This window comes from Ensifer adhaerens (assembly GCF_002940685.1).
Taxonomy (GTDB): Bacteria; Pseudomonadota; Alphaproteobacteria; order Rhizobiales; family Rhizobiaceae; genus Ensifer; species Ensifer adhaerens_E.
Map to the genome: position 1 here is coordinate 1 of NZ_PNFP01000015.1, position 106,986 is coordinate 106,986.

The 106,986-nt window shown below is 62.4% G+C and carries 124 protein-coding genes, 2 tRNA genes and 2 pseudogenes (1 of these 128 only partly in view); 85 read left to right on the forward strand and 43 right to left on the reverse strand.

Going from position 1 to position 106,986, the window contains the following annotated elements:
- The 28 genes and pseudogenes from C1A35_RS36075 to rplQ all read left to right on the forward strand — a co-directional run.
- A pseudogene (locus C1A35_RS36075) lies at positions 1-75 on the forward strand (elongation factor Tu); the annotation flags it as partial.
- Positions 76-395: 320 nt separating this feature from the next.
- Positions 396-704: a 30S ribosomal protein S10 gene (gene rpsJ, locus C1A35_RS25795; protein WP_003507767.1), complete on the forward strand. Its 309-nt coding sequence runs from the start codon at positions 396-398 to the stop codon at positions 702-704.
- 139 nt (positions 705-843) lie between these two features.
- Entirely contained in the window at positions 844-1,530 is a 687-nt protein-coding gene (rplC, locus tag C1A35_RS25800) for a 50S ribosomal protein L3 (RefSeq protein ID WP_065776811.1), read from the forward strand.
- Positions 1,531-1,542: 12 nt separating this feature from the next.
- Positions 1,543-2,163 (forward strand): 50S ribosomal protein L4, encoded by a 621-nt coding sequence (rplD, locus tag C1A35_RS25805; RefSeq protein WP_034795521.1) that lies wholly within the window; start codon positions 1,543-1,545, stop codon positions 2,161-2,163.
- The gene (locus tag C1A35_RS25810; protein WP_034795524.1) at positions 2,160-2,453 is read left to right on the forward strand and encodes a 50S ribosomal protein L23; all 294 of its coding nucleotides are present in this window, start codon (positions 2,160-2,162) and stop codon (positions 2,451-2,453) included. The genes rplD and C1A35_RS25810 overlap by 4 nt, the downstream gene beginning before the upstream one ends.
- A 43-nt stretch (positions 2,454-2,496) precedes the next feature.
- Positions 2,497-3,333, forward strand: coding sequence for a 50S ribosomal protein L2 (rplB, locus tag C1A35_RS25815; protein ID WP_043623402.1), 837 nt, complete (start codon positions 2,497-2,499; stop codon positions 3,331-3,333).
- 15 nt (positions 3,334-3,348) lie between these two features.
- On the forward strand, positions 3,349-3,627 hold the full coding sequence (gene rpsS, locus C1A35_RS25820; RefSeq protein WP_018239488.1) for a 30S ribosomal protein S19: 279 nt from the start codon (positions 3,349-3,351) through the stop codon (positions 3,625-3,627).
- Between the two features lie 2 nt (positions 3,628-3,629).
- Positions 3,630-4,019, forward strand: a complete 390-nt coding sequence (gene rplV, locus C1A35_RS25825; RefSeq protein ID WP_077961504.1) for a 50S ribosomal protein L22 — start codon at positions 3,630-3,632, stop codon at positions 4,017-4,019.
- Complete coding sequence (gene rpsC, locus C1A35_RS25830; RefSeq protein ID WP_034795537.1) at positions 4,019-4,753, forward strand: 30S ribosomal protein S3; 735 nt, start codon at positions 4,019-4,021, stop codon at positions 4,751-4,753. The genes rplV and rpsC overlap by 1 nt, the downstream gene beginning before the upstream one ends.
- Before the next feature lie 38 nt (positions 4,754-4,791).
- Positions 4,792-5,205 carry a 50S ribosomal protein L16 gene (rplP, locus tag C1A35_RS25835; protein ID WP_011975175.1) on the forward strand — a complete coding sequence of 138 codons (414 nt, stop codon included), beginning with the start codon at positions 4,792-4,794 and terminating at the stop codon, positions 5,203-5,205.
- An 11-nt stretch (positions 5,206-5,216) separates the two neighbouring features.
- Positions 5,217-5,417 (forward strand): 50S ribosomal protein L29, encoded by a 201-nt coding sequence (gene rpmC, locus C1A35_RS25840; protein ID WP_034795543.1) that lies wholly within the window; start codon positions 5,217-5,219, stop codon positions 5,415-5,417.
- A gap of 12 nt (positions 5,418-5,429) precedes the next feature.
- Complete coding sequence (rpsQ, locus tag C1A35_RS25845) at positions 5,430-5,666, forward strand: 30S ribosomal protein S17 (protein WP_034795546.1); 237 nt, start codon at positions 5,430-5,432, stop codon at positions 5,664-5,666.
- Positions 5,667-5,844: 178 nt separating this feature from the next.
- Entirely contained in the window at positions 5,845-6,213 is a 369-nt protein-coding gene (gene rplN, locus C1A35_RS25850) for a 50S ribosomal protein L14 (RefSeq protein WP_034795548.1), read from the forward strand.
- Positions 6,214-6,227: 14 nt separating this feature from the next.
- Positions 6,228-6,539 carry a 50S ribosomal protein L24 gene (gene rplX / locus C1A35_RS25855; RefSeq protein WP_025426674.1) on the forward strand — a complete coding sequence of 104 codons (312 nt, stop codon included), beginning with the start codon at positions 6,228-6,230 and terminating at the stop codon, positions 6,537-6,539.
- Complete coding sequence (gene rplE, locus C1A35_RS25860; protein WP_104667130.1) at positions 6,532-7,089, forward strand: 50S ribosomal protein L5; 558 nt, start codon at positions 6,532-6,534, stop codon at positions 7,087-7,089. The genes rplX and rplE overlap by 8 nt, the downstream gene beginning before the upstream one ends.
- 34 nt (positions 7,090-7,123) lie before the next feature.
- Complete coding sequence (gene rpsN / locus C1A35_RS25865; protein WP_104667131.1) at positions 7,124-7,429, forward strand: 30S ribosomal protein S14; 306 nt, start codon at positions 7,124-7,126, stop codon at positions 7,427-7,429.
- A gap of 12 nt (positions 7,430-7,441) precedes the next feature.
- Complete coding sequence (rpsH, locus tag C1A35_RS25870; RefSeq protein ID WP_104667132.1) at positions 7,442-7,840, forward strand: 30S ribosomal protein S8; 399 nt, start codon at positions 7,442-7,444, stop codon at positions 7,838-7,840.
- A gap of 46 nt (positions 7,841-7,886) precedes the next feature.
- A complete protein-coding gene (gene rplF / locus C1A35_RS25875; RefSeq protein WP_104667133.1) occupies positions 7,887-8,420 on the forward strand; it encodes a 50S ribosomal protein L6 in 534 nt (177 codons plus the stop codon).
- 12 nt (positions 8,421-8,432) lie between these two features.
- Positions 8,433-8,795: a 50S ribosomal protein L18 gene (rplR, locus tag C1A35_RS25880; protein WP_034795567.1), complete on the forward strand. Its 363-nt coding sequence runs from the start codon at positions 8,433-8,435 to the stop codon at positions 8,793-8,795.
- Positions 8,796-8,923: 128 nt separating this feature from the next.
- Complete coding sequence (gene rpsE / locus C1A35_RS25885; RefSeq protein WP_043623386.1) at positions 8,924-9,493, forward strand: 30S ribosomal protein S5; 570 nt, start codon at positions 8,924-8,926, stop codon at positions 9,491-9,493.
- 12 nt (positions 9,494-9,505) lie between these two features.
- The gene (gene rpmD, locus C1A35_RS25890; protein ID WP_077961502.1) at positions 9,506-9,709 is read left to right on the forward strand and encodes a 50S ribosomal protein L30; all 204 of its coding nucleotides are present in this window, start codon (positions 9,506-9,508) and stop codon (positions 9,707-9,709) included.
- A gap of 13 nt (positions 9,710-9,722) precedes the next feature.
- Complete coding sequence (gene rplO / locus C1A35_RS25895; RefSeq protein WP_104667134.1) at positions 9,723-10,193, forward strand: 50S ribosomal protein L15; 471 nt, start codon at positions 9,723-9,725, stop codon at positions 10,191-10,193.
- A 233-nt stretch (positions 10,194-10,426) separates the two neighbouring features.
- Positions 10,427-11,767, forward strand: a complete 1,341-nt coding sequence (gene secY / locus C1A35_RS25900; protein WP_104667135.1) for a preprotein translocase subunit SecY — start codon at positions 10,427-10,429, stop codon at positions 11,765-11,767.
- The gene (locus C1A35_RS25905; RefSeq protein WP_104667136.1) at positions 11,764-12,342 is read left to right on the forward strand and encodes an adenylate kinase; all 579 of its coding nucleotides are present in this window, start codon (positions 11,764-11,766) and stop codon (positions 12,340-12,342) included. Before secY ends, C1A35_RS25905 begins: the two co-directional genes overlap by 4 nt.
- Positions 12,343-12,574: 232 nt before the next feature.
- Positions 12,575-12,943, forward strand: a complete 369-nt coding sequence (rpsM, locus tag C1A35_RS25910; RefSeq protein WP_034795586.1) for a 30S ribosomal protein S13 — start codon at positions 12,575-12,577, stop codon at positions 12,941-12,943.
- A 224-nt stretch (positions 12,944-13,167) separates the two neighbouring features.
- Positions 13,168-13,557, forward strand: coding sequence for a 30S ribosomal protein S11 (rpsK, locus tag C1A35_RS25915; RefSeq protein WP_003536496.1), 390 nt, complete (start codon positions 13,168-13,170; stop codon positions 13,555-13,557).
- A gap of 103 nt (positions 13,558-13,660) precedes the next feature.
- Positions 13,661-14,671 carry a DNA-directed RNA polymerase subunit alpha gene (locus tag C1A35_RS25920; RefSeq protein WP_034795592.1) on the forward strand — a complete coding sequence of 337 codons (1,011 nt, stop codon included), beginning with the start codon at positions 13,661-13,663 and terminating at the stop codon, positions 14,669-14,671.
- Positions 14,672-14,715: 44 nt separating this feature from the next.
- Positions 14,716-15,141 carry a 50S ribosomal protein L17 gene (rplQ, locus tag C1A35_RS25925; RefSeq protein WP_077961498.1) on the forward strand — a complete coding sequence of 142 codons (426 nt, stop codon included), beginning with the start codon at positions 14,716-14,718 and terminating at the stop codon, positions 15,139-15,141.
- Positions 15,142-15,693: 552 nt separating this feature from the next.
- On the opposite strand, the gene msrQ is transcribed toward rplQ, so the two are convergent.
- Together msrQ and msrP are read right to left on the reverse strand one after the other, a co-directional pair.
- Complete coding sequence (gene msrQ, locus C1A35_RS25930) at positions 15,694-16,347, reverse strand: protein-methionine-sulfoxide reductase heme-binding subunit MsrQ (protein ID WP_104667137.1); 654 nt, start codon at positions 16,345-16,347, stop codon at positions 15,694-15,696.
- 2 nt (positions 16,348-16,349) lie between these two features.
- Complete coding sequence (msrP, locus tag C1A35_RS25935; protein WP_104667138.1) at positions 16,350-17,291, reverse strand: protein-methionine-sulfoxide reductase catalytic subunit MsrP; 942 nt, start codon at positions 17,289-17,291, stop codon at positions 16,350-16,352.
- A 198-nt stretch (positions 17,292-17,489) separates the two neighbouring features.
- Between msrP and C1A35_RS25940 the strand changes: the two genes are divergently transcribed.
- From C1A35_RS25940 to sugE, 3 genes are all read left to right on the forward strand, one after another.
- On the forward strand, positions 17,490-18,887 hold the full coding sequence (locus C1A35_RS25940) for a DegQ family serine endoprotease (RefSeq protein ID WP_104667139.1): 1,398 nt from the start codon (positions 17,490-17,492) through the stop codon (positions 18,885-18,887).
- Positions 18,884-20,197, forward strand: coding sequence for a replication-associated recombination protein A (locus tag C1A35_RS25945; RefSeq protein ID WP_104667140.1), 1,314 nt, complete (start codon positions 18,884-18,886; stop codon positions 20,195-20,197). Before C1A35_RS25940 ends, C1A35_RS25945 begins: the two co-directional genes overlap by 4 nt.
- Before the next feature lie 254 nt (positions 20,198-20,451).
- Complete coding sequence (sugE, locus tag C1A35_RS25950) at positions 20,452-20,766, forward strand: quaternary ammonium compound efflux SMR transporter SugE (RefSeq protein ID WP_077961493.1); 315 nt, start codon at positions 20,452-20,454, stop codon at positions 20,764-20,766.
- A gap of 133 nt (positions 20,767-20,899) precedes the next feature.
- Here the strand turns inward: sugE and C1A35_RS25955 are convergent, their stop codons facing one another.
- The 9 genes from C1A35_RS25955 to C1A35_RS25995 form a co-directional block, all read right to left on the reverse strand.
- Positions 20,900-21,685 carry an ATP12 family chaperone protein gene (locus C1A35_RS25955; protein WP_104667141.1) on the reverse strand — a complete coding sequence of 262 codons (786 nt, stop codon included), beginning with the start codon at positions 21,683-21,685 and terminating at the stop codon, positions 20,900-20,902.
- Positions 21,678-22,343: an HAD-IA family hydrolase gene (locus C1A35_RS25960; RefSeq protein WP_104667142.1), complete on the reverse strand. Its 666-nt coding sequence runs from the start codon at positions 22,341-22,343 to the stop codon at positions 21,678-21,680. Before C1A35_RS25960 ends, C1A35_RS25955 begins: the two co-directional genes overlap by 8 nt.
- Positions 22,343-23,335: an RluA family pseudouridine synthase gene (locus tag C1A35_RS25965; RefSeq protein ID WP_104667143.1), complete on the reverse strand. Its 993-nt coding sequence runs from the start codon at positions 23,333-23,335 to the stop codon at positions 22,343-22,345. Before C1A35_RS25965 ends, C1A35_RS25960 begins: the two co-directional genes overlap by 1 nt.
- A 214-nt stretch (positions 23,336-23,549) precedes the next feature.
- Complete coding sequence (gene crcB / locus C1A35_RS25970; protein ID WP_104667144.1) at positions 23,550-23,927, reverse strand: fluoride efflux transporter CrcB; 378 nt, start codon at positions 23,925-23,927, stop codon at positions 23,550-23,552.
- Between the two features lie 74 nt (positions 23,928-24,001).
- On the reverse strand, positions 24,002-24,835 hold the full coding sequence (gene fghA / locus C1A35_RS25975; protein ID WP_104667145.1) for an S-formylglutathione hydrolase: 834 nt from the start codon (positions 24,833-24,835) through the stop codon (positions 24,002-24,004).
- Between the two features lie 23 nt (positions 24,836-24,858).
- Complete coding sequence (locus tag C1A35_RS25980) at positions 24,859-25,506, reverse strand: DUF1345 domain-containing protein (protein ID WP_104667146.1); 648 nt, start codon at positions 25,504-25,506, stop codon at positions 24,859-24,861.
- Positions 25,507-25,554: 48 nt separating this feature from the next.
- Positions 25,555-25,995, reverse strand: coding sequence for a YaiI/YqxD family protein (locus C1A35_RS25985; protein WP_104667147.1), 441 nt, complete (start codon positions 25,993-25,995; stop codon positions 25,555-25,557).
- An 80-nt stretch (positions 25,996-26,075) separates the two neighbouring features.
- A complete protein-coding gene (locus C1A35_RS25990) occupies positions 26,076-27,203 on the reverse strand; it encodes an S-(hydroxymethyl)glutathione dehydrogenase/class III alcohol dehydrogenase (RefSeq protein WP_077967684.1) in 1,128 nt (375 codons plus the stop codon).
- Positions 27,204-27,270: 67 nt separating this feature from the next.
- A complete protein-coding gene (locus tag C1A35_RS25995) occupies positions 27,271-27,666 on the reverse strand; it encodes a helix-turn-helix domain-containing protein (protein WP_104667148.1) in 396 nt (131 codons plus the stop codon).
- A gap of 245 nt (positions 27,667-27,911) precedes the next feature.
- On the opposite strand from C1A35_RS25995, the gene C1A35_RS26000 reads away from it, so the two are divergent.
- Positions 27,912-28,850 carry a DMT family transporter gene (locus tag C1A35_RS26000; RefSeq protein WP_234823022.1) on the forward strand — a complete coding sequence of 313 codons (939 nt, stop codon included), beginning with the start codon at positions 27,912-27,914 and terminating at the stop codon, positions 28,848-28,850.
- 5 nt (positions 28,851-28,855) lie between these two features.
- On the opposite strand, the gene lipB is transcribed toward C1A35_RS26000, so the two are convergent.
- Positions 28,856-29,575 carry a lipoyl(octanoyl) transferase LipB gene (lipB, locus tag C1A35_RS26005; RefSeq protein ID WP_104667149.1) on the reverse strand — a complete coding sequence of 240 codons (720 nt, stop codon included), beginning with the start codon at positions 29,573-29,575 and terminating at the stop codon, positions 28,856-28,858.
- A gap of 193 nt (positions 29,576-29,768) precedes the next feature.
- Between lipB and C1A35_RS26010 the strand changes: the two genes are divergently transcribed.
- From C1A35_RS26010 to C1A35_RS26020, 3 genes and pseudogenes are all read left to right on the forward strand, one after another.
- Positions 29,769-29,853: transfer RNA gene (locus C1A35_RS26010), tRNA-Leu, on the forward strand.
- Between the two features lie 384 nt (positions 29,854-30,237).
- Positions 30,238-30,322: transfer RNA gene (locus tag C1A35_RS26015), tRNA-Leu, on the forward strand.
- Between the two features lie 299 nt (positions 30,323-30,621).
- Positions 30,622-31,823: pseudogene (locus tag C1A35_RS26020) on the forward strand (serine hydrolase domain-containing protein).
- Positions 31,824-31,874: 51 nt separating this feature from the next.
- Here the strand turns inward: C1A35_RS26020 and C1A35_RS26025 are convergent.
- Together C1A35_RS26025 and C1A35_RS26030 are read right to left on the reverse strand one after the other, a co-directional pair.
- Positions 31,875-32,144, reverse strand: a complete 270-nt coding sequence (locus tag C1A35_RS26025; protein WP_104667150.1) for a hypothetical protein — start codon at positions 32,142-32,144, stop codon at positions 31,875-31,877.
- A 52-nt stretch (positions 32,145-32,196) separates the two neighbouring features.
- Entirely contained in the window at positions 32,197-32,706 is a 510-nt protein-coding gene (locus C1A35_RS26030) for a peptide deformylase (RefSeq protein WP_104667151.1), read from the reverse strand.
- A gap of 318 nt (positions 32,707-33,024) precedes the next feature.
- Here C1A35_RS26030 and mgtE point away from each other — a divergent pair, with 318 nt between their 5' ends.
- Both mgtE and C1A35_RS26040 read left to right on the forward strand, forming a co-directional pair.
- Positions 33,025-34,446, forward strand: a complete 1,422-nt coding sequence (mgtE, locus tag C1A35_RS26035) for a magnesium transporter (protein ID WP_104667152.1) — start codon at positions 33,025-33,027, stop codon at positions 34,444-34,446.
- A 71-nt stretch (positions 34,447-34,517) separates the two neighbouring features.
- Complete coding sequence (locus C1A35_RS26040) at positions 34,518-34,904, forward strand: MerR family transcriptional regulator (RefSeq protein WP_104667153.1); 387 nt, start codon at positions 34,518-34,520, stop codon at positions 34,902-34,904.
- Between the two features lie 80 nt (positions 34,905-34,984).
- Here C1A35_RS26040 and C1A35_RS26045 read toward each other — a convergent pair whose 3' ends face one another.
- From C1A35_RS26045 to C1A35_RS26055, 3 genes are all read right to left on the reverse strand, one after another.
- The gene (locus tag C1A35_RS26045) at positions 34,985-35,458 is read right to left on the reverse strand and encodes a methyltransferase family protein (protein WP_104667154.1); all 474 of its coding nucleotides are present in this window, start codon (positions 35,456-35,458) and stop codon (positions 34,985-34,987) included.
- A gap of 3 nt (positions 35,459-35,461) precedes the next feature.
- On the reverse strand, positions 35,462-36,475 hold the full coding sequence (locus tag C1A35_RS26050) for a DUF1624 domain-containing protein (protein WP_104667155.1): 1,014 nt from the start codon (positions 36,473-36,475) through the stop codon (positions 35,462-35,464).
- Positions 36,476-36,598: 123 nt separating this feature from the next.
- Positions 36,599-37,291 (reverse strand): DUF599 domain-containing protein, encoded by a 693-nt coding sequence (locus C1A35_RS26055; RefSeq protein ID WP_104667156.1) that lies wholly within the window; start codon positions 37,289-37,291, stop codon positions 36,599-36,601.
- Between the two features lie 733 nt (positions 37,292-38,024).
- Between C1A35_RS26055 and C1A35_RS26060 the strand changes: the two genes are divergently transcribed.
- Together C1A35_RS26060 and C1A35_RS26065 are read left to right on the forward strand one after the other, a co-directional pair.
- Positions 38,025-39,425 (forward strand): L-serine ammonia-lyase, encoded by a 1,401-nt coding sequence (locus C1A35_RS26060; RefSeq protein WP_104667157.1) that lies wholly within the window; start codon positions 38,025-38,027, stop codon positions 39,423-39,425.
- Between the two features lie 126 nt (positions 39,426-39,551).
- Positions 39,552-39,989: a DUF1489 family protein gene (locus C1A35_RS26065; RefSeq protein ID WP_104667305.1), complete on the forward strand. Its 438-nt coding sequence runs from the start codon at positions 39,552-39,554 to the stop codon at positions 39,987-39,989.
- Positions 39,990-40,170: 181 nt separating this feature from the next.
- Here C1A35_RS26065 and C1A35_RS26070 read toward each other — a convergent pair whose 3' ends face one another.
- From C1A35_RS26070 to C1A35_RS26085, 4 genes are all read right to left on the reverse strand, one after another.
- Positions 40,171-40,440, reverse strand: coding sequence for a hypothetical protein (locus tag C1A35_RS26070; protein ID WP_104667158.1), 270 nt, complete (start codon positions 40,438-40,440; stop codon positions 40,171-40,173).
- A 76-nt stretch (positions 40,441-40,516) separates the two neighbouring features.
- Positions 40,517-42,064 (reverse strand): SPOR domain-containing protein, encoded by a 1,548-nt coding sequence (locus tag C1A35_RS26075; RefSeq protein ID WP_104667159.1) that lies wholly within the window; start codon positions 42,062-42,064, stop codon positions 40,517-40,519.
- A 181-nt stretch (positions 42,065-42,245) separates the two neighbouring features.
- Entirely contained in the window at positions 42,246-42,983 is a 738-nt protein-coding gene (locus C1A35_RS26080; protein ID WP_234823023.1) for a hypothetical protein, read from the reverse strand.
- 287 nt (positions 42,984-43,270) lie between these two features.
- Complete coding sequence (locus C1A35_RS26085) at positions 43,271-43,879, reverse strand: transglutaminase-like cysteine peptidase (RefSeq protein WP_104667160.1); 609 nt, start codon at positions 43,877-43,879, stop codon at positions 43,271-43,273.
- Positions 43,880-44,074: 195 nt separating this feature from the next.
- Between C1A35_RS26085 and C1A35_RS36080 the strand changes: the two genes are divergently transcribed.
- Complete coding sequence (locus C1A35_RS36080) at positions 44,075-44,296, forward strand: hypothetical protein (protein ID WP_158665170.1); 222 nt, start codon at positions 44,075-44,077, stop codon at positions 44,294-44,296.
- 287 nt (positions 44,297-44,583) lie between these two features.
- Here C1A35_RS36080 and C1A35_RS26090 read toward each other — a convergent pair whose 3' ends face one another.
- Entirely contained in the window at positions 44,584-45,192 is a 609-nt protein-coding gene (locus C1A35_RS26090) for a PilZ domain-containing protein (protein WP_104667161.1), read from the reverse strand.
- 108 nt (positions 45,193-45,300) lie between these two features.
- Complete coding sequence (locus tag C1A35_RS26095) at positions 45,301-45,942, reverse strand: PAS domain-containing protein (RefSeq protein WP_104667162.1); 642 nt, start codon at positions 45,940-45,942, stop codon at positions 45,301-45,303.
- Between the two features lie 352 nt (positions 45,943-46,294).
- Here C1A35_RS26095 and C1A35_RS26100 point away from each other — a divergent pair, with 352 nt between their 5' ends.
- Positions 46,295-47,026: a rhomboid family intramembrane serine protease gene (locus tag C1A35_RS26100; RefSeq protein WP_104667163.1), complete on the forward strand. Its 732-nt coding sequence runs from the start codon at positions 46,295-46,297 to the stop codon at positions 47,024-47,026.
- Positions 47,027-47,286: 260 nt separating this feature from the next.
- Entirely contained in the window at positions 47,287-47,715 is a 429-nt protein-coding gene (locus C1A35_RS26105; RefSeq protein WP_104667164.1) for a CBS domain-containing protein, read from the forward strand.
- A 187-nt stretch (positions 47,716-47,902) separates the two neighbouring features.
- Here C1A35_RS26105 and C1A35_RS26110 read toward each other — a convergent pair whose 3' ends face one another.
- The 3 genes from C1A35_RS26110 to folE all read right to left on the reverse strand — a co-directional run bounded on the left by C1A35_RS26110 (position 47,903) and on the right by folE (position 50,359).
- Complete coding sequence (locus C1A35_RS26110) at positions 47,903-48,862, reverse strand: patatin-like phospholipase family protein (protein ID WP_104667165.1); 960 nt, start codon at positions 48,860-48,862, stop codon at positions 47,903-47,905.
- Positions 48,863-49,264: 402 nt separating this feature from the next.
- Entirely contained in the window at positions 49,265-49,717 is a 453-nt protein-coding gene (gene hisI / locus C1A35_RS26115) for a phosphoribosyl-AMP cyclohydrolase (RefSeq protein WP_104667166.1), read from the reverse strand.
- Between the two features lie 24 nt (positions 49,718-49,741).
- Positions 49,742-50,359 carry a GTP cyclohydrolase I FolE gene (gene folE / locus C1A35_RS26120; RefSeq protein ID WP_104667167.1) on the reverse strand — a complete coding sequence of 206 codons (618 nt, stop codon included), beginning with the start codon at positions 50,357-50,359 and terminating at the stop codon, positions 49,742-49,744.
- 340 nt (positions 50,360-50,699) lie between these two features.
- On the opposite strand from folE, the gene C1A35_RS26125 reads away from it, so the two are divergent.
- The 6 genes from C1A35_RS26125 (at position 50,700) to C1A35_RS26150 (ending at position 55,618) form a co-directional block, all read left to right on the forward strand.
- On the forward strand, positions 50,700-51,146 hold the full coding sequence (locus tag C1A35_RS26125) for an iron-sulfur cluster assembly scaffold protein (protein ID WP_104667168.1): 447 nt from the start codon (positions 50,700-50,702) through the stop codon (positions 51,144-51,146).
- A 1-nt stretch (position 51,147) separates the two neighbouring features.
- Positions 51,148-51,522 (forward strand): membrane protein insertion efficiency factor YidD, encoded by a 375-nt coding sequence (gene yidD, locus C1A35_RS26130; RefSeq protein WP_104667169.1) that lies wholly within the window; start codon positions 51,148-51,150, stop codon positions 51,520-51,522.
- A complete protein-coding gene (locus C1A35_RS26135) occupies positions 51,519-51,947 on the forward strand; it encodes a DUF2267 domain-containing protein (RefSeq protein ID WP_104667170.1) in 429 nt (142 codons plus the stop codon). The genes yidD and C1A35_RS26135 overlap by 4 nt, the downstream gene beginning before the upstream one ends.
- Positions 51,948-51,957: 10 nt before the next feature.
- The gene (locus C1A35_RS26140) at positions 51,958-52,497 is read left to right on the forward strand and encodes a DUF1697 domain-containing protein (protein ID WP_104667171.1); all 540 of its coding nucleotides are present in this window, start codon (positions 51,958-51,960) and stop codon (positions 52,495-52,497) included.
- Positions 52,498-52,716: 219 nt separating this feature from the next.
- On the forward strand, positions 52,717-54,699 hold the full coding sequence (thrS, locus tag C1A35_RS26145) for a threonine--tRNA ligase (RefSeq protein WP_104667172.1): 1,983 nt from the start codon (positions 52,717-52,719) through the stop codon (positions 54,697-54,699).
- A 79-nt stretch (positions 54,700-54,778) separates the two neighbouring features.
- A complete protein-coding gene (locus C1A35_RS26150) occupies positions 54,779-55,618 on the forward strand; it encodes a lysophospholipid acyltransferase family protein (protein ID WP_104667173.1) in 840 nt (279 codons plus the stop codon).
- Positions 55,619-55,650: 32 nt separating this feature from the next.
- Here C1A35_RS26150 and C1A35_RS26155 read toward each other — a convergent pair whose 3' ends face one another.
- The gene (locus tag C1A35_RS26155) at positions 55,651-56,664 is read right to left on the reverse strand and encodes a hypothetical protein (RefSeq protein WP_104667174.1); all 1,014 of its coding nucleotides are present in this window, start codon (positions 56,662-56,664) and stop codon (positions 55,651-55,653) included.
- Between the two features lie 100 nt (positions 56,665-56,764).
- Here C1A35_RS26155 and C1A35_RS26160 point away from each other — a divergent pair, with 100 nt between their 5' ends.
- Together C1A35_RS26160 and C1A35_RS26165 are read left to right on the forward strand one after the other, a co-directional pair.
- Positions 56,765-57,349 carry a nitroreductase family protein gene (locus tag C1A35_RS26160; protein ID WP_104667175.1) on the forward strand — a complete coding sequence of 195 codons (585 nt, stop codon included), beginning with the start codon at positions 56,765-56,767 and terminating at the stop codon, positions 57,347-57,349.
- Complete coding sequence (locus tag C1A35_RS26165) at positions 57,349-57,951, forward strand: flavin reductase family protein (RefSeq protein WP_104667176.1); 603 nt, start codon at positions 57,349-57,351, stop codon at positions 57,949-57,951. Before C1A35_RS26160 ends, C1A35_RS26165 begins: the two co-directional genes overlap by 1 nt.
- Positions 57,952-57,972: 21 nt before the next feature.
- Here the strand turns inward: C1A35_RS26165 and C1A35_RS26170 are convergent, their stop codons facing one another.
- Positions 57,973-58,671, reverse strand: a complete 699-nt coding sequence (locus C1A35_RS26170) for an aldolase (protein WP_158665171.1) — start codon at positions 58,669-58,671, stop codon at positions 57,973-57,975.
- 74 nt (positions 58,672-58,745) lie between these two features.
- On the opposite strand from C1A35_RS26170, the gene C1A35_RS26175 reads away from it, so the two are divergent.
- A complete protein-coding gene (locus C1A35_RS26175; RefSeq protein ID WP_104667178.1) occupies positions 58,746-59,882 on the forward strand; it encodes a DUF2336 domain-containing protein in 1,137 nt (378 codons plus the stop codon).
- Between the two features lie 204 nt (positions 59,883-60,086).
- On the opposite strand, the gene C1A35_RS26180 is transcribed toward C1A35_RS26175, so the two are convergent.
- Positions 60,087-60,500, reverse strand: coding sequence for a hypothetical protein (locus C1A35_RS26180; protein WP_104667179.1), 414 nt, complete (start codon positions 60,498-60,500; stop codon positions 60,087-60,089).
- A 221-nt stretch (positions 60,501-60,721) separates the two neighbouring features.
- Between C1A35_RS26180 and C1A35_RS26185 the strand changes: the two genes are divergently transcribed.
- Complete coding sequence (locus tag C1A35_RS26185) at positions 60,722-61,192, forward strand: GNAT family N-acetyltransferase (RefSeq protein WP_104667180.1); 471 nt, start codon at positions 60,722-60,724, stop codon at positions 61,190-61,192.
- 116 nt (positions 61,193-61,308) lie between these two features.
- Here C1A35_RS26185 and parE read toward each other — a convergent pair whose 3' ends face one another.
- On the reverse strand, positions 61,309-63,369 hold the full coding sequence (parE, locus tag C1A35_RS26190; protein ID WP_104667181.1) for a DNA topoisomerase IV subunit B: 2,061 nt from the start codon (positions 63,367-63,369) through the stop codon (positions 61,309-61,311).
- Between the two features lie 249 nt (positions 63,370-63,618).
- On the opposite strand from parE, the gene C1A35_RS26195 reads away from it, so the two are divergent.
- From C1A35_RS26195 to C1A35_RS26220, 6 genes are all read left to right on the forward strand, one after another.
- Complete coding sequence (locus C1A35_RS26195; protein WP_104667182.1) at positions 63,619-64,503, forward strand: alpha/beta hydrolase; 885 nt, start codon at positions 63,619-63,621, stop codon at positions 64,501-64,503.
- Between the two features lie 127 nt (positions 64,504-64,630).
- Positions 64,631-66,073: a UbiA family prenyltransferase gene (locus C1A35_RS26200; protein WP_104667307.1), complete on the forward strand. Its 1,443-nt coding sequence runs from the start codon at positions 64,631-64,633 to the stop codon at positions 66,071-66,073.
- Positions 66,070-67,392 carry an FAD-binding oxidoreductase gene (locus tag C1A35_RS26205; protein WP_104667183.1) on the forward strand — a complete coding sequence of 441 codons (1,323 nt, stop codon included), beginning with the start codon at positions 66,070-66,072 and terminating at the stop codon, positions 67,390-67,392. The genes C1A35_RS26200 and C1A35_RS26205 overlap by 4 nt, the downstream gene beginning before the upstream one ends.
- Positions 67,393-67,485: 93 nt before the next feature.
- Positions 67,486-67,926, forward strand: coding sequence for an EamA family transporter (locus tag C1A35_RS26210; protein WP_104667184.1), 441 nt, complete (start codon positions 67,486-67,488; stop codon positions 67,924-67,926).
- A complete protein-coding gene (locus C1A35_RS26215; RefSeq protein ID WP_104667185.1) occupies positions 67,923-68,933 on the forward strand; it encodes an NAD-dependent epimerase/dehydratase family protein in 1,011 nt (336 codons plus the stop codon). The genes C1A35_RS26210 and C1A35_RS26215 overlap by 4 nt, the downstream gene beginning before the upstream one ends.
- A gap of 11 nt (positions 68,934-68,944) precedes the next feature.
- Positions 68,945-70,396 carry an aspartate aminotransferase family protein gene (locus C1A35_RS26220; protein ID WP_199773029.1) on the forward strand — a complete coding sequence of 484 codons (1,452 nt, stop codon included), beginning with the start codon at positions 68,945-68,947 and terminating at the stop codon, positions 70,394-70,396.
- 37 nt (positions 70,397-70,433) lie between these two features.
- Here the strand turns inward: C1A35_RS26220 and C1A35_RS26225 are convergent, their stop codons facing one another.
- Positions 70,434-71,033: a YceI family protein gene (locus C1A35_RS26225; protein WP_104667187.1), complete on the reverse strand. Its 600-nt coding sequence runs from the start codon at positions 71,031-71,033 to the stop codon at positions 70,434-70,436.
- Positions 71,030-71,650: a cytochrome b gene (locus tag C1A35_RS26230; protein WP_104667308.1), complete on the reverse strand. Its 621-nt coding sequence runs from the start codon at positions 71,648-71,650 to the stop codon at positions 71,030-71,032. The genes C1A35_RS26225 and C1A35_RS26230 overlap by 4 nt, the downstream gene beginning before the upstream one ends.
- 193 nt (positions 71,651-71,843) lie before the next feature.
- On the opposite strand from C1A35_RS26230, the gene C1A35_RS26235 reads away from it, so the two are divergent.
- The 6 genes from C1A35_RS26235 (at position 71,844) to C1A35_RS26260 (ending at position 77,232) form a co-directional block, all read left to right on the forward strand.
- Entirely contained in the window at positions 71,844-72,323 is a 480-nt protein-coding gene (locus C1A35_RS26235) for a hypothetical protein (protein WP_158665172.1), read from the forward strand.
- A 183-nt stretch (positions 72,324-72,506) separates the two neighbouring features.
- Entirely contained in the window at positions 72,507-72,992 is a 486-nt protein-coding gene (locus C1A35_RS26240; protein ID WP_199773030.1) for a GNAT family N-acetyltransferase, read from the forward strand.
- 60 nt (positions 72,993-73,052) lie between these two features.
- Entirely contained in the window at positions 73,053-73,904 is an 852-nt protein-coding gene (locus tag C1A35_RS26245; RefSeq protein WP_104667189.1) for a class I SAM-dependent methyltransferase, read from the forward strand.
- 176 nt (positions 73,905-74,080) lie between these two features.
- Positions 74,081-74,851 (forward strand): triose-phosphate isomerase, encoded by a 771-nt coding sequence (gene tpiA / locus C1A35_RS26250; protein WP_104667190.1) that lies wholly within the window; start codon positions 74,081-74,083, stop codon positions 74,849-74,851.
- Between the two features lie 131 nt (positions 74,852-74,982).
- Complete coding sequence (secG, locus tag C1A35_RS26255; protein ID WP_104667191.1) at positions 74,983-75,456, forward strand: preprotein translocase subunit SecG; 474 nt, start codon at positions 74,983-74,985, stop codon at positions 75,454-75,456.
- A 138-nt stretch (positions 75,457-75,594) separates the two neighbouring features.
- The gene (locus tag C1A35_RS26260; RefSeq protein WP_272939273.1) at positions 75,595-77,232 is read left to right on the forward strand and encodes a CTP synthase; all 1,638 of its coding nucleotides are present in this window, start codon (positions 75,595-75,597) and stop codon (positions 77,230-77,232) included.
- Between the two features lie 74 nt (positions 77,233-77,306).
- Here the strand turns inward: C1A35_RS26260 and C1A35_RS26265 are convergent, their stop codons facing one another.
- Complete coding sequence (locus tag C1A35_RS26265) at positions 77,307-78,068, reverse strand: DJ-1/PfpI family protein (protein ID WP_104667193.1); 762 nt, start codon at positions 78,066-78,068, stop codon at positions 77,307-77,309.
- A gap of 80 nt (positions 78,069-78,148) precedes the next feature.
- Positions 78,149-79,114 (reverse strand): GlxA family transcriptional regulator, encoded by a 966-nt coding sequence (locus C1A35_RS26270; RefSeq protein WP_104667194.1) that lies wholly within the window; start codon positions 79,112-79,114, stop codon positions 78,149-78,151.
- A 135-nt stretch (positions 79,115-79,249) separates the two neighbouring features.
- On the opposite strand from C1A35_RS26270, the gene C1A35_RS26275 reads away from it, so the two are divergent.
- Complete coding sequence (locus C1A35_RS26275; RefSeq protein ID WP_234823024.1) at positions 79,250-80,044, forward strand: alpha/beta fold hydrolase; 795 nt, start codon at positions 79,250-79,252, stop codon at positions 80,042-80,044.
- Positions 80,045-80,065: 21 nt separating this feature from the next.
- Here the strand turns inward: C1A35_RS26275 and C1A35_RS26280 are convergent, their stop codons facing one another.
- From C1A35_RS26280 to C1A35_RS26310, 7 genes are all read right to left on the reverse strand, one after another.
- The gene (locus C1A35_RS26280) at positions 80,066-80,728 is read right to left on the reverse strand and encodes an SdpI family protein (RefSeq protein ID WP_104667195.1); all 663 of its coding nucleotides are present in this window, start codon (positions 80,726-80,728) and stop codon (positions 80,066-80,068) included.
- On the reverse strand, positions 80,725-80,994 hold the full coding sequence (locus C1A35_RS26285) for an autorepressor SdpR family transcription factor (protein ID WP_199773031.1): 270 nt from the start codon (positions 80,992-80,994) through the stop codon (positions 80,725-80,727). Before C1A35_RS26285 ends, C1A35_RS26280 begins: the two co-directional genes overlap by 4 nt.
- 143 nt (positions 80,995-81,137) lie before the next feature.
- Positions 81,138-82,325: a DUF418 domain-containing protein gene (locus tag C1A35_RS26290; RefSeq protein WP_104667196.1), complete on the reverse strand. Its 1,188-nt coding sequence runs from the start codon at positions 82,323-82,325 to the stop codon at positions 81,138-81,140.
- A 252-nt stretch (positions 82,326-82,577) separates the two neighbouring features.
- Entirely contained in the window at positions 82,578-83,234 is a 657-nt protein-coding gene (locus tag C1A35_RS26295) for a CDP-alcohol phosphatidyltransferase family protein (RefSeq protein WP_104667197.1), read from the reverse strand.
- On the reverse strand, positions 83,218-83,616 hold the full coding sequence (locus C1A35_RS26300) for a hypothetical protein (protein WP_104667198.1): 399 nt from the start codon (positions 83,614-83,616) through the stop codon (positions 83,218-83,220). The genes C1A35_RS26295 and C1A35_RS26300 overlap by 17 nt, the downstream gene beginning before the upstream one ends.
- On the reverse strand, positions 83,613-84,563 hold the full coding sequence (locus tag C1A35_RS26305) for a phosphatidate cytidylyltransferase (RefSeq protein WP_104667199.1): 951 nt from the start codon (positions 84,561-84,563) through the stop codon (positions 83,613-83,615). Before C1A35_RS26305 ends, C1A35_RS26300 begins: the two co-directional genes overlap by 4 nt.
- The gene (locus tag C1A35_RS26310; protein WP_440271565.1) at positions 84,560-85,207 is read right to left on the reverse strand and encodes a lysophospholipid acyltransferase family protein; all 648 of its coding nucleotides are present in this window, start codon (positions 85,205-85,207) and stop codon (positions 84,560-84,562) included. The genes C1A35_RS26305 and C1A35_RS26310 overlap by 4 nt, the downstream gene beginning before the upstream one ends.
- Positions 85,208-85,735: 528 nt before the next feature.
- On the opposite strand from C1A35_RS26310, the gene C1A35_RS26315 reads away from it, so the two are divergent.
- The 16 genes from C1A35_RS26315 (at position 85,736) to C1A35_RS26385 (ending at position 99,969) form a co-directional block, all read left to right on the forward strand.
- Complete coding sequence (locus C1A35_RS26315) at positions 85,736-86,545, forward strand: class I SAM-dependent methyltransferase (RefSeq protein ID WP_104667200.1); 810 nt, start codon at positions 85,736-85,738, stop codon at positions 86,543-86,545.
- Between the two features lie 209 nt (positions 86,546-86,754).
- On the forward strand, positions 86,755-86,925 hold the full coding sequence (locus C1A35_RS36085; RefSeq protein ID WP_156134117.1) for a hypothetical protein: 171 nt from the start codon (positions 86,755-86,757) through the stop codon (positions 86,923-86,925).
- 181 nt (positions 86,926-87,106) lie between these two features.
- Positions 87,107-87,997, forward strand: coding sequence for a VOC family protein (locus C1A35_RS26320; protein ID WP_104667201.1), 891 nt, complete (start codon positions 87,107-87,109; stop codon positions 87,995-87,997).
- Entirely contained in the window at positions 87,997-88,839 is an 843-nt protein-coding gene (gene kdsA / locus C1A35_RS26325) for a 3-deoxy-8-phosphooctulonate synthase (RefSeq protein ID WP_199773032.1), read from the forward strand. Before C1A35_RS26320 ends, kdsA begins: the two co-directional genes overlap by 1 nt.
- Positions 88,840-88,976: 137 nt before the next feature.
- A complete protein-coding gene (gene eno / locus C1A35_RS26330) occupies positions 88,977-90,251 on the forward strand; it encodes a phosphopyruvate hydratase (RefSeq protein ID WP_077961428.1) in 1,275 nt (424 codons plus the stop codon).
- Between the two features lie 146 nt (positions 90,252-90,397).
- Positions 90,398-90,718: an FtsB family cell division protein gene (locus C1A35_RS26335; protein WP_104667203.1), complete on the forward strand. Its 321-nt coding sequence runs from the start codon at positions 90,398-90,400 to the stop codon at positions 90,716-90,718.
- A gap of 136 nt (positions 90,719-90,854) precedes the next feature.
- Positions 90,855-91,901, forward strand: coding sequence for a pyruvate dehydrogenase (acetyl-transferring) E1 component subunit alpha (gene pdhA, locus C1A35_RS26340; protein WP_104667204.1), 1,047 nt, complete (start codon positions 90,855-90,857; stop codon positions 91,899-91,901).
- A 17-nt stretch (positions 91,902-91,918) separates the two neighbouring features.
- Positions 91,919-93,289, forward strand: coding sequence for a pyruvate dehydrogenase complex E1 component subunit beta (locus C1A35_RS26345; RefSeq protein WP_104667205.1), 1,371 nt, complete (start codon positions 91,919-91,921; stop codon positions 93,287-93,289).
- 15 nt (positions 93,290-93,304) lie between these two features.
- A complete protein-coding gene (locus tag C1A35_RS26350) occupies positions 93,305-94,648 on the forward strand; it encodes a pyruvate dehydrogenase complex dihydrolipoamide acetyltransferase (RefSeq protein ID WP_104667206.1) in 1,344 nt (447 codons plus the stop codon).
- Positions 94,649-94,714: 66 nt separating this feature from the next.
- Positions 94,715-95,356: an SGNH/GDSL hydrolase family protein gene (locus tag C1A35_RS26355; RefSeq protein WP_104667207.1), complete on the forward strand. Its 642-nt coding sequence runs from the start codon at positions 94,715-94,717 to the stop codon at positions 95,354-95,356.
- Positions 95,357-95,358: 2 nt separating this feature from the next.
- Positions 95,359-95,940, forward strand: a complete 582-nt coding sequence (locus C1A35_RS26360) for a GNAT family N-acetyltransferase (RefSeq protein ID WP_104667208.1) — start codon at positions 95,359-95,361, stop codon at positions 95,938-95,940.
- A gap of 18 nt (positions 95,941-95,958) precedes the next feature.
- Entirely contained in the window at positions 95,959-97,404 is a 1,446-nt protein-coding gene (lpdA, locus tag C1A35_RS26365; RefSeq protein WP_104667209.1) for a dihydrolipoyl dehydrogenase, read from the forward strand.
- A 74-nt stretch (positions 97,405-97,478) separates the two neighbouring features.
- The gene (locus C1A35_RS26370; protein ID WP_104667210.1) at positions 97,479-97,730 is read left to right on the forward strand and encodes a GlsB/YeaQ/YmgE family stress response membrane protein; all 252 of its coding nucleotides are present in this window, start codon (positions 97,479-97,481) and stop codon (positions 97,728-97,730) included.
- 131 nt (positions 97,731-97,861) lie between these two features.
- Complete coding sequence (gene lipA / locus C1A35_RS26375; protein WP_034795803.1) at positions 97,862-98,833, forward strand: lipoyl synthase; 972 nt, start codon at positions 97,862-97,864, stop codon at positions 98,831-98,833.
- An 86-nt stretch (positions 98,834-98,919) separates the two neighbouring features.
- Positions 98,920-99,510: an AAA family ATPase gene (locus C1A35_RS26380; protein WP_104667211.1), complete on the forward strand. Its 591-nt coding sequence runs from the start codon at positions 98,920-98,922 to the stop codon at positions 99,508-99,510.
- 9 nt (positions 99,511-99,519) lie between these two features.
- Positions 99,520-99,969 carry a type II toxin-antitoxin system RatA family toxin gene (locus tag C1A35_RS26385; protein ID WP_104667212.1) on the forward strand — a complete coding sequence of 150 codons (450 nt, stop codon included), beginning with the start codon at positions 99,520-99,522 and terminating at the stop codon, positions 99,967-99,969.
- Here C1A35_RS26385 and C1A35_RS26390 read toward each other — a convergent pair.
- Positions 99,957-100,454 carry a CinA family protein gene (locus C1A35_RS26390; RefSeq protein WP_104667213.1) on the reverse strand — a complete coding sequence of 166 codons (498 nt, stop codon included), beginning with the start codon at positions 100,452-100,454 and terminating at the stop codon, positions 99,957-99,959. The genes C1A35_RS26385 and C1A35_RS26390 overlap by 13 nt on opposite strands.
- Positions 100,454-101,659 carry a bifunctional 2-C-methyl-D-erythritol 4-phosphate cytidylyltransferase/2-C-methyl-D-erythritol 2,4-cyclodiphosphate synthase gene (locus C1A35_RS26395; protein ID WP_337442005.1) on the reverse strand — a complete coding sequence of 402 codons (1,206 nt, stop codon included), beginning with the start codon at positions 101,657-101,659 and terminating at the stop codon, positions 100,454-100,456. Before C1A35_RS26395 ends, C1A35_RS26390 begins: the two co-directional genes overlap by 1 nt.
- A 148-nt stretch (positions 101,660-101,807) precedes the next feature.
- On the opposite strand from C1A35_RS26395, the gene dusB reads away from it, so the two are divergent.
- The 4 genes from dusB to C1A35_RS26415 all read left to right on the forward strand — a co-directional run.
- Positions 101,808-102,851 carry a tRNA dihydrouridine synthase DusB gene (gene dusB, locus C1A35_RS26400; protein ID WP_104667215.1) on the forward strand — a complete coding sequence of 348 codons (1,044 nt, stop codon included), beginning with the start codon at positions 101,808-101,810 and terminating at the stop codon, positions 102,849-102,851.
- Positions 102,848-103,999, forward strand: coding sequence for a two-component system sensor histidine kinase NtrB (locus C1A35_RS26405; protein WP_104667216.1), 1,152 nt, complete (start codon positions 102,848-102,850; stop codon positions 103,997-103,999). Before dusB ends, C1A35_RS26405 begins: the two co-directional genes overlap by 4 nt.
- Complete coding sequence (ntrC, locus tag C1A35_RS26410) at positions 103,996-105,450, forward strand: nitrogen regulation protein NR(I) (RefSeq protein ID WP_104667217.1); 1,455 nt, start codon at positions 103,996-103,998, stop codon at positions 105,448-105,450. Before C1A35_RS26405 ends, ntrC begins: the two co-directional genes overlap by 4 nt.
- Before the next feature lie 221 nt (positions 105,451-105,671).
- Positions 105,672-106,986: the 5' portion of a sensor histidine kinase NtrY-like gene (locus tag C1A35_RS26415; protein ID WP_104667218.1), read on the forward strand. It continues 956 nt past the right edge of the window; only the first 1,315 of its 2,271 coding nucleotides appear in the window; the start codon lies at positions 105,672-105,674; its stop codon lies beyond the right edge, outside the window.

Genomic DNA, 106,986 nt, shown 5'->3' on the forward strand with positions numbered 1-106,986 from the left:
GAAAAGCTGCGCTTCGCGATCCGCGAAGGCGGCCGTACCGTCGGCGCAGGCATCGTTGCCTCGATCGTCGAGTAATCGACGGGACTGAGGGCGGGAAGACACAAGGCGCATGTGCTATGCGCCTTGGACATACCCGCCCCGAAAGATTTAGTTGGTCGCACGGCTTGCCGAAGACGACGAAATAGTGCAAATGGCGCCCACGCGTGATTTGCACGGTGCTTCGACGTCGTGCGCTCACAAAAAGACAGGCCGGCCACGGCCGCTCAAATAGGAAGGGGCAGGGGAAACTCTGTCCCTCCGATCTTTGAAAAATTAGCGGACTGGCCGAAATTAAACGAAGTTCACTGCGTGTTTTTCCACGGAAACCGCAAGTAACCCGAACAAGGATAAGTCGTATGAACGGCCAGAACATCCGCATCCGCCTCAAGGCGTTTGATCACCGGATCCTCGACGCCTCGACGCGCGAAATCGTGTCGACTGCAAAGCGCACCGGTGCCAGCGTGCGCGGTCCCGTACCGCTGCCGACGCGCATTGAAAAGTTTACGGTCAACCGCTCGCCGCACGTCGACAAGAAGAGCCGTGAACAGTTCGAAATGCGCACCCACAAGCGCCTTCTCGACATCGTAGACCCGACCCCGCAGACCGTTGACGCGCTGATGAAGCTCGACCTGGCTGCCGGCGTCGACGTGGAAATCAAGCTTTAATAAACAAGGAAGGTACGTGGACCCCGGTCCAACGGCTTCCAAAAACGGGCGACCTCAGGATCGGATGATCTCGAGGAGACCTTAAACCAGAGATGTGAGGGGGTTCGCTCCGTCACTAACTCTCAAGAGGAATGAACCGATGCGTTCAGGTGTGATTGCACAGAAAGTGGGAATGACCCGCGTCTATAACGACGCCGGTGAGCATATCCCGGTTACAGTTTTGAAGCTGGAGAACTGCCAGGTGGTAGCCCAGCGTACGGAAGAAAAGAACGGCTATGTAGCTGTCCAGCTCGGTGCTGGCCGCTCCAAGGTCAAGAACACGCCGAAGGCGATGCGTGGCCACTTTGCTGCTGCCAACGTCGAGCCGAAGGCGAAGCTCGTCGAGTTCCGCGTCTCCGCGGACAACCTGATCGACATCGGTCTCGAACTGACGGCGAACCATTTCGTTGCCGGTCAGCTCGTTGACGTCACCGGTACCACGATCGGTAAGGGCTTTGCGGGCGCCATCAAGCGCCACAATTTCGGCGGTCTGCGTGCAACGCACGGCGTTTCCGTATCGCACCGTTCGCATGGTTCGACCGGTTCCAACCAGGATCCGGGCCGCGTTTGGAAGGGCAAGCGCATGGCTGGTCACATGGGCCAGACCCGCGTTACCACTCAGAACCTCGAAGTCGTATCGACCGATGAAGACCGCGGTCTGATCCTGGTCAAGGGCGCTGTCCCCGGCTCCAAGGGTGCCTGGATCGTCGTTCGTGACGCCATCAAGTCGGGCACTCCGGAAGGCGCTCCGCGTCCGGCCGCTGTGCGCGCCGAAGCATCGAAGTAAGGGAGCCGAATAATGGATCTCAACGTCAAAACCCTCGAGGGCAAGGACGCGGGAAAGGTTTCCCTTTCTGACGCCATTTTCGGCCTCGAACCCCGTGAAGACATCATTGCCCGCGTCGTTCGTTGGCAGCTCGCCAAGAAGCAGCAGGGCACGCACAAGGCCAAGGGCCGCGCTGAAGTTTCCCGCACCGGCGCCAAGATGTACAAGCAGAAGGGTACGGGCCGCGCCCGCCACCACTCCGCTCGTGCTCCGCAGTTCCGCGGCGGTGGTAAGGCTCATGGCCCGGTTGTTCGCAGCCATGCCCATGACCTGCCGAAGAAGGTTCGCGCTCTCGGCCTGCGCCATGCGCTCTCGGCCAAGCTGAAGGCTGAAGAGATCATCGTCATCGACGATCTCGTTGCCAAGGAAGCAAAGACCAAGGCTCTCGCCGGCGTATTCGCGTCGCTCGGCCTCACCAACGCTCTCATCATCGGCGGCGCCGAGATCGAGAACAATTTCAAGCTCGCAGCCCAGAACATCCCGAACGTGGACGTTCTGCCGGTTCAGGGCATCAACGTTTACGACATTCTGCGCCGTGGCAAGCTCGTGCTTTCCAAGGCTGCCGTGGAAGCTCTGGAGGAGCGGTTCAAATGACGGATCTTCGCCACTACGACGTGATCGTGTCTCCCTCGATCACTGAAAAGTCGACGCTGGTTTCCGAACAGAACCAGGTCGTCTTCAACGTCGCCAAGGACGCTTCGAAGCCTGAGATCAAGGCTGCCGTCGAAGCTCTGTTCGGCGTCAAGGTTACGGCCGTGAACACGCTGGTCCGCAAGGGCAAGACGAAGCGTTTCCGCGGCTTTGCCGGAAAGCAGAAGGACGTGAAGAAGGCGGTCATCACGCTCGCCGACGGTCAGTCCATCGACGTCTCCACCGGTCTCTAACGGATAGGCCCATTAGGGTAAAAACCCAAAAGGGAACAAGAAAATGGCATTGAAAAATTTCAATCCGACGACCCCGAGCCAGCGCCAGCTGGTCATCGTTGACCGGTCCGGCCTCTACAAGGGCAAGCCGGTAAAGGCGCTGACCGAAGGCCTGTCCTCCAAGGGCGGTCGCAACAACCTCGGTCGCATCACCGTTCGCTTCCAGGGCGGCGGTCACAAGCGCACCTATCGTCTGGTGGACTTCAAGCGTCGCAAGTTCGACGTTGAAGGCACGGTCGAGCGTCTGGAATACGACCCGAACCGCACCGCGTTCATCGCGCTCGTCAACTACGCCGACGGCGAAAAGGCCTACATCCTCGCTCCGCAGCGCCTCGCTGCCGGCGACAAGGTCATCGCTTCGGAAAAGGCTGTCGACGTAAAGCCCGGCAACACGATGCCGCTGCAGTACATCCCGGTCGGCTCCATCATCCACAACGTGGAAATGAAGCCGGGCAAGGGCGGCCAGATGGCCCGCTCCGCCGGTACCTACGCACAGCTCGTTGGCCGCGACCAGGGCATGGCGATCCTTCGCCTGAACTCTGGCGAACAGCGTCTGGTGCACGGTTCCTGCCTCGCATCGATCGGCGCCGTGTCGAACCCCGACCACGGCAACATCAATGACGGCAAGGCTGGTCGTTCGCGTTGGCGCGGCAAGAAGCCGCACGTTCGCGGCGTCGTCATGAACCCGGTTGACCACCCGCACGGCGGTGGTGAAGGCCGTACCTCGGGTGGTCGTCACCCGGTTACCCCGTGGGGCAAGCCCACGAAGGGTAAGCGTACGCGCTCGAACAAGTCGACCGACAAGTTCATCATGCGCTCGCGCCACCAGAAGAAGAAGTAAGAGAGGAAGTCTCGAATGACTCGTTCAGTATGGAAAGGTCCGTTCGTTGACGGTTATCTTCTCAAGAAGGCTGAGAAGGTCCGCGAAGGCGGTCGTAACGAAGTGATCAAGATTTGGAGCCGCCGCTCCACGATCCTTCCGCAGTTTGTCGGCCTCACCTTCGGCGTCTACAACGGCAGCAAGCACGTTCCGGTCAGCGTCAATGAAGACATGGTCGGTCACAAGTTTGGTGAATTCTCTCCGACCCGGACCTACTACGGTCACGGTGCGGACAAGAAGGCAAAGAGGAAGTAACAATGGGCAAGGCAAAAGCCGAACGCCGGCTGAAGGATAATGAGGCGCAGGCAGTTGCGCGCACGATCCGCGTCAGCCCCCAGAAGCTCAACCTGGTTGCTGCGATGATCCGCGGCAAGAAGGTCGATCGCGCTCTGGCCGATCTGCAGTTCTCCCGCAAGCGCATTGCAGAGACGGTCAAGAAGACCCTTGAATCTGCCATCGCAAACGCAGAGAACAACCACGATCTCGACGTCGATTCGCTCGTCGTTGCAGAAGCTTACGTTGGCAAGTCGATTGTCATGAAGCGCTTCCACGCTCGTGGTCGCGGCCGTGCATCGCGTGTCGAAAAGCCGTTCTCGCACCTGACGATCGTCGTCCGTGAAGTGGAAGCCAAAGGGGAGGCCGCATAATGGGTCAGAAGATTAATCCGATCGGCTTCCGTCTCGGTATCAACCGGACCTGGGACAGCCGCTGGTTCGCGGACAACGCCGAATACGGCCAGCTTCTTCACGAAGACCTGAAGATCCGCGCTTACCTGATGGAAGAACTGAAGGCCGCCGGCATCGCCAAGGTGGTTATCGAGCGTCCGCACAAGAAGTGCCGCGTCACGATCCACTCCGCTCGCCCGGGCCTGATCATCGGCAAGAAGGGCGCTGACATCGAGAAGCTCCGCAAGAAGCTTTCCGAGATGACCAGCTCCGAAACGCACCTCAACATCGTTGAAGTGCGCAAGCCGGAAGTCGACGCGACCCTCGTCGCGCAGTCGATCGCCCAGCAGCTCGAGCGCCGCGTGGCTTTCCGCCGTGCGATGAAGCGCGCTGTTCAGTCGGCCATGCGTCTTGGCGCCGAAGGCATCAAGATCACCTGCGCCGGTCGCCTCGGTGGCGCCGAAATCGCTCGTACCGAATGGTACCGCGAAGGTCGCGTTCCGCTGCACACCCTGCGTGCGGACATCGACTACGGCACGGCTGAAGCGGAAACCGCTTTCGGCATCTGCGGCATCAAGGTCTGGATCTTCAAGGGCGAAATCCTTGAGCACGATCCGATGGCTTCCGAGCGTCGCGCGATCGAAAGTGACAACCAGGGCCCGGCAGGCCGTGATCGCGACCGTGGCGATCGTGACCGCCGTCGTGAAAACGCGTAACATTCGCGTTTGGCAGCCAATATCGGAGAAGTAAAAAAATGTTGCAGCCAAAGCGTACGAAGTATCGCAAGCAGTTCAAGGGCCGCATCAAGGGCGTAGCCAAGGGCGGATCTGATCTCGCTTTCGGCGAATTCGGCCTTAAGGCTCAGGAACCCAACCGCGTGAATGCGCGCGAGATCGAAGCGGCCCGCCGCGCGATCACGCGTCACATGAAGCGCGCCGGCCGCGTCTGGATCCGTGTGTTCCCCGACGTTCCGGTCACCGCCAAGCCGACGGAAGTCCGCATGGGTAAAGGTAAGGGTTCGGTCGAATACTGGGCATGCAAGGTCAAGCCCGGCCGAATGATGTTTGAGATCGATGGTGTCAGCGAAGAACTTGCCCGTGAGGCACTTCGTCTTGGCGCTGCCAAGCTCTCTGTCAAGACGCGCTTCGTGCAGCGTATCGCAGAGTAAGGAGTGAACTCATGAAAGCCGTAGATGTTCGCGCCCTGAGCGCCGATCAACTCAACGAAGAGCTTGCCAAGCTGAAGAAGGAGCAGTTCAACCTGCGCTTCCAGAAGGCAACCGGCCAGCTCGAGAAGTCTTCGCGTATCAACGAAGTCCGCAAGGACATCGCACGCGTCAAAACCATTGCCCGCCAGAAGGCGGCAGAAGCCAAGGCCTAAGGACCAGAAAATATGCCGAAACGCATTCTGCAGGGCACTGTTGTCAGCGACAAGAACGACAAGACCGTCGTCGTACGGGTCGAGCGCCGCTTTGCGCACCCGATCCTCCAGAAGACCGTCCGTCGCTCGAAGAAGTACAAGGCGCACGACGAAAACAACCAGTACAAGGTTGGTGACGTCGTTTCCATCGAGGAATGCGCGCCGATCTCGAAGGATAAGCGCTGGACGGTAGTCGCCGCCCACGCTTGATTTCAGCAGGTTTTGACGCCAAGACCCTTGCGTCTTGGGAAAATACCTGTATGAAGCACGCAATTGAAGCAGGGGAACGCTCGATTCCGGGCGTTCTTTTGCTTTGAGATGAGCACTATAAGCCGGGCGAGGGGGTTTCGACCCAACCGGCCTGGTAACAACAAGAAGGCGACCTGACATGATTCAGATGCAAACAAACCTCGACGTGGCGGATAATTCCGGCGCACGTCGTGTCATGTGCATCAAGGTGCTGGGCGGCTCCAAGCGCAAGTATGCGTCGGTCGGCGACATCATTGTCGTTTCGATCAAGGAAGCCATTCCGCGCGGCCGCGTAAAGAAGGGCGATGTCATGAAGGCTGTTGTCGTTCGCACTGCGAAGGACATCCGCCGTCCGGATGGCTCCGTCATCCGCTTTGACACCAACGCAGCCGTTCTTATCGATAACAAGAAAGAGCCGATCGGCACCCGTATCTTCGGACCGGTTCCGCGCGAACTTCGCGCCAAGAACCACATGAAGATCATCTCGCTGGCTCCAGAAGTACTCTAAGGGAGCGTTGAGAGATGCAAAAGATTCGCAAAGGCGACAAAGTCGTCGTTCTCACCGGTAAGGACAAGGGTCGTACCGGCGAAGTCGTCCAGGTAATGCCGAAGGAAGACCGGGCTGTCGTGCGTGGCGTCAACATGGTGAAGCGTCACCAGCGCCAGACCCAGAGCCAGGAAGCCGGCATCATCAACAAGGAAGCCTCGATCCATCTTTCGAACATCGCGATTGCCGATCCGAAGGACGGCAAGCCGACCCGCGTCGGTTTCAAGATCGACGGTGACAAGAAGGTCCGTGTGGCCAAGCGTTCGGGAGTAGTGATCGATGGCTAAGTCCGCTTATGAGCCCCGGCTCAAGAAGGAATATGTCGAACGTATTCGTGCGGCTATGCAGGAGAAGTTCTCCTACGCCAACGAAATGCAGATCCCGCGTCTCGACAAGATCGTCATCAACATGGGTGTTGGCGAATCGACGGGCGATTCGAAGAAGCCGTCCGTTGCTGCTGCCGACCTCGCTGCAATTGCCGGCCAGAAGCCGGTAATCACCCGCGCTCGCAACTCCATCGCAGGCTTCAAGCTTCGCGAAGGCATGCCGATTGGTGCCAAGGTTACCCTGCGCGGCGTTCGGATGTTTGAGTTCCTCGATCGCCTCGTGAACATCGCGCTTCCGCGCGTTCGCGACTTCCGTGGCCTCAACCCGAAGTCCTTTGACGGACGTGGCAACTTCGCCATGGGCGTCAAGGAACACATTGTGTTCCCTGAGATCAACTACGACAAGGTTGATCAGATGTGGGGCATGGACATCATCGTTTGCACGACGGCAACTAACGACGACGAAGCTCGTGCTCTGCTCGCAGAGTTCAACTTCCCGTTCCGTCAGTAATCCGTAACGACAAGCGTAAAGAAGGATAACTGTAATGGCGAAAACGAGCGCAGTTGAAAAGAACAAGCGCCGCCGCAAACTGGTTGCCTCGCAGGCTGCAAAGCGTGCCGCTCTGAAGGCGACCATCATGAACCAGTCTCTGCCGATTGAAGAGCGGTTCAAGGCAACCATCAAGCTGGCAGGCCTGCCGCGCGATGGATCCAAGACCCGCATCCGCAACCGTTGCGAAGTTACCGGCCGTCCGCGCGCCTTCTATCGTAAACTTCGTATGTCGCGTATTGCGCTTCGCGAACTGGGCAACCTCGGCAAGGTGCCGGGCGTCGTCAAGTCGAGCTGGTAAGGAGACGGGCACATGGCAATGACTGATCCGCTGGGCGATATGCTCACCCGTATCCGTAACGGCGCGGCTCGCCGCAAGTCGAGCGTTTCGACGCCGGCTTCCAAGCTCCGCGCACGTGTTCTGGATGTTCTTCAGGCTGAAGGTTACATCCGCGGGTACTCTGAAGTCGTATTCGGCAACGGCAAGACCGAGCTGAACATCGAGCTGAAGTACTACGAAGGCGCTTCCGTGATCCGTGAGATCGGACGCGTTTCCAAGCCGGGCCGCCGAGTTTATGTCTCGGTTAAGTCCATTCCGCAGGTCGCGAACGGCCTCGGCATCACCATCCTTTCGACCCCGAAGGGCGTGATGGCCGATCATCAGGCACGCGAACAGAATGTTGGTGGCGAGATCCTTTGCTCCGTCTTCTAATTGAAGACGGTAGCAAGTTCTCCATAGCGAACAGACAGGTATAAAAATGTCTCGTATCGGTAAAAAGCCCGTTCAGGTTCCGGCAGGCGTCACGGCAAGCGTTGATGGCCAGAAGGTAACGGCGAAGGGCCCGAAGGGCGAACTGTTCTTTGTTGCAAACGACGAAGTATCGGTAGCGCTCGAAAACAATGCGGTTGTTGTACAGCCGCTCAGCCAGAGCAAGGATGCTCGTTCGAAGTGGGGCATGTCCCGCACGATGATCGAGAACATCTTCAAGGGCGTCAAGGACGGTTACGAGCGCAAGCTCGAAATCAACGGCGTTGGTTATCGTGCGTCGCTGCAGGGCAAGAACCTGCAGCTGGCGCTCGGCTTCAGCCACGACGTCGTCTACCAGACCCCGGAAGGCATCACGATTGCTGTTCCGAAGCCGACCGAAATTATCGTGTCCGGCATCAACAAGCAGCAGGTCGGCCAGGTTGCCGCGGAAATCCGCGAATACCGCGGCCCCGAGCCCTACAAGGGCAAGGGCGTCAAGTATGCCGAAGAGCGGATTGTCCGCAAAGAAGGCAAGAAGAAGTAAGGAACACGCGAAATGGCTAGCAGGAAAGATACTCTTGTGCGTCGCGCCAACCGCGTGCGCCGTCAAATCAAGGCGGTCGCCAATGGCCGTCCGCGCCTGTCGGTTCATCGCTCGTCGAAGAACATCTACGTACAGGTTATCGATGACGTTGCCGGCAAGACGCTCGCGTCTGCCTCCACGCTCGATACCGATCTGCGTTCGTCGCTGAAGACGGGCGCTGACACGGCAGCTGCGGCTGCCGTCGGCAAGCTCATCGCTGAGCGTGCCGCAAAGGCTGGCGTCAAGGACGTTGTCTTTGATCGTGGCGCCTTCATCTATCACGGCCGCATCAAGGCTCTCGCCGATGCCGCCCGTGAAGGTGGTCTGAACTTCTGATCGGTTGCCAGGCGGGCTCTGCGCCCGCCTGGAACTCTCATAGGTTTCCGGTCGCATCCGATCCATCGGACGGGGGCGACTTTTGTCAATCTGCCGATTGCACCCGGAAAAGAAAAAGGAAAAGGACAATGGCACAGGAAAGAAAGGGTTCTCGCGAAGATCGCCAGAACCGCGAAGAGCGCGACAGCGAATTCGTCGATAAGCTCGTAGCAATTAACCGCGTCGCCAAGGTGGTGAAGGGCGGTCGTCGTTTCGGTTTCGCCGCTCTCGTCGTCGTTGGCGACCAGAAGGGCCGCGTCGGCTTCGGTCATGGCAAGGCACGCGAAGTGCCGGAAGCCATCCGCAAGGCGACTGAAGCCGCCAAGCGCGACCTCATTTTCGTCCCGCTGCGTGGTGGTCGTACCCTGCATCACGACGTCCACGGCCGTCACGGCGCCGGCAAGGTGCTGCTGCGTTCGGCCAAGGCCGGTACCGGTATCATCGCCGGTGGCCCGATGCGCGCCGTCTTCGAAACGCTCGGCGTTCATGACGTCGTCGCCAAGTCGACCGGTTCGTCGAACCCCTACAACATGGTTCGTGCAACCTTCGACGCCCTCAAGAACCAGATGCACCCGAAGGACATCGCAGCTCAGCGCGGCATGAAGTACGCCACGCTCCAGGCTCGCCGTGCCGCCTCCGGCGCTGCTTCCGAAGAATAAGGGAGCTGACAGATGGCTAAGAAAGAAGTTGCAAAGAAGACGGTTACCGTCGAGCAGATCGGTAGCCCCATTCGCCGCCCGGCCTCGCAGCGTCAGACGCTCATCGGCCTGGGCCTCAACAAGATGCACCGGGTTCGCACGCTGGAAGACACCCCGTCTGTCCGCGGCATGATCCGGACCGTCCAGCACCTCGTTCGCGTCGTCGACGAGAAGTGAGGGGGATAAGCTCATGAAACTGAATGAAATCAAGGACAACGAAGGCTCGACCCACAGCCGCAAGCGTCTTGGCCGTGGTATCGGCTCGGGCTCCGGCAAGACCGCCGGTCGCGGTGTGAAGGGTCAGAAGGCTCGTTCGGGCGTCGCCATCAACGGCTTCGAAGGCGGCCAGATGCCGATCTACCGTCGTCTGCCGAAGCGCGGCTTCAACAACATCTTCGCTTCGGAGTTTGTTGTCGTGTCGCTCGGCCGCATCCAGACGGCAATCGACGCCAAGAAGCTCGACGCTTCCAAGACCGTTGACGCAGCTGCCCTCAAGGCGGCCGGCGTCATCCGTCGCGAAAAGGACGGCGTCCGCGTTCTGGCCGACGGCGAACTGAAGGCGAAGGTTTCGCTCGAAGTTGCCGGTGCCTCCAAGTCGGCGATCGAGAAGATCGAAAAGGCTGGCGGCGCGATCAAGCTGCTCGCAGCGGCTGCCGAATAATATTATTGATGAACCGCCCGGGGTGCTTCACTCCGGGCGGTTTTGCTCCCATATGTGAGCCTCACGTCCGCAAGCGCGAATCGCTCGCCGCGGCGGACATAGCGGAAACCACGGTGAGGCATCCGATTGCAGACACAATCGCCTCGCGTCCGGTTTTCAAGACGAAAAGTTAGTCCTTCCGGAACGGACCGGGTGTTCCCGCTGATTCCGAGATTTGGTACGCGGAGAATTGCATGGCTTCTGCAGCGGAACAGCTCGCCTCGAACCTGAATTTCTCGACTTTCGCCAAGGCGGAAGATCTGAAGAAACGTCTTTGGTTCACGCTTGGTGCGCTTCTGGTTTACCGTCTTGGCACCTATATCCCGCTGCCCGGTCTTAACCCGGACGCGTTTGCCCAGGCATTCCGCGGCCAGAGCGGCGGCATCCTCGGCCTCTTCAACATGTTTTCGGGCGGTGCAGTTGAGCGCATGGCGATCTTCGCGCTCGGCATCATGCCCTATATCTCCGCCTCGATCATCGTTCAGCTGATGACGTCGGTCGTTCCGGCGCTGGAGCAGCTGAAGAAGGAAGGCGAGCAGGGCCGCAAGATCATCAACCAGTATACCCGTTACGGCACGGTGCTTCTCGGCACGGCGCAGGCTTATGCCATTGCCGTCGGCCTTGAGAGCGGCAACGGCCTTGTGAACGATCCGGGCTGGTTCTTCCGTATTTCCACGGTCATCTCGCTGCTCGGCGGCACGATGTTCCTGATGTGGCTCGGCGAGCAGATCACGTCGCGCGGCATCGGCAACGGCATCTCGCTGATCATCTTTGCCGGTATCGTCGCGCATCTGCCGACGGCGCTTGCCGGAACGCTCGAACTCGGTCGCACCGGCGCGCTGTCGACGCCGCTGATCCTCGCGATCATCGTCATGGTCGTCGGCGTCATCGCGCTCATCGTTTTCGTCGAACGCGCGCAGCGGCGGCTTCTGATCCAGTATCCGAAGCGCCAGGTCGGCAACCGCATGTTCCAGGGGGATACCTCGCACCTGCCGCTCAAGCTCAACACTTCGGGCGTCATCCCGGCGATCTTCGCCTCGTCGCTGCTGCTGCTGCCGGCAACGCTTGCGGGCTTTGCCAATACGGCGACGCTGCCGGGCTGGGCGACCACCGTGGTCGGCGCGCTTGCGCACGGCAAGCCGCTCTACATGGTGCTCTACGGTGCAATGATCGCGTTCTTCGCCTTCTTCTACACCGCGATCGTCTTCAATCCGAAGGACACGGCCGACAATCTGAAGAAGCACGGCGGCTTCATTCCGGGCATTCGTCCGGGCGAGCGTACCGCGGAATACATCGATTATGTCCTGACGCGCATCACCGTGATCGGCGCGGCCTACCTGATCTTCGTCTGCATTCTGCCGGAAGTTCTGATTTCGCAGACCGGCGTGCCGTTCTACCTTGGTGGTACGTCGCTTTTGATTGTTGTCAGCGTCACCCTTGATACGGTAGCACAGATCCAGGGCCACCTCATCGCACAGCAATATGAGGGGCTGATCAAGAAGTCGAAGCTGCGCGGAGGAAAGAGGGGACGATGAGACTGATTTTTTTGGGACCGCCGGGCGCTGGCAAGGGGACACAGGCCAAGCTTCTGACGGAGAGATACGGCATTCCGCAGCTTTCCACAGGAGATATGCTGCGGGCGGCCGTCGCCCAGGCGACCGAGGTCGGCAAGCGCGCCAAGGCGGTCATGGATGCCGGTCAGTTGGTATCCGATGAGATCGTCAACGAAATCGTGTCGGATCGCATCGATCAGTCGGACTGCGCGAAGGGGTTCATCCTCGACGGTTACCCGCGCACGGTTCCGCAGGCGATCGCGCTCGGCAAGATGCTCGAGGGCAAAGGGCTGAAGCTCGACGCCGTGATCGAGCTCAAGGTAGACGAGGCGGCCCTTGTAAAGCGGATGGAGAATCGCGTAGCGGAAACCATCGCAGCTGGCGGCACCGTTCGTTCGGACGACAATCCGGAAGCCTTCAAGCGCCGGCTGACCGAGTACCGCGAAAAGACTGCGCCGCTCTCCGAGCATTACGCCGGAACGGGGCAGCTAAGAACGGTCGATGGCATGGCGGACGTGAACACCGTCACCGCCGAGATCGAGAAGATTCTGGCTTAGACACTGGTCTTTGCCGAAAAGGAACCGCCGGGGAGTTGACTTTTCCGGCCGATTCCGCCAAAGACAGCGCCAACTCGCGACATGAGAGCGATCGGCGCGGTCTTCAAAGAAAATGAAGTCCGGGTACGGTCGTTTTTGACGTGTCTCGAACCTCAATCAACGTGCGGCTCTTCGAGGTCGCGTAACGAAGCACCTATTGCCGGATGGCAACTGGAACGCAAGGAGAATAGACGTGGCACGTATCGCTGGCGTCAACATCCCGACGGCAAAGCGCGTAGTTATTGCGCTGACCTACATTCACGGGATCGGCCCGAAATTCGCACAGGAAATCATCGAGAAGGTCGGTATTCCGGCTGATCGCCGCGTGCATCAGCTGACGGACGCTGAAGTCCTGCAGATCCGCGAAACCATCGACCGCGACTACCAGGTCGAGGGTGACCTGCGTCGCGAGACCTCGATGAACATCAAGCGCCTGATGGACCTCGGCTGCTACCGCGGCCTGCGTCACCGTCGTGGCCTGCCGGTTCGCGGTCAGCGCACCCACACCAACGCCCGCACCCGCAAGGGTCCGGCGAAGGCGATTGCCGGTAAGAAGAAGTAATTTCCCGAAAAGGGAGATTGGGAGGCTGGTGTCAACACCGGCCTCCTTTTGCAGTTTGGAAGGGCGTTCGCCCGACCTTTGTCCGACCGGTTCGGTCGGACGGATAGATCGCAGGGCGGGCTCCGTTCTGCGGGAAATGAAGATGCAGGGCAGGGGACGTCAAATCCTTTTCCCGGTGGAGCCGCTGGAATTACGGCGGTGCAGAGATCTAAGAAAGGGATCCTATGGCCAAGGAAGCCACCCGCGTTCGCCGTCGCGAACGCAAGAACATCACGTCTGGCGTCGCGCACGTCAACTCGTCGTTCAACAACACCATGATCACCATCACTGACGCACAGGGCAACGCGATTGCCTGGTCGTCGGCCGGTGCCAAGGGTTTCAAGGGCTCGCGTAAGTCGACCCCGTTCGCCGCACAGATCGCCGCTGAAGACTGCGCCAAGAAGGCTCAGGAACACGGCATGAAGTCGCTGGAAGTCGAAGTTTGCGGTCCGGGTTCCGGCCGTGAATCCGCTCTTCGCGCGCTGCAGGCTGCGGGCTTCATGATCACCTCGATCCGCGATGTGACCCCGATCCCGCACAACGGCTGCCGCCCGCGCAAGAAGCGCCGCGTCTGATCATTTGCATTCAACATGCCGGTGAGGGCGTATCCGCGCTCTCCCGGTCTTCGGGGCTCGGTTGTCACGATTGGATGGTGGCAACGAACGGAAGGCAGAAAACATGATCCAGAAGAATTGGCAGGAACTGATCAAGCCGAACAAGGTGGAGTTCGTCTCCTCCGGCCGCACCAAGGCAACGCTGGTTGCGGAACCGCTTGAACGCGGCTTCGGTCTGACGCTCGGCAACGCGCTTCGCCGCGTGCTTCTGTCGTCGCTGCGCGGTGCTGCTGTCACCGCAGTGCAGATCGACGGCGTTCTGCACGAGTTCTCCTCTATCCCGGGCGTCCGGGAAGATGTGACGGACATCGTGCTCAACATCAAGGAAATCGCCATCAAGATGGATGGCGACGACGCAAAGCGCATGGTCGTGCGCAAGCAGGGTCCGGGCGTTGTGACCGCCGGTGACATCCAGACGGTTGGCGATATCGAAATCCTCAACCCGAACCATGTGATCTGCACCCTCGACGAGGGCGCGGAAATCCGCATGGAGTTCACCGTCAACAACGGCAAGGGCTACGTGCCGGCTGATCGCAACCGCTCGGAAGATGCTCCGATCGGCCTGATCCCGGTCGACAGCCTGTACTCGCCGGTCAAGAAAGTGTCCTACAAGGTGGAAAACACCCGCGAAGGCCAGGTTCTTGACTACGACAAGCTGACGATGTCCATCGAGACGGACGGTTCCGTCACCGGTGAAGATGCGATCGCGTTTGCGGCCCGCATCCTTCAGGACCAGCTGTCGGTCTTCGTCAACTTCGACGAGCCGCAGAAGGAAGCAGAGGAAGAGGCAGTTACCGAACTCGCCTTCAACCCGGCGCTTCTCAAGAAGGTCGACGAACTGGAACTTTCGGTCCGTTCGGCCAACTGCCTGAAGAACGACAACATCGTCTACATCGGCGACCTCATTCAGAAGACCGAAGCAGAAATGCTCCGCACGCCGAATTTTGGTCGCAAGTCGCTGAACGAAATCAAGGAAGTTCTCGCTTCCATGGGCCTGCACCTCGGCATGGAAGTGCCGTCCTGGCCGCCTGAGAACATCGAAGATCTCGCCAAGCGTTACGAAGACCAATACTAACCATTAGACTGCGGGCGAATGCCTGCAAGTGAAGGAGAATAGCCATGCGCCACGGTAAAGCCGGCCGCAAGCTGAATAGAACCGCCAGCCACCGCAAGGCGATGTTTGCCAACATGGCAGCTTCGCTGATCCAGCACGAGCAGATCGTTACGACTCTGCCGAAGGCCAAGGAAATCCGCCCGATCGTCGAGAAGCTCGTCACGCTCGGCAAGCGCGGTGACCTGCACGCTCGCCGCCAGGCGATCTCGCAGATCCGCGACGCCGCTGTCGTTGCCAAGCTGTTCGACACGATCGCATCGCGTTACGCCACCCGCAACGGCGGCTACCTGCGCATCATGAAGGCTGGCTTCCGCCACGGCGACAACGCCGCTCTCGCCGTCATCGAATTCGTTGACCGCGACGTCGATGCAAAGGGCGCCGCTGACCGCGCTCGCGTTGCCGCTGAAGCCGAAGCTGCCGAAGCAGCCTAAGCCGATCGAAGGCAGTGAAATTGAAGCGGCCGGGTGTTCATCACCCGGCCGCTTTTTTATGCGTTCGCGGTGCGGCGTATCGGCCGAACTGCAGCGGTATCAAGGTCTGTCGTCGTTGTCGGGCCGCTTTCGTTAGTTTCGGAAATGACGGTGCTGATGACGGAAGATCACCACGAGACATACAGCAACAAGCGCATAGAAGGCGGGCCATGCGAACAGCAGTGCCAGGGCACCTGCGCAGAGGGAGTATGCGAGATCCGACAGCAAGGATGGCCAGAAGCGATTAAATCTGGCCGCGCGGACAAAATCCTGCAGGAATTCCAATAGTCCCCGTGCGAACGTCGACAGGAGCCTTCGAGATGGCAAGCGATCGTAATCGCGGTGAGCGTCCATCCTTCGGAGCTTGTCCAAAAGCCGCTGTGTTGTTCCGGGCATGCGTCGATACTTGTTGTTGTCCGCCTGAGGTCCAGGCTGTGGTACATGTCGTTGCGGTCAAGCGAAAAAACAACCTTGTGGTGTTGGTGTGTCGACGGTACTCACGCATAGTGTTCACTATGCCTTGCCGGCGGCAGGCCGAATCGAAGTGCCAGGCGCCTGTCGTTTGCGCTTGAGATAGGGCTTGCGCACAAACCGCCAGGAAAGCAGCACGGCGACGAGCCCGAGATAGAGCATCTGCTCCGGCCCGACGACCTTGACCGCCATGGCGAAATGCACCGCGCCGGCAGCGGCGATCACGTAGGCGAGTCGGTGGAGCTTGTTCCAGCGTTGGCCGAGCGTGCGGATCGACCAGGTGTTGGAGGTCAGCGCCAGCGGGATCAGCATGGCCAGGGCCGCCATGCCGATCGTAATGAACGGGCGGCGGGCGATGTCGGCGACGATCGCCTGGACGTTCAGCCGCTGATCAAGCAGCATGTAAGCCAGGAAGTGCATCAGCACGTAGTAGAAGGCGAGCAGCCCCAGCGCCCGGCGGTAGCGCAGCCAATTGACGCCGATGAGATCGCGGATCGGGGTGATCGCCAGGGTCGCGACCAGAAACCGAAGGGCCCATAACCCGAGCAGGTGCTCGAATTCCTTGACCGGGTTGCCGGGCAGCCGCCCGGTCGCGCCGAGATAGAAGGCATAGGCTGCCGGCAGCAGGCCGAGACCGTAGAGCGCCCAGACCGAGGTCGAATGGTAGCGTTTCGGAAGCGAGGGCAGGCGGGGCATGGTCAGTAGTTCGCTCTCAGATCCATGCCGGCATAGAGGCTCGCCACCTCGTCAGCGTAGCCGTTGAAGGGCAGGGTGTCGCGCCGGTTGGAGCCGAAGAAGCCGCCGCCGCCGATGCGGTTTTCCGTTGCCTGGCTCCAGCGCGGGTGATCGACCGCCGGATTGACGTTGGCGTAGAAGCCGTATTCGTTGGGCGCCGAAAGGTTCCACGTCGACGGCGGCTGCGTTTCCGTCAGTGAAATCCGCACGATCGATTTGATTCCCTTGAAACCGTACTTCCAGGGTGTGACGAGCCGAACGGGCGCGCCGTTCTGGTTGGGAAGCGTCTTGCCGTAGACGCCGACGGAGAGAAGGGTGAGGGGGTGGCGCGCCTCGTCGAGCCGGAGCCCCTCGCGATAGGGCCAGGGAAGCGGCTGGAAGAAGCCGGACTGGCCCGGCATCTCGGAGGGACGCACCACGGTTTCGAAAGAGACATATTTGGCGCTGCCCAACGGCTCGACCTTGTCGATGAGGGCCGAGAGCTGAAACCCGGTCCAGGGAATGACCATCGACCACGCCTCGACGCAGCGCATGCGGTAGACGCGCTCCTCGATCGGGAACTTCAGCAGCTCCTCGAGCCCGATCTCCTGCGGCGTGCCGACGAGGCCGTCGACTTTCACCGTCCAGGGCGTGGGCTTGAAGCTGCCCGAATTGGCAGCGGGATCGCCCTTGCCGGTCCCGAACTCATAGAAGTTGTTGTAGCTGGTAACGTCTGCCTCGGGCGTCAGGTCCTCGTCGACCGTGTATTTGCCCTTGGGGGCGCTGAGCGCGGCCGCCAGCCCCGTGCCGCTGCCCGCAAGCAGAGCGCTGCCGGCGGCAGCCCCGAGGAAGGTGCGGCGGTTGAGGAAGATGGCCTCCGGAGTGATTTCGGAGGAAACGATTCGCGGCGGGCGGTAGGATGGCATGGTCTTTTCCGAAGCGGTTTATGAGCCTTGTCTTCTATGAACTCACCAGACTTTCGATCACCGCGAAAGGGGCATGAAACCACGTTTTCGTGCGTAGTGCGTGAAGCTGGCGCCTTTGCGTATCTTGCGCCAACATTTGCCTTTTTTCCCGCGAAATCCTATCTGAACGTAGCCGCGACGAATAGGAGAATGCTTTACATGATCGTAGGTCGAAGAGCGCTTGTTTCGCTCGTCATCGCTGTTTCTCTCGCCTGTCCGGCATTGGCCCAGGAGGCCAAGACGGTTCCGCAATCGCGGACCGAAATGCAGCTTTCCTTTTCGCCGCTCGTCAAGCAGACGGCAAATGCGGTCGTCAACGTTTACGCGGAACGGGTCGTCGAGCGCCGCTTGATCTTCTCCGGCGATCCCTTCTTCGAGGAGTTCTTCGGCCAGCGCATGCCGAACCGATCGGAGAAGCAATCCTCTCTCGGCTCCGGCGTGATCGTCGGCAAGAACGGCATCGTGGTGACCAACAACCACGTCATCGAAGGCGCCGACGACATCAAGGTGGCGCTGGCCGATGGCCGCGAGTTCCCTTGCAAGATCGTGCTCAAGGACGACCGGCTCGATCTCGCCGTCTTGAAGATCCAGTCGGACGGTCCCTTCGACATCGTGCCGCTCGGCGATAGCGATGCCGTCGAAGTCGGCGATCTTGTTCTGGCGATCGGCAACCCCTTCGGCGTCGGCCAGACCGTGACGAGCGGCATTGTCTCGGCGCTCGCGCGCAACCAGGTCTCGTCGGGCGATTTCGGCTTCTTCATCCAGACGGATGCGGCGATCAACCCGGGCAACTCCGGCGGCGGCCTCATCGATATGAACGGCCAGCTCATCGGCATCAACACGGCGATCTTCTCCAAGGGCGGCGGTTCGAACGGCGTCGGTTTTGCCATTCCCGCCAATCTGGTGAAGGTGTTTGTCGCCTCGGCTGAAGGCGGCAACGGTACCTTCGTGCGTCCCTTTATCGGCGCGAGCTTCGAGCCGGTCACTTCGGAAGTAGCCGAAGCCCTTGGCCTCAGCCGCGCCCGCGGCGCGCTGGTAACCGCCGTCGTCGCCCGCGGTCCGGCCGAAACGGCCGGCATCAAGCCGGGGCAAGTGATCACCGCCGTCAACGGCATTGAGGTCGAGCACCCCGATGCGCTCGGCTACCGCCTGACGACCGTCGGTATCGGCCACGAGGCGCGGGTGACGGTATCGGAAAACGGCAAGCCGCATGAGGTGTCGCTGAAGCTCGACCGGGCGCCGGAGACGTCGCCGCGCGACGAACGGCTGATCGAGGGTCGGAACCCCTTCGCCGGTGCGGTCGTCGCCAATCTGTCGCCGCGGCTTGCCGACGAACTGCGCATGTCGACCTCGCTGCAGGGTGTCGTCGTCATGCAGGTCAACCGCGGCTCCCCGGCAGCCCGCATCGGTCTCGAGCCGAAGGATATCGTGCGTTCGGTCAACGGCACGTCGATCGATACGTCGAAGACCCTCGAACACGTCATGGCCGACGATGCCTCCTTCTGGCGCGTCGAGATCGAGCGCGACGGCCAGCTCATTCGACAGTTCTTCCGATGAGCGATCTGTTCAGCGCACACGAACCGCCCGAGATGGCGTCGGCAAGGCCGCTTGCCGACAGGCTTCGCCCACGCACGCTCGCCGAAGTCACCGGTCAGGACCATCTGACCGGTGAGGATGGTGTGCTGTCGCGCATGATCGCTTCGGGTTCGCTCGGATCGATGATCTTCTGGGGGCCGCCCGGCACCGGCAAGACGACCGTGGCACGGCTGCTTTCGGGGGAGGCGGGGCTCGCCTTCGAGCAGATCTCGGCGATCTTCTCCGGGGTCGCCGACCTCAAGAAGGTGTTCGAGGCGGCCCGGGCGCGGCGCATGTCCGGCCGCCAGACGCTGCTCTTCGTCGACGAGATCCATCGCTTCAATCGCGCCCAGCAGGACAGCTTCCTGCCTGTCATGGAGGACGGCACGGTCATCCTCGTCGGCGCGACGACGGAAAATCCGTCCTTCGAACTGAACGCCGCTCTTTTGTCGCGTGCCCGCGTGCTGACCTTCAAGCCGCATGGCGAAGACAGCATCGAGGAACTGCTGTCGCGTGCCGAAGAGGCGGAGGACAAGAAACTGCCGCTTGATCCGGACGCGCGCGCCAGTCTGATCCGCATGGCCGATGGCGACGGCCGGGCGGCACTGACGCTGGCCGAGGAAGTCTGGCGCGCGGCGCGTCGCGACGAGATCTTCGATGCGGCAGCACTGCAAAACATCGTCCAGCGTCGGGCTCCGGTCTACGACAAGGGCCAGGACGGCCACTACAATCTGATCTCGGCGCTGCACAAGTCGGTGCGCGGCTCGGACCCCGATGCGGCTCTCTATTATCTCTGCCGCATGTTCGATGCCGGCGAGGACCCGCTCTATCTCGGGCGACGGCTGGTGCGCATGGCGGTCGAGGACATCGGTCTTGCCGATCCGCAGGCGCTTGTCATTTGCAACGCCGCCAAGGACGCCTATGACTATCTCGGCTCGCCCGAGGGTGAACTGGCGCTCGCCGAAGCCTGCGTCTATCTCGCGACCGCACCGAAATCGAACGGCGTCTACACCGCCTACAAGGCGGCGATGCGGGCGGCGAAGGAGAACGGTTCGCTGCTGCCGCCGAAGCACATCCTCAATGCACCGACCAAGCTGATGAAGGGCGAAGGCTACGGCGACGGCTACCGTTACGATCACGACGAGCCGGACGCATTTTCGGGCCAGGACTATTTCCCGGAGAAGATGGGTCGGAGGACCTTCTACGATCCGCCGGAGCGCGGATTCGAGCGCGAGATTCGCAAGCGGCTGGAATGGTGGGCAAAGCTCCGCCGGGAGCGCAACGCACCTTAAAGCCTGCGGGGAGGCAAACCGGCATCTCTCCACACGGGCGAGCGCGCCATTCGGGACATGCCGGTCTTCACGGTTTCGGGGAAAGCGCGAAATGGTTTAGCTTTGCCACCGGCGCAAGGCTGATCTGCCCATGACCGGCTTGCCGCTGAAACCGGAGTGTGAGATAGAACCCGCATTGCAGACGGCTGCACGGTGCGCAAAGTCGATACCGAACAACCGCGGGGACGGCCTCGCTCCAAACCTAGGAGTTTGATATGGCCTGGTTCCTTCTTCTGCTCGCCGGCATCCTCGAAATCGGCTGGGCAATCGGCCTCAAGTACACGGAAGGCTTCACGCGCGTGACGCCGACGATCCTGACTGTCGGGTCGATGATCCTCAGCATCGCCTTGCTCGGTCTCGCCGTTCGCACCTTGCCGCTCGGTACGGCTTACGCGGTGTGGACCGGCATCGGTACCGTCGGTACGGTCATCCTCGGCATCTTCCTGTTTGCCGAGCCCGCGACCTTCGTCCGCCTCGGCTGCATCGCCCTCATCGTCAGCGGCATCGCAGGCCTGAAGCTGGCTGCCTAACGTCACGGCGATTTGCTCTCGTCACGTTAGCGTACCGAACAGTGCCGCTTTGGTGCTAAACTATTGAACAAAAGAAACGGGCTGCGCGTCGGAAGACACGCAGCCCGTTTCGTATTCCGTGTCTCCGAGTTCGTCAGCGCAGAGCGTCAAGAACGGCGGCAACCGCCTGCATCTCCTGCCAGCGGTTTTCGCGCCGGCGGAACGCTTCTTCGTCCGTTCCCCAATGTTCGATCTGCCAGTCCTCGTCGACATGCGCGGCCGTCCAGGCTTCTTCGGCGGTGAGCCGGCCGGAGGCAAAGGCAAGCGCCAGCAAGGCAGAGCCCGTCAGGCTCGTCACCGTGTGGATGCAGGTGAGGCCAAGCGGGGTTGCGAAGGCGCGCAAGCCTTCTGCATAGGCCGAAAGCGCTTCCTCCGGCTGCTCCTGGTGGATCACGCCTTCGGCGAGAATGAAGCGGGCGCCGAGCGCCTGCTGCGCCCAGTCGAGCACCGGGTTCCAGATCTCGTTCTGGCGCGCGACCAGCCCTTCCGGGCTGTCGGCGCGATAGCAGAGCATGTCGGTTCCGGAAAAGCGCAGGATATCGTCGAAGACCGCGCGCTGGTCCTTCGCAACGCCGTCGAGCGCCGTGTTGACGATGCGGGTGATCGGCATCTTGCCGGGGTCGATGACCTCGGCCTGGGCCTCCCATTCGGCGGCGAGCAAATCGGCGAGCTTGCGCGTCGGCACGGCAAGCGGCTGCTTGGCCGGCGTGCGTACGGTGCGGCCGTCGAGCAGCACGGCGTGCGTCTCGCCTTCGGCCGCGGCCACGCTGACCTCCTTGTAGAAGCGCTTCGGCAGCGGCTTCAGCATCTGGATCTGGGCGCGGCGGACCGGATCCTCGTGGCTCATCGCACCGCTGAGTTCGTCGCGAATATCAGGCATGATTGTGTTCCATCCATTCAATGATGTCGGCGGGCGTCCGGGCTACGAAATCTGCGCCCGCCTCGATGAGGTCAGCAACGGACGCGTAGCCCCAGGCAACGCCGATTGCGGCCGCACCGGCGGCCTTGGCCATCTGCATGTCATAGATCGCATCGCCGATGACGACCGTGTCCTTCGCTTCGATGCCGGCTTCCGAGCAGCATTCGGTCACCATCGCCGGGTGCGGCTTGGAGGGGCAGTCGTCGGCAGTACGAGATACGAAGAAAATCCGGTCGAAGCCGTGAGTAGCGGAAATATGGGTCAGACCGCGCCGCGACTTGCCCGTCACGGCGCCGATCAGCAGCGCATCGCGCGAGGACAAGGTCTGCATCATGTCGGCGATACCCGGAAACAGAAGCTCCTGAAAGCCCGCTTCGCTGCGCACGCCCGCGAAGATCGACTTGTAGTGTGCCGTCATTGCGAGCGCCTGATCGTCGACATGTTCGCGGCCGAGCAGGCGGGCGATGGCAATGTCGAGGGTCAGGCCGATGATGCCCTTGGTCGCGGAGATATCCGGGCGCTCGAGATCGAAGGCCTCGAAAGTGCGCGCCATCACCTCATGGATCAGGCCGCCGCTGTCGACCAGTGTGCCGTCACAGTCGAAGAGGGCCAGTTTCATCAGTCTTCCTCGCTGGCAGCGTTTTCGTCGAAGCCGAGCAGGTTCCAGCTCTGCACCATGTGCGGTGGCAGGGGGGCCGTCACCTGCAGCCGGCCGCCGTCGGGATGCGGAATGTCGATGTGCCGGGCATGCAGGTGCAGGCGGTTCTGCATGCCGCCCGGGAACGACCAGTTGATGTCGGCCTCGAAATACTTGGGATCGCCGATGATCGGATGACCGATATGGGCGGCGTGGACGCGCAGCTGATGGGTGCGGCCGGTATAGGGTTCCATCTCCAGCCAGGCGAGGTTCTGGCCGGCCTGCTCGACCACCCGGTAGAAGGAGATCGCGTGGTCGGCGCCATCGTCGCCATGTTTGCCGATGCGCATACGGTCACCGTCCGGCGTCTGCTCCTTGACGAGCCAGGTCGAGATGCGGTCTTCGCGCTTGCGCGGCACGCCCTTGACCAGCGCCCAGTAGGTCTTTTTGGTGTCGCGCTCGCGGAAGGCGGCGGTGAGCTTCTGTGCGGCACCCCGGGTGCGGGCGATCACCAGCACGCCTGAGGTGTCGCGGTCGAGCCGGTGGACCAGACGCGGCTTTTCGCCCTTCTGGTTGGTCCAGGCTTCCAGCATCTTGTCGATATGGCGGTTGACGCCCGAGCCGCCCTGAACGGCGAGACCCGCCGGCTTGTTGAGCACGATCACCTTGGCGTCCTCGTGCAGCACCATGCGCGACAGGAGTTCGCCATCGGGTGAGTTCCTGAGGTCACGGCCGGCGATCGGCCCGGTCTTGGTTTCCTTGGAATCGACCCCGAGCGGCGGAATGCGGATCGTCTGGCCAGGCTGGATCCGCGTGTCGGATTTGGCGCGGGCACCATCGACGCGGATCTGGCCGGAGCGCAAGAGCTTCTGCAGCGGGCCGAAGCCCAGTCCCGGAAAATGCACCTTGAACCAGCGATCCAGGCGCATGCCCGCCTCGTCACCGTCCACCTGCCTGTGTTCTATGCCTGCCATCTGAGCGAACCTGCCTTCTGTTTGGTTGCAGCGTCGCACGTCGGTCCGAAGCCCCTGCGCTGGGATGACGCAAAGGAGGAAGCTTCAGGCGCGCAAAGGCTGCCGCAATATCGTCTTTGCTGCATGACAATGCCTTCGAAGCGACAACGGTTGAAGGCCAATGCAGCAATGCGCCGCGTTTCCCCTGGATACGCAGCGCCTGTAAGACGAGCCTTTAGACTATTGCGCGCACCAGAGCCAGCCCGCTGAAGACCGCGAGGATCGAAAGCGCGACACTGGCGATGACATAGACGGCCGAAAGCATGATGTCGCCGCGTTCAAAGAGCGTGATCGCGTCCAGGGAGAAGGCGGAAAAGGTGGTGTAGCCGCCGAGGATGCCGGTGACGAGGAAGACACGCATGTCCGGCGAAGCGCCGAACTTGCGCATGATGACTTCCGCCAGCACACCGATCAGGAACGAGCCCGTTATGTTGACCCCAAGCGTACCCCACGGGAAGCCGGACCCGAAGCGGTGAACGGCCCAGAGACCGACGAGATAGCGCAGCATCGAGCCGATTGCGCCGCCGGCGCCGACGAGAAGAAGGTGGGTCATCAGTCGCTCCGGGTCAAATTGGGCGGCGCAATTCCGCGAAAGCGGCTTCCGTCCGGAATTGCGCCATCAGGTGATTAGACCAGCCGCTCGGCGTGCCAGCGCAGATGATCGTCCATGAAAGTCGAGATGAAATAATAGGAGTGGTCGTAGCGTTCGTGCATGCGCAGCGTCAGATCGATGCCGGTGCCCTTGACCGCTTCTTCGAACAGCCACGGACGCAGGCCGTTTTCAAGGAAGCTGTCGGCCTTGCCCTGGTCGATCAGGAACGCGGGGAAGCGTGCGCCGTCCTTGACCAGTGCGCAGGCATCATATTGGCGCCAGGCGGCGCGGTCAGTGCCCAGGAACTTCTCGAAGGCGCCGATCGACCAGTCCGCGGTAGAAGGTTCGACGATCGGCGCGAAGGCCGAGCAGCTCTTGAAACGAGCCGGGTTCTTGAGCGCGATGGTCATGGCGCCGTGGCCGCCCATCGAATGGCCGAAGATGCCCTGGCGGCCCATGTCCATCCGGAAGTGCTGGCTGACGAAGGCGGGCAGCTCTTCGGTGATGTAGCTGTACATCTGATAGTGTTCGGCCCAGGGCGTTTCGGTGGCATCGAGATAGAAGCCCGCACCCTTGCCCATCTGCCAGTTTGTCAGTTCGTCGGGAACATCAGTGCCGCGCGGGCTCGTATCCGGGCAGACGACGATCAGCCCGAGCTCGGCGGCCATGCGCCGGTACTCGCCTTTCTCCATGACGTTCGCATGCGTGCAAGTAAGGCCGGAGAGATACCAGAGCACCGGCCGCGGTTCGTTGATTGCCTGCGGCGGTACGAAGACGGCAAAGGTCATCTCGCCCTTGCAGGCCTTGGACTCATGCGAAAAGACGCCCTGCATGCCGCCGAAAGCGGTGTTTTGCGAAAGGACTTTCATGGAATGCTCCTTGGGTATGATGCTCAGCCGGCAAGCTGCACGGCCGCATTGACGGCGGCTGCGACGAGCACGGTGTTGAAGAAGAACGAAACGATGGCGTGCATCAGGTTGATGCGCCGCATGGCCGTCGTGGTGATGGCGACGTCCGATGTTTGGGCCGTCATGCCGATGACGAAGGAAAAATAGAGGAAATCGTAGCCTCCAGGCTCAGGCGTGCCGGGAAAATCGAGACCGCGCGCCGGCTCGGTTGCCGGCTGATCCTGGTTCGGGATCCAGTAGGCATGGGCATAGTGCATGGCCGCCATCATGTGGATCGTCGCCCAGCCGAGCACGACCGAGGCGAAGGCGAGGCCGAGCGCCGGCGCCGAGCCGGTCTTCTCGCTGTTGAGGGCGAAGAACAAGGATACGAGCGAACTCGCAGCTGCCCCGAATGTCACGAGCAGGATGACGACCTCAGGCTCGTCGGTGTTTCTGGCATGGGTCTTCAGATGCCGGCCGGTCATCATCCGCAATCGCCGCCAGCACATGACGAGATAGACGCAGAAGAAGGTGATCGCGGCACCTTCAAGCGCGAAACGCCGCGCAACGAACCAGAGGACTGGCACGCTTGCGAGCGCACACAGAATGGCGGTGTAGAACGGCCAGTGCCTGAGCTTCGTCGTCGCTGCCATGCTAATGCCCCTGCGGTTGCGGGCCCCACGATCCCGCCCGTTGCGCGGTCATTTTTTCGACTGTCGCGCGAGTCGGTCAAGGGTTTCGAGGAAGGCGGATCGATCGCGCTGCGTGAAGGCAGCGTTGTAGCCTTTGCTCTCGCCGGTCTCGCGCAGGTGCTGCCCGAGGTCGCGCATGGCCGACGCCATGCCGATATTGCCCTTGTCGAAGACGCGTCCGGACGGACCCGTGACGAACGCACCTGCCGCAACGCAACGAACCGCAAGCGGCACGTCGGCGGTAACGACGATATCGCACTCCTGCGCCCGTTCGGCGATCCAGTTGTCGGCCGCGTCGAAACCTGCCGAGACGATGACATTGTGCACCATCGGATCCCGCGACGGGCGCAGACCGGAATTGGCAACGAAGGTCACCTCGATCCCGTGACGCTCGGCCACTTTCAGGATTTCGGCTTTTACCGGGCAGGCGTCTGCGTCGACATAGATCATCTTGAATCAACTTCTCAACGGGACTGAAAGGCGCCGGAAAATCAAACGACTCCGGCGCCTTCCTGAATCGAAGTAAGAGCTTAGTAGAGAACGACGGAGCGGATGCTCTCGCCCGAATGCATCAGCTCGAAGCCCTTGTTGATGTCCTCGAGCGGCATGGTGTGGGTGATCATCGGATCGATCTCGATCTTGCCCTCCATGTACCAGTCGACGATCTTCGGAACATCGGTGCGGCCGCGCGCGCCGCCAAAGGCGGTGCCCATCCAGGTGCGGCCGGTGACGAGCTGGAACGGACGCGTCGAGATTTCCTGGCCGGCGCCGGCAACGCCGATGACGACCGACTTGCCCCAGCCGCGATGCGAGGCTTCGAGCGCCTGGCGCATCACCTTGGTGTTGCCGGTGCAGTCGAAGGTGTAGTCGGCGCCGCCGATCTGGTCGGCGCCGCGCTTCGTCATGTTGACGAGGTAGGGCACGATGTCGTCGCCGACTTCCTTCGGGTTGACGAAGTGGGTCATGCCGAAGCGCTCGCCCCAGGCCTTCTTGTCGTTGTTGAGGTCGACGCCGATGATCATGTCGGCGCCGGCAAGACGCAGGCCCTGGATGACGTTGAGGCCGATGCCGCCGAGACCGAAGACGATCGCGGTCGCACCCATCTCCACCTGCGCGGTGTTGATGACGGCGCCGATGCCGGTCGTCACGCCGCAGCCGATGTAGCAGATCTTGTCGAAGGGCGCGTCCGGATTGACCTTGGCGACCGCAATCTCCGGCAGGACCGTGTAGTTGGCGAAGGTCGAGCAGCCCATGTAGTGGTGGATCTTGTCCTTGCCGATCGAGAAGCGCGAGGTGCCGTCCGGCATCAGGCCTTGGCCTTGCGTCGAGCGGATCGCGGTGCAGAGATTGGTCTTGCGCGACAGACAGGACGGGCAGGAGCGGCATTCCGGCGTGTAGAGCGGAATGACGTGGTCGCCCTTCTTCACCGAGGTGACGCCCGGGCCGACGTCGACGACGATGCCGGCGCCCTCATGGCCGAGAATGGCCGGGAACAGGCCCTCCGGATCGGCGCCCGACAGCGTGAAATCGTCGGTGTGGCAGATCCCGGTGGCCTTGACCTCGATCAGCACTTCGCCGGCCCGCGGGCCTTCGAGCTGAACCGTCATGACCTCGAGCGGCTTGCCTGCCTGAACGGCAACGGCGGCGCGTACATCCATCTATTTTCTCCTTGGACTGAAATGACTGCGGGCCGCCAGGACGGCGGCCCGCAGGAATCACAATAGGTTATCGAATGTTCTGTTGAACGCGATTGAGTTCCATCTCAAGAGCGGCAATGGCCTTGCCGGTCTGTTCGTGCAGCTTCTTGACGAGAGCGAGCTGCTCGCGCAGGCCGTCCTTCTCGTCGTCGACGTCGGCATCCGGCGCGCGGCCGAGCCCGGCGATCAGCCAGGCCGGGGTGACGCCGAGCACGCCTGCGAGCATGAACAGCCGGTTCGTCCGCGGCTCGGCCCGGTCCCGTTCCCAGGCGGCGATCGTTTCCGTGCGTACGCCGAGCTGGTCGGCCAGTTCCTTGGCGCTGAGATTGGCGGCGTCGCGCGCCCTCCAGATGCGTCCTCCCAGCGTATCCCCGTCGCTGGTGTCGCGCAGGCGGGCAATCATCGTTTCGGTGGACAAGCGCATGGATATCTCCTTTGCCACGGTCACGTTCAAAGGTCCCGGATCTCTGAGGCAGAACGCCGACTATGAGACCCGGGGCGGAAGATTGTCCTGAGCTTATAGGCATTTGGGCGGCGAGGGACCACCCGAAGCGCCAAAAACACCGTCAATTGCGGCTAGGGCGCGGATAGTTCCTTGCCCGTCATAACCTCGGCCGTTGAAAACCAAGGCATTGGTTCTAATGTGCGGCGGCCAGAGGAGCTTGCCTTATGACCGACGCCCGGACCGCGACCACCGAACACGCCGACACGGTGATGCAGGGCGTCGCCATCATGCTTTTTGCCATGGTCATCCTGCCCGGCATGGATGTGATCGCGAAATACATGGCCGTCTATGAAGGCATGTCGCCCGGCCAGGTGACTTTCTATCGCTTCTTCTTCCAGCTTGTGGCGACGTTGCCGCTGCTGCTTGGAGCCGGCGGCCTGCAGGCGCTGAAGCCGAAGCGCCCCTGGGCCAATCTGTTGCGCGGGGTGCTGCTCGCGACCGCGGCCTTGTTCTTCTTCATTTCGGTAAAGTACATGCCGCTTGCCGACACCTTTGCCATCTATTTCGTCGAGCCCTTCATCCTCACCTGCCTTTCGGCCGTGTTTCTCAAGGAGAGGGTGGGCTGGCGGCGTTGGCTCGCCATTGTCGTCGGTTTCGGCGGAGCGATGATCGTCATCCAGCCGAGCTTTGCCGCGTTCGGCTTGACGGCCCTGCTGCCGGTCGCCTGCGCCTTCGTCTTTGCCTGCTACCTGCTGCTCAACCGCGCGGTCGGCACCGGCGATTCGCCGCTGACGATGCAGACGATCGCCGGCATTGGCGGCACGTTGATGATGGCGCTGGTGATCCTTGTCGGCAACGGCATGGGCAGTGCCGACTTCGTGCCGTCGCTGCCGAAATCGCCGCTCGGATGGACACTGGTGATCGTGCTCGGCGCGCTCTCCGGCTACGGCCATCTGCTGGTCGTCAAAGCCTTCCGGGCGGCACCCGTCTCGCTGCTGGCGCCGTTCCACTACTTCGAGATCGTTACGGCAACGGTGCTCGGTTATCTCATCTTCGGAGATTTTCCGTCGCTCTCGAAATGGCTCGGCATCGCCATCATCGTCGGCTCGGGTCTCTTCATCATCTGGCGCGAGCGACAGGCGGGGCGGCGGGCGGCAAACTGAGCCGCTTACGCCGCGTCGTTCGTCGTCGGCCCGAATACCGTCTCGAAGGCTTCGCGCAGGCGGATGTCCACGTCGGGCATCATCACCGGCAGGCCGAGATCGACGAGGCTGGTGACGCCGTAGCCGCGAATGCCGCAGGGCACGATGCCGCCGAAATGGTCGAGATCCGGATCGACGTTCAGCGCAAAGCCGTGGAAGCTCACCCACTTGCGCAGGCGGATGCCGATCGCGGCAATCTTGTCTTCCGACATGGAGCCGTCGGGCAAAGCGGGCTTCTCCGGACGTCGCACCCAGACGCCCACCCGGTCTTCGCGTCGCTCGCCCCGGACATTCATCGAATCGAGCGTGGCGATGACGACGCTTTCGAGTGCGGCGACGAAGGCGCGCACGTCCTGTTTGCGGCGTTTGAGATCGAGCATGACGTAGACGACACGCTGGCCGGGACCATGATAGGTGTATTCGCCGCCACGGCCGGTGGCAAAGACCGGAAACCGGTCGGGAATCACCAGATCCGCGGCATCGGCGCTGGTGCCGGCCGTGTAGAGCGGCGGGTGCTCGACCAACCAGACGAGTTCATCGGCGGTGCCTGCGGCGATCGCGGCAGCTTCCTGCTCCATGAGTTCGACGGCCTGTGGGTACTCCACCAGTTCGGAGGCGATCCGCCAGCGAACCGGAGGCGATTCCGGAGGGGCAAACATCTCCTGGCTCAGATTTTCACGCTGCATTCGTTCGGCATTCCTGTTTTTCAGAGCCTGTACATGGGATGGCGCGGGGCAAGAGTCCAGCGTTTCCGGGGCTTCCCGAACGGGGTGTTGAAATAGTTTCAGTTCCCGTCAAATTTCTGTCGTGATCCCCTTGTGCCCCCAAGGGGCTTTTGCTACATGCAGCCCCGTCGACGCAAGTCGGCCCTACCACGATGCGGTCGTGGCGGAATTGGTAGACGCGCAGCGTTGAGGTCGCTGTGGGGCAACCCGTGGAAGTTCGAGTCTTCTCGACCGCACCAAAAAAAACCCGGCTTCGGCCGGGTTTTTTGTTTTTAATCCTGTCGTTAGTCAAGGCCGGCCTGTTGGTTGGAATGGCGGCGCACGCATCCCTTCGCCTCCGGTCAACGCCAGACATCGGAAAATGGGGCGCGATGGTGTTGTCCGTCTCGCGATTCTCGAAGACGTTGCCGACGATCCCGTCGCGGCGAGAGCAGCGCTGCCGATGGCGCCGGTCGCTCGTTCGGTGGGTCCGGCAGGCGGTCGCCGAACCCGGCTTTCCCATCGCAATGCGGTCGCCTCTGGCTTCTGTCGCCATCGTTCGAATTGTCCACAGCCATCCCTTGTGCACTCAAGGGGCTTTTGCTACATGCAGCCGCGCCGACGCAAATCGGCCCTACCACGATGCGGTCGTGGCGGAATTGGTAGACGCGCAGCGTTGAGGTCGCTGTGGGGCAACCCGTGGAAGTTCGAGTCTTCTCGACCGCACCAAAAAAACCCGGCTTCGGCCGGGTTTTTTGTTTCAAATCATATGATTGTCCCTGTTGGTGCCGGTGGTCTTCCGCTGATGTTGCCATGCCCTCCGGCAATCCCGATTTTGCGCGCCTTGGGCCCGGATGGCTGGAAATCCACCATTTCAGCTGAGCGGCGGAAAATGGCTTGGGCGGTCCTTTGGTGTTAAGGTCTGGTTGGCGGTCCCAGGTGAAGGTGGGCCGGAACCGGCGCGCTTGCCCAATCAGGCTGGCACGACCGCCGCGAATGGAGAGGCCTTGCTTGTGCGGGAGGTTCCTTTGGTCGGCGATCTCAAGACTGCTGCTGATGCAATCCTCAAGGCCGTGGTCAACTCCGCCGATGGCGTGCCCGGCGTCGTCGCGATCGCCACGGATCGACGCGGAAATATCTACGATGGTGCGGCGGGCAAGCGCGTTCTGGCTGGCCCGACGGATATGACCGTCGACAGCGTCTTTGCGATCTTCTCGATGACTAAGGCGATCACCGCGACGGCCTGCCTGCAATTGCTCGAAGAGGGTAGGCTCGACCTCGACGCTCCAGCCAGGCAATACGTACCCGAAATAGGCAAGCTGCAGGTGATCGAGGGTTTTGATTCCGCAGGGAGCCCGAAGTTCCGCCCGCCCAGACGGGACATCACCACACGCATGCTGCTCCTGCACACGGCCGGACTGGGCTATGATTTTTTTAACGAGACCTATGCCAGGTTGGCCCGGCAACACGGGCAGCCGAGCGTGATCACGGCATCCTACGCCTCCATCCGGACGCCCTTGCTCTTCGATCCGGGCGATGACTGGGAGTACGGGAGCAACCTGGACTGGGTCGGGCAGGTCGTGGAGGGCATCACCGGCAAGCGGCTTGCAGCCGTGATGACGGAGCGAATACTCCAACCGCTTGGCATGGAGGACACCGGCTTTGCAATGACCGCATCCATGGCCTCGCGCCTGGTCACCCTGCATCAAAGGGACGATGCTGGACGTCTGCTGCCGCTGCCTGATTTCAGGCTGCCGCAAAATCCGGAGGTCCAGATGGGCGGGCATGGTCTCTATTCGACGGCTGTCGACTACGCCAAGTTCATCCGCATGTGGCTCAATGATGGAATGTCGCCCGGTGGGCGCGTGCTGAAGGCCGAAACCGTCGAAATGGCGGAAAGGAACGGTCTTGGAGACAGGAAGATCAAGAAGCTTCCGGGGTGATACCAAGCCTTTCGCACGATGCCGAATTTTTCCCCGGCATGCCGAAATCCTGGGGGCTTAGCTTCATGATCAACGATGAGGTGGCGCCCACAGGTCGAGCGGCCGGTGCGCTGGCGTGGGCGGGGCTCGCCAATCTCTATTACTGGATAGACCGACAAAGTGGTGTCGGCGGTCTATGGGCGACGCAGATATTCCCCTTTGCCGATCCCGCTTCGATTGGCGGATATCTCGACTTCGAAACGGCAGTTTACGCGACGCTTCCGAAGCAATCGGCCGGAACTGCATAGCGGTGCACGGGGCGATCGTGTCGCCACACCCGTGCACCGCGCAGAGGCTCGTCAGCTGTTGCCGGCCGGTCCGCTCTGGTCCATGCGGCGGCGGACAAGTTTGTAGGTGCGATCGGGCTGAACCTCGTAGGTTTCGTAGACCATCTGGCCCTCATGCATGAATCGGTTCTGGATCATGGCGCCCGGTGCGGCCTGTGTCTTTCTGTTGGCTGCGTTCTCGCCGTAGGTGAGGCTCTGGGGCAGGGGTTCCAGGCTCTGCTGGGCGCTGTTGCAGCCGGTAAGCGCGAGTAGGCCGATGACGGCGATATAGGTCGGTTTCATTTTTCGGTCCTTGGTGGCTGTGACGTGATGTTGCGAGCGTGGAGCGGGCGCGCTAGCCGCGGGCGCGTTCCCTGGTCAGCTTTTCGAACTTCTTGATGGCGCGATCGCGCTTCAGGCGCGAGAGCCGTTGTGTCCAGAAGATGCCGTCGAGCTGGTCGATTTCGTGCTGCAGGCAGATCGCCATGAAGCCGTCGGCTTCCTCCTCGATCGTTTCGCCGGCAAGTGTCTGGTAACGGACGCGAACGGCGTTCGGCCGCTCGACCTCTTCCAGGATGCCCGGCATCGAGACGCTGCCTTCCGTGTGCGTCATCGTCTGGTCGCCATGCCAGACGACTTCCGGATTGACGAAGGTCCTGGCGCCGCTTTCGCGATCGAGCTCGATCACCGTCACGCGCTCCAGGATGCCGATATGCGGCGCCGTGATGCCGACGCCGGGGGCGGCCCGCATCGTGTCGAGAAGGTCGGTCGCCAGCGCCTCAAGCGCCGCGTCGAAACGGGTGACCGTCTCCGCCTTCCTCGTCAGCAACGGATTGGGAAAGCGGACAATGGGGCGAATGGCCATCAGATCTTCCTTGGCGGCGCGAATGGGTGTTGCACCTCCGTTATCGTGACTGAAGTGCTAGCCGATCGCGCGATCGATGTCGACTGTGTCGAGATGCAGCCGTTTTTTCATGTATTTGCAACAGCTTGAATAAATCTGTTGTTGCGGCGCTCCGGGTGGTATCTGTGCTGTGGACCTCGGCAGGGCTTTGCGCTAGCAGGCTGTAGGTCCATGTTCTCGCTGAGCGCGGCGGACAGGTCCGGGCAACCGTCAGTGACGCATTCTTTCCGGCGCGCGAGGTGAACGGCCGGGAAGCAACCAATCGTTTCGAGGGCGCGCATGAGCAATACTGGGGACGACGACCGCGGCACAGAAGACGTCAAGGCCTTTGACGGATCGGACATTTATGCCGACGACGGATCCGTCCGCTCCGATTTTCTCATGCATGTCGGCGCGGCGATCGCCGATCGCGATACGATCTATCTGCGCCAGCACGTTGCCCATCTGCATTCTTCTGAAATGGGCGACCTGCTCGAGGCGATCCAGCCCGATCAACGCCTTGCGCTCGTCTCGCTGCTTGGCAAGGAATTCGACCTTTCGGCGCTGACCGAAGTCGACGAGGCGATCCGCCTCGATATCGTCGAGCACATGCCGAATGAGCAGATCGCCGAAGCCATCGGCGAGATGGATTCGGACGACGCCGTCTACATTCTGGAAGACCTCGACCAGCAAGACCAGGACGAGATCCTGGCGAAACTGCCGTTTACCGAGCGGGTTCGCCTTCGTCGCTCGCTGGATTACCCCGAGAGCACGGCCGGCCGGCGCATGCAGACCGAGTTCGTGGCGGTGCCGCCGTTCTGGACCGTCGGCCAGACGATCGACTACATGCGCGAAGATGAAGATCTGCCGGAGAGTTTTACGCAGATCTTCGTGATCGATCCGACCTTCAAGCTGCTCGGTGCGATGGACCTCGACCGCATTCTGCGAACCAAACGCTCGGTCAAGGTCGATGCGATCATGCACGACACGAGCCACGCCATTCCAGCGGAGATGGACCAGGAAGAGGCGGCGCAGCTTTTTGAACAGTACGACCTGCTTTCCGCCGCCGTGGTCGACGACAACGGCAGGCTGGTCGGCGTGCTTACCATCGATGACGTCGTCGACGTCATTCAGGAGGAGGCGGAAGAGGACCTGTTGCGCCTGAGCGGCGTCGGCGACGAAGAATTGTCGGACTCGGTGGCGGAAGCGTCGCGCTCGCGCGTGCCCTGGCTGTTCATCAATTCGATGACCGCCTGCATTTCCGCCTCGGTCATCGGTCTCTTTGATGCGACGATTCAGCAGATCGTCGCCCTTGCCATCCTGATGCCGATCGTTGCCGGCATGGGCGGCAATGCCGGCTCGCAGACAATGACGGTTACCGTGCGCGCACTTGCAACGCGCGGCCTCGACATTCACAACGCGCCGCGCATCATACGGCGCGAGGCGGGTGTCGGATTGCTCAACGGCATGATCTTCGGCACGCTGATCGGGCTGCTCGCCGGTCTCTGGTTTCAGGATCCGAACATCGGCGGCATCATCGCCACGGCCATGCTGATCAACATGATGGCCGCGGCCCTTGGCGGCATCCTCGTGCCGCTCTGCCTCGACCGCTTCGGCGCCGACCCCGCCGTCTCTTCCGCCGTCTTCGTGACGGCCATCACCGATATCACCGGCTTCTTCAGTTTCCTCGGCATTGCCACCTGGTGGTTCCACGTCACGTAACGTGGCGCGTTGTTTGACTTTTACGTCAAGGTCAACGATAGTGCATACGCAGGAACACATGGAATGGCAGCGTGAATAAATACTATAGCATCACCGAATTGACGCGGGAATTCGGCATTTCCACCCGAACGCTGCGCTTCTATGAGGACGAGGGCCTCATCCACCCGGAGCGCCGTGGACGCACGCGCCTGTTCCGGCCGGCCGATCGCCGCCTCATTCAGGAAATTCTGCGCGGACGGCGCATCGGCTTCACCATCGCCGAGATCCGTGAAATCATCCAGGTCTACAAGGACCCGCCCGGCGAACTCGGCCAGCTTCAGTTGCTGATGTCGCGCGTCGAGGAAAAGCGCGAAGAGCTGCGCCAGAAGCGCAAGGACATCGACGATACGCTGACGGAACTCGACAATGTCGAGGAGGCATGCCTGACGCGTCTGGCCGAGATCGGCGTCGGCACCTGAAGGGCCGCTGGCTTATCGCCGGAAATTTTAAAGGGTAGCGTTCGCGCTGCCCTTTTTGCTGCGCGTATCCGAGGCGGCGTTCAGATCCAGCGGCTCGTGTGCCGGCAGTAGCGCTCGAACTCGAAGCCGAAGCGCGACAGCAGGTGCCGCTCTTCGTTGCGGATGGCAAACAGCGTCGTCAGCATCACGGCCGCGATCGCCGTGATGAAGAACCAGGGATTGAGCGTTGCCAGGCCAAAACCGATCATCATCAGGGTGTAGCCGAGATAGATCGGGTTGCGGGTGAAGCGGAACGGGCCGTAGGTGACGAGGCAGGTTGCCGACCGATAGGGCATGACGGCGGTATGGCGGTCGAGCAGAGTCTTGACGGCCCAGAGATCCAGCCAGATGGCGGCGACGATCAGAATGCCGCCGCTGATCCAGGGAAACCAGCCGTGGCCGTGGGCGACCGGAATGGGAAAGTGTCGCGCCAGCATGAGCGCCGCAAGCGTGGCGACCCCGAAGAGAAGGGCCGGCCATGGGAAGTTCAGCGGCTTGGCACGATAGGCATTCATGTCCTAGTCCCCTGATTGCACGTTCATTGTGCATTGCTGCGCGATTCGCGCAATGCGTTCATCGGTGCTGACGTTGATCTCTCCCCTGTTCAGGCTGTCGAACAGGTTCTGTTCCACCAGGCGGTCGAGCGTGCAGCCGCAGAAGCTGTCGCACGGCACGGCCGGATTTCCCTGGTTGCAGGCTGCCACGCAATTGCTGCGGTACGCCTCCTTGGGATCCGGCAATGTCGGCGGTGAGATCAGCGAGAAGAGATAGACCAGTCCGATGAGCACGGGCTGGTGAATGAGGTATATGGCCAGACTGTGACGGCCGCCGAAGACAAGCGGCGTCGTCCACAGGCGGCCTTTGCCCTCTTTGGATGGCCGGCCCGCGAGCGCGGTGACGAGCCGCGCATGGAAGAGCTTGGCCGCACCGAGACCGAGCAGGAACGGCCCGAGCCATGGCAGCAGCGGCACGTAGTCGTTGGACCGCGGCAGCGTCTCGGACAACCCGACCCACCAGAGCCAGGGCGCATCGAAGATCGGCGAGCGCAGGTAGAAGGGGGCTGCGATGGCAGCCGCGGCTGCGACGAAGGAAACGACGGCCGGAAGCCTGAGGAAAAGGAGACCGACCAGGCTTGCCGCGGCGATCGAATGCAGGATGCCGAAGAAGATGAAGGTGCCCGGGAAGGCGAAATAGGTGGCAATCGTGATCAGCGCGGCGGCGCCGGCGATCTTGGCGAAACGGCGCAGGAACGCGTCGAACCGGATCCTCGGCCATTGCCCAAGCACGAGGCTGTAGCCTGCAAGAAACAGGAAGCTGCTGGCAATGAGACGGGCAAAGATCTTCCAGCCGCCGGTGCCGGCCGTGCCTGCTGCGACATAGCCGAAGAACTCGAGGTCCCAGACGAAGTGGTAGAGCGCCATCGCCAAAAGCGCGAGGCCCCGTGCGACATCGATGAAAGCGAGCCGTCCTCGCTGCCGCGCGGGCGGGGTCTCAGTTGCCGGGGAGGTCACGGTGATATCGGACATGGGCATTCGCCATCCTGTTGGCGTGAGGAAGAGTGACAGGCCATGCTTGCGCCAGGCGAGCGTCGTCGGTGGGGTGAGCGTTGTGCGGGTGCGGGTTGGTCTCGTCCAGAGCGTCAGCCGCGCGTTTCGTCAGGGCGTGGCGTCCTGCAACAGCGCTGAGCGTGCCTCCGAGAAGAACTGCCGGCGGGTCAAGACGAAGATGACGAAGACGGTAAGTCCGACGAACACATAGGGACTGATAAACCAGCCGAGATAGCCGATCGACAGGAAGATCGCCCTCAGACCGGCATTGAAATGCTTGGCGGCGAGCACGTTCATGCGGATCGCCCGCTCGGCCGCCTTCTCCGCGGCCTTCGGGTCGCGCTGCATGTCTGCGGTCATCGGAATGCCGCCCATCAGGATCGAGCAGTAATTGAACAACCGGTAGGACCAGCCGAACTTGAAGAAGGAATAGCCGAAGAGGCAGGTGAGGCCTCCGACTTTGAGCTCGAACGCCGTCCGCCCGCCGTGGAAGACATAGGGCATGTCGGCAAAGATCATCTGCACCTGTTCGGTCGCGCCGAGCAGCGCGAAGCAGCCGCCGAGCGCGAAGATCGTCGTCGAGGCGAAGAAGGCGGTGCCGGCCTGTAGGCCGGCGATGATCTGCGTGTCGATCATTTTCAGGTCGCGGTTCAGCGAATTGCGGATCCAGCGGCCGCGATGCTCGTTCATGAGGCGGGTGAGACTCACCCGCTTGAAGCCGCGTGTGCCATCGGTCGCCCAGCTGAAGCCGGCCCAAAGCAGGATAAACACGACAAGCGCTATGTAATCTTCGAAGGTCATACACGTGTTTTTGGCATGGCTTCTGGAAATTGCAAGGTGGCCGGGACGGCGTCGGAATCGGCAGCGCGTCAACTACTGTGATGAAATTGCGGCGGAATTTCTCTTCACTCCTTCCGGGGAATTGAGGGGTTTTCACCAGGATCCTGCGGAGGAACGCCGAAGCCTGACACCTTTCCGCCACATTCCCCCATTGCGCATTTACGCTTTCTTCAATATGCATGGCCCCAGACGCGGGCGCCCACTGTGCTGCCCGCGGCCGTTGAGAGTGTTTTCGGAGACATCATGGACAATACAATTCAGAAGTCTTGCTGGGGCGTGACTGCACGCGCCGTAGCTGGTTTCGCTGGCGTTCTTGTTCTTGCTTATCTTTTCGGCGGCCTTTGATATCTAGTATCTAGACAAGTCCACTGATTGACGGCGCGGCTTCGAAAGAGCCGCGCCTTTTTTTAATCCGGTCCTTGTTCATCGCCTGACGAGAATGTCGCACGAACGGGATCGAATGTCGGTTGACCGCCTGAGCCCTTGCCCTGGGATCGCTTAGGCTTCGTTCCTATATCTGCTTAAAGGATTTCCTTAAATCGGCACCGATCTGAGGATAAAATCGTAGAGCAGATGTGAGGATATCACTGCGGTTCGCATAGACCGTGAAGCGTGATATCGAGGCAAATCGTGAATGCGGCGTTCGAGCGTTTGTGCCCGGACGCCGCGGGTCAGTCTCCGGGGCAGGCAGCTTATGTTTCTTTCCGTCTTCGACGTGTTCAAGATTGGTATCGGGCCTTCGAGCTCGCATACGATGGGGCCGATGTCGGCCGCCAATCGCTTTCTCGATCTCATCCTCTCCGACGACTGGCCGCGGCCGTCCCATGCTTCCGTCGCGGCCATCAAGGTGAGCCTGCACGGTTCGCTCGCCCACACGGGCATCGGTCACGGAACGGGCAGGGCGGTGATCCTCGGCCTCGTCGGCGAACGTCCGGATCTCGTCGATCCGGATCGCATGGATGCCCTGATCGAGGACGTCGAGCGCACGGGACGCATTACGCCGCCCGGTCATCCGTCCTATGAATTCCAGCCGAAGACAGACCTGATCTTCGACAAGAAGGTGCCGCTGCCCGGCCATGCCAACGGCATGTCCTTCTCCGCCTTCGACCGTGACGGCCGGCTGTTGCTGAAGCGCATCTACTATTCGATCGGCGGCGGCTTCGTCGTGACCGATACGGAGCTGGAGGCGATGCGCGCCTCGAAGAACAAGGCGACCGGCGTCAAGGTGCCGTTCCCGTTTTCCTCGGCACAGGAAATGCTGGACATGGCGTCGCGGTCCGGCATGACGATCGCCCAGATGAAGCGGGCAAACGAGGAGGCGACGATGTCGCCGGACGAGCTGAATGCCGGTCTCGACCGCATCTGGGGCGCCATGAGCAATTGTATCGACCGGGGCCTGAGCCAGGACGGCATCATGCCGGGCGGCCTCAAGGTCCGCCGCCGCGCGCGCTCGATCCACGACAAGCTGCAGGAAGAATGGCGCTCCAACAAGGCCAACCCGCTGCTCGCCAACGACTGGCTGAGCGTCTACGCGATGGCGGTGAACGAGGAGAATGCCGCCGGCGGCCGCGTCGTCACCTCGCCGACCAACGGCGCCGCCGGCGTCGTGCCGGCGACGATCCGCTATTACATGCACTTTCATGACGACGCCGATCAGGAAGGCATTCGCGACTATCTGCTGACGGCTGCGGCGATCGGTGGCATCATCAAGCACAACGCCTCGATTTCCGGCGCCGAGGTCGGCTGTCAGGGCGAGGTCGGTTCGGCTTCGGCGATGGCCGCCGCCGGCCTTGCCGCCGTCATGGGCGGCACGCCCGAGCAGATCGAAAATGCAGCCGAGATCGCGCTGGAGCATCACCTCGGCATGACCTGCGATCCCGTGGCCGGCCTCGTGCAGGTGCCCTGCATCGAGCGCAATGCGCTGGGCGCGGTCAAGGCGGTGACGGCGGCGTCGCTGGCGCTGAAGGGCGACGGCAAGCACTTCGTGCCGCTCGACGCCTGCATCGAGACTATGCGCCAGACCGGCGTCGACATGAACGAGAAATACAAGGAAACCTCGACAGGCGGTCTTGCGGTCAACGTCGTCGAATGTTGAGCCTGACGGGGCTGTGTGCTCCCGGAGCCCGGAAGCCTGCGTTGTGCCTGGACCGTGCTGCGGTGATTGTGGATGAACGACGTCTGGCCGCTTGACCGCAACGGCCGGACGGGTGTTGAAAAAGCCATGTCTCTTAATCTCATAAAGCTCTGCGTCGGAGCGGAATCGATCGAGGACCTGCGCGAATGGGTTTCGCGCAAGGCGATGGCGGCCATGGCTGCCGGCCTCGAGCCCCATTCCTTCCACACCACGCGCATGGTGCCGAAACGCGTGGAGGAATTGCTGGAAGGCGGTTCGCTCTATTGGGTGATCAAGGGCAGCGTGCAGGCGCGCCAACCGCTGATCGGCATCGAGACCTTCACCGACGGCGAAGGCATCGGGCGCTGCAATCTGCTATTGGGTCCGGAAGTGATCGAGACGGAACTGCAGCCGCGCCGCGCGTTCCAGGGATGGCGTTACCTGACCGCCAACGACGCTCCGCGCGACCTGGCGTCGCTGTCGGGGGGCGGTTCCGAGATGCCGCTCGAATTGCGGCGCGAACTGGCGGAACTCGGGCTTCTCTAGAACGCGCCTGCCGAGCGCATCCGACTGAATCCCTGACGATCGACGGGCTGCCGTTGCTCCTTCAAAGCGGGGGCTTCTCTGGCGCTGGTGCTGGGCGAGCGCAGCTTGCGAGGCAGTGACAGCCGTTCAGCCGGAAAAGCAAAAAGGCGGCCATGGGCCGCCTTTTGAACTTTATGAACTTTCAGGTGATCCGCATCTTCAACGGATGGCGCTGGTTTGGCGCCGTGACGTGAAGATGGATGCCGGCGCGCGGCTGGGTCGAGCGCCAGGCGCGGGCCCCATGCGTCAAGAGCATGCCGACGAGATCGCGTGTCTTGGCCTTCGATCGGTTGAGGCCGAGATCGGCGATGCGCATGGCCGCCTCGTGCAGGGGGTGCAGATTGATGCGCGACGGTTTGCCCCGTCGCCCCGGCAGCGGGGTGACACCCGGAACGTTCTCGTTCATTGCCATGATTAACCTCGTTACGCTGTACAAATCCGAGGAAGGAGGCCGGAAAACAAACACATCCGGCCGCCGAATTTCGTCGTTACTGCTGGCTCGCCCAGCAGGAGATGCCTTTCTTCTTCAAGGCCTTGCAGGCGTTGACTGCCGAATTCTGGTCGTCGAAGCCGCCGAAGCGGGCACGGTATACCTGGCCGAAGGCGACGGTGAACGGCTGCGCGTTGCGCAGCGCCTTGCCGCCCTTGTCCTTGGCGTTGCCGAGCAGCGTCATGGCCTGTTCCTTGTCCGGCGTCGCGCCGATCTGGATCACCCAACCCTGCGGCTGAGCCGGCATCGGTTCGGCCTTTGCGACTTCGGCGGGCTCGGCCTTGGCAACGGCTTCGGCCTTCTTCGGGACGGAATTGGTGATCTGCGTATCGACCATCGCCGCGGTTGCGGGCTGGCGCAGCTTCAGGCTCTGTGCGTCGAGCGTGTTGGGAACGATCTTCGGCGAAAGGACGGGATTGTCCGACGCGCGCTTGTTGCCGGCATAGGCCATCTGCACGCTGCTTGCGCTTTCACCGTTGTAACGGATGCCGGGAACGGGGCCGGTGCTGGGCAGGTTGTGGCCGCTGGCGGCTGCCGCGACGACGGGGGTCTCGGCAACAGGCGTCTCGACGACGGGGGCTGCGGCTGCAACCTGGGTCTCCTCGGCCGGAACCGGAGTCGGCTTCGTTTCTGCTATCAGGTTGCCATTACCGCGACGCGATGCGTCCGGCATGTACTTGGCGACGAGGCGGCGCATCTGCGCATCGCGGCTCGCGCCCGAAGTGCCGCCCATGACGACGGCGACGATGCTGCGGCCGTCAAGCTGTGCGGAGGTGACGAGATTGAAGCCGGAGGCGCGGGTGTAGCCGGTCTTGATACCGTCTACGCCGCGCACATTGCCGAGCAGGCGGTTGTGGTTGCCGATCGTCTGCTTGCCGAAGCGGAAGCTGCGGGTGGAAAAATAGTCGTAATACTGCGGAAAATGCTGGCGAAGCGCGAGGCCGAGACGGGCCTGGTCGCGGGCGGTCGTGCGTTGTTCCGGATTGGGCAGGCCGTTGGCGTTGCGGTAGGTCGTGCGCGTCATGCCGAGCGCGCGCGCCTTGTTGGTCATCATCCGGGCGAAGCGCTGCTCGGAGCCGCCGAGATATTCGCCAAGTGCCGTGGAGGCGTCGTTGGCCGAGCGGGTGACGAGCGAAAGGATCGCCTGTTCGACGGTGATCGACTGGCCGGCGCGAACGCCGAGCTTCGACGGCGGCTCCGCGGACGCATTTTTCGAGAAGGGAATCTGCGTGGACTTGCTGATCCGGCCGGCTTCGAGCGCCTCGAAGGTCAGGTAGAGCGTCATCATCTTGGTGAGAGACGCCGGATAGCGCAGTTCGTCGGCATCCTCGCCGTAGAGAATCTTGCCGGTCTTGGCATCGACGACGATGCCCGAATATTTGGGATTGGCGTAGGTCGATGCCGCAAAGCCAGGAAACGCAAAGGCGACCGAGGCAATGGTGCCTGCGAGGACCACCCGCCCTACCATCTTTGAAAGAGCGCCGAACGGGCGCTTCGCGAGATCAAAAAAACCGGATTGGGACACTACGCTGCTCTTTATTCTCATGTCATGGGGTTGTCCGGACGCCGCCTCCGGGAACGACCGTTCTCGAGACAGTATCGGCATAGCGTTACCAATCGGTTTATGATGAATGATTGGTTTCCGGAAAAGGACGCATTCGTACAAGGACGATTCCGGTGTAGCGCAATGGCGCGGCCGTTGCCTCGACCACATCACTTGGACGAAATCAGGGCACGATTCGGCTTTTGATGAAAGCCGCAATCGCGTCGTCGATCTCCCTCCCTTGTGGAAGCAACTTTTCGGTGAAGCGGTAGAGTACGACGAGGTCCTTGCCGACATGAATGTCGCGCTGGCAATCGGCGCTTGTCGATATGGTTTGCGTGCCGGCTTTCAGGCAGCGCACCACATAGGGCGCCTGGCCGGCTCGCTCCGCCGTATAGAAGACTTCGCCCGCGTAGCTTGAGGCGGTCTTGGTCGCATGCATCGTCAGCCCGTTCGGCCCGTCTGCCGGGGCGCCGTCGAAGACCTGCTTGTAGATCGGTTCCAGCCGGCCCGACATGTCGCGGGACATGGTGCTTTGCGAAATCTGCAGGAAGATCAGGTTTTCGGGCGCGTCGACGTCGTTGAAGAGCGCTCGGTTTTCATCGCTATAGCCTTCGAGGCCGGGCCAGGTCAGATAGATGTCGACGCGTTCGACGATCGAGGTGGCGCGTTGCGCTTCGAAGCGGATCACGTTCGCGGGCAGCCGCAGGTGATCCTGGCCGATGAAAATATCGAAAAGCTCGCTGCTCGCCGTGTGGCCGGCCAGGGCAAGGTTCTCGCCGAACCAGCGGCCGGCAAAAGCGATCGCTGCGGTCAACCCGGCAAGCAGCACGACCACTGCCGTCACCCGGTAGACGAAGCGGGGAGAGAGCAGCGGCCGGAGCTCCGGTTCGTGCGCGCTGTTGGGAGAGTTGTTCATCATGGGCCGTCCGGTCGCATTGGTCGAGCCCGGGTCGAATGCCGAGACCCTGGCTCGCGGCGGACCGAAGTGTGGCGAACGCCGCTTGCCCGACGCTGGTCGAAGACGGTTAATTTTCGGTGAATGCCCCATGGTTGCGGGTTGTCGGGGAGGCGATCCCGCAAAAAAGAACGGCCGGTTCCGAGGGACAACGGAACCGGCCGAATGGCCCGGTCTGGACGGGGATAGTAAACTGACCGGAGCCCTTCTCGGGGCGGCCGCCGATCGGCGGCGCGCCGATTGTGCGAAGCTTACTGGGTCCGTACGCTGCCGACGGCGACGGTGCGGCCGTCCTGAAGCTTGACCCAGCGGCCGGAATGCTCGGTCGATTGACGCTTGAGGTAGGTGTATTCGGTATCAGACCAGAGCAGCACCTTGTTGCGCATGTTGTCGAGGATGAAGTCGCCGCGGTCGGTGCGAACGGTCAGGACGGCATGGCCGTCGCCGTTCGGCTGCAGCACGACGGTGATCAGCAGGTCGGAGGCGGAAAAGCCGCTTTCGATGAGCTTGCGGCGCTTCAGGAGAACGTAGTCTTCGCAATCACCGACAGTTTCCGGATAGGACCACTGCTCCTCGACGCCATGGATTTCCATGTCGGTCATCGGGGTGATCGCCTGGTTGACGTCGTAGTTGATCTCGAGAATTTTCTGCCAGCCTTCGCGGGTCAGCACCATCGGCCCGCGATCCTTGCCGTTGGAGGTGCACTCCGACGCATAGATCTTGCAGAACTCGTAGTGGCCGATCGGCGGGTTGGTGGAGCCAGTCACGACCATGTTGGCCGGAAGGGCCTGTGCCGTGCCGAAAAGGCTGCCGGTGAAGAGGACCGCAACCGCGATCAGCTTGGTGATTGTCTTGAGCATGATTGTCTCCCCGTTATGGTTCGACAATGACACGGACGTTTTTATCGCTCGCGAACTTGCGCACTAAAAACAAGTACAAATGAAAGTCGTATAAGAATAAAACAAGAATAGAATTTTATTTGTATTTGAATCGAATTTGACTCAAATTTTATCGATTTCGGTCCGATCCTGCGGCGGAGGTGCAATTCATTAAGCATGCAAGTTGCTGTATTCGTGTCATTTCATGATGAACGACCGGTCGCATGGGACGAAAGTCACCTTGTGGGCGCGGCGGCTGGCACCTCCTTGTGGCAGTTCGCCTTGGCTCTTCCGGCGATTTTTGACTTGAAATATGCGTCTTCGCTTGAATTCTGCCGGAAAAATTATTTGCAGAAAACAAGCGCGCTTGATCGCCGCGCCAAAATTGTCTCGAAATGATCCAGGGGCGAACGTGGGTCGTGTCTGTCACCCGGTGATCTTTCCGCAGATCGCTGCCGATCGCATGACGTCCGCTCTGATGGTCGTCCGCCCCAGGTGAGGGCGCCTGCGGTGCGTTCGCGCCGGGCGCGGTCATGTGGCGTGATTGGTGCGGGAAGGAAAAACGGCTCGACGCTGCCGCGCGAGCGGGCCGAGAAGGCGGTTTCAGACAGACAAGACGATCGCGGGACGGCCGGGGCGCTTTCCGATGGCCGGTGGGCAAACCGACCTGCGGCGCAGGCGCGCCGTTAGAGGAACTCGGTCAGTGCCTCGCGGGACTGGACGCCCGAAAACTCGATGGCGCAGCCTTCCTGGAAGTGGCGAACGATCCGCCCCTTCATGTTGCCGAGCTTGATCTGGGTACCGATCGGCGGACGGTTCTCGATGTCGATCGCGGCACCGGAGAGCGAAAGGTCGATGATGCGGCAGGGCAGTTTGACGCCGGTGTCGAGCGTCAGTTCGGTTGACGTCTTGCGCGGCGCAAGGCGATCATGGCGGCGGTCTTCGGGCAGTCCCAATTCGTGCTTGTTGGCAATCCAGGTGAGCTGGGCCGCCAGCTTCTCGCGTTTGCGCTCGGTGGCGTTGAGCTGGATGACGAAGGCGCCCTCGGCGATGCGCGACACGGTGCCTTCGAGGCGTCCGACGTGATCGACATAGGCGATGATGCGTTCGCCGGCGCGCGGCCGGGCGGGCGAGGAAAGCAGGACGTCGCCGGGCGACATGTCGATGGCCGTGCACTCGAACTCGTCATAATTCGCAAGCATCAGCCGCCCCGTAAGGTTCACGGAAACGCGCTGGAACGCACCTTCGTGGTGCGGTTTCGGAGCGGTATTCTGTGCGTGCTGAAACGAGAACATGATGACTCTGTGGCGACATGACTTGGCTGGCGAAGCTTAGCCTTTTCAAGTTAATAGAAGGTTCGTCCTCCGGTTGGTCCCGGCACCATCCCGGGACAGCGGGCACGGTCAGTCGCGGCGCCCGCCTTCGAGAATACGAAGATGTCCAAACTGGCGGAATTCGTTCGAAAATGGGCCGGCCGCCGGCGATTTCGCAAACGTTCCGTTCTGTTGCTGGGCATCCTCGTCGCGAAACACGGCGGTGCGGTCGGGATCGAGGACCTTCATGCCCGTCACATCGAGACATTCGATCGAGGTTGCATGCAACCAGCGCGGGCGAGCAAGCGGTGAGAGGGCGCCCAGAACCCGGTCGCTTTCACCTTCCCTGGAGGCAAGCGGCAGAAGCAGGGTCTCGATATCGACGTCGCGCGCGTCGGCGGTGCGGCCCTTGGCCGAAAGCACGAGCGGCACGCGGTGCGTCATGACCTGGCCGGTGATGCGTTGCGTCTTTGCTGCCTGGCTGCCGAGCCACAGCATGCCGAATTGCCGGCCGCGCAGCTCCTGGCCGAAGAGGGCGCAGACCTGGGTTCCCGCCAGGCGAAACGAGATGCCGGCATTGCGGTCGCGCTCGAGGATGAACAGGTTCGGCAGCAGCGTTCTGATATCCGCGGGTTCAAGCTCGTCGCGGCGGGGAAGCTCGCGCTTCCCGCGAATGGTGTTCCAGTATCGGAAAAGCTCCGTCGTCGTATTGCTGCGCATCGCGTCGTTCATTCCATTTCCGCGGGCCTTCGTGTCCCGGTTCGAGACAGCTTCGGCCGTGCATTTCGGTTCTGAGGTCCAGGGAGCGAAAATCGTGCCAGCCGGGAATTAAGGTTAACAAACGGTTTCCGTTGCAGTGCGCCGCTGCAACTGGCAGAGGAAGGCATCACTTTACGAAGCGTTGCCTTCGGCACTTGAACTGGAGCTCGGATTTGAGCTTGGCGACCGTTCAGTTTTTGCTGGACGGTCTTTTTTTGTTTGCTTATGGCTGGTCGCCCCAATCCAGTCCCATTTCCGGCGATGCCATGCCATCGCCGCGATCACGCGGGATTGTGCGGGTGCAGTAGGGAAGAGAGCAGCAACCATGGAACGAGATCAGACGGCGATGCCATCGGAAGCAGAGCGCGAAGGCGCCGCGAACCCGGCGCGCGAGCCCGCCTTCAATCTGCCGGCGGGGCTGACCTTCATCCTGCTGTTTCTCATCGCGATCCACGTTCTGCGGACCTACATCCTGTCGCCGGCCATCGATCAGGAGATCATCTTCAATTTTGCGTTTCTGCCGGCGCGCTACGATCATCCGCTGGCAGAGCAGGGTCTCGCCTGGCTCTGGAGCCCCGTCACCTATTCGTTCCTGCACGGAAGCTGGGAGCACCTGATCTTCAACATCTTCTGGATGGTGGCCTTCGGTGCGCCGGTCGTGCGGCGGATCGGCATGGGGCGGCTCGCCATCTTCTGGTGCCTGTCGGCGGCGGCTGCCGTCGCATTGCATACGGCGTTTCACTGGGGGGAGATGATCGTCGTCGTCGGCGCGTCCGGCGTCGTATCCGGTTTCATGGGGGCGGCAGCGCGCTTCGTCTTCTCGCCGAGCGGGCGCATCAGCCGGCAGTTCGCCCACCTTAATCGCCGGCTCGACGTTGGCGAGGCACTGGCCAACCGGTCCGTCGTCGTCTTCGCGGGGATCTGGTTCCTGACCAATTTCCTGATCGGTCTTGGCATGTTCACTCCAGGCGGGGCAGGCAGCGTCGCCTGGGAAGCGCATATCGGCGGGTTCCTCTTCGGCTTTCTGCTCTTCAGCCTCTTCGATCCGCGCGACTGACGACACGAAAGATCAGCGGACGGCGCTTGTGAGCGCTTGATTTCCTCAAGGCGCTGGCGCACCATTTGCTACGGTCGCCAGTCGTCGAGAGGCGAGGCGACCCGTGTAGGCCGGGTATCGAATGCCATCAGCGTCTGAGGAGCACGCGGAAGGTTTTCGCAAGCGGCCAGGGTACAGGTTCCATCGCCCGACCGTACCGCACGAGAGATGGCTGGACCTTTCCCTGCCGACCCGGTGTTGTCGCAACGGGAGATGTGCGCATGTCAGTAAAAGCCATACTCGATGAAAAGGGCCGCAACGTCGTATCGGTCGGCCCTCAGATGACAGTCCAACAGGCTGCAATCCTCTTGCGTGACAATCATATCGGTGCGGTCGTCATCCTCGACGCGGACGATCAGATCGCAGGCATCCTCACCGAGCGCGACATCGTCGCAGCGATTGCCAAGCAGGGTGCGACCTGTCTCGAGCGTCCTGTCGCGGCCGTCATGTGGCAGAATGTCTATTGCTGCACCGAGGATATGTCGGTCCAGACCCTGATGGAAATGATGAGCAAGCTCAGGGCCCGCCACCTGCCGGTGGAAAGAAATGGCCAGCTCGCCGGCATCGTCTCGATCGGCGACGTGATCAAGCACCACATCCGTGCGATCGAGCACGAGACCGAGCAGATCAAGGCCTATATCGCCGGCTGACGGGAACGGGCGGCCTGATGCCGCCCTCTTGTTCTGGTGTCCCCGGCTCCACGGCCGAAGGCGTCCGTGCCCAGCCTGGCTGAACGGCCAGACAGCGCGTGCGTGCCGCTCCAGCCGCGATCTTGCGTCGCGACGCTTCACGGAGTGCTTGGGAAGACAGGGCTGACCCGGTGCCCCGGCGCCCGCGTCAGCGCACGAGCGCCTCCTGCATGCGTCGGATCTCCACCAGCCTGGCCTTGGCTTCGAGATAACCGCGGTCGATGGCTTCGCCGGCCCGGTGAAACTCCGAAAGGCCGATGTCGTTGAGCTTCGGGTGCAGCGCCAGATCCGGCGGATCGCCGGCGAGCCGTGCGCGGGAAATGCGGTCCTGGATGATGTTAAACGCCTGGACCATGACGCTGGTCATGCCGAGGCGAGAATGGTGCGGCGGTTCTTTCGCCGGGTTGTCCACCGATTCTGCGCCGGCGCTGTGCTTGACGACGGCGGAGCGGCCGTAGAGGTCGTAGTTGAGGTTCACGGCGACGACGAGTTGCTGCTCGTGGGCGCGGCAGACCGAGACCGGAACCGGATTGACGAGCGCGCCGTCGATCAGCGTGCGTCCGTTCGCCTTGATCGGCTCGAAGATGCCGGGCAGGGCATAGGAGGCGCGGATCGCGGTGATCAGCGAGCCCTTTTCGAGCCAGACCTCATGACCGCTGTGGACTTCGGTCGCCACGGCAATGAAGGGCCTGTCGAGACCCTCGATGCTGAGACCTTCCAGATGTTCCTGCATGCGCTTGGTGAGCCGCAGGCCGCCGAAGAGACCGGCGCCGCCGATGGCGAAATCGAGCAGTCCGGCGATCCGGCGAACGGTAAGCGAGCGGGCGAAGGCTTCCAGTTCGTCGAGCTTGCCGGCCAGGTAGCAGCCGCCGACCAGCGCGCCGATCGACGTGCCCGCGATCATGCCCACTTCGATGCCTTCTTCGTCGAGGGCACGCAGCACGCCGATATGGGCCCAGCCGCGGGCAGCGCCGCCACCAAGCGCGATCGCGATCTTTGGTTTTTGCGGAGGTGTCGCCGGTTCTGGTGGTGTTGTCGAAATCGATGCCCCGTCCGGGCCGGAGAGATCGGTAATCTGGTTGCTACGCGTAAACGTCCAGTTCAACATCCGGCACCTCCAACACAGCCGAATACTCCGCAGCGCGACACGTCGATGAGAATGCGCGAAGGTCGCTGTGGCAGTTCACCATTGACTTAACTTACTCAAGAATCGGACTCGACCCTGGAGGTACGCAAATTCTGATGCGCGCGTCTTGGTAAGGCTCCGCCAAGTCGGCGCCGGTGCCGGCCTGTTCCTGTCCATTGCTGAAAGGCTGGCACCGTTTTCTAAGGTATATCATCGATCCCGCCGACGATTGCGGCACGACCGATAAACATTGGATACAGTTTGCAATACAGTTGGCACCGAGACCGGTCCGATTGCGCCGCATCCTTGCTTAAGGATTAGGCGCCCGGTTGGTTTCCAAAGAATAAATATAGCATGTACCCGCGCCAAAAAGATGCGCGATGCTTAATTTTTGTCGTAGATCTCGGCGGGATCGAAGTGCCTGTGGTCGTCGGTGATTTTGACGGCGGCCTTGCCGTCCTCGATCCCGACAGTGCGGTAGAAACAGGAACGGCGACCCGTGTGGCAGGTGGCGTCGTGGCCGGCGACCGAGACCTTCAGCCAGATCGCATCCTGGTCGCAATCGGTGCGGATTTCCTTGACCGTCTGCAGGTTGCCCGAGCTTTCGCCCTTCTTCCAGAGGCTCTTGCGCGAGCGGCTGTAGTAGTGAGCCACGCCGGTCTCGATCGTGAGAGCCAGGGCCTCGGCATTCATGTGGGCGACCATCAGCAGTTCGCCATCCCGCGCGTCGGTGATGACGGCGGTGATCAACCCCTTTTCATCGAAGCGCGGCGTGAAGGCCGGACCGGTTTCCAGTTCGGCCTTGTTCTGGGAGGGAGCGTCGAAGGTGAGCGTCATGGAAAGGCTCCGTCTGTCGGAGCCTTACTTGAAGCCCCTGATCATCGTCATGAACCGGGCCTGCTCGGCCGGCTCCGTCTGGAACGTACCCGTAAATGTGGTCGTCAGCGTTGTCGAGCCTTGCTTCTGCACGCCGCGCATCGCCATGCACATGTGCTCGGCTTCGATCATCACGGCAACGCCGCGCGGGGCAAGTGACTCGTCGATCGCCCTGGCGATCTGCGCCGTCATCGATTCCTGCGTCTGCAGCCGGCGGCCGTAGATATCGACCACGCGGGCGATCTTCGACAGGCCGAGCACACGGCCGTTCGGCAGATAGGCGACATGCGCCCTGCCGATGATCGGCACCATATGATGTTCGCAATGCGAATAGAACGGGATGTCCTTGACGAGCACCATGTCGTCGTAGCCGGCGACCTCTTCGAAGGTTCGGCCAAGCACGTCTTCCGGGGCAAGGTCATAACCGCTGAAAAGCTCGCGATAGGACTTGGCCACGCGCGCCGGCGTATCCTTCAGGCCTTCGCGCTCCGGGTCCTCGCCGGCCCAGCGCAGGAGAACGCGCACGGCTTCCTCGGCTTCCTTCTGGGTCGGGCGGCTGCTCGCATCGTCGAGCACAGGAAAATTCTTCACTATGGCATCCATAATGGCCTCTTTGAGCAATACGGGATTGCTTGACGTTTTATCTTTCGGACAACTCGCCACTGGCCATTCGCCTAACCCTGCAGGCTTGGGTTCCGTTGGCGGGCTCCGGGGCTTTCCGGTCCTGGCTTAGCAGTGCACTGGACCTTCCGGCACGGTTTCCCAAACAACAGGCGACATTGTTCCTCTTGCGGAACTGTCGCCCCAACACGACATAGCATATAGTATGGTGCCACAGAGATGAAAGAGGCGGAGCGTGTCGCGTCGTGCTTTTTTCCCGTCTACCGGAGAAAATCATGCGTCGATCACTCAAAACCGCGAAAAATCAGTCGGATCGCGTCAAATGATGGATGACATCTACAATAGCCGAATTCTCGAATTTGCCGGCAATATTCCGCGTATCGGAACGCTCGGCGATGCCGATGCGGACGCCACGGCGCATTCGAAGCTTTGCGGATCCAAGGTGCATATCTGGCTGAAGATGGACGGCGATGTGGTCACCGATTTTGCCCATGACGTGAAGGCCTGCGCGCTCGGCCAGGCGTCGTCCTCGATCATGGCGCGCCATGTCGTCGGCGCCGCCGCGGACGAAATCCGCCAGGCGCGCGAAGAGATGCTGTCCATGTTGAAGGCGGACGGCGAGGGCCCTTCGGGCCGATTCGAGGACATGCGCTTCCTGCGTCCGGTGAAGGATTACAAGGCGCGCCACGCCTCGACGATGTTGACCTTCGACGCCGTCGTCGATGCCATCGAGCAGATCGAGGCCAAGCGACTGCTCGCGGCCGTCTGAGATGTGCGGCGAACCGGATTGCCGGCATGCGGAGCACGGGAAGGCGGTTCCGGCAGCCCGTGGCCGGAACTGGAGCGGTCCTTTTCGCAAGACACCGGGGCGGCTTGTCGGCATGGCGCTGATCCGCGCCTATCAGCTGACGCTTTCGAGCTTCATCGGCAATTCGTGCCGGCACCTGCCGACCTGCTCGGAGTATGGCTACGAGGCCATCGCCCGCCATGGATTCTGGGCCGGAGGCTGGATGACGCTGTTTCGCGTGGCCCGGTGCGGGCCGGGCGGAACGCACGGTTTCGACCCGGTGCCCGAGCGGCTCGAACCGCGCCTCGTATGGTACGCGCCGTGGCGCTTTTGGCGGCCGCGGCCGAAGGTTGGATGATCGCCATGCCCATGCCGATGGAGTACCGTCAGGCTTCCGAAGACTTCGATCGCTTCATCCTCGATGCCCGCGACCTTGCCGGGCTGCAGACGACGAACCAGGCCTATACGATGGTGCAGGCCGTGCTGCAGACGTTTCGTCGGCGACTGGACATCGAGGACGCCATCCTGTTTGCCGACGTCCTGCCGCCTGTCGTCAGGGCGATCTTCGTCGCGGAATGGGACCTTGAAGAGCCGAGGCTTCCGTTTTCGGGGCGGATCGCCATGACCCGCGAGGTGCAGGCGCTGCGCCCGGATCACAACATTTCTCCTGACAGCGCCATTGCAGATGTCGCCGGTGCCTTGCGCCGCAACATCGACGAGGCGAAACTCGATCGGGTTCTCGCCCGGTTGCCGGCAGGTGCTGCCGATTTCTGGCGCGCCTGACCGGGGATAGATGAACAGCTACGTCGCCTTGCTCTATAGTATTGTTCTCGGACCGGGGCGCCGTGTTGTCATGGCTGATCTCAAGAAAATGGCGGAAGAGCTCGGCTATAGCGCGCCGCGAACCCTGGTTGCGACCGGCAATCTCGTCTTCGCGACCGGACAAACGTCCGCCCGCGACCTCGAATCGCCGCTAGAGGAGGCCTTCTCCCGGACATTCGGCCGGCATGTCGACATTATCGTCCGGTCCGGCGCCGGCTGGCAGACGCTGGAGGCGTCCAACCCCTTCCATGACGAGGGCGAGGCCGACGCGACCCAAGTTCATGTCCGGGTGATGCGCGATCCGCTCGACGAGACCGCGCTCGACGGGCTGCGGCGCTACTGCACGGCCGGCGAACGCCTTGCCATCGTCAATGGCGATCTCTGGATACATTTCCCAGGCAAGGCGAGCGAATCGAAGCTGCTCGGCGCCATCACCACCAAGCGCCTCGGCGTCGGGACGTTCCGCAACTGGAACACGGTGAAGGGATTAGCCGAGATGCTGCGCAGCTAGTTTCCAGCGCAGCCTTCGCCTTTACTCACTTTCGAAAACCCTTTATCAGGCTACGGCGTGTTTCCCTGGGTCGCTTCGGCTGAGGGGCATGCAGCAATCCAAAGCACTACAGCGGCCTTTGCGCGTCTGACGGATGCGACGCTGTATCGTCAATTCACCGGTTATTTCCGGTCAACCATACCACCCGCATTCGTTGGCGGGACTGGATAGGAGATCATCATGTCGAATCCTGTTTCCCTTACATTTCCTGATGGCTCGGTGCGCGAATATCCCTTCGGTACGACCGGACGGGACGTGGCAGAATCGATTTCGAAGTCGCTCGCCAAGAAGGCGGTCGCGATTGCGCTCGACGACGAGCTGCGCGATCTGTCCGATCCGGTGACCAGTGGCCGGCTCGAGATCGTCGTTCGCGACGACAAGCGTTCGCTCGAGCTGATCCGCCACGATGCCGCGCACGTGATGGCTGAGGCCGTACAGGAACTGTGGCCGGGAACGCAGGTGACCATCGGTCCGGTCATCGACAACGGCTTCTACTACGACTTCGCCAAGAACGAGCCCTTCACGCCTGACGACCTGCCGCTCATTGAAAAGCGGATGAAGGAGATCATCGCGCGCAACAAGCCTTTCACCAAGGAAGTCTGGTCGCGCGAAAAGGCCCGCCAGATCTTTGCCGAGAAGGGCGAGGCCTACAAGGTCGAGCTCGTCGACGCGATCCCCGAGGGGCAGGATCTCAAGATCTACTATCAGGGCGATTGGTTCGACCTCTGCCGCGGCCCGCACCTGGCCTCGACCGGCCAGATCGGCACGGCCTTCAAGCTGATGAAGGTGGCCGGCGCCTATTGGCGCGGCGACAGCAACAACGCCATGCTGACCCGCATCTACGGCACGGCCTGGCACACCCAGGAAGAGCTCGACCAGTACCTGCACGTACTCGCCGAAGCCGAAAAGCGCGACCATCGCCGCCTTGGCCGCGAAATGGACCTGTTCCATTTCCAGGAAGAAGGCCCCGGCGTCGTCTTCTGGCACGGCAAGGGCTGGCGCATGTTCCAGACGCTGGTCGCCTATATGCGCCGCCGGCTCGCCAACACCTACCAGGAAGTCAACGCGCCGCAGGTGCTCGACAAGTCGCTCTGGGAAACCTCGGGTCACTGGGGCTGGTATCGCGACAACATGTTCAAGGTGACGGTCGCCGGCGATGAGACCGACGACGAGCGCATCTTCGCGCTGAAGCCGATGAACTGCCCGGGCCACATCCAGATCTTCAAGCACGGCCTGAAATCCTACCGCGAGCTGCCGGTGCGTCTCGCCGAATTCGGCAACGTCCACCGCTATGAGCCGTCGGGCGCCCTGCATGGCCTGATGCGCGTGCGCGGCTTCACCCAGGACGACGCGCACGTCTTCTGCACCGACGAGCAGATGGCAGAGGAATGCCTGCGCATCAACGACCTCATCCTCTCGGTCTACGAGGACTTCGGCTTCAAGGAAGTCGTAGTCAAACTTTCCACCCGCCCAGACAAGCGCGTCGGTTCCGACGAGCTCTGGGATCGCGCCGAGAGCGTGATGACGGATGTGTTGAAGACGATCGAGGCGCAGTCGGAAGGCCGCATCAAGACCGGCATCCTGCCGGGCGAGGGTGCCTTCTACGGTCCGAAGTTCGAGTACACGCTGAAGGACGCGATCGGTCGCGAATGGCAGTGCGGCACGACCCAGGTCGACTTCAACCTGCCGGAGCGTTTCGGTGCCTTCTACATCGACAAGGAATCCGAAAAGCGCCAGCCGGTGATGATCCACCGCGCGATCTGCGGCTCGATGGAACGCTTCCTCGGCATCCTGATCGAGAACTTCGCCGGCCACATGCCGCTCTGGGTTTCGCCGCTGCAGGTCGTCGTCGCGACGATCACCTCGGAAGCCGACGACTACGGTCGCGAGGTTGCCGAGCTCCTGCGTGATGCAGGGCTGACTGTCGAGACCGACTTCCGCAACGAGAAGATCAACTACAAGGTCCGCGAACATTCGGTCACGAAGGTTCCGGTCATCGTGGTCTGCGGCAAGCGCGAAGCCGAAGAACGCTCGGTCAACATCCGCCGTCTGGGCTCGCAGGCCCAGACCGCCATGTCGCTCGACGAAGCGATCGCTTCGCTTTCGCTCGAAGCCATGGCGCCGGATCTCAAGCGCAAGGCAGAAAAGAAAGCTCGGGGTTGAGACCCCGAGCACTTGCTTTGTCAGCAAACTGTCATATTAGCGGAATATCCGGATAAGATCGTATCCATCGGAGATTTCCGTGCAGTTCAAAGAGCTGTCCTACGCCAATGAGAACGACCGGCGCCTGAAGCGCTGGTTCATTCGCTCCATGGAAGGCCTGTCGGGCCGCAACCGCTATGCTAAACTGTATACGCGCTGGCGGTCCGACATCGTCGGCAAGAGCGAGCGCGTCTTCGGAGAGATGCTGCAGCTCATCGATGTGACGCTGCAGACAAAAGGCGAGTGGCCGCCGCGGAACCTGCCTGATACGCCGATCGTCATCATCGCCAATCATCCTTTCGGCATCGGCGACGGCATCGCCGTCCTGGCGCTGGCCGAACAGCTCGGCCGCCCCTTCCGCGTACTCATCAACAACGAGCTCTTGAAGGTGCCGGAAATGGCGCCTTACTCCTTGCCGGTGTCCTTCGAGGAAACCAAGGAGGCGCTGGCGGTCAACATGGCGACGCGCCATGAAGCCCTGCGCCTGCTGAAGGAAGGCGTGACGATCGTCATCTTCCCGGCCGGTGGCGTGGCGACGGCGCCGAAGGGCTTTGGCCGCGCCGAGGACCTGCCATGGAAGATCTTCCCGGCCAAGCTGATCCAGGCGGCAAGGGCGAGCGTGATCCCGATCTACTTCGAAGGGCAGAACGGACCCTTCTTCCACCTGGCGAGCAAGATTTCACTGACGCTGAGATTGTCGCTCTTGATCCGCGAGTTCCGGCGCCTATCGGGAACGACGATCGCGGCGCGCGTCGGCAAAGTACTCACGCCCGAGGATCTTGGCGCCTGCGGCGATCGCAAGGATCTGCTCGCACGCATCTATGACGCGGTCTTTTCCATGGCGCCGCCGCGTCGGCGGTTCCTGCGGCGGGCGAGCTGACGTAACGTCAGTTGCTTGCCGCAACGTCGGACTTAGTCCTGTGCTTCCGAGACGACGCTTCCATTGCTGTTCGCACTGTTGCCGCCACTGCTGAGCAACACTTCTACGTCCATGTTGACGCCGGCCTTCACGGTGAAGTCGCGCTCGTAGATCTTGTCCTTGTAGCGCGCCACCGCGGAATAGCTGCCTTCGAGCAGAACCTGCGTCGGGAACGCGCCGTTCGCTTCGCTCACCGTGTCGCCTGCGGAGGTGAGGATCGTCCAGGCGGTGTTGGCGATCGCTTCGCCGCCCGGCTCAGAGACCAGCTTGAGCGTAAGCTTCGCTGCGCGGTGCTGCATGGTCGCTTCCGTCAGCTTGCCGGCCTCGACCTGGATGTCTGCAGCGGTCGAGGCGTTGGTCGTGCCGCCATAGCTGGAGGTCACGTGATACGTTCCGGCGCCCAGCCGCACCACAGTGTTCGGTTTGACGTCCTCGATAATGAGCGCCCGTTCGCCATCGCTCTTGGTGTCGGCGGAATAGACGTCGAAGCTCAGCTCTGCCGGCGGGATGCGAACGTCACTGCCGGAAACGGCATTGAGCTTCATGCCCCCGGCATCAAGTACCAGTATCTGCTTGTCGAGCGCGCCTTGCTCCGGCACACGGATCTTGCGCGTTGCCGAGGCACGTCCGAAGGATACGTTGACGAAATATTCGCCGGGCACGAGGTTGAAGGCTGTCGAGCCACCCTCCGATGTCGCAAGCAGCGGCAGCTTGCCATCGCTTCCGGGGATCGGGCTGAACACGCGCCAGGTGAGCCCGGCTTCGACCGGTCCGCCTTTTTCGGTCAGCAGCGCCTCGAGCTTGATATCTTTCAGCGTACCGTCCGCAAGCGGATCTGTTGTCATCGGGCTGAAGCCCGTCAGCTTCGGCATCTTGCGTGGCCCGGCGATCGAGGGGAAACTTTCGAAGGCTTGGGTCGCATCCTCGGCGAACACATTTCCCGTCGCGGTGCCGGCGATAAGGATCGCAAGACCGGCCTTGAGGAAAATACGAGAGAACGCACGCATGAGAACAGTTGACTTCCTGACTGAGTGACTCCACTTGGGACGCCGATATGGCATTTTCGTGGCTGCCTGTGGGGCGGCAAATTAGTGGAATTCATCTGACATGAAAACCGAAATTAAGCTGGTCGATTACCTGACCTCCCGTCGCTCCATCCCCGCCTTCCAGATGGGGGAACCCGGTCCCGGCAGGGCCGAGGTCGAGGAGATGCTGAAGCTTGCCTCGCGCGTGCCGGATCACGGCAAGCTCGCGCCCTGGCGCTTCATCGTCTATCGCGGCGAGGAGCGGGTGCGCATCAGCGCCGCGTTGAAGGCGATGGCGCTGGAAGTGAAGCCCGACCTTTCCGAAGAAATGATCAAGGTCGAGGAAACTCGCCTGTCACGCGCGCCTGTCGTTGTCGCCGTCGTCAGCACGGCCGCGCCGCACTTCAAGATCCCGGAATGGGAGCAACTGATGTCTGCCGGTGCCGTCTGCCTTAACCTGCTGATGGCCGCCAACGCTCTCGGCTACGCCTCCAACTGGCTGACCGAGTGGTATGCTTTCGACGAGCGGGCCTATCCGCTGCTGGGTGTGAAGCCCGGTGAGAAGATTGCCGGCTTCATCCATATCGGCACCGCAATGGTGCCGCCGACGGAGCGGCCGCGGCCGGAACTGGCCGAAATCGTCACCTGGGTGGGCGAGGGAGCCTGATGTTCTACGATACCGCCTCGAACAGTCACGGCCTGCCGCATGACCCCTTCAAGGCGATCGTATCACCGCGGCCGATCGGCTGGATCGGTACGCGGTCGGCCGAAGGCGCGCTGAACCTGGCGCCCTATTCCTTCTTCAACGCCATCAGCGACCGGCCGAAGCTCGTGATGTTTTCGTCGAGCGGCTACAAGGATTCGGTCCGCAACATCGAGGCGACCGGCGAATTCACGGCGAGCTTCGCCAGCCGCGATCTCGCCGCCGCCGTGAACGCGACGTCGATCCCGGCGCCGCACGGCGAGAGCGAGTTCGAGATTGCAGGATTGACGCCGGTCGACGGCGCGCTGGTGAAGGCGCCTTTCGTCGCCGAGGCCTATGCCGCGCTCGAATGCCGGATGACCGAAATGTTCCAGCCGAAGGATCTGGATGGCGCACCGTCCGACAACTACGTCGTCATCGGCCAGGTCGTCGGCATCCATATCCGCGAGGAAGCGATCCGCGACGGCCGTTTCGATATGGCGACGGTCAAGCCGCTCGCCCGCCTCGGCTACATGGATTACTGCGACGGCGGCGACGTCTTCCAGATGACCCGTCCGACGCGTTGACGGGTGCAGGCAGGCTGCGCGTCATTCGCTGCTGGCGATGATGGCCTGTTCGAGCGAGCGGCAGACGACCGAGGCGAAGCCGTCGTTCCTGCTTTGCGACAGCGCCCAGCGCGTGGCCGCCGCATCGGCGGTGGCCGGCAGTACTTCAAAAGCGGGCACGCCCGCCTCGTGCGCCCTCAGCACCACATTTGCCCGGCCGACGAGCACGGGCGCTGCCACACCCTGGTGCGGAGCACGTGCGGGCTCCTTGCAGCCGACCGCCCTTGCCAGCACTCGTCCGTCGAAGATCAGCCCTTCCAGCCGCTGCGACGCTTCCGCCAGCCTGTGCGGCGACAGCAGGCCCTCGGGCGCGCTGCCGTATTCGGCGTAGATCCTGGTGCGATTGGTGGCGATGCCGGTCCTTGCTTCAGCGACCCCCAACATCACGTCGAGCTTCTGTATGTCCGCGCGGCTGCGGCATCCGGAAAGCACGACGCCATCGATGCCCGCAGCAAGCAAACGGCATAACCCGTCCTCGTCCGGCTGCTCGGCCGCCTCCACGCGCGCAAGCATCGCAAAATCGCGTCCTTCCAGGCGGGCGAGGCTCGCAAGTGTTTCGTCGCTACAGCCGGCATTGAGGATGAGGCCGGCCAGGGTGTCGAGAACGGTCACGTCCAGGGTCGGTGCTGTGCCGTCGACAAGGAGCAGCGGCCTTATGGTTTGGGGGTGGTTAACAGACATGGTGAACCAATCTTAAACCTTTGCGCGCTAGGCTCTGAACATCGGTGGCAGTGGCGTGGTCTAGTGGGGCGTAGGTGATCATACAAGCATTTCTTCGCTGGGTGGAAACGGCGAGAACCGGCGAGCGCATGCGCGCCGCCAGCGCGCTTGCCCGCGCCTATGTCGACGCCCAGTTGAATGGGCTTGATCGTCGCGCCGCCGAAATGGCCATGACATTCCTGCTGGATGACCCGTCGCCGAAGGTTCGCCATGCGCTGGCCGAGGCGCTTTGCGGCTGTTCGTCCGTGCCGCGCGCCATCATTCTTGGTCTCGCCGCGGACCAGCCCGAAATCGCCTATCTCATCGTCTCGCATTCGCCTGTGCTCACCGACGGCGACCTGGTCGATCTCGCCGCGCGGGGAACACTCGAGACCCGGGCACTGATTGCGGCACGCGGTTTCGTCTCGCGTGCGGTCGCCGCCGCGATCGCCGAAATCGGCGATGAAGACGAAATGCTGATCCTCTTGGAAAATCCCGGCGCTCACCTGTCACGCCGTTCGCTGAAGCGTATTGCCGAGCGTCTTGGGCATTCCGCGGCGGTCCGCGACCTGCTTCTGGCGCGCAGCGACTTGCCGGGCGAGGCGCGCCACGCGCTTGTCGAAGAGGTCGGGGCGGCGCTTGCCGCCTTCGGCCTCGTGCAGGTGACGATTGGAGAAGCCCGCGTGCGGCGGGTCACCCGTGACGCCTGCGATACGGCCGCCTTGGGCATGGTCGGAGCGATGGCGGTCGATGAACTGCCTGACCTCGTCACGCATCTGCGCGAGACCGGCCGGCTGACGCCCGCCTTCCTGCTGCATGCGCTCGTGACCGGCCGCGCCGAGTTCTTCTCGGCCGTGATCGTCGATCTCTCGGGCGTCGGCGAAAAGCGCGTGCGCTCCATCCTGTCCGGGGGGCGCATTCACTCCATCCGGGCGTTGTTCGAAAGCGCAGGGCTCGGCCGCGATGTCAGCGAGACCTTTGCGACGGCCGTGCTTCTGTGGCGCCAGGACGGGGCGGGGGCGACTGACGGCCACGCGACGGTTTCGGCCGAACTGCTTGCGCGCCTGCGGTGCAGAGGGGCGATGTCTCCGGCCGACGCCGCCATGATCGATCTGCTCGAGCGCCTGGCATTTGCCGAGGAGCGCCAGTCCGCCCGCGACTACGCGGAACTTGCGGCACGCCAGGCCGCCTGAGCGCGCGCTGGCAAGTGGCCGCAGCCCGGATATCCGAATCTCACACGACCGCGAAGCCCTTGCGGCACGGCTCGTTCAACACCAGCGTTTCCGACGACAAGGCGCGGCGCGTGCGCGTGGCAGCCGAGTTCCGCCGATGAGGCCGTCGTCGCCTCGGCGGACGGCCCGGTTTTCCGCTGGCCTCGTTTGAGGCATGCTGACGCGTCAGTCGGTAAAGCGGCGCGCGACCCAGGAATAGCCATCTTCGACGTAGCGCACCGGCTTGGTGACGATGGTCTTGAGCTTTTCCCGATCGGGGATCGCACCCGACAGGAAAGCCAGCGTGCGTTTCGGCAATCCTTGCTCGGGTTCCGGCCCTGTCGCCTGGTCGGGCAGCGTCTGGTTCTGCTGGGAGCCCGGTGGCGGTGTAGGGATCTCCGCGACGCTCGGGCTCGAGGTCTCGCAAACCGCGACGACGACCGGATAGTTCGCATTGGAGAACTTTGGCAATTGCGCGTTCGAATCCGTGTCGCACTGCGCGATCGATGGCCAACTGCCGTTGACCGTCGAGATGTACTGGCATTGGCTGACGTCGTGGTCGCAGCCGAGAATGGTCATGACTATCAGCGCCGCTTGCATCGGGTTTCCATCGTCTTTTGAGGTTGTGGCCGATCAACCTATGCCTGCATGATTCTCCTCGAAATAGGGCAATGTTGCCGGTGGCGCGGAACAATTTGTTTCAGCCTGTTAGGCGGATTGATGGGGCGGCACGCGCGCCTGCGTCATTTGACGTATTGGTCTGGCCGTGCGCGGGCGGTAGTTTGAGGCAAAGCCATGCCTCAAGGAAAAGGAGGAACCGATTGCCTGTCGTAACCATCGCCCTGGAGACGCCGCGCCAAGCCCAGGTCGCGCGTCTGCTGGAACTCTCCGACGCCTATGCCGCTTCGCTCTATCCCGCCGAAAGCAATCACATGGTCGATCTGCCGACCCTGGAAAAGCAGGAGGTGTCGTTCTTCGTCGCCAGGCGTGATGGCGATGTCGTCGGTTGCTGCGCGCTGGTGGATGCGGGTGACGGAACGGCGGAAATCAAGCGCATGTTCGTCGATCCGGAAGCGAGGGGGCTGCGGGTCGGAAAGCTGCTGTTGCAGGCGCTGGAGGCGCGCGCGACACAACTCGGATTGGCGGCAATCCGCCTCGAAACCGGTATCTACCAGCCCGAGGCGATCGGCCTTTACAATGCTGCGGGATATGCCGAACGGCCGCCTTTCGCAGATTACCAGCCGGACCCGCTCAGTCTTTTCATGGAAAAGACCGTTCGCGCGGCTGCCTGAGCCGGGCCAGCCGGCAAGCTCCGTAAACGGAAACGGCAGCCTTTGGGCCGCCGCTTTTGTTCGAACGTTCGCAGGCGTGACGGCGGGCGGAAAGCCGCCCTGCTCGTCGCTCAGGCTCAGATATCAAGGTTTTCCGCGAAGACCGCGCGCTCCTGGATGAAGCGGAAGCGCGCGTCGGCCTTCGTGCCCATCAGGTTGTCCACCGCCTCGCGCGTGCCCTCGAAATCGACGTCGTCGATCTCGACCTTCAGCAGCGTGCGGAACTTCGGGTCCATCGTCGTTTCCTTGAGCTGCGCCGGCAGCATCTCGCCGAGACCCTTGAACCGGCCGATCTCGACCTTGCCACGACCGGCAAACTCGGTCCGCATGAGCTCTTCGCGATGCGCGTCGTCGCGGGCATAGAGCGTCTTTGAGCCCTGGCTGATGCGATAGAGCGGGGGAACGGCGAGATAGAGATGGCCGCCGCGGATCAGTTCGGGCATCTCCTGGTAGAAGAACGTGATCAGCAGCGAAGCGATATGCGCGCCGTCGACGTCGGCGTCGGTCATGACGACGATGCGTTCGTAGCGCAGATCCTCTTCGCGGTACTTGCTGCGGGTGCCGCAGCCGAGCGCCTGGATCAGGTCGGCGATCTGCTGGTTGGCGCCGAGCTTTTCCCGGCCCGCACTCGCGACGTTGAGGATCTTGCCGCGCAAGGGAAGGATCGCCTGGTTGGCGCGGTTGCGCGCCTGCTTGGCCGAGCCGCCTGCCGAGTCCCCTTCGACGATGAAGAGTTCGGCGCCCTCGGCGGTGTTCTGCGAGCAGTCGGCAAGCTTGCCGGGCAGCCGCAGCTTGCGCACGGCGGTCTTGCGGTTGACTTCCTTTTCTTTGCGCCGGCGCACGCGTTCTTCGGCGCGCTCGACCACCCAGTCGAGCAGCTTGTCGGCCTCTACCGGGTTATCGGTGAGGTAATGGTCGAAGGGGTCGCGCAGCGCGTTTTCGACAATCCGCTGGGCCTCGACCGTCGCAAGCTTGTCCTTCGTCTGGCCGACGAATTCGGGCTCGCGGATGAAGACCGAGAGCATGCCGGCTGCCGAGATCATCACGTCGTCCGTGGTGATGATCGCCGCGCGCTTGTTCTGCTTCAGTTCGGCGTAGTTCTTCAGGCCCTTCGTCAGCGCGATGCGGAAACCCGCCTCGTGCGTGCCGCCTTCGGGCGTCGGGATGGTATTGCAGTAGGAGTGGACCTGCTGGTCGCCGCCGTACCAGGTGACCGCCCATTCGAGCGAGCCATGGCCATTGGCCTTCTCCGACTTGCCGGCGAAGATTTCGCGGGTGACGGTGAACTCCTTGCCGAGCGTTGCGGCGAGATAATCCTTGAGGCCGCCCGGGAAGTGGAAGACGGCTCTGTCCGGGATCTCCGAGCCTTCCTGCAGCAACGACGGATCGCAGGACCAGCGGATTTCGACGCCGCCGAAGAGGTAGGCCTTGGAGCGCGCCATGCGGAACAGCCGGCCGGGCTCGAAATGCGCATGCGGCCCGAAAATGTCCGGGTCCGGATGGAAGCGAACGCGGGTGCCGCGACGGTTGTGCACGTCGCCGAGCTCCTCAAGCCCGCCCTGCGGAATGCCGCGGGAGAAGCGCTGGCGGTAGAGCTTGCGGTTGCGGGCGACCTCGACTTCGAGCGCATCGGAAAGCGCGTTGACGACCGAGACGCCGACGCCGTGCAGGCCGCCCGAGGTCTCGTAGGCCTTGCCGTCGAACTTGCCGCCGGCATGAAGTACGGTCATGACGACTTCGAGCGTCGACTTGCCCGGGAATTTTGGATGGTTCTCGACCGGGATGCCGCGACCGTTGTCGGTGACGGTCAGGAAGCCCTCGGCATCGAGATTGACCTCGATGAAGTTCGCATGGCCGGCGACCGCTTCGTCCATCGAGTTGTCGATGACTTCGGCAAAGAGGTGGTGCAGCGCCTTTTCATCGGTGCCGCCGATATACATGCCCGGGCGACGGCGAACCGGCTCAAGGCCTTCGAGCACCTCGATCGCCGATGCATCGTAATCGCTGCCGTCGCTGCCTTTCGGGGCAGGGCGCGGTTCTTCGCGCGCGACAGGCGCCGCGGGCACGGCCGGCTTGGCGCTCGGCTGTACGGGCTTCGGTTGCTCGGGCATTGAGAAGAGGTCGCTGTTGTCGTCCATGGGGCCGTTCGGATCGTTCCTGTCGTTCGGGAGTGCTTGAGGCCATAGCAAGCCCCAGGCTTTGCCGCCATCCCCCGGCGGTCGAATCACCTGAATTCTGCCAGACTCTCACAGGATACGCGAACAAAAGGAGAATTTTCTGGCGTCGGCCGCCGCCGTTCTTTCCCCGTGCGGCCGTATTGCAGGCCGAAGTGTTGCTTTGGGGAACGGCCAATGGCAAGGCTTGCAGGATAAGAGGGAGCCCGTCATTTGGCCGTGTCCACAACTGTTTTTCCGTTTCGCGCCGGCCTGTTCGCGCTGGCCTTGGCAATCGCCGCTTGGCCGGCGCAGGCTCAGGCACTGAAGCCTTACAAGGACGAGCTGTTCTCCTACGCCAAGGTGCTGGGCGAGGAGGACGGCGGAGACGACCTGACGGTCGATTATCAGGAACTGCGGGATATCAACGAGCGCGACGAAATTCCCGAGCGCCGGGTGAAGCGCGCCTATGTCTCGCTCGGCGTCAAGAGCGAACAGGTCAATGAAACGCTCGATATCGGCGGCCGTGCGCTTGACGTGACGCGCGTCGGTCCTGACCGCGGCGCCGGCTTCTCGGTCATCTTCATTCACGGCCGCGGTGGCGATCGCCGGCTTGGCGCCAACGACTTTTCCTTCGGCGGCAACTTCAACCGGCTGAAGAACCTCGCGGTCGCCAATGGCGGCACCTATTACGCGCCGAGCGTCCGGTCCTTCGATACGGCAGGCGCCAGCGATATCGCGGGGCTGATCCGATACGCGTCCGAACGCTCCGGCGGCCGTCCGGTCGTGCTCGCCTGCGCCTCGATGGGCAGTTTTATCTGCTGGGGCGTGTCGCGCGACGCGTCGGCCGTCGCCGCGCTTTCCGGCCTGATGGTGATGGGAGGCGCGAGCGACCCGGATTTCACGAAAAGCGCCGCCTACCAGGCAAGGCTCCCGATGTTCTTCAGCCATGGCAGCCGGGACAGCGTCTATCCCGCCGATGGTCAAAAGGCGCTCTACCGTTCGCTCAAGGCAAAGGGCTATCCTACGCGTTTCGTGCTCTTCGAAGGCGGCTCCCATGGCACGCCCGTGCGAATGACTGACTGGCGCGATGCCCTGAACTGGATCGGCAGCCGCTGAGATCAGGCCCTGTCGCTCTGCATTTGTTAACCAGCACGGCAATTTCCGGGCAAGGCGCCCGCTCGCGTTTCCACTCTGGAAAGTTGAAGTCGTGATGATACCGGCAACTATGGCTGGGATGGACTTCATGGACGCGCGCACCGAGACACGGCACGTTCCGCTGTGTGTGGATCTGGACGGCACTTTGCTGGCCGCCGATACCCTGTGGGAAGGGGCGGCGATCATCCTGCTGCGCAATCCGCTGATGCTGTTTGCCATGTTGTTCTGGCTTTCGAAGGGCAAGGCACGGCTGAAGCATGAAGTGGCGCTGCGGTCCGACCGCAGGGCGGAAGACTGGCCCTACCGCCAGGCCGTCATCGACCGGCTCGCGCAGGAGAAGAAGACGGGACGCGAGCTGGTGCTGGTCACCGGTGCCGCGCCCTCCGTGGCAAAGGACATTGCCGCGCATGTCGGCATTTTTTCCTCGGTCATGCATTCGACGGACGAACTCAACCTGACGAGCAGCCGCAAGCGTCAGGCGCTGGTCGAACGCTTCGGCGACGGCGCCTTCGACTATATGGGCAACAGCCGCGACGACATCGCTGTCTTCGAGGTGGCGCGCCGCGCGATCGTGGTCTCGCCCGATGCCGCCGCGGAGAAATGGCGCCGCAACCATGACGCCGAACGGCTCGATACGGGCAAGGTGAGTGTGCTCGCGCCGCTGAAATCGATCCGGGTGCATCAATGGGCGAAGAATGTGCTTATCGGCGTGCCGATGATCCTCAATCACGAGGTGCTGCACCTCGATGCGATCGTCAGCGTCGTCATCGCCTTCTTCGCCTTCAGCTTCCTCGCCTCCGCCGTCTACGTCATCAACGATCTCTCGGACCTTGCCAACGATCGCCGCCATGCGAAGAAACGCTTCAGGCCGCTCGCCAGCGGACAGATGTCCGTGCCGACGGCGCTGGTGCTCGCCGGCTGCCTCATCGTCGCATCCATGGCGCTCACCCTTCTCTTGCCCTGGAAATTTGCCGGGGTGCTCGCCTTTTATGCTTGCGCCACGACGGCCTATACCTTCGTGCTGAAACGCAAGCTGCTTGTCGACGTGTTCACGCTCGCCGGTCTTTACACCACCCGCATCGTTGCCGGCGCGGCAGCCACCGGCACGGAACTCTCCTTCTGGCTGGTGTCCTTTGCGATCTTCTTCTTCCTCAGCCTCGCGCTGGTGAAGCGCTATGTCGAGCTGCACGAGTTCGAGGACAAGGACGGCGGCAATGTGCCGGGGCGCGGTTATCTCGCCGTCGATTTCGAGATGGTAGGCCAGGCCGGTGTCGCTTCGGCTTTCACCTCGGCGCTCGTCCTCGCGCTCTACGTGCACAGCAAGGAGCTGCAGGAGATGTACACCACGCCCTGGGCGTTGTGGCCACTCTGCCCGCTGGTGCTTTATATGTTGCTGCGCATCTGGATGCTCGCCCGCCGCGGCATGCTGCATGAGGATCCGGTCGTGTTCATCATGCGCGACTGGCGCAGCCAACTGACCATGCTGATCGGCGCGCTGCTGATCCTTTTTGGAGCCATCGGGCCGCAATGACCCTTGAAGACCATGAAAGCTGGGGCCGCATCGACAATCGCGTGCGGCCTGGAATTTCGCCTGACGACTACGAAGACCGGCTCGGCACGTTGGAACCGCAAGGTTATTTGCCCTTCGGCAACGGTCGCAGCTATGGCGACAGCTGCCACAACGATCAGGGTCATCTGATCGAGAGCCGTCGGCACGGGCGCATCCTGGCGTTTGATCCCGGCACCGGCATGATGACCTGCGAGGCCGGCGTGACGTTGCGCGCGGTGTTGGAGCGGGCGATCGAGCACCGGTTCTTCCTGCCGGTGACGCCCGGCACGGCCTTCGTTACCGTCGGCGGTGCGGTTGCAAACGACGTGCACGGCAAGAACCACCACGCGCGCGGCACCTTCGGCAACCATGTGACGGCTTTCAGGCTGCTGCGCTCGACTGGCGAGCGGCTGACCTGCTCGCCAGTCGAGAATCCGGAGCTTTACGCCGCGACCATCGGCGGCATGGGGCTGACGGGGCTGATCCTCACCGTCGATCTCCGATTGATGAAGGTGCCGTCGCCCCATGTGCAGCAGCACGCGATCCGCTTCGAAAACCTGGACCGATACTTTGCCCTCGTCGACGGCGTCGACGCCGAGCATGAATACTCCGTCGCCTGGATCGACCAGCTCGCCACCGGCGCGCGCATGGGCAGGGGCGTGCTTCTGGCCGGCGACCATGCCGACGGTTCCTGCGAACTGCCCGACATTCCCAAGGGCCTGAAACTCTCGGTGCCGTTTTCGCCGCCGTTCAACCTCTTGAACCGGGCAACGCTCAAGGGCTTCAACGAGTACTATTTCCGCAAGGTGAAGCCGGGAGAGACGGTGACGACCGTTCCCTGGACCTCCTACTTCTATCCGCTCGATGCCATCGGCGCCTGGAACCGGCTCTATGGTCCGCGCGGCCTCTACCAGCATCAGAGCGTCTATCCCGCCGAGAATGCGCCGGAAATTACGGCCAGGCTCATGGAAGCCGCCCGCCAGGCCGGCCATGCGTCGTTCCTGACGATCCTGAAGCGGTTCGGCGACATCGGCTCCCGGGGCATGCTGTCCTTCCCGCGTCCCGGTTTTACTTTGACGCTGGACTTCGCCAATCAAGGTGAACGGACAGTAAAGCTGCTCGATGCGCTCGATCGTATCGTCATCGAGGCCGGCGGTGCGATCAATCCTTACAAGGATGCCCGTATGAGTCCGCAAGTCTTTGAAAAATCATTTCCTTTGTGGAGATTGCTTGAAGCCCAGCGCGACCCGGCGCTCGTTTCAAACTTCTGGAAGCGCACGGCTCTGGCTTTGCCAGAATGAGAATGCAGACAATTTTATTCAATTAAATGCGCAAACTTCACGGAATATCCGTCTCTTGCCCGTAAGTAGATTTTCGGGACTGGGAGTAAAACTATGAAATATATTCCATTCATTCTCTTTACGGTGCTGACCAACGCCGCCGCTCAGCTGATGCTGAAGCAGGGCATGATGACGCTCGGGCCGATTTCGATGACTGCCGAAACCGCAATCGTCCGGCTGTTTCAGATCGTCTTCAACCCTTGGGTCTTTGCCGGCCTTGCGACCTTCGTCATCTCGATGGCGTCGCATCTCTACGTGCTGTCCAAGGTCGAGCTTTCCTTTGCCTATCCGTTCCTGAGCCTCGCATACGTCGCCGTCGCGGTCTTTGCCTATTTCGTCTTTCGCGAAGACCTCAACGCCTGGCGCGTCGCCGGCATCGCGCTGATCTGCGCGGGGACCGTTCTTATCGCCCAGTCGGGCATCTCATCCCATGCCGACGACAAGCCGGCCGAGACCGCCGGGGTGAGCACCGCAGAATTCGGGAGCAAGTCATGAAACACATCATCTTTGGTGGCGACGGTTTCGTTGGCCGTCACCTGGCGGAACGCCTCGTCAAGGACGGCGAGGAAGTGGTCGTTGCCGATATCGTCAAGTCCGAGCTGCCGCATTACGGCCGCGTGCGCTTCGTTCATTGCGACGTGACCGATCCGGAGGCGGTGCTGAAGGTTGGCATCGGCGCTGACGACATGGTCTACAACATGGCGGCCAAGATGCTGTCGCCGCTGCAGATCCGCTCGAAGCGCTGGGAGTTCTTCTGGCCCGTCAATTACTACGGTGCCGAGAACATCATGAAGGCCATGGACGCCGCCGGCGCGTCGCGCCTGGTGCAGTTCACCACCGACATGATCTACGGCCACACGGTGCAATCGCCGCAGACCGAAGACCATCCGGCAAGGCCGCTCGGCGAATACGGCAAGTCGAAATGGGCGACCGAGCAACTCGCTGTGCAATGGCGCAAGCAGGGCATGAACATTTCGATCTTCCGCCCGCGCCTGATCATCGGCCCCGGCCGCCTCGGCATTCTGGAAAAACTGTTCAAGCTGATCGATCTGAACCTGCCGGTGCCGATGATCGGCTCGGGCAAGGTGCCCTACCAGTTCATCTCGGTCTTCGATTGCGCCGAAGCCGCACGTCTTGCCTGGAAGGGCGGCGTTCCGAACGAAGCTTACAATCTCGGCTCCGACAATCCGCCTTCGGTGCGCGAGCTGCTGGGCAACCTGATCAAGCATGCCGGCTCGAAGTCGTTCCTGCTGCCGACACCCGCCTTTGCGGTGAAGCAGACGCTCGCCTTCTTCGACCTGGTCAACAAGCCGATCATGGATCCGGAGCAGTATCTGATCGCCGACGAGATGTGCGTACGCGAGACCGGCAAGCTCAAGCGCGAGCTCGGCTGGCGCGCGGAGTTCAACGATGGCGACATGCTGATCGCCGCCTATGACGAATATCGGGCCAAGAAGATGGGCGCGGCAGTTCCTGCAGCTGTCGCCGTTCCGGCCGAATGAGGGGAGAGATCATGCTGGACAGACCGAACCGTATTGCCGTTGCCGCCCCCTCGCTCGATGGCGGCGTTGCCAGGCCCGATCTCGTCACCGTCGAACAGGCGAAAGCCATGTCGATCGGCGACATCACCACGGCCTTCAAGGAGCACCTGAACCCCGGCCAGTTGCACTTCATGAAGCTTCTCGGCTTCCACAAGGTGAAGATCGAGAGCGCAGAAGGCATGTTCTATACCGACCAGAACGGCCGCAAGATCCTCGATTTCTTCGGTGGCTTCGGCTCGCTCGCCTTCGGCCACAACCATCGGCGCATTCTCGAAGCCCGCCAGAAGTTCCAGGATGAGAAGCGCCACGAGATTGCGATCGCCTTCATGTCGCAATACGCAGCAGCACTGGCAAAGAACATCGCTGCCTGCTCGCCTGGCGATCTCGACATGGTCTTCCTCGGCTCCTCCGGCTCGGAAGCGATGGAGGCGGCGGTCAAGCTCGCCGAGCGTGCCGCCGGTCCGAAGCGGCCGAAGGTCGTCTATGCCGAGAATTCCTTCCACGGCAAGACCAAGGGCGTGCTCGCCATCACCGACGGCCAGCTCTATCGCGCCGACTTCAAGCTCACCGACAACACCGTGCGCGTGCCCTTCGCCGATATCGACGCGGTGGAGAGCGCCTTCAAGTCGGACCCGGAAATCGGCGTGATCGTGCTCGAAACCATCCAGGGCGGCGGCGGCATCATCCAGGCGTCGGCCGAGTACTGGCAGAAGCTGCGCGCGCTCTGCGACAAATATGGCGTTCTCTGGGTCGCCGACGAGGTGCAGTGCGGTTATGGCCGCTCCGGCCGCTTCTATGCCTTCGAGCACTACGGGGTCGTGCCTGACGTGACGGCACTCGCCAAGTCGCTCGGCGCCGGCAAGGCCGCTGTCGGTGCGATGATCGCGCGCCGCGAAGTCTATATGAAGGCCTATGGCACGTCGAAGACGGCGATGATCCATGCGATGGCGACCTTCGGCGGCATGGGCGAGGCCTGCGTGACCGCGATCGAAGGCATCAATGTACTCTACGACGAACACCTGATCGATCGCGCCGCCGACAGCGGCAGCTACCTGCTCGACCGTCTGCAGGCGCTGAAGGCGAAGTATCCGAAGATCATCAAGGACGTACGTGGCCAGGGGCTGATGATCGGTCTGGAATTCCAGGACTTCAGCCAGACGCTGCCGATGGTGCTGCGCCCTGTTGTCTCGATGCTCGACGACAAGCTGAAAGGCTCGCTCTCCGGCTTCATCGGTGCGCTGCTGCTGCGCGACTACGATGTGCTGGTCGCCTTTACCGAATACAATCGCAACGTCATCCGGCTCGAGCCGCCGCTGATCTGCGAGCGCGCCCATGTCGACCAGTTTATTTCAGCGCTCGACGAGCTGCTCGGTCGCGGTATCGTGGGGATCGTCAAGGGCTTTCTCGAAAGTCAGATCGGCTAAGCGACGGACAGATCGATCCGACGAAGGGCAGGGGTGCTCAGCGCCTCTGCCCTTTGATGTTCATGTCGAACTCGACGACATTCGAGTAGATCGGCGTGCCGACATCCATGCCATAGGGTGAACGGTGGATATTACCGCGGATGTTGAAGGCGATCGAGGCGCGGTTCCAGTCAAGCAGCGTCACCGAAAAGCGTTCCTTGCGCGACGTACCGCGCGCCGTCAACGTGCCCTCGACCGCTGCCGTATCGGGGCCGGTCTGTTTCACATTCGTCGAGCGGAAGGTGACGGTGTTGTAGTTCGCCGTGTCGAAGACGGCGCTCGACTTCAGGAAGTCCTCGATCCGCTTTTCTCCCGTTTTCACGCTCTCCGGATAGAGCGTGAACTCGACGGTCGAGTGGCCGACATCATTGCGGTCGATGCGGAAACTGCCGGAAAACCTCGCGAAATTGCCGACAATGCCGCCGCCGCCCGCTTGTGCGACCGTGAAGTGGATACGTGAAGCCGGCGTAATGCCGTAGTTGCCGGCGGCATCGGCAAGGTCAGGCGCGGCGGCTGCTGCGGGTGACGGCATGCTTCCCAGCGCCAGCAGCAGCGTGAAAGCGATGGTCTTTGTTGGTGATTGCAAGCGCAGTGTCATGGTTTCTTCCTTCCGACGGTAACCGGATCCGAGCCAGCCGCCTGGGAGGAAGCGCGTTGATGCGAACCGGTCTGAAGCATGCGGACGAGGACGTCGTCGCGGCGTGCGAAGTGGTGGTAGAGGGCTGCCAGAACGTGAAGTGCGACGAAGCCGAGCAGAAGATAGGCGAGCGTCATATGGACGAGCGTCCACAGGTCTTCGGCGGCTACTGATTTCGCCATTGGCAGATGGGGAATGACGATCCAGTTGAAGTAGAAGCTCGGAATGTTCAGCGTCGATGTCGATGCCACCGCCCAACCGGCAAGCGGAACCGCGAGCGCGAGTACGATAAGCACGGCATGGGTGGCGCTGGCCGCCCGGCGCTCAAGCGCGTTGAGGCTTGCGGATGGCCGCGGGCGAACCTCGATCAGGTGCCAAAGGGCGCGGATCGTCGCCAGCCCGAGTGCGGTGAAGCCGAGCGACTTGTGCCATTGATAAAGCGAAAACTGCAGCGCCGGGTCGATGGCCGTTCGCCGCATGACGAAGCCGAGGCCGAGCAAGGCGAGGATCAGCGCCGCAATCGCCCAGTGAAGGACGATGGTGATCCAGCCAAATCCGGCTTTGTCGTTGCGCAACATGTCCGACCCCATGGTCGCTCGCCCGGCCGCTATTGGCTCGGCGACTGCGATAAGACTCATGAGTTCGTGCTTTTATTCGCTTATAATACCATAAAATTGCACTGAGATCTTGTTGATCTCGACAAGCTATGGTCCATTTGCTGATGGAGGGGACACGGAGGGGTTGTTCCTGGGAGCATGTGGACTGGCGTACATGACAAAGAAGAAAACGACACCAATGAACCCGCATGAGCGGGAAGCCTATGAACACGGCCGCGCGGGCATCCGGCTTGGAACCGAAGGCAACTATGGCAAGGCGGTCGATGCCTGGCGTCTGGCATCGGACGTAGCCGATGCCCACCTCGCTTTCACGGACATGTACTATTGGGTCAAGAGCGGCTATGGCGCCGCGCTTTGCGATGCGGGGCACCATCGGGAGAGCATCGCCGTCTCTCTGCTTGCCCGCGAGTGGACGCTCGCGCGGCGCCAGCCGCTCTCGTCGCTTTCGATCGCGCGCGCTCATCTGGCGCTCGGCGAAGGCGAGGCGGCAGCACCCTATCTGCGCGAGGTTCATGCCCTGATCGGCGACGCCATCTTCGAGCAGTTCGACGAGGATCTCGAAGCCGACGTCCATGCGGCGATTGCCGGTTTGGAGAACGGCGGCAACCAGCCGACGGCCGGTCGTCCCAAGTGAAGGTGGCCGCCTGGCCATGACATGGCGGTGCCGGATCTGGCGGGATACCGGCGATTCCGAGTGTGGCGTTTTCTCGCCATGATTTCACTCTATCCGCCAATTGCCCCTTTAGCGGGTGATTCGAGGCCGGCCGTTCTGGTTGGGGCCCTTTTTTAACATTTTGATTTTTCTAAGGAGTTTCCCGTGAGTGAAACCGTATTGCCGACTGACGCCGAAATTACCCTTCGGCGCATATCAGCCCTGACCGTCTGCGATGTCTGCGAACTCAGCGAAACGCTGAGCGACGAGCAGCGCAACATGGTGGCAGACAACGGCACCTCGATCGCCGAGGCGCATTTTTCCGAGAATGCCTGGTTCCGCGCGGTCTATGCCGAGGAGACGCTCATCGGCTTCATCATGCTGCACGAGGGATCCGACTGGGACGACGGCATCGATTGCCCGGGTGTCTATCTCTGGCGTTTCATGATTGCCCGGCCTTTCCAGGGCAAAGGTTATGGCAAACAGGCCATCGCCCTTGTCGTGCGCGATCTGAAGGCGCGCGGCCTTCACGAACTCTACACGAGCTACGGACAAGGTCCCGGCAGCCCCGAGGGCTTCTACCATGGCCTCGGCTTCAAGCCGACGGGCGAGTACTATGACGACGAGCTTGAGGCCGTGCTGAAATTCTAAGTGCACCGGAGACACGGGGGGGACCTCCCGTGTCTATCGCGGATGTTTATGAGTTGGAAAATGACCATTGATCTTCACGAGGCCAATCGCCTCTCTTGGAATGCCGCGACCGTCGCCCACAACAGCCACAAGGGCGACCAGGCAGCGTTCTTCCGCGCCGGCGGCTCCACGCTCTATCCGGAGGAGATCGAATTGCTCGGTGACGTCGCCGGGCTCGACCTTCTTCACCTCCAGTGCAATTCCGGTCAGGACAGCCTGAGCCTGGCGCGGCGCGGAGCGAACGTGACCGGCGTCGATATCTCGGACGAGGCGATCGCCTTTGCCACACGGCTTTCGACGGAAAGCGGCATCGCCGCCACCTTCGAGCGGTCCGACCTGTTCCGGTGGTTCGACGACGCCCGTGCGGCCGGCCGACGCTTCGATCGTGTCTTTGCCTCCTACGGCACGATTTGCTGGCTGTCGGACCTCGGTGTGTGGGCGCGCGGCATTGCCGATGTGCTGAAGCCCGGCGGGCGTTTCGCCTTCATCGAATTCCATCCTTTTGCGATGGTCTTCGATCAGGGCTGGAAGCCGCACTACGACTATGCGCCCAGCGAGCCGGTTACAGAGGCAGGTGTGGGTGACTATGTCGCCGACTCGGGCGCGGGCCTTGTGCATGACGGCTACCAGGAGGGCGTCGTCGGCTTCACCAATCCGCATCCGTCCTTCGAGTTCAACTGGGGTATCGCCGATGTCGTGCAGGCGCTGATCGATGCCGGCCTCAGGGTCGATTGCCTGAAGGAGTATCCCTATGCCAACGGCTGGGTCGGATTTGAGGCTATGCGCGACCTTGGCGGCGGGCGCATGGCGCCGCCTTCGACGATGCCGAGCCTGCCGCTGATGTATGCGATCGCGGCCGCAAAGCCGGGGTGACGCCGGAACTGGCAAGCAGGCCGTGCCTCTTCCGGCATGATCGAGGCGACGGGTCGCGCTTGACGCTCCCTTGCAGCGGGGCAGGCCAACCGGCCCTGCCGCCGATGAATAAGGTGCTTTTATTTGCCGGCTGCATTTGCTAGGCCGCTTCCGGAGAATAACCCGGAGGAAATTGCATGACGCCCGATATCCGCCCGCTCGTCGCCGGCAACTGGAAGATGAACGGAACCCGCGCCTCGCTCGATCAGATCAAGGCGATGGCCGAAGGGGTCAAGGGCGAACTCTCCGCCAAGGTCGAAACGCTGATCTGCCCGCCGGCAACGCTGCTTTACGTGGCGACGGCGCTTTGCGACGACAGCCCGCTTCTGATCGGCGCACAGGACTGCCACCAGAAACAGTCGGGCGCCCATACGGGTGATCTTTCCGCCGAAATGATTGCCGATTGCTTCGGCACTCACGTCATCGTCGGCCATTCCGAGCGCCGCACGGATCACGCTGAAAACGATGCGCTGGTGCGCGCAAAGACGGAAGCGGCACATGCGGCCGAGCTCGTCGCGATCGTCTGCATCGGCGAGACCGGCGACGAGCGCAAGTCCGGCAAGACGCTCGACGTTCTGAAGCGCCAGCTTGCAGAGAGCCTGCCGGATGCCGCAACCGCGGAAAACACCGTGATTGCCTATGAGCCCGTCTGGGCGATCGGCACCGGCCTGACGCCGACGGCTGCCGACGTCGAGGAGGCACACGCCTTCATGCGCAAGGAGCTGGTGGTGCGCTTCGCCGATGCCGGCGCCAAGATGCGCATCCTCTATGGCGGCTCGGTCAAGCCGTCCAACGCTAGGGAATTGATGGGCGTCGCCAATGTCGACGGTGCCCTCATCGGCGGCGCGAGCTTGAAAGCCGAAGACTTCCTCGCCATCTACCGGGCTTATGAAGAATTGACGGCCTGATCGCCCGGAGCACCGGGCAGGGGCTTGGAATGGCGCACGGCATGGTATAAAGAGGCGCGAAAATTGCGCCCGGTCATGCCGAGTTTGCGCATGGTTTGATTCGTGTGCCCCAAGGGCAGGACTGGAAGCTGATGCAGACCGTACTACTCGTCATCTATCTCATGGTCGTCGTCGCCCTGATCGGCGTCGTACTCATTCAGCGTTCCGAAGGCGGTGGCCTGGGCATCGGCGGCGGTTCGGGCTTCATGTCCGCGCGCGGCACGGCCAATGCGCTGACCCGTACGACGGCGATCCTTGCCGCGCTCTTCTTCGTCCTGGCGCTCGGCATGGGCATTCTGGCGCGTTACCAGCCGCAGGCGACCGACATCCTCGACCGTATCCCGGGCACCAGCTCGAACGGCGGTGGCGTTCTCAATTCGCTCGGCGGTGGCGCTCCGGCTCCGGCTGGCGGCACGACTGAACAGCAGCCGGCGACCGGCAATGGCGTTCCCTCGACGACTGCTCCGGCAACGACGGGCGAAGCCCCGGCCGGCGGTGCAACGACCCCGGCGCCCGCCGCTGGCGCCAACAGCAATACGGGATCGCAAGTTCCCAGCGGCCAATAAGGTCGCAATTCTGAAGAACCCGCCGGCGGATGTTTCATCCGCCGGTTTTGTTTTGTGTGAAATCTGCCTCCATCCCAAGACGAAAAGTTCTGGAACATGAATTTTTCGGTGGCGGAATCATTTGTGAAAAGGTATCCGGTGACTCCCATGGCGCGATATGTATTCATCACTGGCGGCGTGGTTTCCTCCCTCGGAAAAGGCATCGCTGCAGCGGCTCTCGGAGCACTGCTGCAGGCGCGTGGCTACCGGGTGAGACTGCGCAAGCTCGACCCCTATCTCAACGTTGACCCGGGCACCATGAGCCCGACCCAGCACGGTGAGGTTTTCGTAACCGACGATGGCGCGGAGACCGATCTCGATCTCGGCCACTATGAACGCTTCACGGGGCGTTCGGCGACGAAGACCGATAACATCACCACCGGCCGGATCTACAAGAACATCATCGACAAGGAACGGCGCGGCGACTATCTCGGCGCAACCGTTCAGGTGATCCCGCACGTTACCAACGAAATCAAGAACTTCGTCACCGAAGGCAACGACGACTACGACTTCGTTCTCTGCGAAATCGGCGGCACGGTCGGCGATATCGAAGCGATGCCGTTCATGGAGGCGATCCGCCAGCTCGGCAACGACCTGCCGCGCGGCACTGCTGTCTACGTCCATCTGACGCTGATGCCCTATATCCCGGCGGCCGGCGAACTGAAGACCAAGCCGACGCAGCACTCGGTCAAGGAACTGCAGGCGCTTGGCATCCACCCTGACATCCTGCTCGTTCGTGCCGACCGCGAAATCCCGGAAGCCGAGCGTCGCAAGCTCTCGCTGTTCTGCAACGTCCGCCCGTCGGCGGTCATCCAGGCGCTCGACGTTGCCTCGATCTACGACGTTCCGATCGCCTACCACAAGGAAGGCCTCGACAACGAAGTGCTGGCCGCGTTCGGCATCGAGCCGGCACCGAAGCCGCGCATGGACGCGTGGGAACGCGTTGCCGATCGCATCCGCACGCCGGAAGGCGAAGTCACGATCGCGATCGTCGGCAAGTACACCGGTCTCAAGGATGCCTACAAGTCGCTGATCGAAGCGCTTTACCACGGCGGCATCGCCAACCGGGTGAAGGTCAAGCTCGAGTGGATCGAATCGGAAGTCTTCGAGAAGGAAGACGCCGCACCCTATCTCGAGAAGGTGCACGGCATCCTCGTTCCCGGCGGTTTCGGGGAGCGCGGTTCCGAGGGCAAGATCAACGCGGCGCGTTTTGCCCGTGAGCGCAAGGTGCCGTATCTCGGCATCTGCTTCGGCATGCAAATGGCGGTCGTCGAAGCGGCCCGCAATCTCGCCGGCATCGAGAAGGCATCCTCCACCGAGTTCGGCCCGACCAAGGAACCGGTCGTCGGCTTGATGACCGAGTGGGTGAAGGGCAACGAGCTTGAGAAGCGTTCCGCCGCGGGCGATCTCGGTGGCACGATGCGGCTTGGCGCCTATCGCGCATCGCTGAAGGCCAACACCAAGATTGCCGAGATCTACGGTTCGACCGAGATTTCCGAGCGTCACCGCCACCGTTACGAGGTCAACGTCGACTACAAGGATCGGCTTGAGTCCTGTGGCCTGGTCTTCTCCGGCATGTCGCCGGACGGCATCCTTCCGGAAACCGTCGAGTATCCGGATCATCCGTGGTTCATCGGCGTCCAGTACCATCCGGAACTGAAGTCGCGCCCGCTCGATCCGCACCCGCTGTTTGCAAGCTTCATCGAAGCGGCGCTCGAACAGTCTCGTCTCGTCTGAGCTTGGTGGGAATGACAAGAGAAAAGAAAACGGCCGGTCGCGAGACCGGCCGTTTTCTCTTGCGTGGCGGTGCGTCAGGCGGACGTCTGCCGCCTGTAGCCGGCCACGGCGGCGCGGTGATAGGCGGTGTTGACGTCCAGCATCGCGAGATGAGCCCGTTCGGCCAGTTCGGGACCTGCAAGTTCCGGCGTCCCGGTCTTGAACGGCGGGCGCGGGTCGTATTCGAGCGTCAGTTCCGCAAGCTTGGCGACCTCTTCGCCGAGAAGGTGCCCAAGCAGGATCAGGCTTGCATCGAACGAACCGGTTGCCGGGCCTGAAGTGTAGATGTTGCCATCGACGACGACATCGCTTCCCTTGACCGGTATCGCGCCAAGGTCGCTCAAATAGGCCACGACATTGGCATTGCTGGTGGCGCGCCGGCCCCTCAGCAGTCCCGCTGCGCCGATCACGAGCGTGCCCGAGCATGTGGCGATAATGTTTTTCGCATTGCGGCCCTGAGTGACGAAGAAGTCGATCACCTCCGGATCCGCCAGCATCTCGGGCGGGATCATGCCGACGACCAGCGCATCGAGATCGTCGGGGCAATCTTCAAACCGCGTCGTCGGCATGGTCGGATAGGCCGGGAAGCCCTCGACAAGTTCGATGCGCTTCCAGATCAGATGGATCTCCGCGCCGACAATGCCGAACACCGATTGGGCGCCGATGATATCCATCGGAATGAAACCCGGGCAGACGAAGATGCCGATCTTCAGCCGGCGTCCGCCAGGCGGCTCGAACCTTGCGGCGAGTGCGCGCATGGAATCGGTGCTAAGTCCAAATCGCTGTTCATCAGTCATGTTGTTTCCAGTGTTGTTGCTGTTTGCGGGTGCAAAGTGCTGGAAAGGTGCGATGACTGAAATGACGTATTTCCCATGTTTCAGGACGTTTCGGTATCATCCTGATCGGTGTGGCCGCGTGCGGCTCGGCGCAGCGCCTGCGGTGGTTGGCCGAAGCAGCGGATGAAGGCCTGGCGCATGCGCTCCGGATCGGCAAAGCCGACCGCGCGGGCGATGACCGCGAGATTTTCGGCACTTTCCTCCACTCTCGGACGCGCGGTCTCGGCTCGCAGCCTTTCGACCGCCTTTGCCGGGGTCTGGCCGGTTTCGGCCTGGAACGCGCGACTGAACTGGCGTGGACTGAGATGCGCCGCTTCCGCCAGCCGCTCGACATTGAGGCGTTCATGCAAATGCGAGCGGGCAAAATCGAGCGTCTTGCGGATCCGGTCGGAGGGTGGATCGAGCTCGATCAGCGTCGAGTACTGCGACTGGCCGCCATGCCGGCGGTGATAGACGACGAGATCGCGCGCGACCGAGCGTGCAGCGTCGATGCCCAGGTCTTCCTCGATCAGCGCCAGTGCCAGATCTATCCCGGCGGTGATCCCGGCGGAGGTCCAGACGTGCTCGTCCTTGACGAAGATGCGGTCGGCTTCGACGCGTACCTTCGGATAGAGCTGCTGCAGGCGCGGTGCGTGGCGCCAGTGCGTGGTGGCATAGCGGTTGTCGAGCATCCCGGTCGCCGCGAGCAGGAAGGCTCCGGTGCAGATACTGGCGACGCGCCGGGGTTCTTCCGTTGCTGTCCGCAAGAGGGCAACCGTCGCCTCGTCGGCGCCGCAGGCGCGTTCGGCAGGACCACCGGCAATCAGCAGGGTGTCGAAGCGGCGGTCTTCGAGCGCCTCCGTCACGATCGTCGCCCCGTTGAGGTCCCGGACAAGCCCGCCATGGGCGGAAACCACCGAGAGGCGATAGGGCTCCTCGGCAAGTCTGCCGGCAAGGCCGAAGGCGGCAAGCGGGCCGCTGAGATCGAGCAATTCGAAATCCGGGAAGACGAAAAAACCAATACGCATCGAGTGTCTCAAATCGTGGGAACAATGTCATTTCGGACGAATGTTTGCCGTTGGATAACAGCACCGTCAACCGCGACCGTTGCCGCAGGCGGTGTCGCAGTTGACGCAATCCGTTGCAGTTCGAAAGGCGAACCGATGTCCGAAATGATCCGCAAACTTGCCGTGAATGGCACCGAACTCCATGTCATGGAAACCGGAGCAGGCGATCCCGTCCTGGTTTTCCTTCACTATTGGGGCGGTTCGTGCCGCACCTGGACAGGCGTCGTCGAGGCGCTCGGCGGGCGTTGGCGCGCCCTTGCCTATGACCATCGCGGCTGGGGTGATTCGGCAAAGGCCGGGGAGGATTTCGGCCTCGAGGTCATGACCGAAGACGCCGCCGCGTTGATCGCCGCCCTGGGGCTGACGCGTTACGTGCTTGTCGGCAATTCCATGGGCGGGAAGGTGGCGCAGAAGCTCGCCGCGCGCCGGCCCGAAGGGCTGGAGGCACTTGTGCTCGTCGCGCCAGCGCCGCCGACGCCGATTGATCTTTCGCCGCAGGAGAAGGCGATGCGAGTGGCGAGTTACGACAGCGCCGAAACGGTGAATGGCATGCTGGACGCGCTGCTCACCCGATCCGTGGCGCCGGAAGTCCGGCAACGCACGATCGTCGACACGCTCAAGGGCGCGCCGGCGGCAAAGCGTGCCTGGGTGGACGTCGGCATGGCTGAGGACATTGGCGTCGAGGTCGCCGGCATCACCGTACCCACCCTGGTGATTACCGGCACGCGCGACATGGTCGACCCCGAACCGGTTCTGCGCCGTGAGATCGGCGGACGCCTGCCGCAGGCACGCTTCGTCGTGCTTGAGGGCATCGGCCATTTCTCGCCGATTGAAGCGCCGGGCGAGGTTGCCGCGGCGATCATGACCTTCCTTGGCGCTCTGGATCTCTAGCTTAAGTGCGAACGGGTGCGGTCAGGAGGTGCCCGACCTCCCGCCGCGCGAAATGCGGTAGCTGTAGAGACATCCGATCGACACCGGCGCGACCATTGCGGCCACAGTCGTGATCGCCAGCAGCGTGCCGGTCGGTAGAGCGAGCGACAGGGCCGCCTGGAGTGCGCCGATGGTGACCATGAGGCTGCCCGTCAGCCGATGGGTCGCTCTCCAGTTTTGGGCATCCTCAAGCGTCCACGGCAACCGAATTCCGGCGAGGCTGTTGGGTTGGGATTTGGGCAGGACATTGCCGACGACGATTGCCAGAAGCCCCATGCCGAAGGCGATCACGTGCGTCATCGACAGGTCGATACCGAGCCCGATGAGCACGATGACCGTCTGAATGGCGGCAAACAAGGCAACGATGCCGCAGACGGTCGCCGCGGTGACATGCCGGCCGGCGCGGATCTCGGACTTCGGCGCGAAGCGCTCGGCAAGGGCCGAGAGCGCAAGGATCAGTGCGACCGCGACCGGCGCCAAAGAAAGCGCCTGATTGCGTGGCCAGAAAACATCGGCCGTGCCGTCCGGTCCCCAATGGATCGGCAGCAGCGTTTCCGACGGTACCGCAAAGAAGCCGGTTATCGTTGCCGCAAGCAGCATGCCGGTCAAAACCAGGGTGGCAGGAGCAAAAAGAAGCGATTTCATGGGGCCTGATCCTTTGCACCAAGAAGCCCGCCGAGCGCCTCTTCGAGGATGGACATGTTGAGGTGATAGATGAGGCTCGTGCCGCGTCGCTCGACGGCGACGAGTTCGGCCTCGCGCAGCTTGTTGAAATGCACGGACAGCGTCGGCTTGGTCAGGTCGAAATGGTCGGCGAGTTCGCCGGCGCTCATCGGTCCAGCCTTGAGCAGCGTCAGGATCTGCCGCCGCGCCGGATGGGAAAGTGCCTCGAAAACCCTGTTGATCCGCATCGCCTCGTTCGCCTTGCAAGGCCAATATTTAGAAAATCATCTAATTAGAGTCAATGCGAAATATGATGGGTAGTGCGGTGGGCGGAAATGAAATTGCCCGGCGTCCGGGGCGCCGGGCATTGGTGAAGCAGGTCCGAATAGGGTCAGCGCGCCGGTGCCGTCCTTCGCCATTGCGGCGCCCGCCAGATGGTGATGAACCGCAGCACCCACTCGAGCGGCCCGTAAGCGAAGCGGGCCATCCACCAGCGGCTGGCAAAGAGCTGGGCAGTGAAGATGGCAAGGGCGATTGCCACTGTTACCAGCGGCGACACTTGGCCGATCAGGCCGAGGCCATAGCCATGGTAGATCAGCGCTGAAATCAGCGACTGCAACAGATAGTTGGAAAGCGCCATGCGCCCGGCCGGAGCCAGCAGATCGCGCAGGCGTTGGCCGGCTTTGGATCCGAAAAGCAGCATCATGCCCGCGACGTAGGCGCCGGTGAGAAAGGGGCCGGTGAAGAGCCCGATCGAAAGCCCGATGATCGCGATTGGCGAATCGCGCATTTCAACGCTGGCATAGGCGTAGATGGCGGCGCCGGGCAGGCCGATCCACAGGCCGGCACGGATGAGACGGCGGAAGAGTTGCTGGTTCTCCTGCGGCCTTGCCAGCATCTTCTTGCGCCCGGCAATCAACCCGAGCAGGAACATCGCCAACGCGCAGGGCGCTTGCAGGAAGACAAGGATGATCCAGACCGAGGAAAGCTCCGTCAGGTGCTGGCCGATGATCGCGTTCCAGTCTCCGCGGAACGCGATCTCGGTCGCTTCCGCAGCAGCCAGGATCGCCGGGCGATCGAGCGGCATCGGATCCAGCGCAATGAGAATGCCAAGCGCGCCCCAGGCGATGGCGATCAGCATGACCAGCCACCTGGCCAGTCGCAAGAGGCCGGCGTCGCTGCGGTTGCGCAGCGCCAGCAGGACAAGGCCAAGCACGGCATAGGTGGTGAGGATGTCGCCGTGGAAGAGCAGGACCGCATGGGCGAGCCCGATCAGCCACAGGCCGACCTGTCGCCTGAGAAGCCGCGGCACGAAGGCTTCGCCGGATTTTTCCGCCGAGCGCATCTGCAGGGTGAAGCTGTAGCCGAACAGAAACGAGAACAGCAGGTAGAACTTCATCTCGAAGAAGAGAGCGATCACGAGATGGACGGCGCGGTCGGCGGTGCCGCTGAAGGCGGGATCCGCGAGTTCCAGGCCATAGAAGGCTGAGGCAAAGGCCATGCTGTTGACGAGAAGAATGCCGAGCAGCGCAAAGCCGCGCAACGCGTCGACGTCGTCAATGCGATCGGGGGTGGTCATTGATGGTCTCCGTTACGACAGGCGCAGGAGGAATGCGCCATAACCCTTTGAAATATTAGCTTCCGAGGCGATGGCGCCACTTCGGCCATCACCGAGGCTGGAGGCCGGCGACGCCATGGGTTGACGTTGCGCCTCCAACGTCTATTAATAAATAGACTAGTCAATCTAATTATTGATGCGAAGCAACGTCAAGGGGGCGGCGGACCATATTCCGTCGGCCGTGTCAGAAGCTCGAGAAGATGCGGTTAGCGGTTAGTGGTTGCCGGTGTTGCGGTGGCGAAGCCAGGCGATTTGCCTGCGGGCGCGCAGAAGTGCGGTCAGCGCGGCGCCGGCGGAAACCAGCAGCAGGGCAATCCAGAGGATTTCGCCATCGCCGAGCCAGAGACCTTCAAAGGCGGACAGCACGGCAGCCAGCGTCATCGTCGCCATGCGGTGCTGCTTGGCCATCGGGCCGGAGAAGTCGCTCGGCCCGCCATTGGCCCGGCCGAGCTCGCGCACATAGGCCGTCAGCACGGCAAAGGTGGCTGCCGCGAAGCCGAGGGCCGGAACACCGAGCCCGCATCCGGCACCGATGAAGATGAGGATGTCGGCGACCCGGTCGGGAAACTCGTTCCAGAACGGACCGTCGGCTTCGCCCTTGCCGCCCTCGACGGCTACCATGCCGTCGAAGAGGTTGCAGAGCAGGCGGAGCTGGCAGAAGAGGGCGGCGGCAATGTACAGAGCCGCCCGCGAACCATCTTCGGTTTCGCCGGCAAGCCAGAAGGAAAGCCCGGCCAGTGCCGCCGCCAGCATGCTCGCCTGCGAAATCCGGTTCGGCGTGACGTTCATCGATGCCAGGCGGCGTGCGATGGCCTGCGCCCAGCGGGTGTTGCGGCTTGCAAGCGGCCTGCGGTCACCGGTTTCGGTCATGGGGGCCCCGACTGATGGAATAGTTGTAGAGAGCGGCATAGCTGGTCGATACGACAAGCGGCAGCGCGATCGTCTTCAGGATCTCGGGCGTGCCGCTGGCGGCGTGGATCGCGACCAGGATTGCAGACGAGCCGAGGCACGCGGCGAGCGGCGGCAGGACCAGGCGCATGGCACCGCTGAACCGCCTGGAAAGCGCGTCGATCGCTGTCTTGAGGTAGAGCGTCAAGAGCGCCGAAAGCGTCCCTTGGACAACGCCGGCAAGGAGTGGCTTGGGCAGCGGGTGATGACGGTTGGCAAAGAGCGCCCAGCCGCCCATGGCAATAAAGGCGAAGGCCACATGCACGACGCCGCTTGACGCCAGTCCTTTCAGCTTGGCGGTCATGTCAGCGACCACCAGTAACGGGTCAGATGGAAGAAGATCGGCGCCGAGAAGACGACCGAATCGAGCCGGTCGATCAGGCCGCCATGGCCCTCGATCAGGTGCCCCCAGTCCTTTACGCCGCGGTCGCGCTTGATGGCCGACATGACGAGCCCGCCGAAGAAGCCCATCAGGGTGATGATGAGCGACATCAGCGCAGCCTGCATTGGTGTGAATGGCGTGATCCACCAGAGCGATGCGCCGATCAGCGTTGCGCTGGCGACGCCGCCAACGAAGCCTTCGACCGTCTTTGAAGGCGAAAGGGTGGGCGCGATCTTGGTTTTGCCGAAGAGCTTGCCCCAGACATATTGCAGCACGTCGCTCGACTGCACGACGATGACGAGGAAGGCGATGAGAAGCACGTTGCGTCCCTCATAGCCCGGGATCTGCAGCGTCAAGAGTGCCGGCACGTGCGAGGCGCAGAAGACGCAGATCATCAGCGCCCATTGCACTTCGGAGATCCTGAGCAGGAAGTCGCGGGTGTCGCCCCGCATCACCGCGACGATCGGCATCAGCAGGAAGGCGTAGACCGGCACGAAGATCGAATAGATGCCGTACTGTTCCGCCCAAAGCAGGAAGTAGTTGATCGGCAAAACGACGAAGAACGCGGCCGCGATCGCCCAATGGTCGCCGCGACGGGTGTTGATGAGCGTGATGAATTCGCGCAGTGCCGCAAACGAGCAGAAGGCAAAAAGCAGCAGCACGCCGACTCTGCCGGCGACGAAGGCGATCGCGATCAGGATCACCATCGCCCACCAGGCCTTGATGCGGGCATTGAGGTTTTCGATCGCGCCGTTCGACCCGTCCGGCGAAAGCTTCCGCTTGAGCACGTAGCCGACGCTCGACGCCAGCACGAGAATGCCGCCGACGCCCAGGAGCAGTTTGAGCATGTCCAGGCTTGCCGTGCTCATGCATTGTCTTCCGTCGAGGAGGGGGAGAGCGCGAGCAGGGCCGCCTCGGCGCGGGCGATGAATTCGTCCTTCGTCTCCTGCGCCTTGAGGCGCATCGGTTCGCCGAAGGTTACGGTACAGATCAGCGGGATCGGCACGAATTCCCCCTTCGGCATGACGCGGTTGAGATTGTTGATCCAGACGGGAACCAGCGCCACGTCCGGCCGCTTGCAGGCGAGATGATAAAGGCCGCTCTTGAAGGGCAGCATGCGCGCCTCGGTCTGGTTGCGGGTCCCCTCGGGAAAGAGGATGAGCGACGAGCCGTCGTTGAGCACCGTCGTCATCTGCTCGACCGGGTCCTGGGTGCGCGCTTCCGGGTCACGTTCGATCAGCACGGCGTCGAAGACGTCGCGGCCGATGAAGGCGGAAAGCTTCGATTTCAGCCAGTACTCTGCGCCCGCGACCGGCCGCGTGCGCTCTCGCAGCCACGGCGGCAAGACCGCCCAGATCAGCACGAAATCGCCGTGGCTGGAATGGTTGGCGAAGTAGATGCTCTGCTTCGGCGGCAGGCCGGTCTCATGCCAGATGGCACGGGCCGCCGTCAGTGCGCGCGCAAACATCATGATGGCGATGGAAGCCAGCTTGGCCGTCAAATCGCGAATCATGCGGTTTCAAATCCGGTTGGAACCGTCGGGTCGAAGCGTCCTGCAGAGCGTTTCGACCGAGTCCGGATGGGTTTCGACAATAGGATCAAGCGCTGCCCCTCAGACTGCGCCTGGCGTAACCCCAGGCTGCAATCGACCAACTTTACGCGATTGTGACCGCTTCTCAAGCGGTTGAAATCATACGCAACAGGATAACGTGTCGGACACCGAGAATATTCGCTTGTGCTTGAGAAGAGGTCGAATGCAGTGCGACGCCACGCCACGGTCGGCGCGCTCGGAACCGTCGGGCGTCGCCATTGACCGCCAATCTTCCGCCCGCTAGCTTGCGGGTCCACACAGAGGAGCGTCGTCCAATGCGCCAGTAATGCCCGGTGAGAACCGTATTCGCCTCAACTTCGCTTGCGAAGGGGACGGACGATGGCATTGCTGTGATCCGCATTGACGGACAGACGCCGAGGCATTTCTTGCCTGCGATCCCCATTTCCATTCGTGAGCGGTCAAACATGGACAAAGTTCCAGGGACTGAACATGCAAGATATTTCCTCCAATCTCGATATCATCGATCACAACCGCCAAGCCTGGGACAGGCAGGCAAGTCAGGACTGCCAGTGGTCTCGCCCGGTGACGCCGGAGATGATCGCCGCTGCCCGTGAAGGGCAATGGCAGGCGCGGCTGACGCCCGGCGATCTGCCGAAGGGCTGGCTGCCTGACGTCAGGAGCAAGACGATCCTGTGCCTGGCGTCAGCGGGCGGCCAACAGGCGCCGATCCTTGCGGCGGCCGGCGCTGACGTCACCGTTTTCGACATTTCCAAGGGGCAACTTGATCAGGACCGGCATGTCGCCGAACGCGAGGGGCTGTCGCTTTCGACTGTGCAGGGCGACATGCGCGACCTCTCGGTGTTTGCGGATGGGACCTTCGACATCGTCTTTCACCCGATCTCCAATCTCTATGTTCCCGATGTCCGGCCGGTCTGGCGGGAATGCCACCGGGTGCTGAAGACCGGCGGGCGGCTGCTTTCGAGCTTCTACAATCCGATCGTTTTCGTCGGCGACCGGAATCCTGCTTATGCGGAAGAGGGGCTCATCCGGCCGGCTTACCGGCTCCCCTTTGCCGAGTCGGAGCATCTCGCCCCCGATGCCGTGCAGGCCAAGGTCGATCGGGGAGAAGCTCTGGTGTTCGGGCACAGCCTGTCTGCGCAGATCGAGGGGCAATTGCAGGCGGGTTTCCTGCTGGCCGGCTTCCACGAGGATTGGCAGCCGTCGGCTCGCTTCCTGATCGACAGGTTCGTGCCGACCTTCATCGCCACCTTTGCCATCAAGAGCGATCTCGGCCTCTGACGTAATCGTTTTGGGGAATGCGCGCGCTTTCTGGTGCGCACCACCCACGGAGCAATCGCGGCGTCTGCGATAACCCGCGGTTGCTTTTCAGGGCAATGCTGCTCGTCGATCATCGTGCCGTGTTACGCAGCGTTACTGTTACGTACTCGCCAAGGCGCCGGTTTCGTACTTTTCTGTTAGGCAGCGAAACTGGAAAGGGGTCAATCCGTATGCGCTTCATCGCTTTGTTGTTCGTGCCTTTGGCGGTCGCCGTGCTGGGGCTTTCGGGTTGTGCCTCGACGTCCTCGACCAATACGTCCTACACCCAGCCCCAGACGTTCGCCCCCGGTCTCGGTGCGGGGAACACGGCCAACGCCACGACGGCGCCGGGCTACTACTGACCTTCCGGCGGTTCGTCTCCCGCTGACAGGCATAATCCGCGGCGGGCGCAGCAGGCCGCGGACAGCTCCCGTTTGCGGCAACGGCCCGAACGCGGACCGCCGATCCGCTCCCTGGCGGTGACCCGGCTTGCATTCGCCGGCCAAAAGTTGCAAACAGCGGCGAACCATCAGGGAACACGCCATGAGCCTCTCCAAGCGCACCACCCGCCCGCTCGATCACCTCGTGCTGCCGGTGGATACGCTTACCCAGGCGCGGCGTCGGCTTTCCGATCTCGGTTTTACCGTCGCCGACGATGCCCGCCATCCCTTCGGCACCGAAAATGCCTGCGTCTTCTTTGCCGACGGCACCTATCTCGAACCTCTGGCCGTTGCATCCCGCGAGGAATGCGAGGCGGCAGCACTCGACGGCAACGTCTTTGTGGCGCGCGATCAGGCGTTTCGTTTCCGCCAGGGGCCGGAAGGTCTTTCGGCGCTGGTCTTTGGCACCGAGGATGCGGCGAGCGATCACATGCGTTTCCGGGCGTGCGGCATTTCCGGCGGTGACATGCTGGAATTTTCCCGGCCGATGAAGCTGCCGGATGGCCGCGAAGGTCTGGGCTCGTTCCGCCTTGCCTTTGCTGCCGACCTGCGTTCGCCGGATCTCTTCCTTTTCAACTGTCAGCGCGTGCGGGCGCTGCCCACGGATCGGGCGGCACTGGAGCGGCACGACAACGGCGTGATCGGCATAAGCGAAGTGGTTCTGTCGGAAACCAATCCGACCGATTTCCAGTATCTGCTGCAGGAAGCGGTCGACGAGCGCGAGGTCACGGCCCATTCCTTCGGCATGGATGTCGCGACCACCAATGCCAAGATCTCGGTGCTGAGCGCCGCCGGCATGGAAGCCTTCTTCGGCCGCTCGGTGCACAATGCCGAACGCGGCTTGCGTGGACGGGCGGTCGTGTTCCGCGTTGCCGATCTCGAGGCGACGCGTGCGCTGTTTGCTGAGTACGATATCGAATTTGCAGAAATGGGCGGGCGCCTCATTGTTCCCGAAATGCCGGGGCAAGGGGTGATCTTCGCGTTTGGAGCTTGATGATGAAAACCAATGCCAGAGTCGTTGTCGGTGAGGGCGCCCACCAGGTCGCCTTCTCGCAAACCGAAAAGCTGTCGCTGATCGCCGGCCCCTGCCAGATGGAAAGCCGCGAGCACGCCTTCATGATGGCGGGCGCGCTTTCCGAACTCTGCAAGAAGCTTGGCCTCGGTCTCGTCTACAAGTCCTCCTTCGACAAGGCCAACCGCACCTCGCTTTCCGGCAAGCGCGGCATCGGGCTTGAGAAGGCGATGGAAATCTTCGCCGACCTCAAGAAGGAATTCGGCTTTCCGGTTCTGACCGACATTCACACCGAAGAGCAGTGCGCGCTTGTCGCCCCGACGGTCGATATCCTGCAGATCCCGGCCTTCCTGTCGCGCCAGACCGACCTTCTGGTCGCCGCCGCCAAGACCGGCCGGGCGATCAACGTCAAGAAGGGCCAGTTCCTGGCGCCCTGGGACATGAAGAACGTGCTGGCGAAATTCACCGACAGCGGCAACCCCAATGTCATGCTCTGCGAGCGCGGTGCCTCTTTCGGCTACAACACGCTTGTCTCCGACATGCGCTCGTTGCCGATCATGGCTTCGCTCGGCGCACCCGTCGTTTTCGACGCCACCCACTCGGTGCAGCAGCCGGGCGGGCAGGGCGGCTCTTCCGGCGGCCAGCGCGAATTCGTCGAGACGCTCGCACGCGCTGCCGTTGCCGTCGGTGTTGCCGGTGTCTTCGTAGAAACCCATGAAGACCCGGACAACGCGCCCTCCGACGGCCCCAACATGGTGCATCTGAAGGACATGCCGCGGCTGCTCGAAAAGCTGCTCGCCTTCGACGCGATCGCCAAGGATTGAGCTGCCAGCGGCGTTCCGTGAAATTTTCATGAACCGCAATGGCGCGGTTGTTTTTGCATCTTGCGCGCCATTGTAATTTCGAGGCCTTGGCGTATGACAGGCCCCGACCACCCACCGTCCTCAACAGGGAAGAGATCATGACTGCAATCATCGACATCATCGGCCGAGAAATTCTGGACAGCCGCGGCAACCCGACCGTCGAGGTCGACGTGTACCTGGAAGACGGAAGCTTCGGCCGTGCGGCAGTTCCCTCGGGCGCCTCGACCGGTGCGCATGAGGCTGTCGAGCTGCGCGATGGTGGTACGCGTTACCTCGGCAAGGGCGTCGAGCGCGCCGTCGAAGCCGTCAACGGCGAGATTTTCGAAGCGATCGGCGGCCTCGATGCCGAGAACCAGATCCAGATCGACAAGACCATGATCGAGCTCGACGGCACGTCGAACAAGTCGCGCCTCGGCGCCAACGCCATCCTCGGCGTTTCGCTCGCCGTTTCGAAGGCTGCCGCCGAAGCTGCCGGCCTGCCGCTCTATCGTTATGTCGGCGGCCCGAACGCCCACGTTCTGCCGGTTCCGATGATGAACATCATCAACGGCGGCGCGCACGCCGACAACCCGATCGATTTCCAGGAATTCATGATCGTCCCCGTCGGCGCCGACACGATGCGTGACGCGGTGCGCATGGGCTCGGAAGTCTTTCACACGCTGAAGAAGCAGCTTGCAGCCGACGGTCACAACACCAATGTCGGCGACGAAGGCGGCTTCGCGCCGGGCCTCGCTTCCGCTCCGGCCGCCCTCGACTTCATCATGAAGTCGATCGAGAAGGCTGGTTACAAGCCGGGCGAAGACATGTTCATCGCGCTCGATTGCGCAGCCACCGAATTCTTCAAGGACGGCAAGTACGTGCTCGAGGGCGAAGGCCGCACGCTCGAGCCGGGCGCAATGGCTGAATATCTTGCCGAACTCGCCGCCAAGTACCCGATCTTCTCGATCGAGGACGGGATGGCGGAAGACGATTGGGACGGCTGGAAGGCCGTGACCGATCTCATCGGCAACAAGTGCCAGCTCGTCGGCGACGACCTGTTCGTCACCAACTCGGCGCGCCTGCGCGACGGCATCAAGATGGGTGTCGCCAACTCGATCCTCGTCAAGGTCAACCAGATCGGCTCGCTGTCGGAAACGCTCGACGCCGTCGAGACCGCGCACAAGGCACGCTACACCGCCGTCATGTCGCACCGTTCGGGCGAGACCGAAGACGCAACGATCGCCGATCTCGCGGTTGCCACCAACTGCGGCCAGATCAAGACCGGTTCGCTTGCCCGTTCGGACCGGCTCGCAAAGTACAACCAGCTGATCCGCATCGAAGAGCAGCTCGGCGTACAGGCGAAGTACGCCGGCCGCTCGATCCTGCGCGGCTGATCGCTGCCTGATTTTCGTCTGAAAACTGAGCCCGCCCACACGGCCCCGTGTGGGCGGGTTTCTATTTTCCTGCCGTTCATGGTCAACGGTCGGTTAATCAATCGCCGCTAATCTGATTGCCGTACTGCGTATCAGGGCGTGAATGTATGTGGACACGGCATCATAAGAAACGGAAACTGGGTCGGCTGGTGATGCCGCTGATCGCGGTCGCCTTTCTTTCCTACTTCGGCTATCATTCCATTCACGGCGGCTATGGCCTGAAGGCGACCGAGCAATTCGATCGCCAGATCGTCGAGCGGCAGGCGCGGCTGGATGAGCTCACGAAGCAGCGAATGATCCTCGAAAAGGAGGTTCAGCTGATGAGTGATGGGTCGCTGGAACGGGACATGCTGGATGAAAAGGCTCGCCTCGCGCTGAACATGTCGCGAAGTGACGAGATCGTTATTTTCCACCGTGCCGCAAATTAACCTGAATTCAGTTAATTGAAATTTGTAAAGTAAAATCAATAGTTTGCATGGAATGTGAGCCATGCAAATATGGCATTGCTGTGTCTGCTTTCTTTCCCTATGGTAACCGCAAAAGGCTAACCATTGGGAGGAACGAATGGCTCCGCGAAAATCCGCGTCCGTTTCCAGCCGCAAGAGTGCCGCAAAGCCGGCGAAGAAAGACTTCAACGGCGGCACGTTCGCCGACTTCTCCAAACAGGAAGATCTGAGTGCCTACCGCGAGATGCTGCTGATCCGGCGTTTCGAGGAAAAGGCCGGCCAGCTCTATGGCATGGGCTTCATCGGCGGCTTCTGTCACCTCTACATCGGCCAGGAAGCCGTTGTCGTTGGCATGCAGATGGCGCTGAAGGAAGGCGACCAGGTCATCACAGCCTACCGTGACCATGGCCACATGCTGGCCTGCGGCATGAGCGCCCGCGGCGTCATGGCCGAACTCACCGGTCGTCGCAGCGGTCTTTCCAAGGGGAAGGGCGGCTCGATGCACATGTTCTCCAAGGAAAAGCACTTCTACGGCGGTCACGGCATCGTCGGCGCCCAGGTGTCGCTCGGCACCGGTCTTGCCTTCGCCAACCGCTATCGCGGCAACGACAATGTTTCCGTTGCCTATTTCGGTGACGGTGCGGCCAACCAGGGCCAGGTCTACGAAAGCTTCAACATGGCGCAGCTCTGGAAGCTGCCGGTGATCTACGTGATCGAGAACAACCGCTACGCCATGGGTACCTCCGTTTCGCGGGCTTCGGCACAGACCGACTTCTCGCAGCGCGGCGTCTCCTTCAACATTCCGGGCTTCCAGGTCGATGGCATGGACGTACGTGCGGTCAAGGCCGCCGGCGACGAGGCGGTCGAGCATTGCCGTTCGGGCAAGGGTCCGATCATCCTTGAGATGCAGACCTATCGCTATCGCGGCCACTCGATGTCCGACCCGGCGAAGTACCGCTCGAAGGACGAAGTGCAGAAGATGCGCTCGGAGCATGATCCGATCGAGCAGGTGAAGGCGCGTCTGACCGAAAAGGGTTGGGCGAGCGAGGATGAGCTGAAGCAGATCGACAAGGAAGTCCGCGACATCGTTGCCGACAGCGCCGATTTTGCCCAGGCCGATCCGGAGCCGGATGCATCCGAGCTCTACACCGACATCCTGCTTTGATCCGGGGAGGGACAAACATGCCAGTAGAAATTCTTATGCCCGCCCTTTCCCCGACGATGGAGGAAGGCACGCTCTCGAAATGGCTGAAGAACGAAGGGGACAAGGTGTCCTCCGGCGACGTCATTGCCGAGATCGAGACCGACAAGGCGACGATGGAAGTCGAAGCCGTCGATGAAGGCACGATCGGCAAGCTCCTGATCGCCGCCGGCACCGAAGGCGTCAAGGTCAACACCCCGATCGCCGTGCTCTTGCAGGACGGCGAAGGCGCCGGCGACATCGCCGCTCCGAAGGCTGAAGCGCCGAAGGCAGCTGCTGCCGAAGCGCCGGCCGCTTCTGCGTCGGCTCCGGTTGCTGCCCAGCCGAAGGTTGAAGTCGCTGCCGATCCGGCGATCCCGGCCGGCACCGAAATGGTGACGATGACCGTTCGCGAAGCGCTTCGCGACGCCATGGCCGAAGAAATGCGCGCCAGCGACGACGTCTTCGTCATGGGTGAAGAAGTCGCGGAATATCAGGGCGCCTACAAGATTACCCAGGGCCTGCTGCAGGAATTCGGCGCCCGCCGTGTCATCGACACCCCGATCACCGAGCACGGCTTTGCCGGCGTCGGCGTCGGCGCCGCCATGACCGGCCTTCGTCCGATCGTCGAGTTCATGACCTTCAACTTCGCCATGCAGGCGATCGACCAGATCATCAACTCCGCTGCCAAGACGCTCTATATGTCCGGCGGCCAGATGGGCGCGCCGATCGTCTTCCGTGGCCCGAGCGGTGCTGCTGCCCGCGTGGCCGCCCAGCACTCGCAGTGCTACGCCGCCTGGTACAGCCATATCCCGGGCCTCAAGGTCGTCATGCCTTACACGGCAGCCGACGCCAAGGGTCTGCTGAAGGCCGCGATCCGCGACCCGAACCCGGTCATCTTCCTCGAAAACGAAATCCTCTACGGTCACTCCTTCGAAGTGCCGAAGCTTGACGATTTCGTGCTGCCGATCGGCAAGGCCCGCATCCACAAGGTCGGCAAGGACGCAACGATCGTCTCCTTCGGCATCGGCATGACCTATGCCGTCAAGGCGGTTGCCGAACTCGAAGCCCAGGGCATCGACGTCGAACTGATCGACCTGCGCACCATCCGTCCGATGGACCTGCCGACGGTGATCGAATCGGTCAAGAAGACCGGTCGCCTCGTCACCGTCGAAGAAGGCTACCCGCAGTCGTCCGTCGGCACCGAGATCGCGACCCGCGTCATGCAGCAGGCATTCGATTATCTTGACGCCCCGATCCTGACGATCGCCGGCAAGGATGTGCCGATGCCTTACGCTGCGAACCTCGAGAAGCTGGCGCTTCCGAACGTCGCAGAGGTTGTCGATGCGGTGAAAGCCGTTTGCTACAAATAAGGGGAGGGCCCTTCGATGCCTATCAACATCACAATGCCTGCCCTCTCCCCGACGATGGAAGAAGGCAATCTGGCCAAGTGGCTGGTCAAGGAAGGCGATAAGGTCAAGTCCGGCGACGTGATCGCCGAGATCGAGACCGACAAGGCGACGATGGAAGTCGAAGCCGTCGACGAAGGCACCGTTGCCAAGCTCGTCGTCCCGGCCGGCACCGAAGGCGTCAAGGTCAACGCGCTGATCGCCGTTCTCGCCGCCGATGGCGAGGATGTCGCCGCGGCTGCCAAGGGCGGCAACGGCGCGGCAGCACCGGCTCCGGCCGCCAAGGCGGAAACGCCTGCACCGGCAGCACCGAGCGCGCCGGCCGCCGCTCCGGCACCGGCTGCCGCGGCTCCCGTTGCACAGCCTGCCAAGGCCGAAGGTGGCGCACGCGTCTTCTCTTCGCCGCTCGCCCGTCGTCTCGCCAAGGACGCCGGCATCGACCTGTCGGCAATTGCCGGTACCGGTCCGCATGGCCGCGTCGTCAAAAAGGACGTCGAATCCGCCGTTGCCGGTGGTACGGCCAAGCCCGCCGCCGCACCGGCTGCCGGCGCTGCAGCATCGGCCGCAGCTCCGCTTGCCAAGGGGATGTCGGAAGACGCCGTTCTCAAGCTGTTCGAGCCCGGTTCCTACGAGCTCGTGCCGCATGACGGCATGCGCAAGACGATTGCCAAGCGTCTTGTCGAATCCAAGCAGACGATCCCGCACTTCTACGTGTCGGTCGATTGCGAACTCGACGCGCTGCTGGCGTTGCGCGCCCAGCTCAATGCCGCTGCACCTGAAAAGGATGGCAAGCCGGTCTACAAGCTCTCCGTCAATGACATGGTCATCAAGGCCCTGGCGCTGGCGCTGCGTGACGTTCCGAATGCGAACGTCTCCTGGACCGAGAGCAACATGGTCAAGCACAAGCACGCCGATGTCGGCGTTGCCGTGTCGATCCCGGGCGGCCTGATCACCCCGATCGTTCGCCAGGCGGAGCTGAAGAGCCTGTCGGCCATCTCCAACGAGATGAAGGACCTCGGCCAGCGTGCCAAGGACCGCAAGCTGAAGCCTGAGGAATACCAGGGCGGCACCACGGCTGTCTCCAACATGGGCATGATGGGCGTCAAGAACTTCGCCGCCGTCGTTAACCCGCCGCACGCAACGATCCTCGCGGTCGGTGCCGGCGAGGAGCGCGTCGTCGTCAAGAACAAGCAGATGGTCATCGCCAACGTCATGACTGTCACGCTCTCGACCGACCATCGCTGCGTCGATGGCGCACTTGGCGCCGAACTGCTCGGAGCCTTCAAGCGCTACATCGAAAACCCGATGGGCATGCTGGTCTGAGTTGGATAGGGGCCGGCCTTCGGGCCGGTCCGTTCCTTTTCGCGCAGTCGAAGGCGGGCCCGGACGATGAAAACAGTTCTCTGCTATGGCGACAGTCTGACCTGGGGCTACGATGCCACTGACGGCGGCCGTCATGCGCTCGCCGACCGCTGGCCGAGCGTGTTGCAGAAGGCACTGGGCCCGGACGTCCAGGTCATCGCGGAGGGCTTGAACGGCCGCACCACCGCCTATGACGATCACCTTGCCGATTGCGACCGCAACGGCGCGAAGGTGTTGCCGACCGTACTCCACAGTCACGCGCCGCTCGATCTCATCATCCTGCTGCTCGGCACCAACGACATGAAGCCGGTGATCCACGGGACCGCGTTCGGAGCCGTGAAAGGCATCCAGCGCCTCGTCACTCTCGTTCGCCGCCACGATTGGCCGGTCGAAAGCGAGGATGGGCCGGAAATCCTGATCGTGTCGCCGCCGACGCTCTGCGAAACTGCCGATGCCGGGTTTGCGGCCATGTTTGCCGGCGGCATCGAACAGTCGGCGATGCTGGCGCCGCTCTACCGCGATCTGGCGGACGAGCTCGATTGCGGCTTTTTCGATGCCGGATCGGTCGCTCAGACGACGCCGCTCGATGGCGTGCATCTCGATGCGGAAAATGCGCGTGCGATCGGCCGGGGCCTGGAACCGGTCGTACGGATGATGCTCGGGGTCTGAGAATGGTCGGGGGCGTCACCATACGTCCGGCGGAACGACGTGAGGCGGCCGAACTCGCCATTCTCGTCGATATCGCCGCGCATGGTTTTGCCTCCTGGCTCTGGTACGGAGCGGTCCAGCATGGTGTGACGGATACCGCCTTCGAGCGAGGCCGCAACAAGCTGCGCGAAGAACAGGGCCCGGGGAACTGGCGGGATGCGCTTGTTGCCGAGGTCGATGATGAAGTCGCCGGCCTGTCGGTCGGCTATGCGATCGGCCCGGACGTGTCGGGGGTTGTTGCCAGGCACCCGGTTCTCGAACCCTTACTGGCGCTGCAAAGGCAGATCGTCGGCCACTGGTTCATCGAGAGCCTCGGCGTCTATCGCCATCAGCGCGGCCGCGGGATCGGCACGGCGCTCCTGGCCAAGGAATTCATGCGCGCCGCTTCGGCGCCGGTGAGCCTGATCACCGAAAGCCACAACGTGAGCGCACAGGCACTATACAGGGCAAACGGCTTCGGCGAGGCAGCGCGCGTCGAAGCGGTTCCGCTCTTTGAGGAAAGCAAGAAACACGACTGGGTGCTGTTCACCCGCAAGGTCGCTTGAGACAAAGGCAGGAAACACATGGCTGAGAATTACGACGTCATCGTCATCGGTTCGGGTCCGGGAGGCTACATCGCCGCCATCCGTGCGGCACAGCTTGGTTTGAAGACCGCGGTCGTCGAGCGCGAGCATCTAGCCGGCATCTGCTCCAACTGGGGCTGCATCCCGACCAAGGCGCTGCTGCGTTCCGCCGAGGTCCTCCATTACGCCCAGCATCCGGGCGCCTATGGCATCAAGATCGAAGGCACGGTGACGCCGGACCTGAAGGCGATCGTCGCCCGCTCGCGCGGCATCGCCGAGCGCATGAACGGCGGCGTCGGCTTCCTGATGAAAAAGAACAAAGTCGACGTGATCTGGGGTGAAGCGAAGCTCACGAAGCCGGGCGAAATCGTCGTCGGCAAGTCGACCAAGCCGGTCGTCCAGCCGCAGGCGCCGCTGCCGAAGAACACCAAGGGCGAGGGCACCTACACCGCCAAGCACATCATCATCGCCACCGGCGCCCGTCCGCGTGCGCTGCCGGGTATCGAGCCCGATGGCAAGCTGATCTGGACCTATTTCGAGGCGATGAAGCCCGAGGAAATGCCGAAGTCGCTGCTGGTCATGGGCTCGGGCGCAATCGGCATCGAGTTTGCCTCCTTCTACCGCACCATGGGTGTCGACGTGACGGTCGTTGAAGTCATGCCGAACGTCATGCCGGTCGAAGATGCCGAAATTTCGAACATTGCCAAGAAGCAGTTCGAAAAGCAGGGCATGAAGATCCATCTCTCTGCCAAGGTGACGAAGGTCGAGAAGGCCGCCAACTCGATCACCGCCCATGTCGAGATGAAGGACGGCAAGGTCGAGAAGATCACCGCCGACCGCATGATCTCGGCCGTCGGCGTTCAGGGCAATATCGAGAACCTCGGTCTCGAAACGCTCGGCATTAAGACCGACCGCGGCTGCATCGTCATCGACGGCTACGGCAAGACCAATGTTCCCGGCGTCTACGCGATCGGCGACGTTGCCGGCCCGCCGATGCTCGCCCACAAGGCCGAGCATGAGGCCGTCATCTGCGTCGAGAAGATCGCTGGCTTGCCGAACGTTCACCCGATGGACAAGCTGAAGATCCCGGGCTGCACCTATTGCCACCCGCAGGTCGCCTCCGTCGGTCTCACCGAAGCCAAGGCCAAGGAACTCGGCCGCGACATCCGCGTCGGCCGCTTCCCCTTCGTTGCCAATGGCAAGGCGATCGCGCTCGGCGAGGACCAGGGCCTCGTCAAGACGATCTTCGACAAGAAGACCGGCGAGCTGCTCGGCGCCCACATGGTCGGTGCGGAAGTCACCGAACTCATCCAGGGCTTCGTCGTCGCGATGAACCTCGAGACGACGGAAGAAGACCTGATGCACACGATCTTCCCGCATCCGACGATCTCGGAGACGATGAAGGAAAGCGTGCTCGACGCCTACGGCCGCGCGCTCAACGCCTGATAGTTTCGGCGTCCGCGTTTTTGGTGTAATTTTGGCATTGCTAATGGGCGCATTTTCAATGCACGGAGACCAAAATGAGCGTGAACGGCGTCGGTATTTTGGCTGCGATCATCGTCGGCGGTTTGGCCGGGTGGCTCGCGGAGAAGTTCATGGGCAGCAGCATGGGGCTGATCATGAACATAGTGCTCGGCATCATCGGTGCGGTGGTGCTGAATTTCGTCCTGGCGGCCTTCGGCATGGCCTATGCCGGCTGGGTCGCCTACCTGATCATCGGCTTCATCGGCGCATGCCTGTTGATCGCCGTTGGTCGGGTTGTGAAACGATAGCCTGCCGGGCCATCTGTGCTTCCGTCGGGCATGTGCTTAAGACGGCCTGACATTTCCGGTTGGGCCGTCTATATAGAGCGAAAATGGGTCATCCGGCCTGATGCCGGTCCCGCCGCGACGAGGAAGACAGTATGGTAACGGTGTTCGATGCCGTCTCTGACCGGGCGCAACGCGTCCGCCATCCGGAAAAGGCCCACAAGCCCGATACGGAAGTGATGCGCAAGCCGGAGTGGATCCGCGTCAAGGCGCCGATGTCCAAGGGCTACCAGGAGACGCGGGAGCTGGTGCGCTCGCACAAGCTCGTGACCGTCTGCGAGGAGGCCGGCTGCCCGAACATCGGCGAGTGCTGGGACAAGAAGCACGCCACCTTCATGATCATGGGCGAGATCTGTACCCGCGCCTGCGCCTTCTGCAACGTCGCGACCGGAAAGCCGAATGCGCTCGACATGGAAGAGCCGGCCAACATCGCCAAGGCCGTCAAGCAGATGGGCCTCAGCCACGTGGTCATCACCTCGGTCGACCGCGACGATCTGGAAGACGGCGGCGCCGAACACTTCGAGAAGGTGATCTGGGCAATTCGCGAAGCGTCGCCGACCACGACCATCGAAATTCTGACGCCGGACTTCCTGAAGAAGCCGGGCGCTCTGGAGCGCGTCGTCGCTGCCAAGCCCGACGTCTTCAACCACAATATGGAAACGGTTCCCGGCAACTACCTGACGGTCCGCCCGGGCGCGCGCTACTTCCACTCCGTCCGCCTGCTGCAGCGGGTGAAGGAACTGGACCCGACCATGTTCACCAAGTCCGGCATCATGGTCGGCCTTGGCGAAGAGCGCAATGAAGTGCTGCAGCTGATGGACGATCTCAGGACTGCCGACGTCGACTTCCTGACGATCGGCCAGTACCTGCAGCCGACGCGCAAGCACCATAAGGTCGAGGCGTTCGTCACCCCCGAGGAGTTCAAGTCCTACGAGACCGTCGCCTACACCAAGGGCTTCCTGATGGTGTCGTCGAGCCCGCTGACGCGCTCGTCGCATCACGCCGGCGACGACTTTGCCCGGCTGCGGGCAGCCCGCGAGAAGAAGCTGGCAGCGGTGGCGGGCTGAGTTCAAGCATCTATTATAGGAACCTCCGGCCCAGCGCCGGAGTTTCGCTTTCAACGACCTTCCTTCCCGAATTCCCGGGAGTTCCCATGGAGCAGCCGTCAAAACCGGCAACGGTCAATTATGTCGACGATGCCGTTGCCGTTGACCATATGCGCAGGGCCAGGCGTATCCTCGTCGTCGGATGCTCCGGCGGCGGCAAGTCCACGCTGTCGCAAAAGCTGGCCGTGGATTTACACCTGGACTACATCTCGATCGATCGCGATATCCGGTGGCTGCCGGGGTGGGCCGAGCGTGAGCGGGCGGAGCAACGCCAGCGCATCGTCGAAAGGGTCGCCGCCGATCGCTGGATCATGGATGGCAACGGTCCTTCCACATTCGATATCCGCGTGCCGAGAAGTGACATCGTAATATGGGTGCGCATGCCGCGGCTCCTCTGCGTTTGGGGCGTTGTCACCCGGTGGCTGAAACACTTCGGCCGCACCCGCCCAGAGATGGCGCCGGGCTGCATCGAAAAGGTCGACTGGGATTTTCTCCAATTCATCTGGACCTTCGAGAAAAAGTTCTCGCCGCTCATTGTCGCAGGTCTGGCGAAGCACGGTCCCGATGTTCCCGTTCTGCAGTTGAAATCACGGCGTCAGGTGAACAGGCTCCTTGATCTTCTCGGTCTGCCCGCTTAACTCCCCTTTATGCCGCATTTCGAAACCAACCACGTCGTCAAGCACACCGCAGAGCAGATGTTCGATCTCGTTGCCGACGTCGAGCAGTATCCACAGTTCCTCCCGCTCTGCGAGGCGCTGACGGTTCGCTCGCGCAAGGAGCGCGACGGCAAGGTGCTGCTGCTGGCCGACATGACCGTCGGCTACAAGGCGATCCGCGAGACCTTCACGACGCAGGTGCTGCTGAACAAGGCGGAGCGCACCATCGACGTGAAGTACATCGACGGGCCGTTCAAGTATCTCGACAACCGCTGGCGCTTCGAGCCTTCGGGCGAGGGGCAGTCGATCGTGCACTTCGATATCGACTACGAGTTCAAGAGCCGCATTCTCGGAGCCCTGATGGGCTCGATGTTCGACCGCGCCTTCCGCATGTTCTCCGACGCCTTCGAAAAGCGCGCCGACAGCATCTATGCGCCCTGAGCGATCTGCATCAGCATATCGAGTGCGGTGCGCACCGTCGCAAGCCGGATCTTGCAGCGACCGATATCGCCGTAGCGCATCTCCCGATGCAGCATCGCGCCGTTTCGCCCGGCCGCGGCGAGATGCACGAGCCCGACGGGCTTTTCAACCGAACCTCCACTCGGCCCGGCAATGCCTGTGACGGCAACGGCGAAGTCGGCGGCCGAATGCGCTACCGCGCCCTCTGCCATCTCGATCGCCGTCTGCCGCGAGACCGCGCCGTGGGTGACGAGCGTCGCCGTCTCGACGCCGAGCATGGCGACCTTCGCCTCGTTGGAATAGGTGACAAAGCCGCGATCGACGACCGCGGACGAGCCGGAGATCTCGGTGAGCGCGCCGGCGATCAGGCCGCCGGTGCAGGATTCGGCGGTGGCGACCTTGAGGCCATTTGCCGTGAACTGAGCGATGATCTCAGCGGCTTTGACTTCGATGTCGGCGGGCCACATCACGAAAGGTTCCCGTAGACGACCGTGGCGGTGGCGATGGCGGCGATGCCCTCGTCGCGCCCGACGAAGCCGAGGCGTTCGTTGGTCGTTGCCTTCACCGAGCAGCGGTCGAGCGAAATGCCCAGCATGTCCGCAAGGTTCTCGCGCATCGTCAGGCGATGCGGACCGACCTTCGGTGCTTCTGCAATCAGCGAGACATCGGCGTTGGTGATGACACCGCCGCGCTCGCGTACGATCTTGGCCGCATGCTCCAGGAAGATCCGCGACGGCGCGCCCTTCCATTGCGGATCGGACGGCGGGAAATGGTCGCCGATGTCGCCGGCACCGCAGGTGGCAAGCAGTGCGTCGGTCAGCGCATGCAGCGCCACGTCGGCGTCCGAATGGCCGGAGAGTTTCTTGGTGTGCGCAATGAAGACGCCGCAGAGCGTGACGCCGTCGCCTTCAACGAGCTGGTGCACGTCGTAGCCGTTGCCGGTGCGCACATCGGGCAGGGCGATCCGCTTGAGTTTCTCGTCGGCCATGGCGATATCCCTTTTCAGCGTAAGCTTGACGTTGTCGACGGCGCCTTCGACGAGCACGACCTTGAGGCCGGCCCATTCGGCGATCGACGCGTCGTCGGTAAAATCCGTGCGGCCGCTTCTGGCCGCATCCCGATGCGCGGCAAGAATGGCCTGGAGATCGAAGGTCTGCGGTGTCTGCGCGCCGAAGAGGCCTTCGCGCGCCACGGTTTCCGTGACGATGCCATCCTTGCCCGCACGCTTCAGCGTATCTGCGACCGCCACCGCCGGCAGCACGGCCTTCGTCTCGTCGTTGAGCGCTGCGGCGCAGCGGGACAGCAATGCATGATCGGCAAAGGGGCGGACCGCGTCCTGGATCATCACACGGCGCGCGCCGATGTCGGCCAGGGCTTCGAGGCCTGCAAGCACCGATATCTGCCGGGTGGCGCCACCGTGGACGATGATGACATCGTCGGCCACCGAGCGTTTGCGTGCGGCGTTAAACAGCGCCTCGTCGTCCGGATGGATGACGACGACGATCGGGCCTGCGCCCGGCCATGTCGCGAAAGTGTCAAGCGTATGGGCGATAACGGGGCGGTCGCCGATGGTTCGGTACTGTTTCGGGCCCTCGGCGGATTGCCCGGCGCGTTCGCCGCGTCCCGCCGCAACGATAACCACGCCGCACTTGAGCTGTTCTTGAGGCTGCATTTTCTGTATGAGGTCCCGCATTCGCCGATCTTCGCCGTGATGTACCGCGAAGGGTCGTGCTTTGCCAGCCGAGCTTAGAATTTTGCGCGCCGCGCCGAAATCGCTTGGCAAGCCCGAGAACAATGTCTAAAAATAGTGCAGGAACAACATGTGCCTGAAAGATATGCATTTGCCAATTCCGGCTCTTTCGTCTCCGCTTCGCATCGGACCCATCGAAATCCGCAACCGGGTTGCGCTCGCGCCCATGTCCGGCGTCACCGATCTTCCATTCCGGCGGCTTGCCTGGCGCTTCGGCGCGGGTTTCGTCGTGACCGAGATGGTGGCGAGCCGTGAGCTCGTCGGCAATGCCCAGGAATCCTGGGCGCGGCTGAAGAATTCCGGGATCAAGCCGCACATCGTCCAGTTGGCGGGCCGCGAGGCGCACTGGATGGCGGAGGCAGCGAAGATCGCGGCCGACAATGGCGCCGATGTCATCGACATCAACATGGGGTGCCCGGCGAAGAAGGTGACCGGCGGCTACTCCGGCTCGGCCCTGATGCGCGATCCCGATCACGCGCTGTCGCTGGTCGAGGCGACCGTCAATGCGGTCGACGTGCCGGTGACGCTGAAGATGCGACTCGGCTGGGACGAAAACTCGATCAACGCGCCGCTGATTGCCAGACGGGCCGAAGAGGCGGGCGTCAAGGCGATCACCGTGCACGGCCGCACCCGCATGCAATTCTACAACGGCAAGGCGGATTGGGATGCGATCCGCAGGGTTCGCGAGGTCGTTTCCGTGCCGCTGGTCGCCAATGGCGACGTGGAAACGGTTGCGGACGCCGAAGAGATTCTCCGTCGATCGGGCGCCGACGCCGTCATGGCCGGTCGCTCCTCGCAGGGGCGCCCGTGGCACGTCGGCTTTCTCGCCGGTGCCGTCAAGCATCCGTCGCCGGCAGAAGCCGCCGATATCTTTGCGGAGCACTACGAGATGATGCTCGAATTCTATGGTGTCGAGGTCGGCCTGCGGCATGCCCGCAAGCATGTCGCCTGGTACCTCGATCGGGCCGCCCCCGACATGGCGGGAACGGAAAAGGCATCGATCCTGACATCGACCGATGCGTCGTTCGTTCGCGACAGGGCGCGTGCAGCGATGCTCGACGCAGCCCCGGGCAAGCCGGAAGGCGAGGCGGTCGCAGAAGGAATTGCGGCATGACGGAAAAAACGAGCGTGCCGGATGCGGTTGCTAACGGACTGTCGATGGCCGTTCTCAATGCCATCCAGAACCCGGTGATCATGGTCGATGCCAAGGGCCTCGTCGCCTTCGCCAACTGGGAGGCCGAATCGTTTTTCGGCGCCAGCGCCAACCATCTGGCGCGCCATGATATCAGCGCCTTCATCCCCTTCGGCAGCCCGCTTCTGACGCTCATCGATCAGGTGCGCGAGCGCAAGGCGCCGGTCAACGAGTATCGCGTCGACTTGAGTTCGCCGCGTCTCGGCGCCGACAAGCTCGTCGATCTCTATGTGGCGCCCGTTCTTTCCGAGCCGGGCGCGGTCGTGGTCGTCTTCCAGGAACGGTCGATGGCCGACAAGATCGACCGGCAGCTGACGCATCGCGGTGCAGCCCGTTCGGTGACCGGGCTTGCCTCAATGCTGGCGCACGAAATCAAAAATCCGCTCTCGGGCATCCGCGGTGCGGCGCAGTTGCTGGAGACCTCCGCCAATGACGAGGACCGGGCGCTGACGCGGCTGATCTGCGACGAGACCGACCGGATCGTTTCGCTGGTCGATCGCATGGAGGTGTTTTCCGACGAGCGCCCCGTCGATCGCGTGCCGCTCAACATCCATTCGGTGCTCGACCACGTGAAGGCGATCGCCAAGGCCGGGTTCGCCCGCCACATCAAGTTTGCGGAGCACTACGATCCGTCGCTGCCGCCGGTCTATGCCAACCGCGATCAGCTGGTTCAGGTGTTCCTGAACCTGATCAAGAATGCGGCCGAAGCGATCGGCGAACGCCACGATGGCGAGATCCTGCTGACGACGGCCTATCGGCCCGGCATCCGCCTCTCGGTCGCCGGAACGCGCGAGAAGATCTCGCTGCCGCTGGAATTCTGCGTACACGACAATGGGCCGGGCGTGCCCGCCGACCTGCTGCCGCTGCTCTTTGATCCGTTCATCACCACCAAGACCAACGGTTCCGGTCTGGGTCTTGCCCTGGTCGCCAAGATCATCGGCGGCCATGGCGGTATCGTTGAATGCGACAGCCAGCAGAACCGCACCACTTTCCGCGTGCTGATGCCTGCCTCCAAAGGCATGGCGGCGGATGACGACGACATGCCGATGACAAAAGGAAACCTTGCATGACCGGTGCCACGATCCTCGTTGCGGATGACGACGCCGCCATTCGCACCGTGCTGAACCAGGCGCTGAGCCGCGCCGGCTACGATGTCCGCATTACCTCCAATGCCGCGACCTTGTGGCGCTGGATTGCGGCGGGCGATGGCGATCTGGTTGTAACCGACGTGGTGATGCCGGACGAGAACGCGTTTGATCTTCTGCCGCGCATCAAGAAGGCGCGACCCGACCTGCCGGTGCTGGTCATGAGCGCCCAGAACACCTTCATGACGGCGATCAAGGCGTCGGAGAAGGGTGCCTACGACTATCTGCCGAAACCTTTCGACCTGACCGAGCTGATCGGCATCATCGGCCGGGCGCTGTCGGAGCCCAAGCGCCGGCCGGCGAAGCTCGACGACGATACCCAGGACGGCATGCCCCTGGTCGGCCGCTCCGCTGCGATGCAGGAAATCTACCGGGTGCTCGCGCGCCTGATGCAGACGGACCTGACGCTGATGATCACGGGCGAGTCCGGCACCGGCAAGGAGCTCGTCGCCCGCGCGCTGCACGACTACGGCAAGCGCCGCAACGGTCCCTTCGTCGCAATCAACATGGCGGCGATCCCGCGCGACCTGATCGAATCGGAGCTTTTCGGTCACGAGAAGGGCGCCTTTACCGGCGCGCAGATGCGCTCCACGGGCCGCTTCGAGCAGGCCGAAGGCGGCACGCTCTTCCTCGACGAGATCGGCGACATGCCGATGGACGCCCAGACGCGCCTGCTGCGGGTGCTGCAGCAGGGAGAATACACGACCGTCGGCGGCCGCACGCCGATCCGCTCGGACGTGCGCATCGTGGCTGCGACCAACAAGGACCTGAAGCAGTCGATCAACCAAGGGCTTTTCCGGGAAGACCTCTATTACCGCCTGAACGTCGTACCGCTGCGGCTGCCGCCGCTGCGCGACCGGGCGGAGGATATACCCGATCTCGTGCGCCACTTCGTCCAGCAGGCGGAAAAGGAAGGTCTCGACGTCAAGCGCTTCGATCACGAGGCGCTGGAACTGATGAAGGCGCATCCCTGGCCCGGCAACGTGCGTGAGCTGGAAAACCTCGTTCGGCGCCTGACGGCACTTTATCCACAGGATGTCATCAGCCGCGAAATCATCGAAAACGAGCTGCGCTCCGAGATCCCGGACAGCCCGATCGAGAAGACCGCGGCGCGCCCCGGCTCGCTGACGATTTCGCAGGCAGTCGAAGAAAACATGCGCCAGTATTTCGCAAGCTTCGGCGATGCCTTACCGCCGGCCGGTCTCTACGACCGGGTGCTCGCGGAGATGGAGTATCCGTTGATTCTGGCAGCGTTGACCGCGACCCGCGGCAACCAGATCAAGGCTGCCGATTTGCTCGGCCTCAACCGTAACACGCTGCGCAAGAAGATCCGCGAACTCGGCGTTTCGGTCTACCGCAGCTCACGCAGCGCTTGACTTGGTCACAGCCACCGTTGCATTTTCGCCACAATGCGTTGCTTGAACGGGTGATGGCCGCCGAATCATGCGTCCTTGCCGCCTCGTTCAATCGATTTGACCCGATCGAATGATGGGGGCGCAGCGCGATAGTCCGCGCGGGTGGTGAGGTCGACCTTTGACCAGAGAATGCAAGCAAGTGATGCCGTCGCCGGCTGGCGCCGGTTGGGGGAACGCTTTTCATGGTGGACGCAATGGCCTTGCCGCTGGGCACAGATGAGGGACTGGCGGCGCAGGATCGCCGCGCGTCCTTTGCCCTGCCGGGCCTGATGCTGGCAACCGGCGCGCTGGTCTGCGCGACCGTCTCTCTGCTTGTTCTTCTCGGCCTGACGCCGATCCGGCTTGAGAGAAACATCGTCATCGCCTGTGCGGCGATCAACAGTCTCTTCGTCGTCGGTCTCATCTATCTGATCGCCCGTGAAATCCTGCGTCTGCTGCGCGCCCGCCACAAGGGCCGCGCCGCCGCCCGGCTGCACGTGCGCATCGTTGCGCTGTTTTCGATCGTGGCGATCACGCCCGCGGTGCTTGTGGCGATCTTTGCCAGCATCACGCTCGACGTCGGTCTCGACCGTTGGTTTTCGCTCAGAACCCAGGCGATCGTGCGCTCCTCGATCAATGTGGCCCAGGCCTATGTGCTCGAAAATGCCAGCTATCTGCAGGGCCAGACCGTGTCGATGGCGAACGATCTCGAGCGCAACCGCCAGCTCTACAGCCTCGATCGCACCGGCTTTGCCGAACTGATGACGCGCCAGGCGCGCGGACGCGGCATGCTCGGCGCCTTTCTCGTGCGCGCCGACGGCAGCGCCATTGTTCAGGCCAACATCTCGACCGACCGGCCCTTGCCGGCCATTCCGCCGGACGCGTTGAAGAGTTCCGTCTCCGGCCAGCCGACGCTGATCCCGCCGGGGATCACCAACCTTGTCGGCGCCGTCATCCCGCTCGACGACATTCCGGGCACCTTCCTCTACACGGTTCGCAACGTCGATCCCGAGGTGATGCGCTCGCTCAGGCTGATGGAGGAGAATACCGCCGAGTACAAGATGCTCGAGGCCGGGCGGACCTTCACCCAGATCGCCTTCGGCGTCCTCTATATCGGCTTTGCCCTCATCGTGCTGCTCGCGGCGATCTGGACCGCGATCGCGGTCGCCGACCGGATCGTCCGACCCATCCGCCAGTTGATCGGCGCGGCCGACAGTGTTGCCTCCGGCAATCTCGATGTCGTCGTGCCGGTGCGTGCCGTCGACGGGGACGTCGGCAACCTGTCGCGAACCTTCAACAAGATGGTTTCGGAGATCCGCAGCCAGCAGGAGCAGATCCTCGAGGCGAAGGACGAAGTCGACCATCGCCGCCGCTTCATCGAGGCGGTTCTTTCGGGTGTCACGGCGGCCGTCATCGGTGTCGGCCGCGATCGGCAGATCACCATCGCCAACCCGTCGTCCGAAGACTTCCTGAAGAAGGCCGCTCCCGATCTGCTTGGCGCCGATCTGAGGCAGGTTG

What these genes read in the sequence shown, in the direction of transcription:
- C1A35_RS26385 (WP_104667212.1), top strand. Translation starts at nt 99,520, where the DNA reads ATGCCGCATTTCGAAACCAACCACGTCGTCAAGCACACCGCAGAGCAG.
- C1A35_RS26310 (WP_440271565.1), bottom strand. Translation starts at nt 85,207, where the DNA reads ATGATTCGCGATTTGACGGCCAAGCTGGCTTCCATCGCCATCATGATG.
- ntrC (WP_104667217.1), top strand. Translation starts at nt 103,996, where the DNA reads ATGACCGGTGCCACGATCCTCGTTGCGGATGACGACGCCGCCATTCGC.
- C1A35_RS26075 (WP_104667159.1), bottom strand. Translation starts at nt 42,064, where the DNA reads ATGAGAATAAAGAGCAGCGTAGTGTCCCAATCCGGTTTTTTTGATCTC.
- parE (WP_104667181.1), bottom strand. Translation starts at nt 63,369, where the DNA reads ATGGACGACAACAGCGACCTCTTCTCAATGCCCGAGCAACCGAAGCCC.
- rplV (WP_077961504.1), top strand. Translation starts at nt 3,630, where the DNA reads ATGGGCAAGGCAAAAGCCGAACGCCGGCTGAAGGATAATGAGGCGCAG.
- rplR (WP_034795567.1), top strand. Translation starts at nt 8,433, where the DNA reads ATGGCTAGCAGGAAAGATACTCTTGTGCGTCGCGCCAACCGCGTGCGC.
- C1A35_RS26265 (WP_104667193.1), bottom strand. Translation starts at nt 78,068, where the DNA reads ATGACTGATGAACAGCGATTTGGACTTAGCACCGATTCCATGCGCGCA.
- C1A35_RS26370 (WP_104667210.1), top strand. Translation starts at nt 97,479, where the DNA reads ATGAGCGTGAACGGCGTCGGTATTTTGGCTGCGATCATCGTCGGCGGT.
- C1A35_RS26135 (WP_104667170.1), top strand. Translation starts at nt 51,519, where the DNA reads ATGATCGCCATGCCCATGCCGATGGAGTACCGTCAGGCTTCCGAAGAC.
- C1A35_RS26155 (WP_104667174.1), bottom strand. Translation starts at nt 56,664, where the DNA reads ATGCGTGCGTTCTCTCGTATTTTCCTCAAGGCCGGTCTTGCGATCCTT.
- C1A35_RS26355 (WP_104667207.1), top strand. Translation starts at nt 94,715, where the DNA reads ATGAAAACAGTTCTCTGCTATGGCGACAGTCTGACCTGGGGCTACGAT.
- fghA (WP_104667145.1), bottom strand. Translation starts at nt 24,835, where the DNA reads ATGAAAGTCCTTTCGCAAAACACCGCTTTCGGCGGCATGCAGGGCGTC.
- msrP (WP_104667138.1), bottom strand. Translation starts at nt 17,291, where the DNA reads ATGCCATCCTACCGCCCGCCGCGAATCGTTTCCTCCGAAATCACTCCG.
- C1A35_RS36085 (WP_156134117.1), top strand. Translation starts at nt 86,755, where the DNA reads ATGCGCTTCATCGCTTTGTTGTTCGTGCCTTTGGCGGTCGCCGTGCTG.
- rpmC (WP_034795543.1), top strand. Translation starts at nt 5,217, where the DNA reads ATGAAAGCCGTAGATGTTCGCGCCCTGAGCGCCGATCAACTCAACGAA.
- rpsC (WP_034795537.1), top strand. Translation starts at nt 4,019, where the DNA reads ATGGGTCAGAAGATTAATCCGATCGGCTTCCGTCTCGGTATCAACCGG.
- C1A35_RS26390 (WP_104667213.1), bottom strand. Translation starts at nt 100,454, where the DNA reads ATGTGGCCCGCCGACATCGAAGTCAAAGCCGCTGAGATCATCGCTCAG.
- C1A35_RS26285 (WP_199773031.1), bottom strand. Translation starts at nt 80,994, where the DNA reads ATGCGGATCAACAGGGTTTTCGAGGCACTTTCCCATCCGGCGCGGCGG.
- secG (WP_104667191.1), top strand. Translation starts at nt 74,983, where the DNA reads ATGCAGACCGTACTACTCGTCATCTATCTCATGGTCGTCGTCGCCCTG.
- rplX (WP_025426674.1), top strand. Translation starts at nt 6,228, where the DNA reads ATGCAAAAGATTCGCAAAGGCGACAAAGTCGTCGTTCTCACCGGTAAG.
- pdhA (WP_104667204.1), top strand. Translation starts at nt 90,855, where the DNA reads ATGGCTCCGCGAAAATCCGCGTCCGTTTCCAGCCGCAAGAGTGCCGCA.
- C1A35_RS26070 (WP_104667158.1), bottom strand. Translation starts at nt 40,440, where the DNA reads ATGGCAATGAACGAGAACGTTCCGGGTGTCACCCCGCTGCCGGGGCGA.
- C1A35_RS26350 (WP_104667206.1), top strand. Translation starts at nt 93,305, where the DNA reads ATGCCTATCAACATCACAATGCCTGCCCTCTCCCCGACGATGGAAGAA.
- C1A35_RS26000 (WP_234823022.1), top strand. Translation starts at nt 27,912, where the DNA reads ATGACCGACGCCCGGACCGCGACCACCGAACACGCCGACACGGTGATG.
- yidD (WP_104667169.1), top strand. Translation starts at nt 51,148, where the DNA reads ATGTGCGGCGAACCGGATTGCCGGCATGCGGAGCACGGGAAGGCGGTT.
- C1A35_RS25945 (WP_104667140.1), top strand. Translation starts at nt 18,884, where the DNA reads ATGAGCGATCTGTTCAGCGCACACGAACCGCCCGAGATGGCGTCGGCA.
- C1A35_RS26165 (WP_104667176.1), top strand. Translation starts at nt 57,349, where the DNA reads ATGTTCTACGATACCGCCTCGAACAGTCACGGCCTGCCGCATGACCCC.
- C1A35_RS26045 (WP_104667154.1), bottom strand. Translation starts at nt 35,458, where the DNA reads ATGAATGCCTATCGTGCCAAGCCGCTGAACTTCCCATGGCCGGCCCTT.
- C1A35_RS25990 (WP_077967684.1), bottom strand. Translation starts at nt 27,203, where the DNA reads ATGGATGTACGCGCCGCCGTTGCCGTTCAGGCAGGCAAGCCGCTCGAG.
- lipB (WP_104667149.1), bottom strand. Translation starts at nt 29,575, where the DNA reads ATGCAGCGTGAAAATCTGAGCCAGGAGATGTTTGCCCCTCCGGAATCG.
- rplF (WP_104667133.1), top strand. Translation starts at nt 7,887, where the DNA reads ATGTCTCGTATCGGTAAAAAGCCCGTTCAGGTTCCGGCAGGCGTCACG.
- kdsA (WP_199773032.1), top strand. Translation starts at nt 87,997, where the DNA reads ATGATGAAAACCAATGCCAGAGTCGTTGTCGGTGAGGGCGCCCACCAG.
- rplB (WP_043623402.1), top strand. Translation starts at nt 2,497, where the DNA reads ATGGCATTGAAAAATTTCAATCCGACGACCCCGAGCCAGCGCCAGCTG.
- rplN (WP_034795548.1), top strand. Translation starts at nt 5,845, where the DNA reads ATGATTCAGATGCAAACAAACCTCGACGTGGCGGATAATTCCGGCGCA.
- C1A35_RS25810 (WP_034795524.1), top strand. Translation starts at nt 2,160, where the DNA reads ATGACGGATCTTCGCCACTACGACGTGATCGTGTCTCCCTCGATCACT.
- rplC (WP_065776811.1), top strand. Translation starts at nt 844, where the DNA reads ATGCGTTCAGGTGTGATTGCACAGAAAGTGGGAATGACCCGCGTCTAT.
- C1A35_RS26290 (WP_104667196.1), bottom strand. Translation starts at nt 82,325, where the DNA reads ATGACCACCCCCGATCGCATTGACGACGTCGACGCGTTGCGCGGCTTT.
- C1A35_RS26345 (WP_104667205.1), top strand. Translation starts at nt 91,919, where the DNA reads ATGCCAGTAGAAATTCTTATGCCCGCCCTTTCCCCGACGATGGAGGAA.
- C1A35_RS25940 (WP_104667139.1), top strand. Translation starts at nt 17,490, where the DNA reads ATGATCGTAGGTCGAAGAGCGCTTGTTTCGCTCGTCATCGCTGTTTCT.
- rpsQ (WP_034795546.1), top strand. Translation starts at nt 5,430, where the DNA reads ATGCCGAAACGCATTCTGCAGGGCACTGTTGTCAGCGACAAGAACGAC.
- C1A35_RS26180 (WP_104667179.1), bottom strand. Translation starts at nt 60,500, where the DNA reads ATGCAAGCGGCGCTGATAGTCATGACCATTCTCGGCTGCGACCACGAC.
- C1A35_RS26335 (WP_104667203.1), top strand. Translation starts at nt 90,398, where the DNA reads ATGTGGACACGGCATCATAAGAAACGGAAACTGGGTCGGCTGGTGATG.
- rpsS (WP_018239488.1), top strand. Translation starts at nt 3,349, where the DNA reads ATGACTCGTTCAGTATGGAAAGGTCCGTTCGTTGACGGTTATCTTCTC.
- C1A35_RS26200 (WP_104667307.1), top strand. Translation starts at nt 64,631, where the DNA reads ATGGACGCGCGCACCGAGACACGGCACGTTCCGCTGTGTGTGGATCTG.
- msrQ (WP_104667137.1), bottom strand. Translation starts at nt 16,347, where the DNA reads ATGCCCCGCCTGCCCTCGCTTCCGAAACGCTACCATTCGACCTCGGTC.
- C1A35_RS26095 (WP_104667162.1), bottom strand. Translation starts at nt 45,942, where the DNA reads ATGAACGACGCGATGCGCAGCAATACGACGACGGAGCTTTTCCGATAC.
- C1A35_RS36080 (WP_158665170.1), top strand. Translation starts at nt 44,075, where the DNA reads ATGCAAGTTGCTGTATTCGTGTCATTTCATGATGAACGACCGGTCGCA.
- C1A35_RS26065 (WP_104667305.1), top strand. Translation starts at nt 39,552, where the DNA reads ATGTCTCTTAATCTCATAAAGCTCTGCGTCGGAGCGGAATCGATCGAG.
- rplQ (WP_077961498.1), top strand. Translation starts at nt 14,716, where the DNA reads ATGCGCCACGGTAAAGCCGGCCGCAAGCTGAATAGAACCGCCAGCCAC.
- C1A35_RS25985 (WP_104667147.1), bottom strand. Translation starts at nt 25,995, where the DNA reads ATGATCTATGTCGACGCAGACGCCTGCCCGGTAAAAGCCGAAATCCTG.
- C1A35_RS26360 (WP_104667208.1), top strand. Translation starts at nt 95,359, where the DNA reads ATGGTCGGGGGCGTCACCATACGTCCGGCGGAACGACGTGAGGCGGCC.
- folE (WP_104667167.1), bottom strand. Translation starts at nt 50,359, where the DNA reads ATGGATGCCATAGTGAAGAATTTTCCTGTGCTCGACGATGCGAGCAGC.
- C1A35_RS26280 (WP_104667195.1), bottom strand. Translation starts at nt 80,728, where the DNA reads ATGAAATCGCTTCTTTTTGCTCCTGCCACCCTGGTTTTGACCGGCATG.
- C1A35_RS26080 (WP_234823023.1), bottom strand. Translation starts at nt 42,983, where the DNA reads ATGATGAACAACTCTCCCAACAGCGCGCACGAACCGGAGCTCCGGCCG.
- rplP (WP_011975175.1), top strand. Translation starts at nt 4,792, where the DNA reads ATGTTGCAGCCAAAGCGTACGAAGTATCGCAAGCAGTTCAAGGGCCGC.
- C1A35_RS25920 (WP_034795592.1), top strand. Translation starts at nt 13,661, where the DNA reads ATGATCCAGAAGAATTGGCAGGAACTGATCAAGCCGAACAAGGTGGAG.
- lipA (WP_034795803.1), top strand. Translation starts at nt 97,862, where the DNA reads ATGGTAACGGTGTTCGATGCCGTCTCTGACCGGGCGCAACGCGTCCGC.
- C1A35_RS26215 (WP_104667185.1), top strand. Translation starts at nt 67,923, where the DNA reads ATGAAACACATCATCTTTGGTGGCGACGGTTTCGTTGGCCGTCACCTG.
- C1A35_RS26160 (WP_104667175.1), top strand. Translation starts at nt 56,765, where the DNA reads ATGAAAACCGAAATTAAGCTGGTCGATTACCTGACCTCCCGTCGCTCC.
- rpsE (WP_043623386.1), top strand. Translation starts at nt 8,924, where the DNA reads ATGGCACAGGAAAGAAAGGGTTCTCGCGAAGATCGCCAGAACCGCGAA.
- C1A35_RS26140 (WP_104667171.1), top strand. Translation starts at nt 51,958, where the DNA reads ATGAACAGCTACGTCGCCTTGCTCTATAGTATTGTTCTCGGACCGGGG.
- lpdA (WP_104667209.1), top strand. Translation starts at nt 95,959, where the DNA reads ATGGCTGAGAATTACGACGTCATCGTCATCGGTTCGGGTCCGGGAGGC.
- C1A35_RS26225 (WP_104667187.1), bottom strand. Translation starts at nt 71,033, where the DNA reads ATGACACTGCGCTTGCAATCACCAACAAAGACCATCGCTTTCACGCTG.
- C1A35_RS26055 (WP_104667156.1), bottom strand. Translation starts at nt 37,291, where the DNA reads ATGACCTTCGAAGATTACATAGCGCTTGTCGTGTTTATCCTGCTTTGG.
- C1A35_RS26030 (WP_104667151.1), bottom strand. Translation starts at nt 32,706, where the DNA reads ATGGCCATTCGCCCCATTGTCCGCTTTCCCAATCCGTTGCTGACGAGG.
- C1A35_RS26300 (WP_104667198.1), bottom strand. Translation starts at nt 83,616, where the DNA reads ATGACCGCCAAGCTGAAAGGACTGGCGTCAAGCGGCGTCGTGCATGTG.
- C1A35_RS26170 (WP_158665171.1), bottom strand. Translation starts at nt 58,671, where the DNA reads ATGTCTGTTAACCACCCCCAAACCATAAGGCCGCTGCTCCTTGTCGAC.
- rpsK (WP_003536496.1), top strand. Translation starts at nt 13,168, where the DNA reads ATGGCCAAGGAAGCCACCCGCGTTCGCCGTCGCGAACGCAAGAACATC.
- C1A35_RS26125 (WP_104667168.1), top strand. Translation starts at nt 50,700, where the DNA reads ATGATGGATGACATCTACAATAGCCGAATTCTCGAATTTGCCGGCAAT.
- rplE (WP_104667130.1), top strand. Translation starts at nt 6,532, where the DNA reads ATGGCTAAGTCCGCTTATGAGCCCCGGCTCAAGAAGGAATATGTCGAA.
- crcB (WP_104667144.1), bottom strand. Translation starts at nt 23,927, where the DNA reads ATGACCCACCTTCTTCTCGTCGGCGCCGGCGGCGCAATCGGCTCGATG.
- C1A35_RS26320 (WP_104667201.1), top strand. Translation starts at nt 87,107, where the DNA reads ATGAGCCTCTCCAAGCGCACCACCCGCCCGCTCGATCACCTCGTGCTG.
- C1A35_RS26315 (WP_104667200.1), top strand. Translation starts at nt 85,736, where the DNA reads ATGCAAGATATTTCCTCCAATCTCGATATCATCGATCACAACCGCCAA.
- rpsH (WP_104667132.1), top strand. Translation starts at nt 7,442, where the DNA reads ATGGCAATGACTGATCCGCTGGGCGATATGCTCACCCGTATCCGTAAC.
- C1A35_RS26380 (WP_104667211.1), top strand. Translation starts at nt 98,920, where the DNA reads ATGGAGCAGCCGTCAAAACCGGCAACGGTCAATTATGTCGACGATGCC.
- C1A35_RS25980 (WP_104667146.1), bottom strand. Translation starts at nt 25,506, where the DNA reads ATGGCAGCGACGACGAAGCTCAGGCACTGGCCGTTCTACACCGCCATT.
- mgtE (WP_104667152.1), top strand. Translation starts at nt 33,025, where the DNA reads ATGAGCAATACTGGGGACGACGACCGCGGCACAGAAGACGTCAAGGCC.
- eno (WP_077961428.1), top strand. Translation starts at nt 88,977, where the DNA reads ATGACTGCAATCATCGACATCATCGGCCGAGAAATTCTGGACAGCCGC.
- secY (WP_104667135.1), top strand. Translation starts at nt 10,427, where the DNA reads ATGGCTTCTGCAGCGGAACAGCTCGCCTCGAACCTGAATTTCTCGACT.
- thrS (WP_104667172.1), top strand. Translation starts at nt 52,717, where the DNA reads ATGTCGAATCCTGTTTCCCTTACATTTCCTGATGGCTCGGTGCGCGAA.
- rplO (WP_104667134.1), top strand. Translation starts at nt 9,723, where the DNA reads ATGAAACTGAATGAAATCAAGGACAACGAAGGCTCGACCCACAGCCGC.
- C1A35_RS26025 (WP_104667150.1), bottom strand. Translation starts at nt 32,144, where the DNA reads ATGAAACCGACCTATATCGCCGTCATCGGCCTACTCGCGCTTACCGGC.
- C1A35_RS26205 (WP_104667183.1), top strand. Translation starts at nt 66,070, where the DNA reads ATGACCCTTGAAGACCATGAAAGCTGGGGCCGCATCGACAATCGCGTG.
- C1A35_RS25965 (WP_104667143.1), bottom strand. Translation starts at nt 23,335, where the DNA reads ATGGCAGGCATAGAACACAGGCAGGTGGACGGTGACGAGGCGGGCATG.
- tpiA (WP_104667190.1), top strand. Translation starts at nt 74,081, where the DNA reads ATGACGCCCGATATCCGCCCGCTCGTCGCCGGCAACTGGAAGATGAAC.
- rpsJ (WP_003507767.1), top strand. Translation starts at nt 396, where the DNA reads ATGAACGGCCAGAACATCCGCATCCGCCTCAAGGCGTTTGATCACCGG.
- sugE (WP_077961493.1), top strand. Translation starts at nt 20,452, where the DNA reads ATGGCCTGGTTCCTTCTTCTGCTCGCCGGCATCCTCGAAATCGGCTGG.
- C1A35_RS26220 (WP_199773029.1), top strand. Translation starts at nt 68,945, where the DNA reads ATGCTGGACAGACCGAACCGTATTGCCGTTGCCGCCCCCTCGCTCGAT.
- rpsN (WP_104667131.1), top strand. Translation starts at nt 7,124, where the DNA reads ATGGCGAAAACGAGCGCAGTTGAAAAGAACAAGCGCCGCCGCAAACTG.
- C1A35_RS25995 (WP_104667148.1), bottom strand. Translation starts at nt 27,666, where the DNA reads ATGCGCTTGTCCACCGAAACGATGATTGCCCGCCTGCGCGACACCAGC.
- C1A35_RS26110 (WP_104667165.1), bottom strand. Translation starts at nt 48,862, where the DNA reads ATGTTGAACTGGACGTTTACGCGTAGCAACCAGATTACCGATCTCTCC.
- rplD (WP_034795521.1), top strand. Translation starts at nt 1,543, where the DNA reads ATGGATCTCAACGTCAAAACCCTCGAGGGCAAGGACGCGGGAAAGGTT.
- hisI (WP_104667166.1), bottom strand. Translation starts at nt 49,717, where the DNA reads ATGACGCTCACCTTCGACGCTCCCTCCCAGAACAAGGCCGAACTGGAA.
- C1A35_RS26100 (WP_104667163.1), top strand. Translation starts at nt 46,295, where the DNA reads ATGGAACGAGATCAGACGGCGATGCCATCGGAAGCAGAGCGCGAAGGC.
- C1A35_RS26050 (WP_104667155.1), bottom strand. Translation starts at nt 36,475, where the DNA reads ATGCCCATGTCCGATATCACCGTGACCTCCCCGGCAACTGAGACCCCG.
- C1A35_RS25905 (WP_104667136.1), top strand. Translation starts at nt 11,764, where the DNA reads ATGAGACTGATTTTTTTGGGACCGCCGGGCGCTGGCAAGGGGACACAG.
- C1A35_RS26295 (WP_104667197.1), bottom strand. Translation starts at nt 83,234, where the DNA reads ATGACCGAAACCGGTGACCGCAGGCCGCTTGCAAGCCGCAACACCCGC.
- C1A35_RS26105 (WP_104667164.1), top strand. Translation starts at nt 47,287, where the DNA reads ATGTCAGTAAAAGCCATACTCGATGAAAAGGGCCGCAACGTCGTATCG.
- C1A35_RS26235 (WP_158665172.1), top strand. Translation starts at nt 71,844, where the DNA reads ATGACAAAGAAGAAAACGACACCAATGAACCCGCATGAGCGGGAAGCC.
- C1A35_RS26085 (WP_104667160.1), bottom strand. Translation starts at nt 43,879, where the DNA reads ATGCTCAAGACAATCACCAAGCTGATCGCGGTTGCGGTCCTCTTCACC.
- C1A35_RS26090 (WP_104667161.1), bottom strand. Translation starts at nt 45,192, where the DNA reads ATGTTCTCGTTTCAGCACGCACAGAATACCGCTCCGAAACCGCACCAC.
- C1A35_RS26275 (WP_234823024.1), top strand. Translation starts at nt 79,250, where the DNA reads ATGTCCGAAATGATCCGCAAACTTGCCGTGAATGGCACCGAACTCCAT.
- C1A35_RS26210 (WP_104667184.1), top strand. Translation starts at nt 67,486, where the DNA reads ATGAAATATATTCCATTCATTCTCTTTACGGTGCTGACCAACGCCGCC.
- C1A35_RS26060 (WP_104667157.1), top strand. Translation starts at nt 38,025, where the DNA reads ATGTTTCTTTCCGTCTTCGACGTGTTCAAGATTGGTATCGGGCCTTCG.
- C1A35_RS26230 (WP_104667308.1), bottom strand. Translation starts at nt 71,650, where the DNA reads ATGTTGCGCAACGACAAAGCCGGATTTGGCTGGATCACCATCGTCCTT.
- dusB (WP_104667215.1), top strand. Translation starts at nt 101,808, where the DNA reads ATGTGCCTGAAAGATATGCATTTGCCAATTCCGGCTCTTTCGTCTCCG.
- C1A35_RS26270 (WP_104667194.1), bottom strand. Translation starts at nt 79,114, where the DNA reads ATGCGTATTGGTTTTTTCGTCTTCCCGGATTTCGAATTGCTCGATCTC.
- C1A35_RS26305 (WP_104667199.1), bottom strand. Translation starts at nt 84,563, where the DNA reads ATGAGCACGGCAAGCCTGGACATGCTCAAACTGCTCCTGGGCGTCGGC.
- C1A35_RS26405 (WP_104667216.1), top strand. Translation starts at nt 102,848, where the DNA reads ATGACGGAAAAAACGAGCGTGCCGGATGCGGTTGCTAACGGACTGTCG.
- C1A35_RS25960 (WP_104667142.1), bottom strand. Translation starts at nt 22,343, where the DNA reads ATGAAACTGGCCCTCTTCGACTGTGACGGCACACTGGTCGACAGCGGC.
- C1A35_RS25955 (WP_104667141.1), bottom strand. Translation starts at nt 21,685, where the DNA reads ATGCCTGATATTCGCGACGAACTCAGCGGTGCGATGAGCCACGAGGAT.
- rpmD (WP_077961502.1), top strand. Translation starts at nt 9,506, where the DNA reads ATGGCTAAGAAAGAAGTTGCAAAGAAGACGGTTACCGTCGAGCAGATC.
- C1A35_RS26245 (WP_104667189.1), top strand. Translation starts at nt 73,053, where the DNA reads ATGACCATTGATCTTCACGAGGCCAATCGCCTCTCTTGGAATGCCGCG.
- C1A35_RS26395 (WP_337442005.1), bottom strand. Translation starts at nt 101,659, where the DNA reads ATGCAGCCTCAAGAACAGCTCAAGTGCGGCGTGGTTATCGTTGCGGCG.